Origin of the sequence: Methylomagnum ishizawai, from assembly GCF_019670005.1 — a bacterium.
In the GTDB taxonomy this organism is placed as follows: Bacteria; Pseudomonadota; Gammaproteobacteria; order Methylococcales; family Methylococcaceae; genus Methylomagnum; species Methylomagnum ishizawai.
In genome coordinates this window covers 115,343-230,685 of sequence record NZ_AP019784.1, presented here as the reverse complement: position 1 = coordinate 230,685, position 115,343 = coordinate 115,343, and the positions used below count along the sequence as shown (strand labels likewise).

Below are 115,343 nucleotides of genomic sequence, written 5' to 3'. Positions count from 1 at the left end.
GCGCGGTCCCTCGAAGGGGGCGCGGGCATGGGCGGCCAGCATGTTGTCCAGCATCAGCACATCGCCTTCCCGCCAAGGAAAGCTCAGGGTTTCCAGGTCCAAAACGCCCCGGATTTCGGCCAGCGCCGCAGCCTCCAAGGGCGTCCCGTCGCCGTAATAGGCGTTGCGCGGCAGGTCCGCCTCGTCCAGGACTTCCAACAGGGTTTCCCGGACCTCGGGTTCCAGGTTGGAGACATGGAACAAATGGGCCTGGTTGAACCACACCCGATCTCCCGTCACCGGATGCCGCGCCACGCCTTGGCAGACTTGGCGGGTGCGTAGCCCGCCGTCGTCCTTCCATTCGCAGGCGATGCCATGGGTCCGGCAATACGCCTCGACCTGGGCGCGGTCCTGGGTGTTGAACACCTGGGTCCAGGGCACATCCAGGCCATTGCCGTAATTGCGGACGTACATCACGCCCTTGGCCGCGAAGCGCTCGCGCAAGCCGGGATCGATCCGGGAATAGATGGCGCGGCTGTCGGCGATGGGGGTTGCGCCGCCGCGCCGGGCCGCGACCGCGCAGTGGAACCAGATTTTCATCGGCCATTCGCGGGTGTAGGCCTGTTCGTTGTGCAGGGGGATGGCTTGGTGGGGCGGGTATTCGGTGGAGGTGTAAATCCCTTCGCCCACTTGGGTACGCGGCGTGGAGCCGAAGTCGTAGCCCAGCAGCGGATGGCCGAAGCCTTCCGCGAAGGCGCGGAATTCCTCGACGCTATCGACCTGGAAACCGCGGAACAACAAACCGCCATGGCGGTATAACCGGCTTTCCGCCAGCGCCCATAACCGGGACAGATAGGCGGCGAGCCTGGGATCGCCGCTACCGGGACTCACCAGCAGCGGCAACGCGCGTTCCGCGAACAAGGGTCCGGTTTCCAGATCGGACCCGGCCCATCGGATCGGGTCGGTCATGGGCGTTCCCCCCCGGCCAGCCGTTCCGCATAGCGCTGGATCAGACCGAGCACCTGTGCCTCGCGCGGGTGGATGAAGAAGTGGTTGCCCTCCAGGATATCCAGGGAAAAATCGCCGCGGGTTTCTTCCCGCCAAGCGCCGAGGGTGTCCGGGGTGGTTTCGTCCTCCGTTCCGCCGAAGACGTGCAGGGCGCAGTCCAGTGGCGGCCTGGACCGATGGCGGTAATCCGCGCACAGCGCGAAATCGGCCCGCAACACCGGCAGGGCCAAGGCCAGGAGATCGGGGTTGTCCAGCACTTCCGGCGGGGTGCCGTTGAGCCTGCGCAGTTCGGTGATCAATTCCCGGTCGGTTCTTAGCCCGGCATAGCGGGCGGCATCGCGGCGGCTGGGGGCGTGGGTACCGGACACGAACAGTCCCGACGGTGCCCCGCCCGGCCCGGCCGCCAGCCGGTGCGCCACCTCGAAGGCCAGCAAAGCGCCGAGGCTATGGCCGAACAAGGCGTAGCGGCCGCCGGTCGCGGGCCGCAGTTCGTCGGCCAGTTGCCCGGCCAGGGCGTCCAGCCCGGATTGCAAGGGCTCGCCGAAACGCATCCCGCGCCCCGGCAGTTCCACCGGCTTCACTTCCAGCCAGCCCGGCAAGCAGCGCCGCCAGCGGGCATAGACCGTCGCGCTGGCCCCGGCATAGGGAAAGCAGAACAGCTTCATTGGCCTTGGACTTCCATATACCGGCGCAGGCTCAAGGGCCGCATATCGGTCCAGACCCGCTCGATGTATTCCAGGCATTCTTGCTTCAAGCCGGTCTTGCCGGCCTCCCGCCAACCCGGCGGGATTTCCTTGTAGTCCGGCCAGATGGAGTACTGCTCCTCTTCGTTCACCACCACCCGGAACACCGTATCTTCGCTATCGAAACTCATGGGCTTGTCCTCTTTGGTTGCATTGAATCGCAATCGGTACCGCTGTGGCCCTTCCACGGGCCATGGGAAGCCTGCCTATTCCGCCGGCGCCCTAAAAAAAAAGCGTTCACCCAGCCACCTACCACCACGGTGAACGCCCTAGCTCCATGCCGACAGAAGGAACGCGGGCCGGCCCGGTCAGGGGCAGAATGGGTCGAAGAACACTTCGCGCGGCAACACCATCAGGGCGGCGCGTTTGTGCGGGAAATCGAATTCCTTGGCCTTGTGGAAACCGGCCTGTTGCAGGTAGCCGATCATTTTGGCGTTGTCGGCGCGGGGTTCGGCCACCACGTTGTGGGTGCGGGGATCGTCCAGGAACAGGTAATGCGCCAGCGAGGGCAGCCAGGCCGCCACCCGGTGCGGTCCCCGGAAGCGTTCCTCGCCCACCAGCATGTGGAGGCCGCGGTCGTAGTCGTCCACGCCGTAATACGGCGCGATGCGGTCCTCCTTGGCCCAATACAGCTCGAAATAGCCGAAGGGTTCGCCATCGAAGCATCCCAGCACCGGATGCATATGGGCATCGGCCAAAACCTTGTCCAGATAGCGCCGATGGTCTTCCAAACCGCCTTCCAGCTCCCAGAAATGGGCGACGCGGGGGGTGTTCATCCAGCGGTGGAAAGTGTCGAGGTCGCGTTCCGGGTCGAGGGTCCGCAACGACAGCAGGCTCCCCAGCGCCGGGATGGGACGGCGGTAGACCTCGCCGGGCTGGATCGGTGGCCGCAGGGGATGGCGCTTGCCCCCGCTCATGGCATAGCGCAGCGGAAACACCGTCTCGCGGGGCTGGGCCAGCCACAGCTCGGCGCGTTGCCGCACCCAGCCACGCGGACAGGCGATGGCCGCGCCCGGTGTTTCCGGTTTGAGCGCGAAGCCATGGCGGCAGAGCGCTTCGACCAGGGCGTGCGGCCCGTCCGCCGCCCATTCCACCCGGTCCAGGCCCGGCATCGCCTCGAACAAGCCCGCCAGGGCCGCGCCCAACCAGAAGGGCTCCACCTGGACTTCGGGCCAATCCAAACAGGCCACGGCCGGTGCGCCGCCCTCCGGGGTTTGCAAACGCCCGCTCAAAACGGGTTCGCCATCAAACCGGACCCGCACAGCGCCCGCTTCCAACCGCAGGTCGATCCGTGGTCCGGCGGGAAACACATGGGAGAAGGAGATCGGGTTCATCGGCTTGGCTCCGGTCGGGATTCAGGGATTACAGTGTGATTTAATGATAATCATTATCATTTATCTGCGCAAGACCCGCCCGCCACCGGAACAACCGCGCCCCTCCGGTTGGTGGTGGCCGGGGCCGCCGGCCCGATGGGGATTCAGGACGAACACAGCCTCGCGGCGGGTTGGGATTCGCAGCGTCCGCCGGGCTGGGTACCCGCCCAGGTCAAGGGCGAAGGACACGGCTCGGTGGCGTACACCTCCCGGCCCACCACGCTGTTGACGATCACGGCGGAACGCCAGGCCGCCAGGCTGAGTTGGGCGTCGGCGACGCCATGGCTGTTGCGGCCCGCGTTCAGCATATAGATGCGGTGTTCCGGCGGGCCGTCCCATTGGGCGGAATAATCCTCCGCCAGCCGGGGGAAACCTTCCGGGTCCAGCGACAGGGCGGGGGTCAGCGCCGCCAGGCAATCCGGCAAGGCGTAGCGGTAGCCGGTGGCGAGGATGACCAGATCGGCGGACGCCGCTTCCTCGCCATGGTTGAAGCCGTTGTTCATGCGGAGGTGGAAGCCGCCCGGCTCCCGCCCCATCAGGTAGACCTCGCGCTGGGGCAGGATGCGGTAGGGCGTGGCGGCGTCCCCGGCCAGGAAATCGCGCTCGTAGAGGTATTGGGATAATTCCTGCAAGGTGACGGGCGAAACCCCGTCGCCGGTGAGCTTCTGCGAACACGCCAGGGCCGAGCGCCGCCCCTCCGGCAAGCGGTGGAAATGGCGCAGGTAATCCGGGGTGAAATACTCGTTGATGAAGGCGGTCTCGTCCAAGGGATCGAGGTTGGGCCTGCGGGTGATCCAAGTCACTTCCGCCGCCCGGCCCCGCGCCCCGGCCATCAGTTCCAGGAAAATCTCGGCCCCGCTCTGGCCTCCGCCGATGATCGCCACCCGGCGGTTCTCCACCGGGAATTCGGCGTTCATGTAGCCGTGGCTGTGCCAACACTGCTTGCCCAGATGCCGTTCCGCCCAGGGCGGGACGTGCGGGGCCATGCCGGTGGCGACCGCCAGATGCCGGGCCGCCACCGCCCGGCCATCGCCCAGGGACAGCCGGAAACCCCGCCCGTCGAATTCCACCCCGCGCACGCCCTGGCCGAAGCCCAGGTTGGGCACCCGCTCCGCCGCCCAGCGCAGGTAATCGGCGAACTCGACCCGCCTGACCCTGGGGAAATCGGCGTTGACGAAACGGTAGAACCGCCCCTTTTCCACCAGATAGGACAGGAATCCATAGGGGCTGGTCGGATCGACCGGGGTCGCCAAATCCTTGAGATAGGACGTCTGCATCCGGGTACCCGGCAGCATCATGCCGGGATGCCAGTCGAACGCCGGGCGCCGCTCGAAGAACCGGGCGCGGACGCCGGGCACGGGGGCCAGCAAGGCCGCGAGGCTGAGATTGAAAGGACCGATGCCGATGCCGGCCAGATCGAGGGTTTGCATGATGGGGATTCCTTGGGTGGGTTGTTGAAGCCGGAGGGGTGTGCTTTCCTCAAGCCGCATCACCCAGGTTCCAGCCGCAGGGTGGATTCGGCGTCCTTCACGATCCGGTCCCGGTCCATCACCAAGGGCAGGTAGCGGCCCCCGGCCCAGGGTTCCGCCATGTCGCGGTAATGGGGGGACAGGGGATCGCCGGATTGGCCCGCGCTCAGGACGAACAGCGAGCGGTCGGGGTCGGCCAGGTCGTAGAGGGCGCGGAAACTCGGCCCGGCCTCGCCCACGTAGCGCCCGGAGCTTTCGTCGTAGGCGTAGCCGCTGACGTTGATGGTGTCCATGCCGCCGGGGCTGGGCACTTCCACGTTGAACAACCAGGACAACAGCGGCAAGCCCCCATAGGGATGGTGGAGGGAGCGGGCGCTATGCGCCCGGCCCCAGGTCCAGCGGTCCGGGTCCGCGCCGTATCTTTGCTTGAGCCCGTCCAGCGCCAGGGCCAGGGCCCGTCCAAGGGCGGCGGCGCAGGGCGGATCGCCGTCCCGCGCCGGGTCGGGGCACCAATGCGATGCGCCCTCCCCGCCCAACAGGTTGGCGAGGAACAAGGGGTTGTAATCGCCGACCGCCTCGTACAAATCGCCCAGCGCATCCCGGTACAGCACTTCGGATAAACGCCTGATCCATTCGGCGAAGATCAGGGGTTCGGCCCGATCCTTGGCCATGTCGCCATCCCAGGCCCGCAGCCGCGCCAGGATTCGGCGTTGCTCCGGGTCTTGCGCCTTGACCCGCAGCAGATGGGGCAGGAGTTGCAAGGCCACGGGATTGACCGCGTCGGTCTGGATGGCGGCGAAGGAGGCCACGTCGTGGTGGGCGGTGGCGTCCAGCAGGGCGTCGATGCGCCGGGCGCGGTAGGGCGGCAACCAGCCGGAAGTGATCCAATAGGGATAATCCGGCGGGGTGATTTTCTGGTTGGCGGTGACGATCTTGCCCGAGGCTGGCTGCCGGGATTGCGGCAGTTCCCCGAAGGGGATGAAACCCGTCCAGTCGTAGCGGGCATCCCAACCCGGCGCTGGGGCGAGGCCCATCAGGTCGTTATCGGAACGCCGGATCGGTATCCGTCCCGCCGCCACGAAACCGATGCCGCCCCGGTCGTCGGCATAGACGATGTTCTGCTGCGGGGCTTGGAAATCCCGCGCCGCTGCGAGGATGCCGTCGCCGTCGCGGGCGCGGGCGGCTTGGTGCATGAAGCGCAGGGTGGTGTCTTCCGGGTCCAGGCCGGTCCAGCGCAAGGCCATGGCCGTCCCGGCGGGCAGCGCCGCCCGGACTTCGGGGCTGGCGTCCGAAATCACCGGGCCGTGGCGGGTGGTCCGCACCACCAGGGTTTCCGGGGCCGCGCCCCGGACCCCGATGGTTTCGGAGATCCGTCCGAACGCCGCCGTCCCATCCGGCGTCAGGTAACGCGAGGCATCCCCGGCCAGGGGCTTTTCGACATAGATATCCTGGGTGTCCGGGCCGGTATTGGTGAAGGCCCAGGCGGCGTGCCGGCTGCGGCCCAGCACCACGGCGGGCACACCGGGCAGGGTCGCGCCGACGACGCTCAGGCCGGGCGCTTCCAGATGGGCGAAATACCAGACCGGGGGCGCGCCCAGTTTCAAATGGGGATCGTTGGCCAGGAGGGGCTGGCCGCCGCGGGAACGGTGGCCGTCCACCGCCCAGTTGTTGGAACCCAGGCTGCGGCGGGGGCCTTGAATATCCAAGGCCATCAAGGCTTGGGCGGAAGCGTCCAGCCCCGCGTACAGGGAATCGAGCGCGGGCAGCCGGAACGCCGTGTCGCCCGGATAGGGCGGGAACAATTCGGCGATCCGCTCGGGCGGCAGGCGGCGGCTGAGGCGCAGGTTGAGCAATTCCTCCCACCAATTACCCGACAGGTTCCAGGCCAGGGTCTTCAACCACACCAGGGAATCCACCGGGGTCCAAGGCGTGGGCCGGTAGCCCTGCACCCAGAATTCCAAGGGCAAGCGCCCTCCCCGCCCCACATAGGCGTTCACGCCCCGCGCATAGGCGTCCAGGATGCGGCGCGTCCCGGCATCCAGCCCTTCGAGGTTGCGTTCGGCGGCGCGGCGTAGGCCCAAGGTTCGCATGAAGCGGTCTTGTTCGAGCGCTTTTTCCCCCAACACCTCGGCCAAGCGGCCCGATCCCAAACGGCGGTTCAGGTCCATTTGCCATAGCCGGTCCTGGGCATGGACATAGCCCAGGGCGAAATAAGCGTCCGCCTCCGTGTCCGCGTAGATATGGGGCACGCCTTGCCGGTCGCGGATGATTTCGACGGGCCGGTCCAGGCCGGGCAAGGGGGCCGCGTCCTCTGGCCGGGATCGATAGCCCTGGAACAACGCCCATCCCGCAACCAGCAGACCTAGATAAATCAATGGTTTGCCCAGTTTCATCGCCGCCCGCCGCCCGTCCCGGAGGACGCGGAAACGCCGGGGTTCGCTGTGGATTCATGCATGGCGTCTATTCCTCGGGTTCGGGTTGAAGGCTATTCGCGGTATCGCGGCCAGCGCCGACACTCGGAATCGGTACCTCGCCAGCAGCTCAGTAAATGATAATCATTGTTATTTGCATGTCAATCTTTTCCGCGCACCCTGGGCGCGAGGTGGGCTGGAAAAAATGGACACCAAGGTTTCAAATGACGGGACGGCGGTGTTGGATGGAAAAGTTGCCGAGAGGCAGGTACAACAGGCGGTCAAACTGGCCCTGGACGTGGCGCTGAGGCAGGCTGGGAAGAGGCGCGCTGTTTTGGGTGATGGCGGCGCGGGAAGGGCCGCTGGGAAGATGGGGCGAACCCAGTACCGCCCGCCGGGCGAAATGGAGGCGGAACTGGCGCGGGCGGGGAGCCGCGTACACGGAACCAGTACCCCAGGCTCATCGCTTGGGGTAGGTGGGTGGCAACCCGGAATATCTATGCCGCCCGGAGCCTCCCTGCGGCGAATTGGTTCGCGGGCCGGGCCAGTCCCAGGTTCTCCCGCAGGGTGCGGCCCTCGTACTCGGTGCGGAACAGCCCGCGCCGCTGCAACTCGGGGATCAACAGGTCCACGATCTCGTCCAGGCTGCCCGGCAAGTAGGGCGGCAACACATTGAAGCCATCCGCCGCGCCGTTCTCGAACCAAAGCTGCAACTGGTCGGCGACCTGCTCGACCGAACCCACCAAGGTCCAATGCCCCCGCGCCCCCGCCACCCACTGATAAAGCTGGCGGATGCTGAAGTTATGCTTGCGGGCGATATCGACCATCATGCCCTGGCGGCTCTTCATGCCCTCGGTGACCGGCAATTCCGGCAAGGGGCCGTCCAGCGGGTATTTCGACAAATCCAGCTCGTTGCCCGAGAGGCCATTCAGCAGGGCCAACCCGGCTTCCGGGTGGATCAAATCCTGCAATTCCTGATATTTGCGCCGGGCCTCGGCCTCGGCCTCGGTCGCCGCCACCACCGGGAACACCCCCGGCATGACCTTCAGGTCTTCCGGCCTGCGGCCATATCTGGCGAGGCGGCCCTTCACGTCCTGGTAGAACGCCTGGGCATCCTCCAGGGATTGCTGGGCGGTGAAGATCACCTCGGCGGTGCCCGCCGCCAAATCCCGCCCGGCCTCCGATTGCCCGGCCTGCACGATCACCGGATAGCCCTGTGGCGGACGGGCCACGTTCAACGGCCCCCGGACCTGGAAATGCTTGCCCTTGTGGTTCGGCGTGTGGACCTTGGCCGGATCGAAGAACACCCCCGAAGTCTTGTCGCGGACGAGGGCGTCGTCCTCCCAGCTATCCCATAGCTCCTTCACCGTCGCCACGAACTCCGCCGCCCGCTCGTAGCGCAGGGCGTGGTCGGGCTGCTTGTCCCGGTTGAAATTGCGGGCGGTGGCGTCGCCGGTGGTGGTGACCACGTTCCAGCCCGCCCGCCCGCCGCTCAGGTAATCGAGCGAGGCGAATTTGCGGGCCAGTTGGAACGGCTCCTCATAAGTGGTCGAGGCGGTGGCGATGAAGCCGATGTTCTGGGTCACCACCGACAGCGCCGAGAACAGCGTGACCGGCTCGAACACCGCGCCCTTGTCGCTGCGGCCATCGGCCATGTTGGCCCCGAAATTGGCGGCGAGGCCATCGGCCAGGAAGATGGCGTCGAACCGGCCACGCTCGGCGGTCCCGGCCATACGGCGGTAATGCTCGAAATTCAGGGCGCCGTCGGCCTGGGCATCGGGATGCCGCCAAGCGGCGAGGTGTTGTCCCGCGCCGGGGATGAAAGCGCCGAGTCTCAGTTTGCGTTCGCTCATGGGGTTGCTCCTCGTAGGGCTTGTGGACCGGGGATTCCGGGGTCGGCCCCACTTGAGCAAAAACCGGACCCGGCGCGTGGCATGCCCGCAAGGCCGGGCCCCACGCGGCTTCCAGGGATATAGGATGCCTTGGCGGCCGGAAGTTTGCTGTCGTGCGGGCAAGCCGTGATGCCGGGCTGATGTCACAACGGCAGGCCGGGCCAGACGGTCCGGGCCTGTCGGGACCGTGTACCCAAGCCGGCAGGCGCTCTTGACAAAGATCGAGCCGGCGGCGGTTTTTCCGAGGCGGCCCCCAGTCTGGCATACCGGCTGCGCCGCCTGGGGCTGCGGCGATGCGCGGGACGCCCATCGCTTTGCCTTAGAGTTCCAGGGTCATGGTGTCGCCCTATGGATGTGGGCTTGGAAAATCGGGCGCGGACGGAAGGCCGGGGCATGGCGGGACGCGGGGCCGGTATCGCCGATTGCGGACGGGACCGCCGCAGCGGCTGGCAAGGGCCAAGGTGGTCCCCAAACCGGATACCGGGGCCGCGTGGGAAGGCGGAAGGCCGGGACGGCGCAACTATTTCTGGGTGGCTATCGCCACGATGCGGCGGCCTTCCAGGCGGATGCCGTCCGCGGTCCTGAAGTTTTCCAATTCCTGCTTGATCTCGGCGATGGCCGATTCGCGCAAGGCGTCGGGCAAATGGCCCAGGAAATTGCCGAAGGAACTGGCCTGGGAAAAATCGATGGCGTCGTCGGCGTCCGGGTGGTTGAACACGTTCTCCTTCAATTCGACCTTCTCCACCGAGAAGCCATTGCGGTCCAGCAGCCAGACCAATTCCGGCACGCTGACCCAGTGCGGCGAACCGGCGCGGGATTCGGGGAAGGCGTTGTAGGGCGCTTTGGACAACACCTGGCGGCGCACTTGCAGCAACCGGTTGGGATGTTCCTTGGAGCCCGTGGCCAATCCCAAGCGGCCACCCGGCCTCAAGATGCGGTGGATCTGCCACAAGTGAACCGCCCCGGGTTTCTCGGAGGCTCCAACATTTGAGAGTATGGAGCCATGAAGAAAACAACAAACTTTTCATCCGAAGTCAGGGAGCGGGCGGTTCGCATGGTGCGCGAGCACCAGGGCGAGCATGAATCGCAATGGGCGGCGATCTGTTCGATCGCCACGAAGATCGGTTGCACGGCGGAGACGCTGCGGCGCTGGATAAGGCAGTCCGAGAAGGACGGCGGCGAGCGCGGGGGGGGCGACGACCGCCGAGCGGGAAAGGATCAAGGAGTTGGAGCGGGAGGTGGTAACTTCTCAAAAAGTCCTGGCGGGCCTCAAACGGACAAGGCCTCGGCGCGCTGGCGGATGAGCGTTGGCAAAGGGGGGATGGCCCGGCCGTCCAGGATGCGGTCCAGCAAATAATGCCAAAAGGAGACGCCGAGCTTGCGGCAGGTTTGCTTCAGGCTGAGGAAGGTGTCGCGGCATCGTCGCCCCAGGTCGCTGCGGGTGCCGCCGCTGATCTTCTTCCGGATGACCTGCTAGCGGATGTCCCGCTCGCTGCCGTTGGTGTGCAGGGGCACGTCCGGCCGGTCCAGGACCCGCAGCAGTTCGTCGCGGTTGCGGCGGATTCGCTGGAGGGTCAGGTCCAGGCGGGCATAGCCGGTCTTCTGGGTGAAGATCGCGTCGAAGCGGGCGGCCAGTCCGGCCTTCGCGGCCTCGTCCGGCTGGCGGCGGTAGCGCTTGAGGTCCGCGTACAGGTCCCAGACCTGCCCACGCACGGTATCAACGGCCTGCCGCTGGAGCGGACCGCCGGGGACAATAGACATTATTAAAAACCACTAACTTACTCCCTTCCCGTCTAAAGAACGACTAAGCTTATAGGCAATCGAACTGGACTGGGAAAGGCACGATGAACCGCTGTATCCGCATCCAACGGCTGGCCCCGCAGGACCGTGAACGGTGGCAGGCGCTGTTCTACCGCCACCAGCAGCAAAGCCGACGGCGTAGGCTGCTGGCCTTGAAGGCCCTGTGGGACGGCGAGAGCATGGCCGGGGTCTGCCGCAGCCAGGGAGTCCAGCGCAAGACGCTGGAGGAGTGGCTGGACAGCTACCTGGATGGTGGCTTCGACGCCCTGCTGGCCCCGCAAAGGCGGCCCCGCCCGCAAGCCCTGAACCCGCAGCGGCGCAAGGTCCTGCGCTACATCCTGCTCCACAAGACGCCGGCGGACTATGGCATCGACAGTTACCAATGGACGGCGGCCCACGTCCAGGGTTTGCTCGTTAAGAAGTGGGGCCTGCCGCTGAGCGCCAACCGGCTTTACGAAATCTTCGACGAACTGGGCCTCTCCCACCAGCGCGCCCACCGCGACTACGGCCCCGCCCAGCCCGCCGAGCGGGCCGGCTTCGTGGAGGCGCTCGAAAAAAAACCGCCGAGGCCGACCCCGGCACCGCCCTCGTAGCCCTCGACGAGTTCGCGCTGCTGTCCACGACCTGCACCCACTACGCCTGGGCGGAGAAGAACACCGCCCCGGCGCCGCCGAGCAACGAGAAGCGGCGGGAGAAGCTGAACGGTTTCCTGGCCCTGGACCTGGGCAGCGGCCAGACCACCGTGGACTTCCAACCCCAGGCCAAAACCCGGAACGCCGTCCACGTCATCGCCCTGATCGTCCTGCGCTACGCCAGCCTGGGCTTCCGCCAGATCCTGTGCATCCTCGACAACTGCTCCATCCACAACGACTCCATGAAGGCCGCTCTGGCCGAGTTGCTGGCGGAAATCCCCCTGGCCCAGGGCATCGCCGTGCACTTCCTCCACACCCCGGCCTACTCCCCCAAGTTCAACCCGGCCGAATACCTCATCCGCCTCGTCAGGAAGAACTCCCTCTACCACCTGCCCCATGCCATGACGGTCCAGCAGCGGGCCGAGCGCGTCCATCGGCACTTGGCCCAGGCCACTCCCCAAACACCCCAGCAGGTCAAGAACATTCTCAGCCATATCTACCGCCTGCCAAAAAGTGGGTGGTCTTAGGGCGGGAAGGGAGTAATTTGCTTGATTGTATAAAAGGCTCGAAGTAACACTTCCATGATTGCCATGGGAACACTGCTGACTACGAACTGCCGAAAGTCATAGCCATTCACATACATCCATTCAATTTGCTTTCCGAAATTGGAGTCTCCGACAGGGATGCCCTCGAACATTCGTAAAATACCCATGAATGGCGCTGGCAATCCCATGCCTCTATTTCCATTTGCAGATGGAGCATTTACATCGGATAGTAAGTGTCCAAGCATTCGACCAAGCAACTGGAAAACGTTGCCGTCTATAGGGCCTTTAGTGCTGGGGAAACTGAGAATTTCGCCGTTTGTTACTACTGTGCAGGTGCCATTCATCATATCCCATACCCCAAAGAGAAACCCAAGTATTGGGTCATGGGCTAGAGATCGTAGGCGGTGATTGACTGGATTTAGAACTTTAGCAGGTGCCCCTATAATATCCGTCATTACTGAAGAATCCGGTGCCCCAATTGGATTTCCTTTACTTAACACATTACTGATGTCTGGCGGTAAAACCTTGTTGAAGGCTTTTTGAACCCACTCGTTGAAAGTTCCATCAACCTCTTGATTCCACTTTATAGTCGGCTTCGGGGGTGCTTTTACACACAACAAGTCAAGCATGGCGGCAAAGAGTCCGCACGATCCAGCAATCGCGTAGTCCCACTTGTCTAGTCCATATCGCGTGTTGAAATCATATATTCGCCGGTCCAGCTTGTCGTCAACATCTTTCCAGTCGTTTACCGTCAATATCTCACTCAGAGCCATTGGCTCTTGATACCGTGACTTAGCTTCCTGATAAATATCCGTCAGATTGCCTTTGGCTAGTGAGCGTTCATAAGACATAGCCCCAGCCCTTTCAAAGTGACTACTTCTTCTTCCTAAGTAATTGATATGTCGAGACATGTGGCTGTTTCGGGTCGTAGGGCGGTTTGTCGATGGGCTTTTTCGGGCCGCGCGGATGCTTTGTGAGGGTACGCAACGGGATGTTCCGGGCGGTTTCGCGCAGCCACGCGGCGAATTCCGCCGGGGTTTGTTCGGAGACGAACAGCCAGTCGCCGACCCCGCTGAGTTGGATGAGCGCGAGGAAAGTGGCGGCGATCTCGTGGGAGAGATAATACCCGGAGATATCCTTGGACACGGGTTTTCCATGGGCGCAGTCCAGCGCCGAGATCATGACCGAGAAGAGGTTATAGGCGACCAGGGCCAGGGCGAATCCGAACAGGGCGGCCTTGGGATAGGCCAGGGTTTCGATCTCGGACTTGAAATGTTTTTCGACGTGTTGGAACGCGGTTTCCAGGGTCCAGCGCCTGCGGTAGAGGTCGGCGACGGTGGCGGCGGGTATGTCCGCCGGGAGGTCGGTCAGGATATCGACGAAGGCATCGCCGTCGCGGGTGGGTTGTTCGAGTTCGACGCGGACGAGGCGATAGGGCCGCCCGGCCACGCCGACCCGCTTTTCCAAAAGCCGCCCGCCGCCCTGTTCCCCGGCCTGGGAAAACAGGGTTTCCTCGGTCAGCGGCAGGTTCAGGTGCAAGCGCATCAAGGCGTGGGCGTTCCGGCCCTGGAGCCGGTCGAGGAATCCCACGGTGCAGAAGTTGCGGTCGGCGATCCACAGTTCGCCGGCCTTGGGGATACCGGCCACGGCGTCGAGCAGGCGGCGCTCCTGGGCATGTCCGTCCTCGCAAGGGAACACGTCCCGCATCAGGCGGCGCTCCGGGTCGAACACCACCAGCGACTTGCCCGGCAACGCGGCACCGCCGACCTCGCGGTGGACGGCGAGGCGTTTCTCGCTCGCCGCCAGACAGTTGCCGTCGAGGAGGCGGACCGGATAACCCGGCAACCAGGGTTCGGGGGTGAAACCCAGGGCATCGAGAATATCCGACAGGTCTTCCGAGGTATCGCGCAGCAGGGCTTGGGACACGGATAATTCAACGCCCTTGAGTTTCTCGTAGAGCGCGGATACCGTTACCCCCAGGGGTTCCGGGTGTTTCTGGTAGGCCGCGTTGATCGAGGGATGGACCTTGAGGACCACGCTCAGCATGAGGTCGCACACCGTCGAAAATAGGATTTCCCGCGTGTATTGCTCCTTCGCGTTCTCCAGGAAAATCCTGTCCAGCCTCTCCGCCGCAAAGCAGCGTTCCAGTAGGCCGTGCAGCAGGCAGGACAGGGGCATTTTCTGGCGGAATAGCTCTAGCATTGATCTCGACTATTGGTGTTGGTATGTTGAGCGCCGATAATACTATCGGTTATTTCAGTTTGAAAGGGCTGGACATAGCCCGTAGGTAATCATCCTTCTTTGCCGAAAATTCAGGGAACTGTGAAACTTCGATTGCTCCTAAAGCAGCAAGCTGCTCCTTTATCGAATCAAGATCACTGCCGATTGACGAATGTGAGCTAGCAATTTCAGTAGTTCGATCTTGGAGCAGTTTTATGGCTTTTATTTCATTTTGATATGCGTCTTTTTTCATGCAGGTTTCTTCTTTGTAAGAAGATCAATTGCCGCTTTGATGCCTGCTATTTCTTCCTTGAAATATTCAGCATTTTGCAATAAACGCTCTTGGATTTCGTAGAGTTTTCTTATTGCGGTACCCAAAGCGGCAGCTAATTTGGCGTTTTTCATTTTTTTAGCAACTGCATATGCACCTACGCCGAGAAGAGCTATTGGGGCAGCAAGGACACCTATACCAGCTACCATACCTCCACCAACAAGTGAGCCAGCAGCAGCTAATCCTGATGTAATACCGGCGGCAGATAGCCCGGTTACTCCCAATCCATATAAGGCAGCAAGTGACCCAGCGGCACCTGCACCTGAAGCAAGTACTGTTGCCATGCCTTCGGTGATACCAGGATAATCATTTTCAAGCTCATCAAGAACTGCTTTAACTTCGCGAGTTGCTTGATTCTTCATTTGCTCAATTTCGTCGTGGTCAATTTCTTGCATAAATATTCTCCATTGATCGTCAGTTTGTTTGCCAAGCTCACATGTGACGGCTTCCATGTAAGCCTAACGTTTGGGATGAGCGGCCCTGCCCGCTCGATTCCCCACGTTGGACGGTATTCGTATCCGTCCAACTAGGAATATACGGATCCGTCTAACATTCCATCGGCGTGTTATACTAATGGTGCGCCTCAGTTCCACGCTCATTGTGCGCCTCGATAAAGGAACAGTCCATATAGATTGACAATAAAAAACAGGTTGCTAGCCTCGCTATTCGTTTAACACCCTGAATGAGCGTGTTATCCGAATAGGAAGAGGGGACTGCCATGCTGTCGCGGGAAGAGGTGGATACGGTGATCGGCAACCTAGCCTATCCTTATGGTTTGATTGTGAAATTGCTCTATGGCTGCGGGCTGCGCTTGTCCGAGTGCCTGAAGCTCAGGGTGAAGGACTTGAACTTCGCGATGGGCGTGTTGACGGTGCATGATGGGAAGGGGCGGGAGGATCACGCGCTGCCCTTGCCGATGGCCGTGGCGTCCGACTTGAAGGCCCAGATCGAGAAAGTGAAACAGCGGCATCGGGCGGACCTGGAATCGGGCTACGCCGGTGTTTTCCTGCCCGATGGCTTGGGGGCCAAATACCCACGCGCGGCGCAGGAACTGGCCTGGCAATGGTTGTTTCCGGCAATCATGCCGACGCGCGCGAACCTGCCCCGGGGTGGGCACGAATGCCGCCGCCATCATCTGCACGAGCGGCATGTCCAAGACGCCATCACCCAGGCGGTGCGGAAAAGCCAGCTGACCAAGCGCGCCTCCGCCCACACTTTCCGCCACAGCTTCGCCAGCCACCTGCTCCAGGCCAACTATGATATCCGGACCATCCAGGAAATGCTTGGTCACGGCGACCTCAAAACCACCATGATCTACACCCACACGGTGCGGAGTTCCACGCTCAAGGAGGCACGGAGTCCCCTGGACTTTTGATCGCGCTGCCTACCAGAACCCCGGCCAACCGCCCGAGCGATCCTCGAACATGGAAGGTGCCATGTGGGTGAGGTTCTCCGTCAGGGCCTGGAAGATATGCGGTCATTGCGGTGGAAACAACCTTCACGCCGGTAAATTTTTTTTGATTGATGGGAGCACTAGACGTAATAGTTCAGGCCGCTCACCATTTCGCGAAAAGGATCGCCTCCCGCCCGGGAAAACCCCGTCCTGATCCATTGGATCAACGGCCACATTGCAGCATGGGCGGACTCGAGGTCCCTGATCAGAGCGAACCATCTCCAGGGTACAAGACCCTGGCCTCATTGGAGTAATCGGATTAGGCAGCTTCCCGGCCACGCCGGGGCTGCCTATCCGCCCTCTCATCGCACGAAAACTGAATACCGTCCCCGCTTTTCGAATGGGAAAGCGTTCCCTGGGCCGTCCGGGCCTGCCGGGGCGTTCCGTCGTTCGGGGATGGAAGCGCATGCCATTCGGGATTGGCGGCCGGATTTTCGGAGGGGGGCTATTCCATGCGGTTTTTTCTTTCCACCGAAACCACAGGAGAAATCCATCATGGCGCCCGCATTGACCTTGGACGATGTGCAACAGGCGGTGGCCGGCCACGCCGCCGCGTTCCGTTGCGTGACCGACTACCAACCCGCCGGAGGCGAAGGCGACAAGATATTCCCGCCGACCTACGAGGGTGGCAGATACGCCACCGAAACCCGCCACGTCGATGGCCGCCAAGTCGAGTGCGTACTCGTCGACTCGGTGCAGTCGCAGGCCAACCGCATGGAACTGGCCCTGCTGCAAGCACGCCGGGCCAACCGGATCCACTTGCCGCTGATTACGGTGTGCTTCGACCAGGACGGCCTATTGAGGAAATTCAGCGTGAGCAGCCTGGAGGCGCCGCACCGCATCGCCGATGCCATCCTCCGCGACAGCCTGCTGGACGGCGTGATTTTCCGGGAATCGGCACCGGGCAAAATCCTGGACCACGCCGACGTGGGCAACGCCGCGGGCCTGTTCGGCCTGTGCCCGACCGCCCTGGTGTTCGGGCACAGGCCGAACAGGCCCGCGCGGCGGCATGGGCGCGAAATTCCAGCGGGCGCTGGTCTCTGAAATGGTGGGCTACGACGCGGTGCCGGGAAAAAGGACCTCGAGCCGGGTTGATCCTGCACAAATCCATATCGGTCCCAAAACCCTTTTCGAGCGTGCCGCAAGGACGGATGACGCGCCTCATTGGACACCGGATGAGTCAGCGGCGCGCCGAGATGATAAGGATCGCGCCGTTTTGGTGGGAAAGGAAGGGAAACCTTCGGAGGCCAATCACGACAATATTGCTCCCACGATCGCCGAGGGCGGCTACACCGTCTCCAAGGTCCGCCAGACCACCGTGCTGTCCCTCGCGGCCCTGCGGCGGCTGCGCTTTCCGCTGGGCGGCCCGGCCGATTCCGACCCCGCGGTCGACCAGGCCGCCCGCGTGGCGCTCACCGCCTTGGGGCTGGCCGCCGCGACCCTGGGCCGGGAGGAGGGCGCCGACCTGCGCTCGCGCTGCCAGTTGTTCCCGACCGAAGCCTTCGTCTGGCACCTCCTGGACGCGCCCGGCCAGGCACCGAAGGCCTACGCGCTCGACGGCGCCGGCGCCGCGGCGCTGCTGGAGGACGCCGTGGCCGAGGCGCGGGCCCTGGGCCTGCCGTGGGAGGGCGACATCGCCCTGGCACCCCACCCGGACCTGGTGCGGCTGGTGCGGAAAAGCCAGGAACAGGCCGCCCACCGGGCCACCGGGGACGCCTGATGTTCGCCCTGGGCCTTCGTTATCTCAACGGCTGGGCCATGGCCGCCGCCGACGGCGCGGGGAAGCAGCGCGCCGAGTGGCCGCCGCATCCCGACCGGGTGTTCATGGCGCTGGCGGCGGCCTGGTTCGAGACCGGCCGGGCGGAGGAGGAGCGCGCCGTCCTGCTTTGGCTGGAACGCTTGCCGCCGCCCGCCATCAGGGCGGCCGAAGCCACCTTCCGGAGCGGGACGGGCGGTGGCGGGCCCGTGGTCGGTTATGTCCCGGTGAACGACACCGAGCTGGGCCGGAAAACCCCCGACACCCACGATCCCGGCAGGCTCAAGGAGGCCGGGCTGGGCCTCCTGCCCGAATACCGTTCCCGCCAGCCCCGCGCCTTTCCCGTCGCCATCCCCGCCGATCCCGACGTTTACCTGAGTTGGGACGGCGGGGTCCCCGAGCCGCACCGGGCCCCGCTGGTGTCGCTGTGCCGCAAGGTGATCTCGGTCGGGCATTCCGCCTCCCTTGTCCAGATGTGGCTGGAGGATTCCCCGCCCGCCGCCGACTGGGTGCCGGTGGAGGGCCTGGGCGCCCACCGGTTGCGGGTGTCCGGCACCGGCCGGCTGGACGACCTGGAACGGCGCTGCAACCGCGACCAGGTTATCGCTTGGGGCGGGCTGGTGGCCCGCCTCGCCGAGGCTTCCAAGTCCAAGGAGAAAAAGATGCTGAAAGAGCAATTGAGCGACCGGTTCCCGAACGGCCGTCCGGTCAGCCTCCGTCCCGTTCCCGGCATGTGGCAGGCCTATGGCCGGCCCGAGCAGCCGGCGGACGAGCGGGTGCCCGGGCAGAGCCTGTTCGACCCGCACCTGCTGGTGCTGGCCCTGGACGGGCAACGCCCGTCCCTGCACGCCACCCTCAAACTCACGGAAGCCCTGCGGGGCGCGACGCTGGCCGCCTGCCGTGCACCGGGGGCGGCCATCCCGGAATGGCTGTCGGGCCACGCCGCCGACGGCCGAGCCACCGCCCTGCCGCACGTCGCCCTGCTGCCGCCGCCCTTCGTGGACCACGACCATGCCGACGGCCGCGTCATGGGGCTGGCTCTGGCCTTGCCGCGCGGCCTCGACCCCGCCGAGGCCGCCGCCATCCTCGAGCCTTGGCTCCGGGACGGGCATGGCCTGCCCGCGTCCCTGTCCCTGTTCGACGGCCGCTGGCTGGAGTGCCGCGCGGAACTGGAGACCCGCGCCCGGCCCCCCCAAAAGAGCCTGTGGGCCGAGGCCTGGACCCGGCCCTCGCGGCGCTGGGCCAGCGTGACCCCGGTGGTACTGGACCGCCACTGCGGCGGCAAGGACCGGTGGGAAAAGGCCGCCGAAGTGGTCAAGGACGCCTGCGAGCGGATCGGACTGCCGCGCCCGCTCGACGTGCTGCTGCACCCGGACTCGCTCATACGGGGGGTACCGCGCGCCGGCGAGTTCCCGCCCCTCGCCCGCAAATCCGACGGCGGCCCATGCACCACGCCCATGCCGTGCTCCTGTTCGAGCGGGAGGTGCGCGGCCCGGTGCTGATCGGCGCCGGGCGGTTCCGGGGCTACGGGCTGTGCCGGCCGCTATCGCAGGGAGGGGGGCGCCATGACTGAACTGGACCCCGACCGCTTCGACGAATTCTTCGAGGCCCTGTGGGGCCGGCCGCCGTTCGCCTGGCAAAGGGCATTGGCGCGGCGGATTGGCCGGACGCCATCGCCCTGCCCACCGCCTCGGGGAAGACGGCCTGCCTCGATATCGCCGTGTTCGCCCTGGCCGCCGCCGCGCTGAACACGCCCGCAACCGAACCGCTGGCGGCGCCCCGGCGGATATTCTTCGTGGTGGACCGGCGCGTCATCGTGGACGAGGCGTTCAAGCGCGCCCGCCATATCGCCAGGGCATTGCGCGGGGCGCCGGACGGCGTGCTGGGGACGGTGGCCGGCGCCCTGCGTGGACTGGCCGGCGGCGAGGCCTGGGAGCCCCTGGCCTGCTTCCAGCTGCGCGGCGGCATGTACCGCTCCGACGCCTGGGCGCGGTCCCCGGCGCAGCCGGCCATCATCGCCTCGACCGTGGACCAACTCGGTTCGCGCCTGTTGTTCCGCGCCTACGGCCGTTCCCACAAGGCCTGGCCGATCCAGGCGGGGCTCGCGGGCAACGACGCCCTGATCCTGCTCGACGAGGCCCATTGCGCCCGGCCGTTCCTGGACACCCTGGAGGCGGTGCGGGCCTATCGCGGCTGGGCCGAAACCCCGCTCGTGGCGCCGTTCCGGGCGGTGGCGATGAGCGCCACGCCGCCGCCCGGCCTGGACGACGTCTTCCGCGACGATTCCGACGAGGGGCGCACGCCCGGCCATCCGCTGGGGGACCGCCGGTTGGCCGCCAAGCCCACCCTGCTGGAGGTCGCCGCCAAGGCCAAGGGCGCGCATGCCTTGGACGGATTGGCCGCCGCCCTGGCCGGGCAGGCCGGGAAGCTGCCGGCCGGCCGTTGGCCTGCGTGGTCTTCGCCAACCGGGTGGCGACGGCCCGCGCAGCGTTCCGGCGGCTGGCGGAAACCCATGGGGACGACGTGGTGCTGCTGACCGGGCGGATGCGGCCGTTGGACAAGGACGACATCCTGGCCGGCCGACTCCGCCGGGCGCCGGCTGGAAAAACCGCTGTTCGTGGTGGCGACCCAGACCCTGGAAGTGGGGGCCGATCTGGATTTCGACCTGCTGGTGACGGAATGCGCCAGCCTCGACGCCCTGCGCCAGCGCTTCGGCCGGCTGAACCGCATGGGCCGGGAGATCGCGGGCCGCGACGGCGAAGGCCGACCGGCGGGGGCACGCGCCGCCGTACTGGTGCGGGCCGACCAAGCGGACGACAGCGATGACGATCCGGTCTATGGCAGGGCGCTGGCGAACACCTGGCGCTGGCTGAAGGAGCGGGCCGGCGAGGCGGGGGAAATCGACCTCGGCATTACGGCCCTGGAGGCAATGCTATCGCAGACCGCCGCTGCGGCCGAAGCCGGGGTCGAGGCGGAGGCCGGAGCCGAACCCCATGCCCCTGCCGAGGCCGCGGCCGCTTCACTGGCGGCATTGGCCGCGCTCAACCCGCCGCCCAGGTCCGCGCCGGTGATGCTGCCCGCCCACGTGGACGGCTGGGCGCAGACCGCACCGGAACCGGTGCCCACGCCGGAACCCGCGGTATTCCTGCACGGTGCCGGCCCCGCGTCCGCCGACGTGCTGGCCTGCTGGCGCGCCGACCTCGGGTTGGGCACCGTCACCGGCGGCGGCCCGGAACCCACCGAGGCCGACAAGTCCCTGGAGGTCCTGACGCTCTGCCCACCGGCCACGGCGGAATGCCTGGCCGTGCCGATCCGGCGGATGCGGGCATGGCTCGCGGGCGTCGCGGCCGACGACGACAGCGGCGACGTGGAGGGCCTGGACGCGGATTCCGGCGGCTTCAAGCCCCGGGGGCGGCGGCGGGTGGTGCGCTGGCGCGGGCGCGAGGACATGGCGGTGGTCGAGTGCCGGGCGGTCCAAGGCGGCGCGGAGTGGGGCGAAGTCACCCCCGGCGAGGGCTGGGGCCCGCTGTCCGCTTGGGAGGCCCTGCGGCCCGGCGATGTCGTCGTCATCCCGGCCGACACGGAGGGCTGGCGGGAGCTCGGGGACTTGGCGCCGCGCGGGGGCGGCGCGCCGGTGATGGATTTCGGCGACCGCGCCCACGCCGCCAGCCGGGGCAAGGCCCTGCTGCGGCTGCATCCGAAAGTCATGGCCGAATGGCCCGCGACCGCCGCCACGGCGAGGATCGTGGGCGCTGGCGGGCGGGGCCGGGAAAGGGCTGGAGGAGGACCCCGGGGCGTTCCTGGGGGAACTGCGCGATGCGCTGGCCGCACTGGGCGGGGACGCGGCGCTGCCGGGCTGGCTGAGGCAGGTCGCCGGCAGCCTCGCCACCGAGCCCATGCCCGCGTTCAGGCGCGGCGTCGGGCTGCATCCGCGCGGGGGCTTGCTGGTGGTGGGCACCCGGTCCCTGCCACGGGCCCCGGATGGCGGGGAGGCCGACCGCTTTTCCGACGAGGACGACGCCTCGTCCTCGTCGGGCACCCGGCCGGTGTCCCTGGCCGAGCATTCGCGGGGCGTGGCCGACTTCGCCCGGGTTTTCGCCGGGGCCTGCCGCCTGCCGCCGGCCATCGCCGGGGCCGTGGCCCGCGCCGGCTTGCTGCACGACCTGGGCAAGGCCGACCCGCGTTTCCAGTCCTTGCTGCGGAGCGGCCGGCCGGCGCCGCGCGGCGAATGGCTCGCCAAGTCCGGCGAACTGCCCCAGGGCCGCGCCGAGCATGAGCGCGCCCGGGAAGCCGCCGGCTATCCGAAGGGCGCCCGCCACGAACTGCTGTCGGTGAGGTTGGCGGAGGGCGCGCCGGGATCGCTGCCGGAGGACGGGGGCCTGCGCGACCTGGTGTTGCACCTGGTCGCCAGCCACCACGGCCACTGCCGACCGTTCGCCCCGGTGGCGGAGGATGGCCGTCCGGTCGAGGTGTCCTTGCGGCTCGACGGGCCGGGCGAACTGGCGGGGCTGGAGTTGCGGGCGTCGAGCGGGCACGGGCTGGAGCGCCTGGATTCGGGCGTGGCGGAGCGTTTCTGGCGGCTCAACCGGCGGTTCGGCTGGTGGGGGCTGGCGTGGCTGGAAGCCATCATGCGGCTGGCGGATCACCGGCGGAGCGAGTCGGAGGCGGGGGACGGGACCCCCGGGGAGGGCCACCATGGACAACGGTAACGGCCTCGAATTGATCGGCATCGACGGCGGCAATCCACTGGGGTTCCTAGCGGCGGTCGGCACGCTCCTGCTGGCGCGGGGGTTCGAGCCCGGGGCGCGCCTGCTCTGGCGCCCCCTCGCCGGGGCGTGGCGGCCGGTGCTGGCCGGCTGCGCGGGCGCGCCGCAAGGCTTCCCGGAACAACTGGCGCAAGCCCTGGCCTCGGCCTCGACCGGGCACTTCGAAATCGACAAGCGCTTGCCGTTCGGCGCGGAGAAGCTCCGCTCGGCCTTGGCGGACGCGCGCGGGCGGGCGGCCCCCGGCCGGCGGCGCACCGTCGATTTCCTGGCCGCGCTGGGCAGCGAGACGGTGCATGACAAAGGCGTCTTCGGGGACACGCCCTTGCGCATGGTCCGCAGCGGGGACGCCGCCGGCCAGGGATTGCCGCATTACGCGCTGGAGATCCGCAAGGCCACGGGGCCGGCCGAGTTGCGGCGGGCCTTGTTCGAGCCCTGGGATTATCGGGACGACGGTTTCGGCCTGAGGTGGGATCCGCTGGAGGACCAGCGTTATGCCTTGCGCTGGAAGAATCCGGGCAAGTCTTCCCCGGCCGATGGACCCGGCACCATGTCGGGGGCCAATGCCCTGGCGCTGGAGGCCTTGCCGCTACTGCCCTGCGTGGGGCGGGCCGGGCGCTTGCAGGCCACCGGCTTCCACAGGGACCGCCAGCGGCGGCTGTTTTTCACCTGGCCCATCGGGAAAGGACCGTCGATCCCGACGTGCTGCGTTCCCTGTTGGCGCTGGCGGAGTTGCGGGAGGACCGGCCGCCGCGCGACATACTGGCGAGGCGGGGCATCGTCGAGGTTTACCGCAGCCAGAGGATTGCCCAGAATCAGTACTACAGCAATTTCGCGCCCGCATTTCCCGCGTGACCGGGATATGGGTTGGGCTTGTGGTGTCGGAGCGCGGGTTCCTCAAAAAATGGGGATGAAGTATTCTTCGAGGCCGGGCACCGCTGCGCTGGCCTCGCGAAGGAATGCGCGAACCCCCAGCGGCGGCGGAATCCCGGTAGGCTCGCGCATTTGCAAGCGATTGTATACATTAGGTATATGCATTTTCGGTATAGGCTCCACCGTTTCTGCTCGGCCGTTCGTCGAGGGTCCGCGCATTCCGGGGGATTTTCCCTTTCGAGCCATCGCGTTGCCATGGCGCGGTTTTCCGAGGCAGCAAGGCCTCGGCCTCATTGAAGCAATCCAGAGGCCGCTTGGAACAGGGCCTCGCCGACGTTTTCCGAGGCAGTAAGGCCTCGGCCTCATTGAAGCCGACGCTTCCGCAGACCGGAAGGCTGGTTCATCGGACCGAGCCGCCGACCGCGGCCCGGTCAGCTATGTCCGCAATCGGATGTCCGGCCCCACCGGACCCCGGACCCGCCGCGTGACGGTCGGGCGCAAGCTACGTTTGCTCCGGATCCGCCTCGGACCCACCTCCGCCACGGTGGCGGACCCGCTTCTTGGGCGGAACGGACGGGGATTCCTTCCGGCTGGCGCGCTCCTGAATGCCGCTTCTGTGCAACGCCGCCCGGAGCGGCTGCCACGCGGCCCAGATCGCCCGCCCCACCTCGCGCGATATCTTTTCGCTCTCATACGCCTTCGCCGCCAACAACATGATCCGGGCGACGTCGGTTTTCGCCCGGATCTGCTCTTCCAGCTGCGTCCTCGCCGCGCGCCGGTCCAGCCATTCGCGGACCTTGTCGCGCTCTTCGGGCTCCAGCTTTTCCTCGATCTCCGGCGGCACGGATTCAGATGCCGCGGGGAACTTGCCGTGCCATTTCCGGTTGGACCGCCCTGTGCCGACCTTATAAGCCCGGGTGCCGTCTTGCAATTCGACTACTTCCACCTGCTCGTACTTCGTGCGCACGAGTTCGATCCACTTGCCGCGTTCAGTGATCTGCATGGCCATGGTACGCCCTCCAGCGGTCGTCTAATGGTCGTCTTCCTGGAAATTCGAGGCGTTTTTCCGTTCGGGGGTTCCGCGCCGCGCGGCGGATTGGGAAACGTCGGGGGTGCCGTCGTCAGGATGTGTTCCCTTTTCTGAGGGGACGTACCCGCCACCGGCCATGGAATGGGAAAGGCGATACGGCGACGGCGGCGCACTGCCGGAGCCGTTTTCAGACAGTCGGGCGAAATGGCGGGGACGATAGCAGTACTTTTTTTGGATGGTCTCGCAAGACTACAAAAATATTGCGTGGGCGTCGTGGATTTATCGTTTGAAGTCCGTCGTGACCAATTGGATTGCGTATCGGGTATTTCTATTGCGGACGAGAATTAATCCGGTGCCGTATTCCGTGCTTATTTGCGGGCCGTATTGCGGGGATACAATCATTTTTTTGGCGCTGTCTGAATTGGACGCCGGATTATTTGTGGTTGGCCTTAATAAGGGTTATCCCTGGTATATTCTGGCCCCCGGATTTCCAGGATGGGCGGGCGCTGGCGGCCAGGACCGGACGCCACCTGGGGAATCTTCGTCGGCCATATGGGTCGAACCCAAAAACCTTATCGATTTTCGGATATCCGTCGCCGGTTCTCGGGTATGAAATGCGTATTATTCCAGGCGTCGTATTCGCCCTGGAATAATACGCGCACGGCCCGCCGGGCGCGCACCCATGGGAGCGGCTCTTTTTGGCGAATCCGAAACCGCCCTGGAAAATCGATCATGTTTAAGTTCGACATCCCATCCATAATGGGAGTGGCCCATGATTATTTAATGAACCACCCCATCAATCCGGTCTCCCAAAAAACCTATTTGGATTATCTGAAAACCTTTTTGTCGCTCACCCGGGACGGCGCCACCGTCCCCGTGGTCATGGACCGGCTCCGCGACACGACCAAGGCCTCCACGTTTTTCAAGCGTAAATACGCGCTCAGGTACGTCTTGGCCTCCCACATCGGGCGGCTGGTCCGGTCCGTCGCGGACGGTACCGACCCGGAGATGGGGGACTTGGGAAACTTGCCACAGCTGCTCGCCCTGGGGGCGGCGAGGAAAAAACACCACGCCAGCAAGCGGCAGGGGTTGTCGACACTGCCCCGAGCCTGGCGCGAGGACCTCCTGTCGGCGATGCGGGAGGCCGGGTCAAAATGGTTCATCCCGGCCCTCACCACCGCGCTGTGCGGTTGCCGTCCGGCGGAGCTCGCGCGCGGGGTCGAGATAACCTCCCCCGGCGTCAGAATAGTTGTCGCCTCTAATTTTCCGAATGAAAGAGGAAAGAAGAGGACAATTGCCCATGATTACGACGTATTCCGCAGAGTTCAAAGAGCAAGCGCTTCGGAAGGTGTTTGCGCGTGGCCGCCGGTCGATAAAAGAGGTGGCCGAGGAACTGAACATGAACCACTTGACCTTGAAGGGCTGGATGAAAAAGAAATTACCCGAGGCGGTACGCGGCGCGGTGAAGCGGGAGAGGCGTCCCGGGGACTGGCGCCCGGAGGAACGGTTGGCGGCGTTGCAGGAGAGCCATGGCTTGGAAGGGGAAGCCCTGAACGCCTGGTGCCGGGAGCGCGGCCTGTTCGCCCACCAGCTGGACGGTTGGAAGCGGGACTTTTGCCGGGATCCAGGGGGCACGGGAGAGGCATCGACGAACGCCCGGGAACTGCGGGTCCTCAAGGAGCGCAACCAGAGCCTCGAACGGGAATTGGCGCGTAAGGACAAGGCGCTGGCGGAGGCGGCGGCGTTGCTGGTCCTTCAAAAAAAGTACCGGGCGCTCTTGGGGGGAGGGGAAGAATGACCCCGCCGCAAGAGCGCGAAACCGTGACCGCCCTGATCGACGAGGCCACCGCCGCCGGCGCGCGCCTGGAGCGGGCCTGCGGGGTGCTGGGGTTGTCCGCCCGCACCGTCCAGCGCTGGCGATCCGGGGACGGCGTCCAGGCCGACCGGCGGCCCGCGCGGGTGTACGTTCCACCCCACAAGCTGAGCGAGGCCGAGCGGGCCAAGGTGCTGGCGGTGGCCAACTCCCCCGAGTTCGGCCATTTGCCGCCGTGCCAGATCGTGCCCCGGCTGGCGGACCGGGGGGAATACCTGGCCTCGGAATCGACCTTCCACCGCATCCTCAAGGCCGAAAACCAGTTGGCGCACCGCCGGGCCGAACGGCCGGGACAGCCGCGCGGCAAGCCCAGGGCCCTGTGCGCCACGGCTCCCAATCAAGTCTACTGCTGGGACATCACCTATTTGCCCGCCGCGATCCGGGGCCAGTTCTTCTACCTCTATCTGTTCCTCGACCTGTTCAGCCGCAAGGTCGTGGGCTGGCAGGTCTACGGCGAGGAAAGCAGCGCCCTGGCCGGCGAACTCCTGCGCGACGTATGTCGGCGCGAGGGCGTGGCCCCGGGCCAGGTCGTCCTACATTCGGACAACGGCGGGCCCATGAAAGGCTCGACCATGCTCGCGACCTTGCAATCCCTCGGCGTCGCGGCGTCCTTCAGCCGGCCCGCCGTCAGCAACGACAACCCCTATGCCGAGGCGGTGTTCAAGACCCTGAAATACCGGCCCGACCATCCGGTCCGGCCGTTCGACGACCTGGCGGCGGCGCGCCGTTGGGCCGAAGGCCTGGTCCGGTGGTACAACCACGAGCACCGCCACGGCGCGATCCGCTTCGTCACCCCCGCCGAGCGGCATGCCGGCCAGGACGCCGACCTCCTGAAGCGGCGCCGAGCCGTCTATGAGGCCGCCCGCGCACGGCATCCGCAACGATGGACCGGTGGCCTCCGCAATTGGCGGCCGATCCCGGCCGTACACCTGAACCCGGAACGATCAGCCGCGCCAGCCAAGACCCAATCCGAGGTTCACGCCACGCCTCCAAAAGCGGCCTGAACCCACAACGGCGAGGCGACAACTACATTGAAATCTTCCGCGCCCGGCGGCGTCATCCTGTTCGACCGGGGCTACCCCGGCCACGACCTCATCGACCACCTAACCCGGAACTATCGCGGCTACTGGCTGATGCGCTGCCCGGCTTCCGGCACCTTCGCCGCCGTGGAGGCCTTCGCCCAATCCGGCCGGACCGAGGAACTCCTCACCCTGACGCCGCCCCGGTCCGATCCCGTCGCCGTCCGCGCCATCCGCCTGGTCGGCCCGGACGGCGAACTTTCCGTGCTCATCACCAACCTCGTGGATGGAAACCGCTTCCCCGCCCACGCCGTCACCGGCCTCTACTTCCGCCGCTGGGAACTGGAGGTCCATTACCGTGACGAAAAATCTTCGCTGGACATCGAGACTTTCCATACCCGCACCGAGAACGGCGTCCGCCAGGAACTCTTCGCCATCCTGACCATGGCCGTCATCTCCCGGATATTGATGTCCCTCGCGCCGCACCCGGACCCCGCCATCGACGCCCAGCCACAGTTCAAGAACACCATGATCACACTGCCCGGGGAGGCCTTCGTCCTGTCGCCACGATACCCCGAACTGGCGCTGCTCGTCTTCGGCGAACTCCTCGACGAGATCGCGCGGGTACGCTATTACCGCCCTAGAACCGCCAAGCCCCCGCAGCCACGGGTCTGTAAAAAGCCCGTCAGCAAATGGCAGGTCGATAAGTCCAAACGCATCGCCAGCGGTTAATTCAACAGCATTGCCGTTCCGGGCCGGGCCTTGGCTTCACCGTTTGGATAGGGTGGTAATCGTTTTAACAAGGCTTTATCTTAACTTTTGCCCAAGATAATCCCCATTATCTTTCTAGCATAAACCGCCGCCCGGAATCCGTCGGGCGGTGGTGAAGATTCACCAGGGGTAGTCCAGGTCGTGTGGCAGGGGCTGGTCCGGTACCGGCTCGCCAAGGAAACCGCACAGCTTTTCCCAGCCATCCCCTTCGTCCCAGCAAAGGGTGAGCAGCTTTCCCGGCTGGTCGGCGAAGAAACGTTGTACCGCTTCCTGGTGTTCGCGGTACAACCCCAGTGTGGAGGCCGTCCGCAGCCTCGCCCGCTCCGCCAGTGTGTCGATACCCGCCCCCACTCCCGGCGTCTCGGGGTAGGTGGACCAAAGGGCGGAGTCGGCCGCGTTGCGTTCGTCCCACAATTCGGGTGTGGCCGCCCGCGTCAGGATGAAGCGGGCATCCGGGAAATGGGTGGCCAGGTCGCGGTATACCAGCGCCCAGGGCAGGCCCACCAGCGCCTCGTAGGGGGCGAGTTCGGCCAGGGTTTCCGCCACCCGGCCAACGGCCATATCCACAAGGTACTCCACATCGAAGCGCAGTTGGGAATAGCCGAGGACGGCGAGGCAGCGGCTCACCGTGTTGACGCCGGAGCCGGTCAAGCCGATGCAGAACACCTTGGGCCTTTGGCGTGGCGGAATCCTGGCGGTGTTCTCGTGCGGCACCGGGTTCCGCACCGTCCGGAAACCGAGGAAGCCACAGAGCTCCCGCCAGCCGTCGCCTTCCTCCCAGCAAACAGTCAATAGCCGACCCGGCTTGTCCCGGAAAAAGTCCTCCACCAACCGCCGGTGTTTGCGGTAGGCGTCGATCCGGTCCGTGGCGCCGAGCAGGCGCACCAGGTCCCCGCCGAGCCAGCGGGCGACATTCTCCTTCGTCGGCGGCTCGTAGCCGTAGTTGAGCGGACTCGCGTAGTGTCGGCGCAGGCTATTCAGCCAATCCCGTTCATTGCTCCGCAGGGTCTGGACGAAGCGGGCATCTGGGTAACGCGCCAAGTAGGCTTCCCACAACAGGCACCAAGGCATGTCGCGGACGAATTCGTAGCGCCCGGTCCGGGCCAAGGCGTCGGCCACCCGGCCTTCGGCCACCTCCAGCACCGCCGCCCCGTCGTATTCCAGCCGGTTGTAGTGCAGGCGCTGCATCATGAGGGCCAGCGTGGTGGTGCCGGTCTTCGGCAGGCCGAGGCCGAGCACGCGGAGGGGCTGCATCGGCCAGCCCGGGGGACGCGGCGACGTATAGGGGCGGACGATGGTGGGGTCCATCGGCGCGAGCGGTGCCGCGGAGCGACCGCCGAGGATCAGGTCCAGCAGCGGTCGCAGGCGAGGAATAGGAAGCTGCATAGGCGCAGGAACCGGAAAATCAAGGGGGGACAGGGAATCCACCGGACACCACCGCCAAGTAAGGCTGGAGCGGGGAATGGCGGGGTGTCGGCCAGGCGATGGGTTAGAGTGCCAGCCCTTTCAAACTGAAATAACCGATAGTATTATCGGCGCTCAACATACCAACACCAATAGTCGAGATCAATGCTAGAGCTATTCCGCCAGAAAATGCCCCTGTCCTGCCTGCTGCACGGCCTACTGGAACGCTGCTTTGCGGCGGAGAGGCTGGACAGGATTTTCCTGGAGAACGCGAAGGAGCAATACACGCGGGAAATCCTATTTTCGACGGTGTGCGACCTCATGCTGAGCGTGGTCCTCAAGGTCCATCCCTCGATCAACGCGGCCTACCAGAAACACCCGGAACCCCTGGGGGTAACGGTATCCGCGCTCTACGAGAAACTCAAGGGCGTTGAATTATCCGTGTCCCAAGCCCTGCTGCGCGATACCTCGGAAGACCTGTCGGATATTCTCGATGCCCTGGGTTTCACCCCCGAACCCTGGTTGCCGGGTTATCCGGTCCGCCTCCTCGACGGCAACTGTCTGGCGGCGAGCGAGAAACGCCTCGCCGTCCACCGCGAGGTCGGCGGTGCCGCGTTGCCGGGCAAGTCGCTGGTGGTGTTCGACCCGGAGCGCCGCCTGATGCGGGACGTGTTCCCTTGCGAGGACGGACATGCCCAGGAGCGCCGCCTGCTCGACGCCGTGGCCGGTATCCCCAAGGCCGGCGAACTGTGGATCGCCGACCGCAACTTCTGCACCGTGGGATTCCTCGACCGGCTCCAGGGCCGGAACGCCCACGCCTTGATGCGCTTGCACCTGAACCTGCCGCTGACCGAGGAAACCCTGTTTTCCCAGGCCGGGGAACAGGGCGGCGGGCGGCTTTTGGAAAAGCGGGTCGGCGTGGCCGGGCGGCCCTATCGCCTCGTCCGCGTCGAACTCGAACAACCCACCCGCGACGGCGATGCCTTCGTCGATATCCTGACCGACCTCCCGGCGGACATACCCGCCGCCACCGTCGCCGACCTCTACCGCAGGCGCTGGACCCTGGAAACCGCGTTCCAACACGTCGAAAAACATTTCAAGTCCGAGATCGAAACCCTGGCCTATCCCAAGGCCGCCCTGTTCGGATTCGCCCTGGCCCTGGTCGCCTATAACCTCTTCTCGGTCATGATCTCGGCGCTGGACTGCGCCCATGGAAAACCCGTGTCCAAGGATATCTCCGGGTATTATCTCTCCCACGAGATCGCCGCCACTTTCCTCGCGCTCATCCAACTCAGCGGGGTCGGCGACTGGCTGTTCGTCTCCGAACAAACCCCGGCGGAATTCGCCGCGTGGCTGCGCGAAACCGCCCGGAACATCCCGTTGCGTACCCTCAAAAAGCATCCGCGCGGCCCGAAAAAGCCCATCGACAAACCGCCCTACGACCCGAAACAGCCACATGTCTCGACATATCAATTACTTAGGAAGAAGAAGCAGTCACTTTGAAAGGGCTGGGTTAGAGTGCTTGATGAATCTTTATTGAATCCCACGCTACTTGCGGCTTGTGAAATCAGCTTCAACCCATTAGGCCCACCATCTAATCCCTTACAAGTGTAGGTTTTTGAAAAAACCGGAGGCGAGACAAAGGGTTAAGGTACATTGGTGAGTAACGACAAACACCCTGTACCGGAGGAACCGCCATGCCTCGCCCTCCAGAACTGTACCAATGGAACCGGGAGATCGCCATCCACTTTCCCGGCCTTTCGAAGCCGATGGCGATGGGCTTGGCCCTGTGGAGCCTGGGCATGGTCGTGGTCGGCGCTTGCAGCCTTTCGGCGCTGACCGACTGGTGGTCGTGTCGGCTGGGGCAGAAGGGCGACGCGGTGCGGGAGCGCCTGCGCGACGTCTACCGTGGGAAGGAGGCCAAGGCCGGGAAGGAGCGCCGCGAACTCGACGTGGAGGCGTGCCGGGCCCCCTGGCTGGGCTGGGTTTTGGAGGGCTGGGATGGAAACCAGTTGGCGGTCGCCTTGGACGCGACGAGCCTGGGGCAGCGGTTCGTGGTCCTGGCGGTCAGCGTACTTTACCGGGGCTGCGCGGTGCCGGTGGCCTGGAAGGTGCTGAGGGCGGAACGGAAGCATCCGTGGAAGCCCGAATGGCTGGCCTTGCTGAGGCATTTTAAGGACGTCGCGCCCGCGTCGTGGACCGTCCTGGTGCTGGCGGACCGGGGGCTGTACGCCAAGTGGCTGTTCGAGGGGATCCAAGCGCTGGGCTGGCACCCGATGCTGCGGGTGAACTCGGGCGGCACCTTCCGCCCCCGGGGATGGCGGCACTGGCGGCCGTTCACCCGCCTGGTGCCGAAGGTGGGCGACCGCTGGCAAGGCCGGGGGACGGCGTTCGGCGGCAAGCGGACCCGCCTGGACTGCACCCTGTTGGCCTATTGGGGGGAAGGCCACAAGGACCCCTGGCTCGTCCTGACGGACCTGCCGCCGGAAGCCGCCAACGCCTGCTGGTACGGATTGCGCGGTTGGATCGAGCAAAGCTTCAAGAAAATCAAGGGCGGCGGCTGGCAATGGCAGAACACCCGCATGGACGATCCCGAGCGGGCGGAGCGCCTCTGGTTGGCGATCGCCATCGCCACCTGGTGGCTGCTCTCGGTGGGCGGGGAGGCCGAGGCCGGAATGGCCGCCGCCACCTTCCCGGCCATTCCGGGCTCTCCCCGCCAACAGGCCCACCGCTGGCGGCTGGTGGGGATTTTCCGCCATGGCCGTTCCCTGATCCTGGCCGCCCTCTTCGAGCGCCGCGCCTTGCCGGTGGGGAAGGCCCGCCCAGAACCCTGGCCATCGGTGCCAATCCCAACCCCAGGGGCAACCGTGGCGATCCTCACGGGGGCGGTATGAATAAACCTACACCTGTAAGCCATCTAATCCTAGGTGGCGGCGATCTCAATGCCAAGTATATTTGACAATGATTCACGATAATCTATTGTTGGAATATCACGTACTTCAAGCACCTTATATGAGCGGGTGAAAATGGGGTTTTGCTCAATAAAGAAATCTTCATCCACCTCGCACATTTCCACCTTTCCCGAATCGGTATCATGGAACAACACAGGCTTAGCCTCCGCCGGGATTATTGTTATGCTGATGGCGAGCCGAACCTCATCCCTGGTATTGGCGGGAGAACCATGGAAAAGCGCGTTGTCAAAAATAACGGCTTCTCCGGGTTGAGTGGGCAGGGGCAGGGCTGCAGATTCGTAAACCTGTGCGTAAGGTAGGTAGGGTCTGCTGCTGCAAGGCGCGGTGCGCGGCGGACCCGGCAGATCGTGTGTGCCCGGTACGACCATGAGATTGCCGTTGGCGGCATCGGTGGGTACCAGCGGGCACCAAATATTGATAGAGGTATGTCCTGCGGTTTCATCCACCACGCTCCAATCCTGGTGGAAGTAGAGGTCGCTCTGGGGCGAATTTCGCTTGACAAAATAGCTGTAAACCAAGGGCTTGTAATTTATGAGTATGCGTTCAATCACCGGCAGGATATAAGGCAGTACGATTGCGCGTATATTCGCTTTTACTTCTGGACTGCAACCAGAGGTATAGAAGAAACCGTCGGGTGTTTCGATGCCGAGGCTATAATAAGCTTCCCGCAATTCCGAGACTTGCTCGGGGCTGAAAATCGGACATTTGATATATCCGTAGCGGGAGAAATGTGCCTGAAGTTCTGGGTTCTTGAAAAGGGTACGCATTGGGTTTTCTCCTGATATTTATGTGGTGTTAATTAATTGGATTTTTCAGATTATTTTTGCGATCATCTTTCCAGCCTAAGTCACCACCCGCAATCCGCCGGGCGCAGATAATAGCCCGTATCAGTGTCAGGTTGGCGTTCACCGTGCGAACGGTTCGCGCATCGCCAGAAATTCCATGGTTTTGATCACTCGAACCGGATCCATTTTGGGAAGCCAGAATTGATTGGATTTGCGCATGAAATTTTCCCAAATGGCCGGCGAGTATGTGTAGGTGGGATGCCGCATGCAGACGAGATCGAAACCCAACTCGCTGATCACATCGACGATGCTGGGCAGGTCCGGCATGACTAGGCAGTAAAGGCGGTTGAGTTCTTCCAGATCCGGTTGCTGTTGAGCCCGCATTTCCGGCCAGGCGCGGTAATCGACGCAGTAATAGTCTTTGATGTAGAGAAAACCGTAGGGTTTCAGGACAGTTCTCGCTTCGGTCAGCACGGGTCGATAGTCCTCGGCATGGCACAGCGTTTCCAGAAATAGCACGCGGTCAAACGTATCTGGCGGATAGTATTCGGAAAGGCGGTGAAAATCACCTTGCCGCACTGTGATTCGGTCTTGGAGCCCCTTTTCCTGGATGCGTTTTGTCGCTTCCGCGACCTGGACTTCTGAAATGGTGATGGCGTCGATACGGACATCGAAATGTTCAGCGAACCAAATAGCGGGACCGCAAACGCCACATCCGGCATCGAGAATACGTTGACCGTTTTCAATGCGTGCGGAGGACATGATGTAATTCAAAAGCTCTTCCGTGGAATCGGGGCGAGCTCCTTGGAATACCTCTCCGAAGCCTTGTAGGTAGCGTTCCGTCCATTCGTTATAGTAGTGAGCTACATCTGCGGCGGAGTGGTGTTTGATAGGGGTTCGCGCATTGCGAACTTGTTCACCTGACATTGGCGATGAGCCGGGGGGCTTTACGTCGGGAATGCCAAAGACTTTCTTGAGGCGTTCAGGCAGTTTCATAGTTTACAATTACCCCTTGTGTGATTTCAAATGTGTTGTTGACCGTCAAGCTAAAGGGCCAAAAAAGTCAAAACAAAGGCCGTTTGCTTTAATCCGTGCTATGTTAATTTGTTTTAAAATGCTATTTACCTAATTTATATGGCGCTTTTATTGGCGGTTTTATTTGGATAATTCAATCCATCGATGATTCAAGCGGACCAAGCCGATCTCTCTGCTATTGTTTTGGCTTACATTTAATTTGATCGCAAGTTTTTTATCATATACATGAATCGTGTTTTCATCTAATAAAAATACATCTACCATATACTCACCAGATAACAGTGATATATTATCTAATACAAAAGCTATTCCGTATTTATTATCTCCTATCGGCATGATTTTGACATCATCTGTCAAGGTGCTCACTCCATAGCACTTAACCTGGTCATTCCTGACAATCGTAATCGCGATATGGACCCCAGCCTCATAAGTCTCGGGTAAAATATGGGCTGTCACGCTAATGGTAAGGGATTTTCCGGTTAAGATAACACCCCCATGAATGTCACCTTCAGTATTGACATCCAACAAGTAGTTGCCGCTTGCGTGGCTTTGTTCCGAAGGAACGGTGGAAGCAATAAATCTAACCTGTTCAGGCTCGGCGTCTTCAGGTCCGGCTTCTTCGGACTTAGAATCGGAAGCATCCAAGTTTCTCATGTAATTTTGATAAGCTTCGGCAACTTCCGAAGCTTCCCCTATTGCTTCAATGCGTCCATTCTTCAACCACAAGGCCCGGTCGCAAACCTTTCTTATTTGATACATGTCATGCGAACAGAAAACCATAGTCGTCCCATTACGGTGCAAAGACAACATTCGATCCAAGGATTTTTTCTGGAAATGCTGATCGCCTACCGATAGTGCTTCGTCGACCACCAGAATATCTGGGGTAACGGAAATAGCTAAGGAAAATGCCAGCCGCGCATACATGCCGGTTGAATAGGTTTTTACCGGCCGGTCGATGAAATTCTGCAACTCCGAAAACTCTATGATTTCGGCGATCCGGGTCGGTATCTCCGCCGATGGAATACCCATTCTCGCGCACCCGAGCTTGATATTGTCCCGCCCGGACAGGTCAGGGTGAAAACCCGAGCCCAGTTCCAATATCGCCGAAACCCGACCGTTCCGTTGCACCGTGCCGCAGCTGGGGGCCAGGATGCCGACCAATATTTGCAATAACGTCGTTTTGCCCGATCCGTTACTGCCAATAATTCCCAACGCCGACCCTATAGGAATGCTAAGGCATATGTCTTGCAACGCCCAAAACTTTTCGTGGTAAATGCGCCGGAAAAAAACTTCCTTGAGGCTATCGATGGGCTTGGCGTAGATTTGATACGCTTTTCCGAGATTTTTGGTTTCCAAAGCAATCATATAAAGTTCTTGGCTCGGTCTATGGTTTTGCGGAAAAACCAGAACCCGATGAGCGACAGGCCAAAGGCGAAAAGGCCGGCCACGGGCAACTCCGGCCACGGGGCGTGGGCCTGCAAGATAATGGCGCGATAGGCCGCGACAAAATGGAACATCGGGTTCAATTTGAAGAACAATAATAAATCCGGCGGAATGGAATCGACCGGATAGAAAATAGGGGTCAGAAACAGCCAGCCGGTAATCATCAATCCTAAAGCCTCGCCGAGATCGGTCAGGAATACCGTCAGGACGCTTAGCAGCCATGCGAGACCCACGGTCATTATCACCTGGAGTAAAACCACCAAAGGCAACAGTAGTAACCATCCCGACAAAGGGGCGCCGGAAGCCACGGCAAATCCCAACAGAAGACCCATCCCGATAAATTCAGTGACGGTCGCACTGACCACGCCGACCACCGGCAATACTTCCGCTGGGAAAATGACTTTCTTCAATAAACCGCGATTGTCGATCAGGGAGCGGCTACCCCGCTGGATTCCTTCGGCCGAAGCCATGAACGGAAAATAACCGCTGAGTAGGAACAGGACGAAATCCCCGTGACCATCGTTGGGTCCCACTTTCACCTTCAGGATGATCGAGAACACCAAGGTATACAGTGATATGAATATCAGGGGCTTTATTATTACCCAGCCAATATCGAACACCGTAGAGGAATAGCGAACCTTGAAATCTCGCTGCACCAGGGAAAGTAGCGGATACCAATAGGCATTGAAATTGATTGCGATGCGTTGTTTCATATTAAAAAGCATTGCCGGGATACACTAATAATTTCCCATGAATGCGGAGCCCGAACCATGAGGGCCGGTCAAGGAACGGGCCCGGTTTGCCAGTGGCACCCTGCTTCATGTCCCGCCCGCCATGGAAGTGGGGCGGAGGAAACCGCCGGGCTCGATCCCGCGTAGTACCCGCTCGAACAACAGCTTGTACGCCATGGCCACTTCTTCACCGCTTGTCGGGCTGTTGGATACGGCATCGAACGCGCAAACCGCCATGGCGTGCCGTAGCGCCGGGTTGTCTTGCAGGGTTTCCAGCCTATCGATGAGCCCCTCCCGGTCGCCGGCCTCCAGCACATAACCATTCTCTCCGTCCAGCACCAACGCGCCGGATCCGGCTTGGTCCACAACAAGCACCGGGACACAGCCCCGGCCCATGGCTTCCCGCAACCTGGATTCCATGTGGGTTTGATGGGTCAAGACGAGGAAGGCATCGGCCTGCTCGAAAACGCTCGCTTCCGCCGAGTCATTGATCGGGACAGGTTCTATCGGTGCCCCCCGCGCCGATAGTTCCGCCGCCAGTTGTTCCAACCAAGGAGGCGGCGGGCCGGGATAGGCGAGCCGCAACGGCGAACCCCAGTCCAAGCGCCGCTCGGCCATCCGGGGTGGAACCTCCACGGGCGGCATGATCGTGAGCAGTCGCGGTGCCAGCCCGGGATCGATCCGCAACAGGCGTTCCGCCACCGCCGCGCTGCCCGCCACCACGGCGTTCCAGCGACGGGCCCGCCGGGCGATCCCGGCCAGGCGCCGCTCGTCGATGGCGTCGATACGGCCAATCACGCCGATCCGGTCGGAAAGGCCGTGTTCGAACTCGCCGAGGGGCGAGGCCGCGTCGGCCAGATAAAGGCAGGGCGCTTGGCTTTCCATCCGCTCGATCAGCGTGCGCCAGCCTGGATGCCCCAGGTCCGGGCCGGGGGCGGCGATGGTGGAAACGTCTTCGCCGAAAGGTTTCTCCACCAAGGATTCCAGGGCTTCCGGCGGCAGCAGGATGTGTGCGGGGTTATTGTCGCGCCGTAGCGCTTGCGCCAGGTCCGCCACGATCCGGTTGCCCGGATCGGAGCAATGGCCCGCGGCCGCCATGAACACGGGATAGAACTCGACCCGTTCCGGCAACCATCGCGGCAGGGTGGCGTTGAGCAAGGTTCCAAGCGCGAAGCGGTAGTCTTCGTAGTCGTCCCGGTAGGTCGGGAAAGTGCCCACGCCGCGGAATCCCCGTGTATAGGTTATTGGAAATATCTTGAATCCCCCCAACTGGAAAGGCGGTTTGCGCAGGAGCCCCGCGGGTCGGCGGAAATCGCCCCGGACCGCCTCGTCCAGGACGCCGCCGAGCAGGGCCGCGTAGGCATCGACCAAGCCTTCCACGACCAAACCCTGCTCGATCACGGTCTTGTGGGCCTCTCCGGCCAGGGCTTGGCGCTGGCCGGGGTTGCGCCACAGTTCGGCCAGCGCCTGGAAAAAGGACTCCAGGTCGCCCGCGGAGGGGCGGTAACCGTTGATGCCTGGCCGCACGAGCCCGGCGAATTCGGGCGCGTCCGGGACGACCGGCACGCATCCCCGCGCCATCGCTTCGATCACTATGGGCGGCGTCCAGCCCGGTGCCTCGGTCACCAGCACCACATCATGACGGTCAAGCCGCGCCGCCAGCCATTCCCGCCGCGAAACCCTCCCGAGACCGGCCCCGGCCAGTGGCGGCAATGCTTGGAGCGAGGCCGCCGCTTCCGGGCCTGCGTCGATCAGGGTCAACTCGACGGGGATGGCTTGTTCGGCGAGCCGCTCGACGAGGCGCGGCAGATCGGCGGTGGCACCGGCATGGACGATCCGCAAGGGTTTGGATTTCCCGTCCACGTGCGGTTCGGAAAGGTCTATCGACTTAGCTTCCATAGCGATGAGCCGGATTCGTCCGGCGTCCGCCAGGGTCGGCAGTGTTCGCTCCAAGTGCGCGGCGGCCGCCGCGTTGGTGGTGGCCACGGCATTCCAATAGCGGCCCAGCCTTTCCGATTCGTCCAAATGCATCGCTTTGCTACCTCGTACGATGCCGACGATGGCGACCCGGTCGGACAAATGCGGGCACACATTCGAGTTGCGCCAGTCCTGCACGGGCAGGTAGACGCAAGGCGCGCGCTCTTCGAGGTAGCGGACCAGGGTTCCCCAACGTTCACCCCAACTGGCCGGTCTTGGGGCTGGCAACCGGACACAGGGAATATCCCGGGCGGGCAGCGAAGGCCGGCCATTGTCCTGGACCCGGTCGCTGTCCATCTCGGTCAGCAACAATTCGGCGTCGAAACCCCGTAGCCGCAACCCCCTTACCAGGGTTTCGGCGAACAAGCTTTCGGCGTTTGAAAGTTGCCGGGGCCGCGCCACGACGATCCGGCCATTCCCGCCGGGAGGGCCGTCCAGTTCCGGCAAGGGCTTGAGGCCGGGCAGGAGGGTGGGCGGGACGAATTGCCGGGACAGGCGGTCGGCGATAGCCAGGGTGGGTCTCTCGGCGTTTTTGGCGGCTTCGGCTGCGGTGTGTGCCCGCAGCTTGTCTTCGACATCGCGTTCCAGGCTCCAACCGGGGCGGTCCAACGCCTCATGGTACAGGTGCAGGAAAACCGGACGTAGCGGGGGAAGCGACGGGTGCACGAAATAATCGCCCCCGTCATCCAACCTCAATTCCGGGGTGTTGCTGTCGATGATGAAGTTGTAGCGCAGGGGCAGGCATGCCTGCTTTTGCAAGCCCAGCGACCATACGGTGGCGATCAGCGTGCCTTGGTCGCGGGTCTTCCAATAAGGATCGGTGAATATCTCCATCGTCAGGCGGTGCCATAGATCCATGAAGGGGTCCGCCTGCAAGCCCATGACGAATACCCCGCCATTCCAATGCATCCAATCGTCCCGCACGCTGAGGCCCCATTGGCGTTCGATGGCCTGGGCCAGATGGGAACAGTTCTGGCCCTTATCGCCGATGCATTCGCAGCGGACGGCCCAGGGGCTGAACTGCGCGACCCGGTTCCTGAGGTTGTTGAGGTCGCGCGCGAAGCTCACCGGGCCGTGCCGATGCTCGAAGATCGAATCCACCCCGCCGTCGATGGCGATGATATCGGTGTCGAGGTAGGTGTACTCGCGGCCCCGCGGCAGGATGCGGTTCAGGCGGGTCTTGAGGAAGATGCTGGCTTGGTGATGGTCGAAATGTTCGGGCGTCGCCACGTCGATCACCGCGTCGTGTTCGATGGCGATTTCGTTGCGCCGGGTATCGGTGACCACCAGGATCGGGAGCCGGGTCCTGGGCCGCAGGTATTCGAGCGACCGGTGCAAGGTACGCATATGCACCGCGGCACCGCACGCCACATAGACGAAGGCGCGTTCAATGGCCATGGCGCTGCTTCATACGGGCGATGGTTGTGGTGAGTTTCCCGAGCCCGTGCCGGATCATGTAGACCAGGCCGGTCTTGAACAGCGCGAGGTGCAGGCCAAACAGGACCAGATAAGCGGGATCGCGGAAGACCAAGGCCAGCAGGATGAAAACCGGGAACCAGCCGGTGTAGAACTCCCCGAGGAATTCATAGCCGTACAGCCTGACCCGGTCTTCGGGGAGCAGCCGCCAAGGCGGTGCCAATGCCATATTCCGATGAGCGATGAGTTCGAACATGCGCCAAGCGATGAACAGCGCGATACCGAGCGGATAAAGGGGGATTGCGCCGGAAACCGCCACGGTCATCGCCGTGAAGCCGGCCACCTCCGTGGGCAGCACCCAGTGCGCGATGATTCCCAGCGTGACGGCGCGGCCACGCCGGGTGGCGAAGGTATCGAGCCCGGATTTAAGGTCGTTCCCGGCATCGAGGCACTGGTGGTAGAGGATGCCGCGCAACCCGACGCACAGCGACCAAGGCACTATCGCCGCCAGCAGCCAGGGCAGGGATTCCGCCGGCCCCGACACTTGCGACCAGGTCGCGCAGGTAATGAGGGCGGGAACGGTATAGGCGTAGAGCGCGTCGGTGATGGGGCCGCCGATGGGCCGGACCTTCAGGCGCACCGGGGGTACGGCGTAGAGCGTCAAGAGCAATATCTGCAATCCCAGCCAAGCCATATTCCAGCCATCGCGTGGCAACCATAGCCAGGGCAGGCCCGCGGCCAGCAACAAAGCGAGCATGATCAAGGCGATCTGGCGCTTGGAACGTCCGCGCAAGGGATTGTCCTTGCCAGCGATACCATCGGCTTCGATATCGCACAAGTCGTTGATGACGTGGCCGAATCCCGCCACGCCGATGAACGCCACCATGAAAGCCGCCAGCGCCAACAGGGTCCGCTCCAAGGGGACCGGCGTCTCGGACAGCGCGAGCATGAGGTAGGTGAAAGCCAGCACGGGCGTGGCTTTGTCATCCCACCAACGTTCCGACTTGATCAATTTTTTGGCGGCGCGCATCGGTGTGTCCTCATCCATAGGGCCAGGATCAGCAGGCTCCAGGTTTTCTGGTCGTCTTGCCCGGCATAGGCTTGAATTGGGTCGAAATCGAGCAGGCCGAAGATGGGCTCCCGACGGTCGCCCAAGAGTTCGTGCTTGAGGTCGCGCATGGCGGGCCGCTTGAGCCAGGCAGCCATGGGACTGCCGAAGCCCTGCTTGGGCCGGTCCTTCACCTCGGGTATCCATCGGTCGCCGTAGGCCCGGCGCAACAGCAGCTTTTCGCGCTGCCCGTCCACCTTCAAGGTATCGGGCAGGGACAGGCAAAAGCTCGCGAGGTCGACATCCAGGAAAGGCGCGCGCAATTCCAGGCCATGGGCCATCGAGGCCCGGTCGGTCTTCACCAGGATATCGCCGGGCAGGTAATGGTCGGTGTCGTAGCGCAGCAGGTCGTCGATCCGGTCGCGGGGGTAGCGCGAGAAATCGGTGGGGGAGCGGGGTTCGATGCCGAGACCCAAGGACCGTTGTTCTGCGGGGGTGAAGTAAATCCGGCATTCCCCGGCATAGCGGCGCACAAGCGGGCTGCCGACCGGCGCTTCGGGCGCGAAGAGGCTTGCCAAGCGCCGCAGCCAGGCCGCCGATGTCTGGACGCCATCGGCCCGCGCCGGGGTGGGAGCGGGGGATTCCAGGCAATGCCGAGCCCAGCACATATAGCCGCCCAGCAACTCGTCCGCGCCGTCGCCGCCGAGGGCCACGGTCACATGGCGGCGCGCCTCCTCGCAAATCAGGAAGGTCGGCACGTTCGAGGAATCGGCGAAAGGCTCGTCGTAAACCTCCTGCATGCGTACCAGCAGCCCAGGCAGGTCGAGCGACTCGTCCAGGCGTTCGTGGTGCGAGGTACCGTAAAGCGCCGCGCTGGCCCGCGCATAGGGCAGTTCGCTTTCGACACCCGCCTTGAAGCCGAACGAGAAGGTCCGCACACCGGGTTGCCGCTGGCTGGCGATGGCCGCGACGGTACTCGAATCCACCCCCCCGCTGAGCAACACGCCGACCGGCACATCGGCGACCAATTGCCGCTCGACGGAACGCTCCAGCAGTTCGCGGAACCGTCCAACGGCGTCTTCCATGCCGATGCCCTCGACCACGTCGGGGGGCCGCCAATAGCGCTCCACCCGGATGCGGCCCCGTTCCCAACGCAAGAGGTGGGCGGGCGGCAGCACATGGATGTTGGCATAGATCGTCTGGGTCGGATGCACATACAGGCGCATCAAATACTGGCTCAGCGCCTGTGGGCTCAGCGTCGGCTCGACCAGCCCGGAGGCCAGGATGGACTTGATCTCCGACGCGACGATCAATTCGCCCTTGGGGCCATGGGCGTAGTAGAGCGGCTTTTCGCCGAAACGGTCGCGGGCGCAGGTCAAGGTTTGGCTACGCTCGTCCCAGAGCGCGAAGGCGAACATGCCGGGCAGGTAGGTGAGGAAACGGTTGCCATACCTCTGGTGCAGCGCGAGGATGACTTCGGTGTCGGTATCGGTCTTGAAGGGATAGGGCGCGAGTTCCTTCTTCAGTTCCCGGAAGCCGTAAATGGCGCCGTTGAAACAAATACCCGCCGATCCGTCGGTCGAGAGGATCGGTTGCTTTCCCCCCTCGACATCCACCACGCTCAGGCGGGCGGAACCCAGGGTGCAGCGGTCGAAGCGGTGCGTCGCCTGGCTGTCCGGGCCGCGATGGCGCAACGCGGCCACCATCCGGGCGACGGTGTCCGCGGCGGGCCTGACTTCGGGCGTGACCAAGGCCGCTATGCCACACATGGTCGGAGCCCCGCCTTCCGGTTAGCCACGGGCACTGTCATCAATAGCACGCCGTATCTGGATTCAAGCATCTACCAGATACTCCACTATCGAATGCGGACTCGACGACAAGACATACTCCAGGCTGATCCCCCCCGTTTCCATATATCTTTCCAACGACGCCTTGGCCTTGACTTGCAGCTCTTGCATCCGGGAGGGCGGCCAATCGTTAATCCGGCCATAAACCGCGATACACGCTTCCACATAGGCCAGGATCGCCGCTTGATCGTCGCTTCGGACCTGGAAATGCTCGAAGAGGACTGCGCGGGCGGCCTCCTCATTCCCGCTCCCTAGCAGGTACAGGTACATATAGCGGGCCACCTTGCCTTCCAGGGAGGCATTGTCGAGGTCTTCCAAATGCTGTTCGAGCCGTTTCGCGAAGGGGGAATCTTCTGTTTTCACACGCAACCCGTGCCAATACCGCACCATGTTGAGCACGCCCTGGAAGCGTTCGAAGTTGTGCCGGTGGAGGGTGGTTGCGCCGTCCGGGCGGAAGCGCTCGTAGACATCGATGATCTCGGCCAGGGATTCGGCGGGTAAATTGCGCATCGACAATTCATGGGGGAATTCGACGGTATTGAAGCCGATCATGATTCCGCGTTCATTGCAAAACTCGACCAAGGCGGGCATTTCCAGGGCGTTCAAGGTCATGGGGCAGACCGCGAAAGTCAGCGTCCGACCGCGGCGCTTCGCATAATCGATGAAGTAATCGATGTGGCCCATCACGCTGTCGTAATCGGCGTTGATACGGATCGCCTCGTAGGTTTCCTTCACAATGCTGTCGATGGACAGGACCAGATCGAAATCCATCGCCTCCAGCAGGCGTTTGACCCTGTCGTTCAGGATGGTGGCATTGGTGGTCACGACCAGGCGGATGCCGGGATTGAGTTCGGCCATCAATTCCCAGATTTCATAGTAGGGTTGCACCATGAACGGCTCGCCACCGTAGAACTTGGCGGAGTGCAGGTGCGGGATGAAAGGGCGCAATTGCCGTACGAACCCGCTGTCGTAGCACATCGGGAAGGGCGGCAATCCCTCCCGGTTCTTGCGGATCGAGGAGGAAAACATGCCCGAACACATCACGCATTCCAGATTGCAATTGTTCGAAAGCTCGAATTCCATCTGTAGGGGATAGGCCGCCCCGTCGGCGCGGGTTGCGGCGGCGGGGACGACCCGCGGATCGTCGAGCCTGTCGAATTGCACGGCATTGACGTTGCTGAAATTGTCCGCCGCCAGCGGCGAAACACAGAGTTCGCAGCCATGCGGCAGGGCTTCGGATAGCATTTGTTCATCGAGCCCCCGGCGGGGCTGGCCGAACCAGATATCCTCGATGGTTTGCTGCGGATATTGGCCGTAGGGCTGGGATCGGTTGAAGCAGCAGGCCCCGACATAGCCATCGCGGTTGAAATACATCGAGGTCGATGGCGCGTGGCATAGCTTGCGCTTATCCGCGCATTGCCGTATCTCGTTATAACGGCGCACGGCCTCGCTAAACTCTGTCTTGGTAACACCGCTGCTAACGCTCATATAGGGGCATTCCTGCTATTAATTTGTTTCGATGCTTGGGGTATTTTATTGTTGTATCTAAGGGAATAACGGGCATCTTTTATAGCGAATATCACTCGCCGCCGTGGTCAGGGCAATAGTGGGGGCAAAGTCCATTCGGCGAGTTTGATCAAAGGCGTAACTTTTTCCTTGGGGAAACCGAAATCCGTTTCCAAACCCCTCGCCAATTCCCTGGCTTTAACGCCCGAAAGCTCTAGGCCGGCTCCGGGGCTGGAATCGCCACGATGGCCCTCGCCATCCAGCAGGTCGTCGCGCTCTTGGAAGGCAATGCCAATCTCCGTGCCGAAGTCGCTGAGTCGCCGATGGACGGCGGACGGGGCTTGTCCCAGGATCGGCCCCACTTCACAACAAAAACGGATCAGATCCGCCGTCTTGTGCGCCTTCCCGTTCGCGCCGACCAAGTCCAGGGATTGCCCTCCGCTGATTCCCGTGGGGCCGATGGCGCGGGCGCAGGCCGTCACCAACCGGGTTCTGATCTCGGCGTCCGGCCAAGTTCCAGGTTCGGCCAAGGTCTGGAACGCCAAGGAAATGAGCGCCGTCGCCGCAAGGATCGCTTGCGCATCGCCAAACACGAGATGGACGGGCGCGGTGCCCCGCCGGGTTTCCGCGTTATCCATGACCGGTAGGTCGTCGAGTACCAGCGAAGCGGCGTGGAGGAACTCGACGCACACCCCGACCTGCTGCGCCGCGTGCCTCGGGATATCGAACAGGGCGCAGCCACAATCGACCAGCAAGGGTCGGAAACGCTTGCCGCCGCCCAACACCGCCGTCCGCATGGCCACGCTCAAGGGAGGCACCGCCCCGCTCGATGCCAGCGCTTGCTCCAAGGCGCGGTCGAATTGATGGACAAACCGCCCGATATAATCCTGGAGCGGGAGCGCGGCTTTCTCGTTGAATGGGTTCATGATGGTCGGAAAACGGCTCGTTCCGGTGTTGAATTCGGGAGCGCTTTGGGTATACAGGGTTGCCTTGCGTCACTTTTCGATGGGCGCGGCGTGACTGCTCCTGGGCGGAATGGACCCGTCCACCGGAAACACCGCTACCGGATCGCAACCCCATCGGCCCCGTCCAGTTCGGCCCGGAAATCGGCGATGAGACGCCCCAGCCCTTCCCTGATGGAAATGCGCGGCGTCCAGTCCAACAGCAGGCGGGCGCGCTCCGGGTCGCCCTGGAAGGTGGAAACGTCGAAATTCCTGGGGGGGGCTTGAACCACCTCGCAAGGCGAACCGGCGAGTTCCTTCGCCAACTCGGCCAACTGGCCCAGGCTGGTGGCCTGGCCGGTCAGGAAATGGATGGGCGGGAAAGCCTCGCCGCCGGCTTCCAGGCGGGAGGCGAGCGCCAGGATGCCCCGGACGGTATCGTCCAGGTGCGTGAAATCGAAGGTATGGTCCGCGCCGTCCACCCGCAGCGGCGACCCCATGACGGCGCCCCGCGCGAAAGCGGGAACGACCCGGTCGGGGTGGTCATGGGTGCTGCCGTAGACGTTCGACAAGCGGATGACGGTGGCCCGGAGTCCCTGGAAACGGGCTGCGTGAACGAGATTCTCGCCCTCGACCTTGGAACGGCCATAGACATTGACCGGTTTCAGGGGGGAATCTTCCGAGACCGGCAGGGAATCCGGTTGTCCGTAGACTTCCCGGCTGCTCGCGAAAATGAGCCAAGGGCGTGGGTTTTGGGCCAACGCCAGGGAGAGCACGTTCCGCACGCCCTCCACATTGGTCGCCCAGCAGTTGGCGGGGTCCCGCTCCCCGAAGATGACCCGGGAGACGGCGGCCAATTGGATGATCCCCGTACAGCCCTGGAAGGCATGGGCGATGGTGTCCGCCTCGCGTATATCCCCGAATTCCTTGCCATCGGATCGCAGGTCCAGGCCGATCACTTCCGCGCCACTTTTCTCCAGCGCCGCGCGAACTGCGGTACCCACCAGCCCGGCCGAGCCGATTAACAAGATGCGAGTTTTCATAACGTGTATTCAATCGTGCTTTAAAAAGTTTAAGGTTTGGTTGCTTGCCCAAATCAAGGGATATTCCGCGTGGCGGCGTGCCGATCCCCGTAAATCCGGCCCGTCGTCACAGCGTTTCCCGGCACAGGCTCCGATATAAATCGAGGGTTTGCCGCGCGATATGGGTATGGCCGTGGTTTTCCTCGATGCTCTTCCGGGCCGCCATACCCAATTGGCGGGCCAGCGGGGCATTCTCGATCAGGGTGCCGATCCGCCGGGCGAAATCGGCGGGGTCGTTGAGCCGGGCGAGCAGGCCGTTCTCCCCGTCCCGGATGATCTCGGGCAGGCCGCCCTGATCGGAGCAGACCACCGCCCGGCCGGCGGCCATGGCTTCCAGGCAGGAATAGGGGCAGTTTTCCCAAACGCTCGGCAGCAGGAAAACCTGGCACTGGCGTACCAAGCGGCGGATTTCGCCGATGCTCCGGTGCCCGAGCCAGTGTACCGACCCCAGGAGCGGCTGGTTCGCCAGGGCGGGCAGGATTCCGTCGCGGTAATGGCCGAAGAGATCGCTGCCGACGAACACCAGGCTGGCCTTGTAGCGGCTGAGCACGCGGATGGCGATCTCGCCGCAAATATGGATGCCCTTGCGGCCCTCCAGCCGCCCGACGAATAGGATGACCGGTTGGTCCTTGGGCAGTCCGAATTCCTCCAACGCTCTCCCGTCGTCCGCCTGGACGCGGTCGAACCATTCCAGGTCTAGGCCGTTGCTGATGACCGTGGCAGGCTGCGGGAGCCCGATGGCCCGACCGGCCTCCTCGGCCACGAACCGCGAGCAGGCGGAGATCGCAGTGGCGCGGCGGATCGCCTGCCGCTCGATCAGGGAACACCCGCGGATATCGCCCGGCCGGACCTCGTAGAAGGGCATGATGAGCTGCGATGGCGAGTGCAGGCGTATCACGGTGGGCACCCGCGAAACCGCCGTCAGCCAGGCCGCTTCCCCGCCGCATTCGGGCGCTTCGACCACATCGAAAGGGTGGTGCCGGTGCAGCTTCGCGAAGGCCCGCGCCATGCCCCAGGCGTTCAGCAGGCGCTGCTTGGTCCACCAATAGCGCACGCGGTTGAGGCCGGCTTCGATGCCCCGGATCAAGGGACCGTCGGCGCGGAAACGATGGACCCGCACGCCGCCATCCATGTCGGTGGCGATGGGCTGGGGATTCAACGCCCCGGCGAACACATGGACCTCGTGTCCCAGTTGGGCCAGGGCGCGGGCATGGTGCCAGGTATAGGTGCCGATGCCGCCGAACCCGGTCTCCGGCGGATATTCGTAGGATAGGAGGGCGATTCTCAAGGCTGGGACTCCGCAACCCGGGCCTGCCGGACGACCTTCCGTATCCGGTCGTGGAAAGCCAGTTCGCAGACCCGGATATCGAATTCGGCCCGCGCCCGTTCGGCGGCGGCCCGCCCCAAGGCCCGCGCTTGTTCGGGGTTGCGCAGGCAGGTCGCGATGGCGGCCGCCAGCGCCCCGGCATCGCGTTGCGGGACCATCAAGCCGTCCCGCCCAGGTTCGATGATTTCGGTGATGGAGCCGGCATCGCTGGCCACGATGGGACATCCCGCCGCCATGGCTTCCAGCACGGCGGTGGGAATGCCATCCTTGTCCCCGTTGGGCAGTTCGACGAAGGGAGCGACGAAAACCCCCGCCGCTTGGAGTTGCTCCCGCACCTGATGGCTATCGCAGCGCCCCAGGAACCGGACCGCGCCCGCCAGCGAAGGGCTTGCGGCCTGTTCCCTCAGGGCGCGTTCGTATTCGAGGCTGTCCGGGGAATTGGCATCGGCCAAGCCGATGATATGCGCGACCACCGGGAAACCCTCGGCGCGGAGCAATCCCACCGCCTCGATGAAATATTCCAGTCCCTTCTTGCGGTCCAGTCGGCAAATGGAAACCAGGGGGATTTCCCGTTGCCCCGCCGCCGCACCGGGGGCGGGGCGGGGCGGGAAGCTCTGGGCGTCCACCGCGTTGGGCTTGACCAGCACGCTGTCCAGGGGGGCTTGGCGGAGGCCTTCCAGTTCGTCGCGGATGCGCCGGGAGGTGGCGACCAGGATCGCGCAGTCGTCCAGATGCAGGGGCATCGCCTTGAGGGCGTAATCTTGCAGAAGGTGGTCGGCGTAGCAGCTGACCCCACGCGGCAGGTCCAGCAAAGTCGCCGCCACCAAGGCGAACAGCGACTGTTCATAGAAGAAGTAGCTATGGATATAGTCGGCGCGCCAAGCTTCCACCATCCGGGTGAAGCAAAAGGCATGGAGATAATGTTCCTGCCGCTCCAGTTCGGATTCGCTCATCCCCACCGCGTGGGCCAGGCGGCAGGTCAAGGCTTCCACCTTTTCCGGCATGCGGCTGCGATAGTGGGCCAGATCGTCGGCCCCCGTGATGCGGTGCAGGAACACCCGGCGCTTGAGGCTCCAGAGTATGGCGCAGGGGTGGGCCAATTCCGAACGCGGCCCCAGTTCGCCATAGAAAAACCTGAGCGGAAAACCGGCGTGGGCCAGGGCGGTGACTTCCTGTTGGACGAAGGTCTGGGAATAGATCGGAAATCGCCAGCAGGCGGTGACGGCGATCCGGGGCTGGGACCGGAACAGGGAGGAGAACCACGACTCCAGGCGCAGACGCAGGCATTGGGCCCGGTGGAAAAGCCGCAGCAACGGGACGGCATACCGATTCGTCTGTTTTTGGAGGAAGGACGTCATAGGGGTTTCTCTGTTTCGGCGACCGCTCAGGGCGTATCGCGCCAGCGGCGGGCATGAATTTCGTCATAGGGGATGAGCGGCTCCAAGCCCGCCGCTTGGGTAAAACAGTCGGTTTCGGCGGGGGGCTCCTGCGCAAGGGAAACCGCCGGACGGCGGATCAGGAGGCGCAGCACATGGGGGGCGATGCCCAGGATCATGCCTGGGGCCAGGGACCGTAACGCCCAGGCGCAGGCTTCCAGGCGGCGTCCCGACCAGAAGGCCACCCCGGCCAGATGCAGGGCCAGTTGGCCCAGCCCGCGCCGGATGGTCCTGGGGGACAAGCCCGGTTGGCGCGCCGCCAATTCGGCGATGACCCGGCGACCGGACCTCCACATGCTCATGCAGCTGGACGACATGCTGCCGGCCTGACGCCGGTAGCCCACGAGGATTTCCGGGACGCAGGCCACCGCGTGATGCTCGGCCATCCGCAAGAGCAAATCCCAATCCTCGCAGCCCTGTGCGGCCAGATCCCGCAAGCGGCTGTCATAACCGCCCTGGATCGTCGGCAGGTTCCGGCGGAACAAGGGCACGCTGGCGTTGCCCGCGAAATTCACTTCCAGCAATTTCTCCAGCACCCGGCCCTCCACCCGCCAGCGGGGAGAACGATCCAGGACGCGGTTGCCTTCGTCGATCCAGGCCCACCAGCAATACACGAATCCAACCTCGGGACCGCCCGCTTCCAAACAGCGGATTTGCCGCTCCAATTTGGTGGGTGCCCAGAGGTCGTCCGCATCCAAGGGGGCGATGTATTCGCCGCGGGAATATCGCAGGGCACGGTTCCGGGCGGCGGCGACGCCCCGGTTGCGTTGCCGCAGGAGGCGGACCCTGGGGTCGGTTTGCGCGGCCCGCGCCACCAGGGCGGCGGTATCGTCGGTGGAACCATCGTCCACCACGATGATTTCCAATCGCCGCCACGTCTGCGATAGGGCGGAAGCCAAGGTCGCCTCGATATGGGGGGCGGCGTTATAGGCGGCGACGATGACGGAGACCAAGCCCAGTTCTCCCTGCCGCTGGGCGGGACCGCTCCGAACCGGGGGCGGGTTGTCGCCGGGCGGCGGGGGCGGGGCGGCGATCCTCCGGGCAATGCCGCCCAGGACGTTCCTCGCCAAAGTGGAATACATTTCCACCGGGCACAGCGCGAGCCAGCGCGGGAGCGGGAGATGGGGGCGCAGCACCGACAGCGCCATCGCGGAGCGCCCGGACGCCCTGGCCCAGTCCGGCGCTTCACCCTGAACCGCCCGGTAGGAGGCCAGCACCGCGGGGAAAACCATGGCCGAACCGCCCGCAGCCAGGGCTTCCCCGGCGATGGCCGCCAAAACGGCCTGGGAAGGACATTCGTTGGCCGGAAGCCCCGCCAGCAGGCTGGACCTTAGGACGATCAGCGGATAAGGCCGGCCATCGAACCAGATTTGGGGAGCGCCATGGCAATCCGGCATATAGATTCGCGAGCCATCCCGTACATCCGACAGCCAGGCCGTGGCGACGGCGAGCCCAGGGTCTTGGGCGAACAATCCGGCCATCTCGGCCGCGAAACGCGGCGACGGGACGATGCCCGCGGATGCGAAGGCGATGGCTTCGCCCGGCGGCGTTGCTCGATCCCAGCGCTGCCCGATGGACAGGATAGGGATCGGGCCTGCCCCCGCGTCGCTCCGCGCCGGTATTTCATCGATCCATCCGCGATCCTTGCCTTTATCGGTGGCGGCGACCAGCGAGCCCTTGAACTCGAGATGGCGGCGCACGATGTCGGCGTTGCCGCATAACCCGCGGATACTCTCCGCCGCCGCCTCCCCCATACGCTTGCGCTGCTCGGGCGGCGTCGCGAGGGCTCTCTCCAGGGCCGCGGCAAGCCCGGCGGGCGAGCCATCGGCCGCGATCCAGCCGGAAACCCCGTCTTCCAGCATCTCCGTCATACCACCATGCGGCGAGGCGATCACGGGTAGCCCGCTGCCCATGAGTTCCATGCAGCTATTGGGGAAGTTCTCCCAACGCGAGGGGACCACGGCGAGGCTGGCGCGGGCCAGTACCGCTTCCAAGCCAATCCGTCCCAAATTGCCATGGAACACCAAGTGGCCGCGCCGGGACGGCGGGATGCGTCCGAGCATCGAATGCCGGACGGTCGGCCCCCCGGTAACGGACATCGCGGTATCGCCGCCCGCGAATTCGGCGCGGAGGGAGGGATGCTTCTCGGCGACCCGCGCCACGGCCTCGGCCCATTCCAACACGCCCTTCCGGGGTTCCAGACGGCCCACATGACAGACCGTGTTCCGCATCCAGGTATCGGCGGAACGGGTGATCGGGGCTCCCTGGCCCAGCGGATACGGTATTACCGTGACGCGCGACGGCGGAAAACCATGGCGGGCCGCGGTCTCCGCGGCGATGAACCGGCTCGGGGCGAGCAAGGCGTCGGCCTGGACGATGGAATAGGCTTCCATGGCGGTGGCGGCGGCGTAATCCGCCACCGCCGTGCTCCAGGCGTTGGCGGCGGTGATGCGCTCCGTCGGGGAATGCAGATGTACCACGCACGGCGGCTTCCGGGCTGGACCCAGGCCGCCCGCCCGCCGCAGCTGAAGATAGTAAAGCGGCGCTTCCCACTCCTGGGCCTCGATGACGTCGATGTCCTCGAACTCGACCAGCCGCTCGGCCAACAGGGCGGCCTGCCAAGCGAACGCCTGCGAGGGGAACGCCGATGCGATCATCGCCCGCTGTATGCCGCCCGGATGCTCCGGTTCCAAGGCCCAAGGATCGCGGACCGGCTCGTCCAAGGCCACGCGATGGATAATCAAACGCCCATCGAGCCGGTCCTCCCTCAAACGGGGAGCCCCCGGCCAGCGATGGGCGATCACATGGACGACCTCCCCGGAACCGGCCAGGTATTCGGCGATATTCCGCACGTAGGTGCCGATACCTCCGGGCAGGTATGCGGCGGGCGGATATTCGCGACACACGAACAAATGTTTCACCCATCCCTCCCTGCACTTTGAAGGGCCGGGTTAACCATTCGATTGCGCATCGCCAACCGAACCCTCATTTCGCCAACCACTGCGGCGTCAGCCGGTGGGTGCCGGTTTCCCGTTCCTCGTGATAGCGGGCGTCGGCGTTGACCGACCACACGTCCAGGCGTTGTCCCTCGCCCAGCACATTGCGGGCCGCATAGAGCCCGGTCAGCATGGAGTGGTCCATGTTGTTGTAGCGGTGCAGGCCATTGCGGCCGATGGTCTGAAGGTTCTCGAACCGGTCCAGGTAGCCCTGGAGGATGTTGAGCCGGTTTTGGTACTCGTGGTCGTAGATGGGATAGGCCATCTCCGCCCGCACCACCGTGCCGTCGATGACCTCGCGGGGCCGGACCAAACCCAGCTGGGCGCATTCGCGGATGCCCAGCTCGATCAGGCGCTCGTCCGGCCAGCTCCATTCCGGGTCGCTGTCCCATAGGAAGTATTCCAACCCGAGGGCGGTGGTATTGGGGGACGGAACCATTTCCGGGCTCCAGTTCTTGTAATTCTGGATGCGCCCGAGCTTGACCTGCGGCGAATGGATGTAAATCCAGTTGTCCGGGAACACCTCCGGCTTGTCGACGATCAACACCACGCTGAGGAAGTCCCGGTAGCGGAGGGCATGGGCGGCCCTGAGGACCGCGTCCGGCGGTGGCGGGTCCAGCGCCAGGATCAGGTCGCGGAGGGCCATGGAGGAAATAAAGTCGCGGCCACCGAATTCGACCCGTTCGCCACCCGGCCCCCGGCCATGCACGCACTCCACCCGGCCATGGCCGTGGACGACGGTACCCACCCGCACCTCGGGCACCACGGCGTTGCCCTGGGCGAGGACACGGTCGCGGAGGCGTTCCCACATCATTCCCGGCCCGAGGCGCGGATAGTGGAAGCGGTCGATCAGGGTGGTCGCCACCGCCTTGCCGGCACCGCCGTTCCGGCCGGTGAAGGCGTTCGCAAGGGCTTTGGCGAGGGACAGGTCTTTGATGCGCTGGGACGCCCAATCGGCGGAAATCTGATCGCAGGGAATCCCCCAAACCTTTTCCGTGTAAGTCTTGAAGAAAATCTCGAACAGGCGCCGGCCGAAACGGCGGCTGACCCACTCCTCGAAGCTGCGCTCCGGTTGGGAGTGCGACGCAAAATGGGCTTGGGCATAACTGAAGACGACCCGCAGCGATTCGGTAAGGCCCAATCCCCGCAAAGCGTTGACCGGACGCAGGGGATAGTCGAAAAAATGGCCGCGGTAGTGGATGCGGGAAAGCCGGGGCCGCTCCAGGAAATCCGGGCCGAGCACTTCCTGCCACAACCCGTTGATCACAGGCAGTTTCGAGAAGAAGCGGTGGCCGCCGATATCGAACCGGAAATCGCGGTAGCTGGCCGTGCGCGAGAGGCCGCCCATGGTGGAGGAGGCTTCGAGGACCACCGCCTTGGCACCGTTCCGGCCCAGCTCATAGGCGGCGGTCAGGCCGGCGGGCCCGGCACCGATAATCAGGGTATGCCGGTCACTCACTGGGATCCCGCGGCCTCTACGGCCGACGTCGACACCTCGGCGAGGGGAAGCGGCCCGCTCCCGTCCCCGCGTTCCACCAGCCGCACATAAGCGAAACCGCCACTAGCGTAAAGGAAATAAAGCCAATGCCAGGGCACCGCCCGGAGGGCGAAACCCAACCCGCGGCGTTCCTGGAGGAAGCGATAGAACGGTGCGTTCAGACCCAGCAGGGCGAACGCGGCGAGCCCCGCGATAGCGGCGCTGGTCGGCCACAGGGGCACCGCGCCCAGGGTGCCGAGCAGTAGCCAGGCCAGCCCGGCGCTGAACCGGCTTTGCAGGCGCAGGTTCAGGTCGTTCGGAATGTGCCCTTCGCGCAGCAGCAAGCGCGCCCAGGGGAGCGCCCGCTGGAAGACATCGGTACGCAGCATGCCCCGCATGTCCCAACGCTTGAGGTGCTTGACCTGGATATCCTTGATCAGGCGGATGCGCCGGCCAGCGCGCGCCAGCCGTTGGCCCAGTTCCACGTCCTCCACGGAGGGGTTGGCGAAATGTTCGTCGAAGCTGCCCACCGCGAAGAATGCCTCGCGGCGGACCGCCCCGCAGGCGCCCCAGAAGGTGCGGGCCTGTTCCTCGGCGGTTTGGTGTACGTAGTGATGGAGCAGATTGCGGTATTGGGACAGGAACGCCGGATGCCCTGGCGCATCGTCGTAGGAACCGATCAGGGCCGCGAGACCGGGATCGGCCCGGAATGCCGCCCGCACCTGGGCCACGACGGTCGGCGCGGGAACGACATCGGCATCCAGGAAGAACAGCACGGCACCCCGCGCGGCCCGGGCTCCGGCGTTCCGGGCGGCGGCGGGTCCGGAACGGCGCGGCAGCCGGAGTACCCGTGCCCCGAAGGCTTCGGCGGCGTCGCCCGAACCGTCGTCCTCGCCATCCACCACCACGATGATTTCCTGGGGAGGTGGGGCCAAGGCCGCCAAGCCCCCGAGGCATTGCCGGAATTCGTCACCACCCCGGTATACGGGCACGACGACGGTAACGAAAGGCGAGTTTTCTGGAGCGGAAGGAATGGACACGGGAGGTCTCGGGTAGGGTGTAGTAAGTATTATCACGTATAGAATAAGAATAACCGTCCTGGCGATGCAAGCTTTTCAAAATGTGCTACCAGGGCAATCGCGCCCTGTCGAAGGGGTCCCGAAAACCAAGCGGGCCTGGCGATCGTCGCTAAAGAAGCCTGCGGTTTTCGGTGAAAGCGTCGGCGCGGGCGCGGTTGGCGTCCACTCGTCTGGACATTTAGCAGCCCGCTGCACAAGGCAAATCCGACCGGCCCGCCAACCAACGACCGGGGTGTCCGGCCACGAGGTGGCGGGTGGCATGGCCGGAGGATTGGCATGTGTTCCTCGAAAATTCACAAACAGTCAGAAAAGTCTCGAATCCCGGCGTTGGATTCGGCCAAGTCAATTCACACTAAGCGTTTCAAGCACCCATGATGCGACCGCCATTCCGCTTCGACCGCGTAACCACACAGCGGCTATTACTCCTGCTGGGGTATGGTTTTTTGTTCGCCTGGGTTATGTCGCTCCATACTGGGCGCGCCCTCCTATTGGGGGGAACCAGCCTGGTGGCCAGCGATCCGCCCGCGCATTTCACCTCCGGCGCCCTGGTGTACGACTATCTCCGCACAGGCTTGGGGACGAATCCCCTAGCCTTCGCCGAGTCGTACTACGTGCGTTACCCCAAGGTGGCCATCGGCCACTGGCCACCGGTCTATTACGCCGTGCAAGCCGCCTGGTATGGCCTGTTCGGCGCCAGCCCCTGGACCGCCCGGGCGCTGAGCGCGGCGACCGCCTTGGTCCTGGTCGGCATGTTGTTCAGACGGCTCCGGCCGGCTTATGGTGGAGGCATCGCCGTGAGCGCCGTGGCGGTTTTTCTGGCGATGCCCTGGGTCCAGCGGACGGCGTGGGATGTGATGTCGGACCTGTTGACCGGCCTGTTCGTCTTCCAGGCGGTGTTCGCGTTTTCGGACCTGCTCGATGGCCGTGGCCGGCGGGCGGGCCTCCGTTTCCTCATCGGGTCGGTTCTGGCGATCCTAACCAAGGGCACGGCCCTGGCGCTGGGACCTTTCGTCCTGCTGGCACCCGCGCTCGCGGGGCGCGCCTGTCGGTACAAAGCCCGTTGGTATTGGGGGGGTGGACTGGCGTTGGCGGCTTTGGGCTCGCTGTTCTACGTGGCGATGCACTTGGCCGGGATGGGCTACCCGGTTGCGTTTGGTCAGCTCTTGGGGCACCTAGCGCAAGGCCATGTCAACCAAGAAGCGCTACATGCCTGGTTGTCCCTGGCCCCGCCGTTGGTGTTCGGTTTAGCCTTCCTGGGCTTCCTGGATGCCGCCCAGGCACGCTGGCGGCGGCGCGATACCTCGATGGGTACGACGGATGCTTTGGTAGCCACGACGTTCATTCTGGTGCAGGGATCGTTACTGGTGGTTTTGAACCTGACCCATGAACCCCGGGCCTTTCTGCCCTCGCTCGCGCCGATGGTCTTGCTCCTGGCCCGTGCCACCGCCCGGGCCTCTTCCTCCGCCGCGATGCCTAGCGCCAGCGCTATCGCCCTGCTGCTGACGGGCCTTGTCGTCGCCAATGCTGGACAAGTCAAACCGAGCCGGGTGGACGGCTACGCGGCGGCCGCGGCGGCGATTCCCTATCCGGACGGCGGCGTGCTGATCCTGATCGGCTCGGACCCGGCCGGGGAAGGCGCTTTTATCGTGGAACGGCTGTTCCATGATCCCAAGCGGGCCGGCGTCATAATGCGGGCCGGACCGCTCCTGGCCGCATCCGACTGGATGGGCGACCACTCAAGGCCGCGTTTCGACAGCCCCGTCCAAGTCGCGGAAGCGCTGAAAGCGCTGCCGGTCCGGTATGTGGTATTGGACGGGTCTGCGGAACCTTCGCCGGAATTGCGGCTCTTGGCGGAGGCTATCGCTGGCGATGCGGCATTCCAGTTCGTCGGCTGTTTCCCGATCACCGATACCGATCAACTGCGACCGCGCCGCGGCGACCTCCGGATTTATGAAAACCTGGCGGCGGGGGACCTCCATCCCTCTGTGGTTCGGGTTCATTTAGGGCTAGAGCGGGGCGGCAGGACACTGGAGTATCACTGGCCTTGAGCAGTCCACCCGACGGCGTCCAGGGACTCGGCTCAGCGCGTATATGCGGCGGGCTCATTGGGCTGACTTGAAGGGGAACCCACCGGCCTGCGCCGCCATCCGCGCCCAGATTGCCCCGGATGATGGCTTCCGGGAAGACGTTCCCAATGCGCGGCGTTCACCGAAAGCGGATGCCAACGAAGTGGCTGTGCCAGGGTTCGGTCCCGGCACCTGCGGGCAGGGGCCAGACCCGCGCGGGGCGGGGCTTGGCAGACGCCCCACACGGCGGCCAGCCGTTTGGGAGGGTTGGCCTCGAATTGCACCAGGAGGTCGCTGCCGGTGGCGAGGACGACCTCAACCGTTTTTTTGAAGGTGGAGGGCGTCGAGGGGGTACAACCGCCCCGCCAACCCCAGCGCTTCGATGAGCCGCCGGACGGCCCGGATCTCGTGGTCCTTGTCGGCGTCCTCGATCAGCACCTGGCCCAGCACGATCCGCTCCCCGACGGGCGAAGGCGCTCAGCACCTGGACCGCCCGCGTGTCCTCGAACCGGTCCCAGGCTCCTCCGCAGCGCCTTGCCGTCCAGGGCGATCGCGGCGGCATCCCCGCCCAATCCCGCCGCGTGCTTTTGGAAATGCGTGGCCACCTGCGCGCAGTCCAGCCCCCTCAGGGCGTACCGGATCGAGCTATACGCCGGCGTGCGCCGCCAACGGCAGCCGAACGCCTCGTTTAAACCAAACCGCAATCCCGCAGTAACGCGGCTTACTTATTTTCCGCGTATCGTCTCAATATCAGAAATGCCACCTATTGATTCGAACCTCCGCTTCTTGAATAAATCAGGCTGGCTCGGGAGCGAATCCCGCCGGGCTTCCAAGCCCGGTGGTTGGTCTTGCCCGAATCAATACGGGTTTACCCACCTATTATCGAATTTCACGGCGTCCGGGAATGATATGAAGGCATTATTCGTTTGCGGTTCCTTGAATCAAACCAAAATGATGTACGAGATTTCGCGCCATCTCGCGCCGCGATTCGATATCTATTTCACGCCTTATTTCTGCGATGGTTTCGGTAAATGGGTGCAAAGGTCGGGTGTCCTGGATTTCACCGTCTTGGGCGGGCGCTTCATGCGCAAGACCATGGAATTCCTCGACGAACGCCAAGTCGCCTTCGACTACGAAGGCCGCGACCGCCGCTATGATTTGGTGGTGACCTGTAGCGATTTGATCGTGCCACGCCGCATCCGCGATACCAAGCTGGTCTTGGTCCAGGAAGGCATGACCGATCCCGAGAACCTCACCTACCATCTGGTTCGCGCCCTGCGCCTGCCGCGCTGGATGGCGCAGACCTCGACCACCGGATTGTCCGATTTGTACGACATTTTCTGCGTGGCTTCCGAGGGCTACCGCGATTTGTTCATTCATAAGGGCGTGCGACCCGAGAAACTCAGGGTCACGGGCATTCCCAATTTCGACCATTGCGAAGCCTATCGGGATAACGATTTTCCCCACCGCGATTTCGTGCTGTGCGCCACCTCGGATATGCGCGAGACCTTCAAGTATGAAAACCGCGCCAAATTCATCGAGAAAGCCCGCCGCATCGCCGATGGGCGGCCCTTGATCTTCAAATTCCACCCCAACGAGAACGCGCAGCGGGCCGGGGCCGAGATCGAGCGCTATGCCCCCGAAGCCCTGTATTTCAGCGAGGCCAACACCGACCACATGATCGCCAATTGCGCGGCGCTGGTGACGCGCTATTCCTCGGTGGTCTACGTGGCCTCGGCCTTGGGCAAGGAAATCCATTGCGACCTGCCGCCCGAAGCGTTGCGGCGCTTGCAGCCGGTCCAGAACGGCGGTACCTCGGGCCGCAATATCGCCCAGGAATGCCTACGCCTGTTCGAGGCCGACAGCCAGCCACGCCTCCGTCCGGCGGGCCGGTTCCGCTTGAAGACCCTGGGATTGCCGCTGCGCCGGGCGGCGGGAGGCCACAGATGAATCGGAAACTGGTATTGGCGGTGCAGGCGCGGCTGGGTTCCAGCCGCCTGCCCGGCAAGGTGTTGAAGGAGGTCTGCGGCAAACCGATCCTGGCCCGGATGCTGGAACGGTTGGGCCGGGTCGAAACACCCGCCAAGATCGTGGTGCTGACGACCACCGACAGCGCCGACGAACCCATCGTCCAGCTATGCCGGGAGTTGGACGTGGAGGTGTTCCGCGGCCATCCGACCGATCTGCTGGACCGCCATTATCTGGCCGGGCTGGTCCACGGCGCGGAAGCCATCGCCAAGATTCCCTCCGATTGTCCCTTGATCGATCCCGCCATCGTGGACCGGGTCTTGGCCCGCTACGCGGTCGGCGATTGCGATTACGCGGGCAACCTGCATCCGGCCAGCTACCCGGACGGCAACGATGTGGAAGTGATGGGCATGGCGGCCCTGGGCGAGGCTTGGCGCGAAGCCGGGTTGGCCTTGGAACGCGAACATACCACCCCGTTCATCTGGGAACGTCCCGAGCGCTTCCGTCTCGCCAACGTGGCGTGGGAAAGCGGCCTGGACTACTCCTTAAGCCACCGCTGGACCCTCGACTATGCCGAAGATTACGAATTCATCCGCCGGGTCTACGAGGAACTCTATCCCGAACGGCCCGGCTTCGGCCTGGACGATATCCTCGACCTCCTGGCCCGCAAACCCGCCATCGCCGCCCTCAACGCCCGCTATGCCGGGGTGAATTGGTACCGCCATCACCTGCATGAACTGAAGACGGTCGATGCCCGGCATACCCGGATGCTCGATTGAACGGACGCTGTTTCCTCCACCGACCACGAACCATGACCGAAACCGAACAACAGGAATTGCAAGAACTGGCCCATCGCGTGCGCCGCCATGTGCTGCGGATGGCGACCGATGGGGGTTGTTTCATCGGCGCCTCCTTGTCCTGCGTCGATGTGCTGGCCTATCTGTACCGGCATTGGCTGAGGGTTTCCAGCGCCAAGCTGGACGATCCCCAACGCGATTATCTGCTGCTGTCCAAGGGCCACGATGTGCCCGCGCTCTATGGCCTGTTCGTGGAACTGGGCTTTTTGGAGCCGCACCGCCTCGCCAGCCATCTCAAGACCGACGACCACATCTATTGGCATCCCAACCGCAATATCCCCGGCGTGGAGTTCCATTCCGGTTCGCTGGGCCATTTGCTGGGCGTGGGTGTGGGCATCGCCCTGGATATCAAGCTATGCCGGGGCAAGGGCCGGGTGGTGGTGATATTGGGCGATGGCGAGTTGAACGAGGGTTCGGTGTGGGAAGCCGCCCTGGTCGCCGCCGCCAAGCGCCTGGACAACCTGATCGTGGTGGTGGACCGCAATGGCTTCCAGGCCAATCTGGCGACCGAGGCACTCATTCCGCTGGAACCCCTCGCCGACAAATTCGCCGCCTTCGGTTGGGAAACCGTGCGGTTGGACGGCCATGATTTCGAGGATTTGGAAGCCGGTTTCGCCCTGATTCCCAGGCGCCTGGGCCAACCCACCGCGATCATCGCCGACACCGTCCGCGGCCGGGGCCTGCCCAGCATCGCGGCGCGGGCCGACCGCTGGTTCTGCAATTTCTCCGCCGCGGAAATCGAGCAGTTGCTCGAAGAGCTGGAAGGCCACCGCCTGGCGGTGATCGAAAGCGACATCATCGTGGCCCGCTGATCCCGCCACCGACCGACGAGCCGCCCATGAATACCGTTCCCCGCAGCTACGAAGACATCCTCCACTCTGTGGCCCTGAGCGACGAGCGTTTCGTCGTGCTGACCGCCGAGAACCGCTCGGCCATCCGCGACTTGCCCGCCAAGCTCGGCGAGCGTTTCATCGATTTCGGCATTTGCGAGCAGACCCTGGTCGGGGCCGCCGCCGGACTGGCCTTGCGGGGCCGGATTCCGGTGGTCCACGCGCTGGCGACCTTCCTGACGCTGAGGGCGTTCGAGTTCATCCGCACCGATGTCGGCATCGCCCATTTGCCGGTCAAGCTGGTGGGCACCTTCACCGGCTTCGCTTCCGAGGCCAACGGGCCGACCCATCAATCCCTGGAAGATGTGGCCTTGATGCGCGGCATTCCGGGCATGAAGGTCTGGTGTCCCGCCGACGCGCAGGATTTGGCGCTGGGATTGGAAGCCGTGCTGCGCGATCCCGCCCCCTGCTATATCCGCTACAACGCGGCCAAGCCCCTGGCCAATCACGATGCGCCTTTCGAATTGGGCCGGGCCGAAATCTGGTCCGAGGGCACGGATATCACCTTGCTGACCTACGGGACGCTGTTCGGCGAATGCCTCAAGGCCGTGGCCTTGCTGCGCGATACCGGGCTGTCGGTGGGTTTAATCAATATGCGGATGCTCAAGCCGGTGGATACCGCCGCCATCGCCGCGGCGGCGCGGCGTTCCAAGCTGCTGGTGACGGTGGAGGACCATTTCCAGACCGGCGGGCTGTATTCCATCGTGGCCGAAACCTTGATCGAGCAAGGGGTCGTGGTCCCGGTCATGCCCTTGGCCTTCGCCGAGCGCTGGTTCAAACCGGCCTTGCTGGCCGATGCGCTGGCCTACGAGGGTTTCGACGCCCACGGCATCGCCGCCCGCGTCCAAGACCGTTACGCCCGCATCGAGGCTTAGCCCGCCCGTAGAAACCCGGCTTTCATCCGTTCGTTCCCAAACTCCGCTTGGGGATCGGCGGCCTAGCGGTTAAACCCAACCAGAGACACAGCATGACCCACGAGCTACCCAAGATCGCCGCATCCAACGCCCTCTGGGACCGCGCCCAGGGCTTGATCCCGGCGGGCACCCAAACCCTGGCCAAAGCTCCGGGCCAATATTCCAACGGGGTCGCGCCCAAATACGCCCGGCGCGGCCAGGGGGCGCGGCTGTGGGATGTCGATGGCAACGAGTTCCTGGATTACAACCTGGGTATCGGTCCCATCGTGCTGGGCTACGGCCATCCTGTGGTGGACGCGGCGATCCGGCGGCAGTTGGAGGACGGCATCACTTTCTCGCTGATGCACCCCTTGGAAGTGGAACTGGCCGAGTTGATGCGGGATTGCATCCCCAACGTGGAATCGGTGCGCTTCTCCAAGACCGGCTGCGACGTGACCAGCGCCGCCGTGCGCCTGGCCCGCGCCTACACCGGACGCGAGCGGGTGCTGTGCTGCGGCTACCACGGCTGGCATGACTGGTATATCGCCGTCACCGACCGCGACGCCGGGATTCCTCCAAGCACCGCCGCGCTCACCCATACCTTCAATTACAACGACCTCGATTCGGTGATCGACGCCATCGACGAAGGCACGGCCTGCGTCATCCTCGAACCCTTCGTGTTCGAGCGCGAGAACGGCTCCTTCCTCAAAGGATTGCGGGAAATCTGCGACCGGTACGGCACCTTGTTGATCTTCGACGAGATGTGGACCGGCTTCCGCTGCGCCTTGGGCGGTGCCCAGGAATTCTTCGGGGTGCGGGCCGACCTGTGCCTGTTCTCCAAGGCCATGGCCAACGGGATGCCGATTTCCGCCATCGCCGGACGCCGCGAGGTGATGGCCTTGTTCGAGCGGGAGGTGTTCTTCTTCACCACCTTCGGCGGCGAAGCCTTGTCGCTGGCCGCCGCCAAAGCCTGCATCGAATTCATCCGCGATCACGATGTGACCGCCGACTTGGCCCGGCGCGGCCAGGACTTGCTGGACGGCGTGAACGGCCTGATCCGCGATCTCGGCCTCGATTACGTCACGACCGCCGGGTATCCCTTCCGCACCATCATGAATTTCTCGCCCAGCGCCGGGAATCCGCTGCTGATGAAAACCCTGGTGCAGCAGGAATTGATCCGGCGCGGCATCCTCTGGTCCGGCACCTTGAACCTGTGCCATGCCCATACGGCCCAGGACGTGGATGACACCGTCCGCGCCTTCGCCGACAGCCTCGCGATCCTGGCCGAAGCCGTGGCGGCGGGTGCCGTGGCCGCGTATCTCAAAGGCGAACCCTTGCAGCCGGTGTTCCGCAAGACCAGCCAGTTCCACATCAAGCCGCGGGTGACCGCATGAGCCTGTTCGACCTCGGCGGCAAGACCGCCATCGTCACCGGCGCGGCGGGCTTGCTCGGACGCCAGCACTGCCAAGCGCTGGCCGAGGCGGGCGCGTTCGTGGTCGCCACCGATAGCGACCGCGCCGCCTGCGCCGCCGTGGCCGGGGAACTCGGCCATTCCGCCATGGCCATCGCCGCCGATGTCACCGACCCGCTGTCCTTGCGGCGGCTGGCGGACGCGGTGCGCAGCCTGACCGGGCGGATCGATATCCTGGTCAACAACGCCGCCATCAACGACAAGTTCGAGGACCCGGCGGCGGCCTTGGAGCAATCCCGTTTCGAGAACTATCCACTGGAACTCTGGCAGCGCTCGCTGGACGTGAACGTGACCGGGGTGTTCCTGTGTTCCCAGGTGATCGGGGCGGAAATGGCCCGCGCCGGCCGGGGCAGCATCATCAACGTGGCGTCCACCTATGGCGTGGTGGCCCCGGACCAATCCCTCTACCGCGATCCCGAGGGCCAGCAGCGTTTCTATAAAACCCCGGTGTATCCGACCACCAAGGGCGCGGTATTGGCCTTCACCCGCTTCCTGGCCGCGTATTGGGGCGGGGCGGGCGTCCGGGTCAACGCGCTGTCGCCCGGCGGCGTGGAGAACGGGCAGGACGATTTCTTCGTGGCGGAATACTCGCGCCGTACCCCGCTGGGGCGCATGGCCGCGCCCACCGATTTCAGGGGGGCCGTGGTGTATCTGGCCTCCGACGCTTCGGGCTATATGACCGGCGCGAACCTGCTGGTGGACGGCGGTTTCACGGCGGTTTGAAACGGTCCCGCGGCCCAGCGCTTGGGCGGGCCGCGACCCGCCCCACCTCATCATCCACTCTTGAGCAAGGTATCTGTATGAGCAAACGGGAAGTGAACATCGGCGACCGCTTTATCGGCGACGGCCATCCGGTCTATGTCATCGCCGAAATCGGCATCAACCATAACGGCTCGCTGGATTTGGCCAAGGAATTGATCTTCGGGGCCGTGGGCGCGGGAGCCGATTGCGTGAAATTCCAAAAACGCACCCCGGAACTGTGCGTGCCGCAGGAGCAATGGCAGTTGGAGCGCGATACGCCCTGGGGCCGGATGACCTATATCGACTACCGCCGCAAGGTCGAATTCGGCGTGGACGACTACGCCGAGATCGACCGCTATTGCCGCCAACTGGGCATCGCCTGGACCGCGTCCTGCTGGGACGAGCCTTCGGTCGATTTCATGGAGCAGTTCGAGCCGCCGTTCTACAAGATGGCGAGCGCTTCCTTGACCGATCTCCCTTTGCTGCGCAAGGCCCGCGCCACCGGCAGGCCGTTGATGATCTCGACCGGCATGTCCACCATGGAGGAAATCGTCGCCGCCGTGCAGGCCATCGGCACCCACGACCACGCCGACCGCCCCAGCCTGATGATCGCCCACGCCACCTCGACCTATCCGTGCAAGGTGGACGAACTCAACCTGCTGATGATCCACACCTTGAAGGAGCGCTATCCCGGCGTGCCGGTCGGCTATTCCGGCCATGAAACCGGCCTGTCGCCGTCCCTGGCGGCGGTCGCGCTGGGTGCCAGCTTCCTGGAACGCCATATCACCCTGGACCGCGCCATGTGGGGCACGGACCAGGCGGCTTCGGTGGAACTGGTCGGCTTCGAGCGCTTGGTGCGCGATGTCCGCGATATCCAGAAATCGCTGGGCGATGGCGTGAAGCGCGTCTACGACAGCGAACTCGGGCCGCGGGCCAAGCTGCGCCGGGTGCGGGCCGCCGCCTGAAATCTACCGATAGCGGGTTCCCAAGCGGAGCTAGGGAACCCGCAACCACTATCCGCCCATAGACGACGAGGATATAACAATGACCCAAGATTGGACTCCCGAGGAATTCGCCCGCCGCGCCCGCCGCTTGAAACTGGTCCTGACCGATTGCGACGGTGTCCTGACCGACGGCGGCGTCTATTACTCCAAGCATGGCGAGGAGCTGAAACGCTTCAATATCCGCGACGGGATGGCGGTGGAACGGCTCCGGCTGCTGGCCGGGATCGAAACCGGCATCGTCAGCGGGGAACTGTCGCCCTCGGTGGCCCGCCGCGCCGAGAAGCTGCAAATCACCGAGCTACACCTGGGTTCCAAGGACAAGGCCGCGACGGTGAAAGCCATCCTGGAGCGCCTCAACCTGCACTCCCAGGAAGTCGCCTATGTCGGCGACGATGTCAACGACCTGCCCGCCTTCGCCGTGGTCGGGCTGACCGCCTGTCCCGGCGATGCCTTGTCCGAGGTCAAGGCGGCGGCGCATATCGTGCTGGGCCGTCCGGGCGGCCATGGGGTGTTCCGCGAATTCGCCGAAATGGTGCTGAAGGCCCGCGCCGACGCGGGGGCCTTGTGAGTTTGGGATTCTTCACCATCCTGGCGGCGCAGTTCTTTTCCTCCTTGGCCGACAACGCCCTGCTGTTCGGGGCCATCGCCCTGTTGCGGGAGCAACAAGCCCCCTCCTGGCAAACCCCGGTCCTGCAACAAAGCTTCGTGGTCGCCTTCATCGTCCTCGCGCCCTTCGTCGGACCGTTCGCCGACGCCCTGCCCAAGGGCCGGGTGATGTTCGTCAGCAACGCGGTGAAGATCGCCGGTTGCCTGGGGATGCTGATGGGCGTGCCGCCCTTGCTGGCCTATGCCGTGGTCGGCGTGGGCGGGGCCATGTATTCGCCCGCCAAGTACGGCATCCTCACCGAATATTTCCCGCCGGAAAAACTGGTCTGGGCCAATGGCTGGCTGGAAGGGCTGACGGTGGCGGCGATCATCCTGGGGGCCATCATCGGCGGCCTGTTGATCGGCGACCGGGTGGGGGCGGAAGCGGCGCGGCTCCTGGCCGGGCTGCCGTTCAATTTCGGCATCGACACCGTGGCCGAATTCGCCATCGCCGCCATGCTCGGCTTCTACGCGCTGGCGGCCTTGTTCAACCTCTATATCCCGCGATTGCCCATCGACCATAAACTGCCCAGCCGCAGCCTGGGCTTCATCCTCAAGGATTTCCTGCATTGCTTCGTGCAGTTGTGGAAAGACCCGCTGGGGCAGGTGTCGCTGGCGGTGACGGCCTTGTTCTGGGGCGCGGGGGCCACTTTGCGCCTGATCGTCCTGATGTGGGCGGCGGCGGCTTTGCACCTGGGTTTGGAGCAGGCCACCCAATTGACCGCCGTGGTGGCGGTGGGGATCGGTTTCGGCGCGGCCTGGGCCGGGAAGGCGGTGCCCTTGGAGCATTCGGTGCGGGTGTTGCCGGTGGGGATCGCCATGGGTTTGGTGGTGTCGGCGATGGCCTGGGTGAGCGATTGGCGGGTCGCCCTGCCGATGCTGGCCTTGATCGGGGCCATGGGCGGTTATTTCGTGGTGCCCATGAACGCCTTGTTGCAGCACCGCGGCCATACGCTGATGGGCGCGGGCCATTCCATCGCCTTGCAGAACTTCAACGAGAACCTCAGCATCCTGCTGATGCTCGGACTCTATGCCTTGATGATCAAGGTGGAGTTGTCGGCCAATGCCATCGTGGTGGTTTTCGGCCTGATCGTGGCGGGCAGCATGGCGGTCCTGACCAAGCTGCACGGCCACGACCAGGATTAACCGTCCTGGTGCTTTTTCGCTCTTGCTGGGGTGGGTCGAGTCCCGCCATTCATGGTGGACGGCGGGTCAGGCTATCGCTAGCCCGCCCTATGGCTTTTCGGTATCCAGCCTCGGAAGGCGGGAATAATATCCCGCCGATGCGCTGGTATATCGACGCGGAGGGATAGGATATTTTTGCCCCGCCGCCTATCCATATCAAACACCCTCCGGATTGCGGGTTTCCTTCATCAATCCGTCACGCCGCCTCAATATTGCCATCATAAGCCATGCGTATCGTTTCCCGATTCCACCCGGAGGAAATCCCCATGTCGGCCAACCGCCCGAATCGAGAATCCCGCCCCCGCCGTTTCGTCGCCGAAATCGCCCGCGACGAGGCCACCATCCGCGCCACCCAGGCTTTGCGCTACCAGGTTTTCGCCGGGGAAATGGGTGCCCGGCTGCATACCCCTATCGAGGGCTTGGACTGCGACGAAATCGATGCTTATTGCGACCATTTATTGGTGCGCGATACCCAGACCGGGGCCATCGCCGCCTGTACCCGGTTATTGACCGATACCCAGGCCCGGCGTTTGGGGCGTTTCTATTCGGAAGGGGAATTCGACCTCGGGGCCATCCGCGCCTTGCCGGGCCGGTTCTTGGAAATAGGCCGCACCTGCGTCGATCCGGCCCAGCGCGGCGGCGTGGTGTTGGGCACCCTGTGGAACGGCTTGGCGGATTATGTCGCCGAGGGTGGCTTCGATTACCTGATGGGTTGCGCCAGCATCCCGCCCGGTCCCAGCGGTTTCGCGGTGGACGCCGTTTACCGCCGGATCGAACCGGAGCAATTCGGCCCGGCCCGGCTCTGGGCCACGCCGCGGATCCCGGTGCCCGCCGACCGGCGCTGCGACCGCGACGAGAGCGGCATCCCGCCCTTGCTGCAAGCCTATCTGCGCCTGGGGTGTTGGGTTTGCGGCGAGCCTTACTGGGACGAGGATTTCAACGTGATGGACGTGTTCATCCTGCTCGACCTCTCGCGCTTGCAGGCCCGCTACGAACGGCGCTTCATCGGTCCCCGGCCCGGAGACGCCCATGCGGCGCTGCCTGCCCTGGCTTAAGGGCGCGGGCATCGCCGCCATGTTCCTGCTGGGCGTGGTCCTGGCGGGGGCGGTCATGCCGGGCTTGCGGTGGCTGTTGGGACGGCGGGCCTCCGGCCTGTGCGAGGATATCGTCGTCCATTGGAACCGCACGGTGTGCCGCATCCTGAATGTGCGGCTGGAAATCACCGGCGCTCCCGATCCGGCGGCCCGCTTGCTGGTCGCCAACCATATCTCCTGGCTGGATATCATCGCCCTGGGCGGCCAGTGCCGGGGCCAATTCGTCGCCAAGGCCGAAGTGGCGGATTGGCCGGTGATGGGCTATCTCGCCAAGCGGATCGGCACGTTGTTCGTCCAGCGTGGCGACGCCGCCCAAACCGCCGCCACGGCGGAATTGATGCTGTGGCGGCTGCGCCAGGGCAAGCGCTTGATGCTGTTCCCGGAAGGCACCACCACCCCCGGCGAGCGGGTGCTGCGCTTCCATGGCCGTTTGTTCCAGCCCGCCGGTCTGGCCGGGGTCGGGGTACAGGCGGTGGCCTTGGGGTATTCCGGCCCGGCCAAAACCGCGGCACCCTTCATCGGCGAGGACGAATTCGTGCCGCATTTACTGGGCATCCTGCGCCTGGAGCGAATCGATCTGAGCTTGTCCTACGGGCCGCTGCTCCCGGCGGGCTTGGACGCGGGCGGCATGGCGGCGCTGTCTCGGCGCTGGGTCGCCGAGACGCTGGCCGCGGTTCCCGCCGCCCGCCTGGGCGCGGGTTGAACCCTTTGCCCGAAACGAACTGATCCATCCGTTTGGCCGCTGGCCGCGGGTGGAAAACCCCACCCCACCCCACCCTACCCTATCCCCTGGTTTCCCGCCCGCCGCCACCTGGACCGTGGAAAATCCCCGTTTGGCTATACTCTCGGCAAGGCCCGGCGGTGCGGCAAGCGCGATCCGTCCCGGTCCGATAGGGGATATCCCAGGACGGTGCAGCCCATTTCATTCCCCTCTTATATCGATCCTGCCGGGTATCCGGTTCATGGAGGATAGGCGCGGTATAGCTCGCATCCATCCGAATGGATAACCATGCATCCCGGTGATTCGCAAGCCGGTTTTCCATCCCCCGCTCCGGGCCTGGGCGATGGGGAAACCTTAACCGTTCCGCCCGGCACCTCGCCGCGCTCCATCGCCGCCTTCGTGCCCGTGGCCTTGAGGCGGGCCGACGCCCAGGTTTTGAACCGGAGGCTGGCGGGAACGGGATTCAGGCTCATCCCGCCGCCCGCCGGCCTGGCCACGGGCAGGCCGGTCAGGCTATCGGGGAATTCCATCGCGGCCCAGGGCTTGCGGATCGTGGTCGGCCTGCTGGCGGACGAGGTCCAGGCCTTGCCGTCCGCGGTCGGCGCGGTGTTGCGGGCGCTCGGACCCGCGATCCTGGTTTCCGATGTCTCCAACTCCCAGGGCCGGGCCTGGATCAACCACCGTTTGCTGGCGTTCGGCGTGTCCCAGTACGCCAAGAGCTTGATCGGCAAGGCGTCCGTCGACGATCTGGTCGCGGAGGCGAAGGCCGGGACCGCCTATAACATCGGTTCCAACGACTACCGGCATTACACCCCGGCCACGCGGGTCGAGGTCATCCAGCGGGTGATGCAGAACACCATCCGCCACGAGATCGGCCATTTGCTGACCAGCGAAGCGGCCTTGGACCGGCTGGACGCTTTCATGCGTTCGCACGGCGTCGATGGGGCGTGGACCGACCGGCATCTTTCGCCCTACGCGGCCCATAATGGCCGGGAATTCCTCGCCGAATCCTTTAGCAAATACCACCACCGCGACTATCGGCGGGGGACGATGCCCGCAGACTGGGAAGCCTTGGTGGAGGCCATGCCCGGCGACAAACTCGCCCAGCTCGACCGGCCCGTGGACCGGAAATGAGCTTGCGGGGTCCGGTCCCGCAGCCACCGCCGCCCGTTCCAAGCCCTCGGTGCGGGGCGGGAAAAGACCCGGCCGCTTTGAATGCGGGATACCGGGTTTTCCGGGACCCGGCGCATAGGGATGGTTACGGATCGACAGTAAAATATCTGAACGGGGGCGCGCGGACCGGTTCCAACCCGTTAAGGAAGGTTTTCCCGTCCGGGCCATGGGGTTTTGGCCGGGTAAAGAACCGCTCCTATTGGGATAGGATGGTCCGGACCATCCTGCCGTGTTTATGCTAAGTCCGACGCTAATGCAGGGAGGTATATGATGACCCCGTTCCAGAAATTCGCCCGTATTTTCGGTTCGATCTATGCCGTGATCGGTGTTTTGGGATTTTTCCCCATTTTGGTCCAACCTATCGCCGATACCACCGGATTGGAGGTGGTGGCGGGATATGGTCGGTTATTGGGGATTTTCCCGGTCAATGTGACCCATAACCTGGTACACCTCGGCCTAGGGCTGTGGGGTATTTGGGCGGCGAAAAGCGATATGGCCTCGATAGCCTTCGCCAAGGCCAATGCGGTTTTATTCGCCGCGTTGGCGGTATTGGGATTCATCCCGGCCACCGGGATGTTGTTCGGTTTGGCCCCGATTTATGGGATCGATGCGGTTTTACATGCCGCGACCGCCATCGTGGCCGGTTATTTCGGTTATATCCTGCCGACCCACATCCATCACGATACTCCCGCCGCCATCCACCATTAAGGGGGTTTTGGCGACGTGCCGGCCTTGTCCCAGGATAAGGTCGGCCTTTCCGGAACGCGACCGCGCGGCCCTTTTCCATCCCCGGCGGGCCGGATCGATACCTCCGTAGAATGTCCCGCCGCCGCGAGCGACAAATCCTGTGTTCCTCCATCGCTCCGACCGGTGGAACCAAAGCGTTGTCACCCCCAAACCAAGCCTCCACCCGGCCCAGGCCCATCCTCCCTGATTGAGCCGGTCCATCCTTGTCCGTCCTGGAACTGGGTTTCCACCAACCGCGGAACGATATCCAAGACCGGGGACGGCCGGATTATAGGGAGCCATCCCCGATCAACCATTGGCGGCCCAGCACGGAATCTATGGTGTAAACCCCGACCGGGGTTTCGATGCGGCCTTGGATGCGTTCCCCGCCGAGGTCCAGGATGACCCAATGGTTCCCGCCGTCGCCGCCGAGGCGGCCATACCAAGTGAAACCGCCATCGGACCGGTCGGCGCGGGTTTCGTAAACCACTTCGAAATGTCCTGTCGGCAAAACCAGGGCGAGGGTTGCGCCCGCCGCCATATCGGCCAATGCCGCGGCCCGTAGGCTGATTTCGACGACGGAGCCTGGCGGGAAATCCCGGTATCGCTCCGGCAGCGGGGCATCGCCGGGTTCGTAATAAAGCAAACCGTCCCGGTCGCCCGGTAAAAGGGGGCGCGGAGCGGTTTCATCGGCATCGCGTTTGCGGCTGCTCACGATGATGTGCCGGGTCTTGCCGGCGGCATCCGCGACGGCGACATAGTTGTAATCCGCCAGGATCGACCAGAGTTCCGCCGGATTTCCCGGTGTCGGCGTTCCGGGCGGAAAATCCCGGTCGAGTCCGGGGGCCACGCTGAAGTGGACGCCATGCCGTGCGCCCAGCCATTCGAACAGGTGCGCGGGCCGGGAAGCGGAGGGAGGCGGTTTTGGCGCGGGTGCGGGATCGGCGGCGATGCTGATATCCAGGGCCAGGAGGATCGATAGCCCGATGAACCTTGGAACCGACGGTGAATGGATGGCCACGGGAAGCGCTCGGCAAGGGCGCGGACGGGGCGTTTCCCAAGCGGGCGCGGAATCCCGGTCGGCGCGGAGGGTCCGGCCAACGGTCCCGCCTCCGTGGGGCTTCCTTGGACCTGGGAGGATGCGCCGCCCGTGGTGGGTTGGCCCCCGTCCGCGGATGGAGATCGTTTAATCCGCAGCTTAGGTGGGCGGGGCGGGAATTCTGTGATGCGGGTCTCGTCCGGCGTTATCGCCTGGATTGCGGAGGCCGGACCGGCCCGGTGCCAGGGCATTTTTGGAACGGGGGTGCGGTCTTGGCAGATTAACCGGCCGTATACCGGAAACGCGCCTAGCGCACGACCCTCACGGTGTCGCCATCGGCCAGGAACGACGCCCCCGCCGCCACCAGCCGGTCGCCGGGGCCGATGGCGCCGGAGATTTCCACCCAAGCGCCGTCGCGCCGCCCCAGTGCCACCTTGACCTCGGCCACGCGGGCGATGCCGCCGTTTTCATCTTGTAGCCGGAACACGTAGCTGAAGCCTTCGCGCAGGGCCAGGGCGGTTTGCGGCACGGCCAGGGCGGTTTGGGTGCCGAGTTGGAATTCGCCGTGGGCGAACATCCCCGGCTTGAACCCGGCGGCGGCGGCGTCCGGCAGGTCCACGTAGACCAGGGCGTTGCGGCTTTGGTCGTCGAGGGTCGGTCCCACGGCGCGGAGCTTGCCGACCGTCTCGGCGGTGCCGGGCACCGCCACCCGCGCCGCGACGCCGGGTTGGAGCCGCCGCAATTCGGCGGCGGTCACTTCGGCCCGCCATTCCAGCCGGTTCTGGCGGATCAGGCGGAACAATTCCTGCCCTTCCGCCGCCACCGCGCCCAGGGTGGCGCTACGGCTGGAGACCACCCCGTCGTCGCTCGCCACCACCTGGGCATGGCGCAGGCGCAGCGATTGCTGGTCGAGCTGGGCCTGGGCCGAACGCACCCGCGCCTCGGCGGTTTTTTCCCCGGTGAGGTATTGGCCCACCTGCTGGTCGCTGAGCGCCCCGGAGTCCACCACCCGCCGCACCCGTCCGGCGTTGAGGCGGGCTTCCTCCAGGGTGGCCTCGGCCTCGGCCAGCGCGGCGCGGGCCTGGGCCACGTCGGCGGCGACCCGTTCCCGGTCCAGCACCGCCAGCACCTGGCCTTTGCGCACGCTGTCGCCGACCTGGGCGTGGACTTCGACCAGCCGGAGCCCGCCCACCTCCGCGCCGATGATGGCTTCCTGCCAGGCCGCCACCGAGCCGTTGGCGGCGAGGGTCAATGGCAGTTCGCGCAATTCGGGGCGCACGGCCTCGACGTTGAGGGCGGGTTTGGGCGCGGGGGCGGGGATGGCCGGGGCGGGCGGATCGCCATGCCCGAGGCCGAGGCCCAGTCCGGTGCCGAGTCCCAAGGCCAGGAGGAGGCGGAATAGCGTTGCCTTGCTCACGATGCGTCGTTTCCGGGGGAGGCGGTGGCGGGGACCGGGGGCCGGTCTTCCCAGGAGCCGCCCGCCGCCCGGTACAGGGCGATCCAGGCGGCGGCGTATTCCTGTTCCAATTCGGCCACCGCCCGCTCGGAGGCCAGGGCTTGGCGGCGCGAGGCCTCGGCGTCGATCAGGCTGCCGAAACCGACTTGGTAGAGCTGTTCGGTGGCGCGGAAATTGGCCCGGTAGCCCGCGGCGGCGGCGCGGGCTTCGGGCAGGCGTTGTCCGGCGTTGTGGAGGCGGACCAGGGCTTCTTCCACTTCCTTCGCCGCGGTCCGGGCCGTGGCCTTGAACCGCGACAGGGCGGCTTGGTAGCCGGCCTGGGCGGCTTCCACGTCGGCGGCGCGTTTGCCCCAATCGAACAGCGGCAGGTTCAGGGTCGGGCCGAACGACCAGGTCTGGGCCAGGGCCAGGGCCGCGCCGTTGATGCTCTGGAGGCTGGGGGTGATGTTCCCGGACAGGCTCAGCTTGGGGAAGCGCTTGGCCTGTTCCACCCCGATCCGGGCGCTGGCCTCGGCCACGGCGCGTTCGGCGGCGGCGACATCGGGCCGCTGCATCAAAACCCGCGCCGGCAGGCCATCCAGCCGGAACGGCGGCGGGCTGGGCATCCGCGCCACCCGTTCCGGGACGGCGGTCAGGCGGTGGCGGACCTCGGGCTCGGACAAGCCGGTCAGGGCCACCAAACCCTTGATGGCGCGTTCGCATTGCCCTCGTTGGCGCAGCAGGCCGTCCTGGCCATCGGCGGCGCTGGCGCGGGCCAGGGCGACATCGGCCGGTGCACGCAGGCCGGCGCTGCCGGCGATATCGGTCAGGCGGGCGGTTTCCCGGCGCGAGGCGGCGTCGGCCTCGGCCAAGCGGACCAGGGCTTCGCACAGCCGGTAATTCAGATAGGCGTTGGCGACCTCGACCGCGACCGCCACCCGCGCGGCGTGCCAGGAGGCGGCGCGGGCCTGGACTTGGCGGTCCGCCGCCTCGCGCTGGCGGGCGATGCCGCCGAACAAATCGATTTCCCAATTCGATTGCAGCCCGATCTGGTATTGGTCGCGCATGAAGGGCGGGCCGCCGAAGGAAAAGTTGGAATGGGAAATATCCGCGCTGCCATCGAGGCGGGGCAAGCCGGACGACTCGGCCCCGGCCAGCCCGGCGCGGGCTTCTTCGATGCGGGCGCGGGCCTCGGCCACGTCGGCGCTTTCCCGCTGGGCCGCGGCCAGGAAACGGTCGAGCGCGGGGTCTTGGAAGCCTTCCCACCAGCGTCCGAGCGCCGCCGGATCGCCGCCATGGGCCAGGGGCGCGACGGGCGGTTCCGCCTGCCAACGCGGCGCGGTGGGCGGGGCCGGGGCTTGGTAATCCGGCCCGACCGTGGCGATCAAGCCGCCGCCGCAGCCCGACCACAACGACGGGAGCAGGGCCAGGCCCAGGGGTTTAAGCCGCGCCATGGAGCGGCTCCCCGGCGCGGCGGCGGGCTTCGCCCTCGATCATCGACAACGCGTAGCCGGCCAGCCGTTCCGCCAACACATCGATGGCGGCGGAACTGTCCAGCAGTTCCGGCAAGAGGGCCACGGCCACGTCCTGCCCCACGTAGAAATGCACCGCCATCCCCAGGATGGCGAAAGCCAGCCGGTGGGTGTCGGCATCGGCCTGTTCCAGGCCCAAGCGCCGCTGCAACAGCCCCAACAGCGCTTCGTGCTGGGGTTTGATCTCGGCGTCGATTTCCTCTTGCCATGCCCCGGTGGGTTCGATCATTTCCCGGAAATGCAGCTTCATCACCCAGCGGATTTCCTCGCCCCGCTTCAAAGGCTCCAGGAAATCCTTGAGCAGCAGGCGCAAGGCCGCAGCCAAGGGCAGGCTGGCGTACAACGTCCGGTTGGCATGGCAGGGCAATTCGCCCAGGGGTTCGGTGAACGCGGCCCGGTACAGCCCGGCCTTGTCGCCGAAGTAATAGCGGATGGCGGAAATATTGGCCCCCGCCGCTTCCGAGATTTCGCGGGTGGTGGCGGCCTCGTAGCCCTTTTCGGCGAACAGGCGCAAAGCCGCCCGCACCAAACGGCTGCGGGCGGCGTCCGGGAGGCTGGTTGCAAGAGAGGTCAAGGACGGGTCTCGTGGCGGATGGGCTTAATCAAGCGATTGAAACCGATTGTGTAAATCGGGCGTTTGATTGTCAAGCCCGCTGGCAGCGTGTGCCATCCCCGGTCGCGGTTATGGCTGTGGAAAAATTCCACACTGTGCTGGTTGCCGCCGATTTCCAAGCCGTGCTGGGAGTACCCGCTTGGAAACGTCGTCAAGCAAGCCGAGCCGCGCAAGGGGCGAACCCCGCGCCGGGGATCGAGGAAAAGTGTGGAAAAATTCCACACCTTGGCAAAGCGGTGGGCGGGGAAGGTTGACACGGATGAATATGCTGTTATTTTGACCCGCATCATCCACAAACAGCGATCCCTATGACCCCGTCCAGCCTCGCGCCCGTTATCGCGATCACCAACCACAAGGGCGGGGTCGGGAAAACCACCACGGCGGTGAACCTCGCCGCCGAACTCGGCTTGACCGGGCATAACGTGCTGGTGATCGACCTCGACCCCCAGGCCAACGCCAGCCTGCATCTCGGTATCGCCCATCCGGCCAGCCTGGGCGTCAACGCCGCCATCCTGTTCAAGGGCGAAACCATCGAGGCCGTGGCCGACGCGATCCAGACCGAGGTCAATCCCGGTTTCAAGAACACCCATTTCATTCCCGGCAGCCTGTCGCTGGACCATGTCGAGGACCATCTGCGGGCCTATTCGCCCCAGCCCTATAAGGAACTCGCGGCCAGGGTCGAGCCGCTGCGCTCGGTCTACGATATCATCATCATCGATTGTCCGCCGCGGCTGGGGCTGTTGTCCGGCAACGCCATCGCCTCGGCCAGCCATTACCTGATCCCGATAGAGACCAATTCCCAATACCCCTTGCACGGCGTCACCGACCTGCACGCCTTCATCCACCGCATGAGCAGGGCCTTGAATCCCGGACTCGCCAACCTGGGCGTGCTGTTGACCCGCCACGACGAGCGCAGGCGCACCTGCAAAGCCATCGCCCAATCCGCCAAGGACATGGTGGGTTCGATCCTGCCCATCGTGATCCATTCCAGCACCAAGGTGGGCGAGGCCAGCGTCTCGCGTTGCCCGATCCGCAAGATCGAGCGCGACGGACGGGTGACCCAGGATTACGAGCGGCTCGCGGCCCATCTCTCGGAAACCCTGGCCTTGCAGAAGAACGGCGACGCCGCCTGATCCCGGAACCCAGCCCATGTCCGATAACGACACCGCCGCGCCGCCCGCCCCGAAGAAACTGTCCCCGCTCGAAAAGCTGGCGGCCAAATCCAAGGAGTCCATCGGTCTCCACCAAGCCCACCAGGAAGCGCTGGGGCCGGATGTCGGCCCGTCGCCGCAAGGGGCCGCCGCCCGCAAAATCCATGTCGATTTGATCGACCCCAATCCCTGGCAGCCCCGCACCCATTTCGACGAGGCCGGCCTGCGCGAACTCGCCCAATCGATCCAGGCCACCCAGGGCGTGATCGAGCCCATCGTGCTGCGGCGCAACGGGGAGCGCTATCAATTGGTGGTGGGGGAGCGCCGCTGGCGCGCGGCGAAACTGGCCGGGCATCAGCATATCGACGCCGTGGTGCGCGAACTGGCCGACCAGGAAGCCGCCCTGATGGCCCTGGTCGAGAATATCGACCGCGAGGACTTGAGCGATTACGAGGTCGCCCTGGCCTTGGGCAACCTGCGCGAGCGCTTCAAGACCACCAGCCAGCTGGCGCGCTATCTCAACAAGGACCGCAAGGATACCTACCGCTATCTGGCCTTCCTCGACCTGCCGGATTGGCTGCGGGCGCGGCTGGACCGGAATCCCCGCCTGATCCACCGCACTTCCGCCGATAACCTCAAGGGCTTGTTCGGTTCGGTGGAGGACGGAGCCGGGGCCTACCGGGACGCCACCCAAAAGGCCTTGGACCTGATCGAATCGGGTGCCTTGGCCCAGAATATGTTGATCCCGCAGATCAAGCGCTACGCCCTGGGGCCGGGACGCGCCGCCGCGCCCGCCGAGGTCGTGTTCAGCCGCCATGGGCAGAAGGTCGGCTCCCTGGTCCGCGGCGGCAAGCACATCAAGATCACCCTCAAGGCCGCCAGCCTGACCGAGGCGCAGACCGACGAACTCGAACGGCTCATCCATCACTGGGTGAAGGGCGACCCCCCTGCCGGTTAGGCGGGCCATGGACGGACCCGCGCCGGGACCGCCGCCGGCCCACGGTTTCGGACGGGGTATCGCCAAACCCGCCCTATCGGCGCGCCCATTCCATGCGGCGCTTTTTCCCGGCGGGAGGAATCCAATAAAACAGAGGATGTGGACATCTTATTTTCGGCTGATTAAACTGCGTTGGAAATCATACGGCCATATCCGCCGGGGTTCTCCATATAACCATGCGGCAATTCCAGCGCGTCTGGGCATAAAACACCGGGACAGCGCGGTACGGGCCAATTGTCAACCGGGATTGTAAGCCAGGCTCAAGCAAGGACATATGGAAATAATAAAATGACCTAATCCAATGACCGGTCGGTGGTTATAATCCAGCACAATCACCACTATTACGGATTAGTTAAGGAATGAAAAAGCCATCCAAGCCGAGCTGGCGGCCTGGGGAAAAAACCCGGCTTCATCTCTCCAATCCTCCGCGCGTTCCGGTCCGCTCCTCCGTATCGAAGAAACACGCGCCCATCCAGCTCAAAATGCATAAAAACCCAAGCGGAAAGCTCCAATCCAAGCTTCCTACGGACGCCCGCGACAGCGATGTATTGAACCGGGATATGAATCTCCTGTGGTTGCTGCGCGGCGATGTGCGGGAAAAACTGCTGGCCGAAAACGGCTCCGCCGAAGAGGCGAAAAAGGAATTCGTGGCGTGGTGGTTGGCGTTCGGGCGCCGGGAATATCCCGATACCCCTTGGTTCGACCCTGGATATGCCGCCATCGTCCAGGAGGTCGTCGGGGAATGGAACGGCCTCGGTATCACCCGGCTCATGCGTTTCCTGGCGCAATCCAGGCAGGATGTGCGGGAGGTCTGCGCCGGCGAAAACGGTATCGATTGGGAGCGCTTCTCCTATTGGTATTTCATCTACGGCGTGGTCGAATACGATTTGTTTTCCCTGCTGACCGAGGCCGAGCTGGATTATATCGAAGCCCCGTCACCCCATGTGCAGCAGGATGTTTCCATGCCCATCAGCCGCCTGATGTATGGGGTATGGGCTTGGCAGCGGGATTTGTCCGCCGCCTTCAACCTGGCGGAACGGGCGGAGCGGGAAAGCTATGTCGCTTGGTTTTATATCCATGGTCTCGGCAAGCACCATTATTTCAAATATATCCGCTTGCCGCACGCCATCCGCCTGTGCGAGCCGGTCCCTTATATGGAAGGGGATTTGAATCCACCCGTCACGCGCCTCATGTGGTATTTGTGGCTGGCGGAAAATGGGCTGCGGGAGAAGATCGATATCACCACCCGCGAGGGCCGCATCGAATTGCGCTCCCTGCTTTACGACAAGCTCTATGCCGGGACCGAGCTCAAACCCCTATGGGATATCCTGAATTCCAATCTGAAACCCCTGCCCGGCTTCCAACCCAAGGGTTTGTTCGATAACGGCCCGGATACTTCCGGCGCCTCCTACAAACCCCATTTGGCCGGTTTGGACCCGGCCCGTCTGGGGGTCAACCTGGTCGGCTATGCCATGGGCGAACTCGGCATAGGCGAGGATGTGCGGATGATTACCCGCGCCTTGGAATCGGCCGGTATTCCCTTTTGTATTTTGAACCGCCAGCCGGGCAAGGAAATCCGGCAAATGGATTTTTCGATGACGCGGCACCTTTCCGCCCATCCGCGTTATCCCATCACCTTGATCTGCATGACCGCGTTCGATACCGCCGCGTTTTGGCTGAACCGGCCCGATATTTTCCAGAACACCTATGTCATCGGTTGCTGGCCGTGGGAATTGCCGGAATGGCCCAGGGATTGGCACAAGGTCTATGGCCTGGTGGACGAGGTTTGGTCTTCCAGCCATTACACCTTGCGGGCCTTCGCCGCCGACTCGCCCGTGCCGGTCCTGCACATGCCCATGGTGGTGACCATCGACGAGCGGGAAGAGCGCTCGCGGGCCGATTTCGGCCTGCCCGAGGCGCGTTTCCTGTTCCTGTTCGTGTTCGATTTCATGTCCTATCCGGCCCGGAAAAACCCCGAGGCTTGCGTCGAGGCGTTTTTACGGGCTTTCCCACAGGGCGACGAACCGGTGAACCTGGTCCTCAAGGTGTCCAACGCGGTCCACGATTCCCCTTTGTGGGCCTTGATCGACCAGGCCCGCACCCAAGACCCGAGGATCGTCCTGCTCGATGCGACCCTCGACAAGGGGGCGGTGTTGGGGCTGATGCAGGTATGCGACGCCTATGTGTCCCTGCACCGGGCCGAGGGTTTCGGCCGCACCCTGGCCGAGGCCATGCTGATGGGGAAGCCGGTGATCGCCACCGATTATTCCGGCAGCGCCGACTACCTCAGCGAGGCCACGGGAATCCCCGTGCCGCACGCCATGGTGGCGGTCGGCGCAACGGAATATCCCTGCGGCGAGGGGCAATCCTGGGCCGAACCCGATATCGACGGCGCCGCCGCCAAGATGCGGGCGGTGTTCCTGGATTATCCCCGTTATAGCGCCCGCGGCACCGCGGCGCGTGAATATATCCTCCAATACTATTCGCCAGGCCCGGTGGGCGGACGGATATCCCACAGGTTGGCCGAATTGATCCAACGTCCCTGACCGGAGCCGTCTTCCCTCGGTTTTTTCCCGCCCATGGCGATGACCCGCCATGGGGAAATCCAACCATATCCTACGATAGGGGTTTCTAATGGCCAAGAAAATGACGTTCAACCAAGCCAGCAAGGTCGCTGGCCAGATTTATGGTTCGATATTGGCGCGCGACAGCGACCCGGAAGGTTTCGATTGGTGTGTCGATAACCTTACCAACGGTAATTTCTCGGTCCGGGAGATTATCAAAGAAATGTGCCGGTCGGACGAATATCGCGAGAAAATGCTCATGAACGATACCCCGAACGAGATCGCCCGCAAATGGCGCAAGAAATTCCTCGGGGAAACCGTACCCAACCGGGAGGCCATCAAGGATTTGGCCATCGGCCTTCTGGAAAATGATTGGCGGGATGTCATTGACGGGCTGTTGGATTCCGATGAATATATCGCGAAACATGGTGACGATGGCATACCACGTTGAGTGCATATAAATCTAAGCAAGGTATTTGAATGATGGAATCCACGATAGAAGGCGAGTTGCAATCGCTGGGTAGCGAAGGTTTCGAGGGATGGGCTTGGGATAGCGGCAAACCCTACGACCCGGTCGAGGTGGAGGTGATTTGCAATGGCGTGGTGATCGCCAGGACGCTGGCGGACGGATTTTCCCTGGACCTGGTGAAACAGCGCAAGGGCAACGGGATGCACACGTTTTCGGTGATCCCGGAAACCCTGCCCAGGGGCGACTATCCCTTGAATATCTGGGCCAGGGTCGTGGGCCAGGAAACCGCTTTGGCCGGCCAGCTCTCCATCCGCTCGCGGTCCGAGTTCATCGGGATATTGCCCAAGCCCTTGCTGAATGACTACAAGGGGTATATCGATGGTATCCGCGATGGCATGATGGTCGGCTGGGTGTTCAACCTGACCTTCCCCGAGGACGAGGTCGAGGTGGAGTTGCTGGATGGCGACCGGGTGATCGCGACGGCCCTGGCCAGCCGTTATCGCGGGGATGTGCAGGGACAACATCCCGAAGGCGGCAATAGCGGTTTCGAATTGCCCCTGACCTACGACCTGGTCGATGGCCGGGTGCATTCGCTACGGGTCCGGGTGGTGGATAGCGGCTACGAACTCGCCAATAGCCCGGTGTTGTTCGGGCCGAGCGCGGCCAATACCTTGATCACGGAAATCCTGCGCATCCGGGAAGTCACATCCACGCTCGACAAGCGGCTGGCCGAGTTCCCGGCCACCTTCGAAACCTTGGCGCGCGAATTGCTAGGCCGTTTCGAGGCGTTCTACAGCATCCAACGCGACGCTTTCGAGCGGGAGTTGCAGGAAGTCAAGAAGGCCGCGCTGGGGATGCCGACCCGGTATTATGCCGAACCCTTGCCCGGAGCCGCCGACGCGGACGCGGTGGAGGAAGAGGGAATTGAGCGCGATACGGGCGAGGCTCCGGTCGCGTTAGTGGATGCGGAAGTCCAGGCCGACGCGGTTCCATCTGTGGCGGAAGATGTAGAACTTGGGTCCGATGCGGGCGAGGCTCCGGTCGCGTTAGTGGACGCGGAAGTCCAGGCCGACGCGGTTCCGGCCTTGGTGGAAGATGTGGCACCTGGGTCCGATACGGACGAGGTTCCCGCCGTGGTGGCGGATGCGGACGCGGAAACCCAGGCCGGCGCGGTCCCGGCCACCGGCGCGGGCACCCGCCGCAAAAGGAGCGGCTAGCGTGGTGGCCATGGTCAAACCCAAACTGGCGGTGTTTTCGCCGCTGCCGCCACGCGAGAACGGCATCGCCGATTACACCCACGAAATCCTGCCCTGGCACGCCCAGGACTTCGAAGTCACCGTGGTCCTGGAGGACAACCACCCCGCGCCCAGCCGGGGTCCGGGCTGGGACGGCATCGCGACGGTGTTCCTGGCCGAGTATCTGGCCCGGTCCGAGGACTACGCCGACCATGTCCACCTCTACCATGTCGGCAACAACCCGGACCATGTCTACATGCTGCCGATCATGCTGGAACGGCCCGGCGTGGTGGTGTTGCACGATGTGTCCCTGCACCACCTGATGGATTGCGCGACCCTGCGCTATGGCGATTTCGCGGCCTATACGGCCTTGTTGGAACGCGAGTACGGGGCGGCGGGGCGCTTGCTCGGCGAGCAATTCGAGCGCTACCGCTGGCGCGAGCGGGCGATGTTCTACGAACTGCCGTTGACCCGCACCCTGTTGGCGCGGGCCCAGGGCGTGGTGGTCCATTCGGCCTTCGCCTACTTCAAGGCCAAGGCCCAAAGCCCCGATACCCCGGCCTACCTCATCCCCCACCACCTCACCCCGGTGGTCAAGCGGGTGGATGGACTGGACCGCCAGGAGGTCCGCGCCAAGCTCGGACTCGAAGACGCCGAACTGGTCCTGCTCTCGCTGGGTTTCATCACCAAGGCCAAACAGATCGACGCCGTCCTGCGCTGCCTCGCCGCCCTCCGCGACCAATTGCCGCCGTTCCGCTACGTGCTGGCCGGGGCGCGTCTGCCGGACCAATTCGATGTGGACGCGGCCATCGTCCATTACGATTTGGAGGATGTGGTCATCGTCACCGATTACCTGGACGAGGCCGCGTTCTTCGATTGCATCGCCGCCGCCGACCTGGTCGTCAACCTGCGCTATCCCACCGGCGGCGAAACCAGCGGCACCTTGATCCGCGCCCTGGGTTGCGGTGCCTGCGTGGTGGTGGTCGATCACGGCCCCTTCGCCGAATTGCCGGACGATGTCTGCGTCAAGGTGCCCTGGTCCGAACATTTCGACGCGAGTTTGACGGCGGCCTTGTTGGAGACCATCCATAACCCGGCCTTGCGCGAGGAGATCGGCCACCGCGCCAAGCGCTTCCTCAGGGACCGCCATGCCATCGCCCGCTCGGCGGCGGCGTACCGCGACGCCTTGTCGGAGGCCAGGGCGCGGCCCGACCAGGCCTGGGGCGTGCCAGCCCCGCACCGGCTGTTGGGGTTGCGCCCCTTGCAGGCGCTCTTGGGCCGGGCCGGTCCGCCGCCGCCGGGACAGGCCTGGGCGCGGGAAGCCCTGCTGCCGGAAGCCCAGGCCCATAGCCGCTTGGTGCTGGCGGGCGACGAATCCGAGGCCCGGACCGTTTGGCTGGACCATTATGGCTATCGCGCCGGGCAAACCGCCCGCTTGGCGGAGAACCCGCCGGAGCGCGGGGCCGACGCCGCGCTCTACGCCGCCCGCGAACCCGCGGCCCCGGCCTTCCAGGCCGCGCTGGCGGCGCTCAACCACGCCCTGGCGTTCGGCGGGGTGCTAGTGGTCGATCTGGTGCGCGGGGAGGCCGCGGTTTCCGGCATGCTGGACGATCCGCGCCGGATCGAGGCGGAGATCGCCCGTGCCGGTTTCAAACCGCTGAAGCGGGCTTTGGGCGGTCCTTCCGATGTCGCGCCCGGCATCGATTTCAGCACGGGGACCCCGGCGGCGGAACCGCCCTTCGAGGCGTGTTGGCAGGCGGTGAAGGTGTCCGAATTCATCGCGCCGCGTCCGCCGACGCCGGTCGCGCCCAACCAACCGGAGGCGGTGGCATGAACCCGAACCAACTGACTTGGCGGATGCTGGCCGAAACCGACCGCCTGCCCTATTTCGGCGGGGCCGGGCTGGGCTTGTTGCCCGCTTTGTTCCGCATCCATGGGCCTTGGCGGGCGGCGGTCTGCGCGACCGATCCGGCCTCGCCGATCCTGGACTGGCTGAGGCGCAACACCGACGCCGAACTCTATCTGTTCCCCGGTTTTGCGGGTTCCGCCGCTTGGCCGCAAGGTCCCTGGGATTCCGGGACGGTGCCGGCCTTGCTGGACGGGGCCGGGCGCGATTGGCTCGATGTCGGGGATATCGCCCATGGCCTGGGGTCGCGGCCCCGGTTGCGGCGGGGCCACGTCCTGGACGAAGCGCTCGATCCCGCCCTGGGCCTTGGCTTGATCCTCACCGATATCCACGGCGCGGCGGGCTTGGTAAGCGGGGCGGCGCGGCATTTGGCCAGCGCCCGTCCGGCCTTGCTCATCGCCCGCGAAAGGCCGGGATCGATCACCGCCGCCACCGCCGAACTGCTGGCCGTGGCCGGAACCCTGGCGGCGGCGGGCTATCTCCTGCACGATTCGGCGCTCACCCCGCTGGATAGCCGCGACGGGATCGAAACCGCCCTCCGCGATTGGCGGGAGACGGTGTTCCTGGGACTGCCGGCGGGCTTGGCCCTGGCCCTGCTCGACGCCGACGGGGAGGCCGCCACGGCGGCCAGCTTCGCGGCGGCGCGGGACCGGGCGGCCTGGGCCTACCTCGGCGAATACCGGCGTCCCCCCGCGGTCCCGGCCCGCATCCATCTGCAAGCCGATGAAATCCCCGATAGCGCGGGGTTCTATCCCGCCGAGAGCTGGGAGGATTTGCGCTGGCGTTGGACCGGTCCCAAGCCTTGCGCCACGGCGCGGATCCCCTTGATCCGCCCAGGGCGCTACCGGCTGGCCTGCCGCCTGCTCAAGGTCGCCGACCGGCGGGTGCTGGATACCCTGCGGGTGTTCGTCAACGGCCAACCGTTGGAACTCGCCATCGAGCAGGGCGAACACGATATCGGCCTGGCCGGGGAATTCGTGGCCGGTTTGGCCCGTTTCCGGCCCGTCGCCGAAATCCTGTTCACCCATTCCGAAACCTACTACATCAACCCCGACGATCCACGCCGCCTGGGCTTGGCCCTGATGGATATCGAGATCGAGCGCGGGGACCACTGAACCATGCATTGCCTGATCGTTTCCCCGATTCCCAGCCATCCCCAATTCCAAGGCAACAGCGCCCGCATCCACCGCATGGGGCGCTGCCTGCAAGCCCTGGGTTACCGTGTGCATTTCCTCTACTATCCGCTGGAGGGGCTGGACCCCCAGCAGCGCGAGGACATGTCCGCCGATTGGGATTATTTCTACAGCCTGCCCTGCGACCTGCCTTCGGGCGGCCAGATGTCGCGGGAAGACCATTACGCTATCGACGACTGGTACGATCCCCGCGTCGGCGACCTCGCCGCCGAATTGCACCGGCGCTGGAACTACCGCCTGGTGCTGGTGAACTACGTCTGGTTCTCCGGGGTGCTGGAAGCGCTGCCGGACGGGGTGTTCAAGGTCGTCGATACCCACGACGTGTTCGGCGACCGCCACCTGCGTTCCATCGAGGCCGGGATGCCGCCCGAATGGTTCTACACCACGGTCGAGGAAGACCTGCGCGGACTCCGCCGCGCCGATCTGGTCATCGCCATCCAGGACCAGGAGCGCGACCATTACCGGGCCTTGGGACTGCCCAGGGTCGAGACCGTCGGTTTCATCACTCCCAAGCGCCAAGCCGCGCCCAGGCCGCGTGGGCGGGTCGCCGTGGGCTATCTCGCCAGTTCCAACCCCTGGAACGTGAACGGCTTCGAGAAACTGGTGGACGCCCTCGCCGCCTATCCGGATTTGGCCGCCCAAGCCGATTTCCTGCTGGCCGGGCCGATTTGCGGCAAAATACCCAAGGACGGGCTCGGTCCGTTCCGGCCCCTGGGGATGGTGGAGCGGGTGGACGATTTCTACGCCCAGGTCGATATCGCCCTCAATCCGATGCTCGGCGGCACCGGGCTCAAGATCAAGACGGTGGAAGCCCTATCGTTCGGGACCGGGGTGTTGTCGACGGTCGATGGCTTCACCGGCATCGCCAGTCCCCACCCCGAACACCGCTGCGAAACCCTGGAAAGCCTCGCGGCGCGGCTCGCCGGATTGGTGGCGGAAGGCGGCGCGGCGGTCGAGGTTTTACAGCGGAATTCGAGGGAGGTATTCGCCGAATATCAGGCGCTCCAGATACGCGCCCTCAACGCCCTGTTCAAACCGGAAACCTGATTCCCATCCAGGGGGTGGAAATATCCCCCGTCACAATGCTTACCTATCAAGCCGGTATCCTGGCGGAACCGGCTTCCATTCAAAGGCTATACCATGAAAAGACTCGGCATCGTTGGATACTACGGCCACGGCAATTTCGGCGACGAATTATTCTTGCAAGCATTCCGGCGGATTTTCCCGGTGAACGAATACCGCATGGACCTGCTCGGCAGGAGCGGCGCCCTGATGCGTAAATACCGGGATAGCCGCCTCGACGCCATCGCCGAACGCTACGACGCCATCATTATCGGCGGCGGCGATTTGCTGATCCCCGGCTACGATGTGGCCAACCAATATTTCCTGGAGGAATTCCTACAAGTGCCGGTATTCATCCATGGGGTCGGAGTGCCCACTTGGACCGGCTACGACGAAACCGCCTGCAATAATATGAAGAAGTTCCTGCGCTCGGAAGCGATACGCAATGTCTGCGTCCGCGATATCGAGGGCGTGGAATGGGTGAACAAGAATATCAAACCCCATGTCGAGGCGGTTTTTGCCGACGATATCGTGTTCAGCCTGTTGGATACCGTGGATTTCCGCTACCAACCCAAAACCTCGGTGGAGCGCATAGGCATCGTATTGCGCGGCGGCCAGAACAAACCCGACTGCAAGATGAAGGAATTCGTGCATTTCCTGTTGCAACAAGGCTATGCCCTGCGTTTCATCATGCTCGGCACCGGCAAGGAGCTCGATTACGACCTGACCGCGGTGGAAAAGCTGGAATGCCTGGATTCCGACCGGGTCGATGTGGTGGTCCGGCAAAGCGATGTCGATTTGCTGCACGCCTTCGATGGGGTGGACGCGGTCTACAGCATGAAATTCCATGGCTGCATCGCCGCGCTCATGCATGGCATCCCCACCTTCGCGCTCATTACCACCGATAAGTTCGTGAACCTTTACCGTAAACTGGGTATAGAAAACTACATCATCCACCATACCAACGCCCGTTTGTTCGAGAGCGTTGATTCGATCTATGCCTTCCCAGAATTGGATCTTGATGGAATTTATGAATCCTCTACCAAAGGATTATATGATCTAAAAACCAAGGTGGATGTGGCGATACTGAACGCCAGACAGGTCCGGCTCAAATCGGATTGAATGGTTTGGACATAGAATGGGAACATGGCCTAAAAATAGCCATGCCGAGTTTCCTGGGCATAGATAATCCATAGGTTGGGATTGGAAGCCGGGATTATCAAAGTTTGGTAGGCTTTTGACAGAGATCGATCATGATTTTGGAAGGCATTATTGTTATTGGCGTTATCAGTGCCGCTGTGGTGATCTGGCGGGCTAAAAACCGCTCCATGGAACCGCGGCAGGAGAGCGCGGAAGTCGGTGCTGCTATCGAACAGCCTGCCGTGGATGAAACCGTGATATTGGAAATGACCCAATCCGGTGCCGAGATTTTGGCAGATGAAACCAGTTCCGCCCTGCAACCGGAAGCCGTAATACCTAGAATTATCATTCCCGCAAGCGTGAAAGCTTCGGAGCCGTTCGAGGTACGCACCGAAAACCTCGTGGCGGGTTCGTGCGTCCTCGCCGATAAAAAATACCCTGTCGGCCGGATTGACGCATCCGGTGTCTTGGTGATTTCCTTAGGGGTAACCGGCGAACGCACTATAGATGTGGCGGTAGGTGATGATTGGGTGTCCTCGAAAATTACTGTGATGTAATATGGGCCAGGCTTTGAGATGATGAATATCACCCGTTTTAAAGGCATATGCCGGAGTGGCTCGGCTTTGGCCGGAAGCCTGCCCGTTTGCCTGGCATAGATGCCCCTTTTTGAATGATTAACCTCTTTACCTAATTCATACCATGGATGTCGATAACCTCAGGCAACTCATAGATGTTGGCCAATACCAGGAAGCCATGCGGCTTTGCCAAGCTAATTCAGCCAGTTTATCCGTGAACGATTCGGAACTGCTGTTCCAAGTGGGTAGGCTATATTATAAGATGGGCGACTATCCCAGGGCATCTGAGTATTTTATCACCGCCGCTAAAACCCCAGACTGCCCGCAATGGAAGATCAAATTAATGGCCCAACTCCTATTGGAACAGAGGCTATCCGCAAACTCGCTCATCGTTTCGGTGCTTGGCCTGGAAAAATTTCCAAACGACCCGGCTTGCCTGGATGCATATGCGTTGGCCTTGTTTCGGATGAAGCAATATTCCCTGGCCGAACCCGCTTTCGCTAAAGCCTGCGAACTCGACGGAACGGCAGAAGATTATCGTAGACAATATGGATTATGTTTGGTTTTACTGGGTCGGTATATCGAAGCGAAATATTGGTTCGATAGTAGCGCCACATTGAATCCGGAAAAGACCTTGGTGCGGCCTTACTTGCCAATGCAGGTTTTATCCCAGGCCGTCGAGGCGGTTGGGGATTGGGCTTGGGCAGAATTTCATCTCGCGAATCTGGCGTTTGAAAAGGGTAGCTATGCCCACGCGGAGGGTTTATTCAAGAAGGCTTCCGAGCATGCGGACCCCGGTTCTCCGCTTGGCAAGGCCGCGAGATTGATGCATGCGGAATTGATCAGGCGTGTGTATGGTCTTCAAGAGGCCAAAGAGAAGCTTGGCTTGCTATTATCGAATGGCGACGCAACCGAGTCCTGGTATTGGTTAAACTTGGGGTTGATCGCTTTCAACGAGGATCGGTTGGAGGAGGCAGAAGCTTGTTTTTCCAAGGTGGATGAGAAAATAGGCGAACTGAACGTCCTAGCCTTGGGAAGTAGTAGTTTTAGCTTGTTGAAAGGCGAGGATAAAGCACCGTCTCCCGATGACGAGCATGCTTTCAAAGGAGCGATGGATATTCCGGTCAAGGATGAAGATGAATATATTATCTTGGCTGCTGCCGATGCCAGATATGTGGGGCTATTCGTAGAAAACTTTGTTAGTTCGGTATTGCATACCTGTGGTGATGTGCCTATCCACCTACATATCATTAATCCAAACCAGGATAGCGCCGCCGCCTTGGACAGGATTAGGGACGCGGTACCCTGGATCAGGTTGTCGACCACCGATGAGCGAGTATCCTTTCCTTTGCCCCGGCCCTACTATGCGACCGCAAGGTTTTTATTCGCCCGAGACCTATTGCGGGTTACCAAGAAGCCTACCGTAATCGCCGATATCGATGCTGTTTTTATCAAGGATCCACGCGCCGGGGTGCGGGAACTCAAATACGCTGATGTGGCCGTCAAGCTCAACCCTGGAGACCATCATTTGGAGTACCCTTGGTACAAGGTTTTTGCGACGTCTTCGATATTTATGCCCGGGGCCGGAAGCGAATGGTTTTTGAACGCCGTGGCCCGATACTTCTGGAAAATCTACGATCCTACCGGGGCCAGCAATAAGTGGTGGATAGATCAAAATGCCTTGTATTATGCATGGCGGTTATCCTTGCAGGAGAGTTTCAAAATGGTTGACCTGGGGCGTACTTTGGCGAATCGCTGTATAGAAGCCAACAAACCCATGGAGGCCAAGCAGGAGTTCACCCAAAGAATGGCTGAACGGTTTCCTTTATCGGCCCTTGGCCTTCGAAAAAGCGATATAGTTACCAATTGATTAGCTTGGATTCTACATTAATCAGGCTATTAATGCTCAAAACTCGAAGTGGTGAGGGCGAGGAAGTATATGCGGAACGAGCAGCAGTTAAAAGGCAAGCTTGAGGGCATTAGTGCCGATGGTGGAGTTTATGGATGGGCTTACGATCCGCTCCATCCCGACGCGGTATTGTCGATCCACCTGTACGCGGACAACCATACCATTGGTATCGCCGAGTCTGGGATTTTCCGTGAGGATTTGCAGCGGGCGGGTATCGGTCAAGGCAAGCATGGTTTCATCAGTGGCGAATTGCCGCTGGCCCTTCAGGCCGAACTGCGGGTGGGAACGCGCATCCACGCATTTTATGACCCCGAGCGTGCGCATGAACTCCCTAATAGCCCTTTGGTACTACAGAGGGAGGATTTGGGCCAAGGTGCTTTTAATACCTACCGCCTACATCCAGAGGTGATCGCTTTTTTCCTCCCGGATAGTCTCAGAAAAGCCCAAGTCAAAACTATGGCCGAAATCAAGCAAAAACTGCCACCGGCCATTGCCCACCAAATGGAATATAACCTACGCAATATCGAGCGCGGCGAGCATATCCTGCGGCAAGTCGAAACCCGAATTGGCCAAGCCAAGGGGCGTAGCATACTCGATGTGGGTTGTGGGATTGGTGGGATATTGGTCGCTTTCGGTTTGGCGGGCTACGAACTTTATGGTATCGAATTGGATAGCCAGCGGGTTCGACTGTGCCGGAAGAATCTAGAATTCAATCAACTCGACGCGGTGATTTCCGGGGTGGACCTGTGCAAACAGACTATGTCAGAAACCTTCGACGTTATCATTTGCAATTCGGTGATCGAACATGTTTCCGATCCCGAGAGGATGCTGGAGCGGATGGGGAAAATGCTGAGGCCAGGCGGGGTTTTGGTGTTGGGCGTTGCCAATAAGGATGCGCTGGGGAATATTATCGCCGACCCGCATTATGGTTTATTTGGCTTGACCGCGATGCCCCATCCGGCGGCGGGGGAAATGTACCGGTTGTTGGCGGATCGCAAACAATCCTATTCGGTGACGGAGTTCTATGGCATCCATTGGTATGCCAACCAACTGCGGCGTAGCGTGGGTAGTGTCGATGCCGTTTTTGCCGAGCCGCCAAGGGATTGGGACGCCCTGCCTGGGCTGTTCGCGAGGGTTACTCAAGGATTCGCCGAATGCCTGGGCAAGCAGGGATGGCAGAGCAATCCGATACTGCGTAGGGAATTCAATCTACGGTTTTCAAGGTATATCGGCGAGGCTTGGAAAGCCTATATGGACGCCTTGGAGAGTGGGGAGCGCGAAGGTTTCCGGCGGCGTTATCTGGAAAAATCCTACCACCTTTATACGGTCAAGGATGGCAAGCCTTCTTAAGCATGATCAGGTAAATAAAGTCATGAATGCACCATCGGTTATTTCCTATAATTGTAGCGCCCAGCATTTATGTAAGCTATATAGAACCCAGTATAATTCGCCGACCATAGGCTCCTTGTTCAGATCGCCGAAGCATTATATGGATTTCATATCCAGGATGGATTATTTTCTTTACGAAGCCGAACCCTACTTCGGAGAGCCGGTTCTTCCCCGATATAATCCAGCGTCGAAAACCTATCCCGTCATGTTTATCGACGAATTGGAAATTCACTGGATCCATGAGAAGACCTCCGAATCCGCGTTGAGGCGTTTGCGCGTCGGGTCCGAAAGACTGGACAAGGAAAACATTATTTTTGTTTTTAGCGAGTCCAATCTGGCGTCCCATGGCTTCACCGCCGCCGAGGAAGTCGATTTCATAGAAAAATTCTGCTCCTTAGGGGAAAGGGCGGTTTACTTCAGTAGCAAAGCCTACCCTGATTATCCATCGGTATGCCGGGTCACCAACTGGGATGGTAATGATTACAATCTGAACATATGCGATGGAATCACCGTTAGTTGCGGAGCGCCATGCGATAATAAAGGTTGCGGCAGGACGCAATATGGAAAATATGTGGAGGAAGCGATTCTCGTAAAAAAATTCGCGCACCATCTCTCAACGGGAAAACGCCCGAAGGAACTCAATTCTTTTGTATAGTTTGCATAGATATTTTTTGCGCCAGCCCGAATCGGATTAATCAGCGTTGACTGAAATTGGCTAAATTCATAGCTAAATTTTGTTTAACCGTGGTGTTCGCTCTAATGGGATATCCGGGGTCTGCCCCGGCGGCAAGCCTATCCACCTGTGTAAAAAAATCCACCGGCGCGATACGCCTCGCCGGCAAGAAATGCAAGAAGGGCGAAACGCCGCTGGTCCTGGACCAAACCGGTCCCATGGGTCCGCCCGGACCCGGGGGGAATATCAAAGCCTATGACAACGACGGCCAGTTCCTGGGGTTCCTCATGTCGGACATGGGCGAAATTTATATTCCGTCATTGCGATCGATGGCGGGCATCGGCCTGGATACCTCCGATACCGGCGGGAGCTACGGCGATATCCGCGACGCCGATCCCGAATCCGCCGCCCATTTCGCCGCCGTGGATTGCGGCGGTCCCCCCTATTTTTGGCCCAGGCATATGGAAACCAACCAGATCGTCAAGCGTTCGGGAAAATACTATATAGCCAGGGCCCATTCCCCGGTTAAGCTGCTCGCGCTCAGCCACCGTTATACCGGCGGCGATGGCTCTGCCCCGGTTTGTGATAACACCCCTTGGGACAGCGCGGTGTGGATGGTGCCGGGTTTCGATTACACCGAAACCATTCTTCCATTCACGACGCCGCTGGCTTTCCCCTTGAGGTTGGAATAACCCCCCGGCGGGGTCCGCCCATTGCCGGCCTCGATGAAGCGCGGTGGCCCCATCGCCGCTCCGGTGAATAGGCTGGGTGCCCAGCCATGTCCAAGCGTATTCGATCCCCAGGCGGGGCGGGCAAATGACCTATACCTTCCTTGGCAGCCATCCCCCCGAACATCCAGCGTGTCGCGGGCGTTTCCGGCACCGCTTATGCCTGTGTCTCGCCCTGGTCGATATGCTTGCTCCCGCCTGGGGGGCCAAATTCGACGTGGTCGTGGTCGGGGCCGGCAGCGGCGGGGTGTCCGCCGCCCTCCAGGCGGCGCGGCTGGGCGCGCGGGTGGCTTTGCTCGAGGAGACCGATTGGATCGGCGGACAGATGACGGCGGCGGGGGTGTCCACCATGGACGGCGGCGCTGGGTTCGGCGATTCCGGTATCTATGGCGAATTCATCGGCAAGGTCAAGGCCCATTACGCCCGGCTCGGGAAGTCGGTTGCCACCTGCTATTGGTCGGAGCAGACGCTTTGTTTCGAGCCCAGGGTCGGGCAGGCCGTCCTTCGCGCCATGCTGGCCCAATATCCGCAGATCGAGCTATTCCAACGCCAGACCGTGGTCGGGGTCGGGCGCGAGGGCATGAGGATCACGGGCGTATCGACCCGCCGTGGCGACGCCCAGCGCGTCGGCCTGGGCACCGACCACACCGCCTCCTGGGAATCCAAGGTCGTCGTCGACGCCACGGAATACGGGGACGTGCTGGCCCTCCTCCCCGCGCCATACCGCGCCGGCACCGCGACCAGCGACCCTCCCGACCCGGACGCCTGCATCCAGGACATCACCTATGTGGCCATCGTCCGCAAATACCCGGACGGGGTTCCCGAGTCCTTGCGCTTGAAGCATCCACCACCGGGTTACGGCCCCGCCATCCGCGACAAGTTCGCCGCCAAGGTCAGGCGGGACGGCGGGAAGTCCCCGTCCGGCGGCCCGGTCGATTGGCCCACCCACAACGCCTACCGGGGGCTGCCGGATTCGGCCCTACCGGGGAGCTACACCGGCATCCAACCGGACCGGATCACCCGCACCGGGATCAACATGGCCAACGACCTCCCGGCCACGGTGGCCCTGTTCGACCGCGCCCGGCGCAAGGGCATCCAATGCGAGGCCAAATTGCGGACGCTACAGTTCCTGTACTACATGCAGGGCGAACCGGGCCAGGCCCAATGGGGTGTCGCCGACGACGAAGGCTACGACACGCCCTATAACCGCGAAGAAAACAACTGCGCCTCCATCCCGGCGGAATTCAAGGCCGTGGAACGCAACCTGCCGCCCATCCCCTATGTGCGCGAAAGCCGCCGCCTGATCGGCCTGCATACCCTGACCGCCGGGGAAATCAAGCGGGTGGGGCAACCGCCGCGTGGACAGGCGCGCTTCCCGGACGCGGTGGCGGTGGGCGATTACGCGGTGGACCTGCATGGTTGTTGGAAGGCCGAGCCGGGTTTGGACCGGTCCGCCGACCTGCCCAAGGGCTGGGTCACCGGGCCGTTCGAAATCCCGTTCGGGAGTTTCATCCCGCTGGCCGTGGACGGCGTGGTCGCGGCGGAGAAGAACCTTTCGCAGTCGCGCTACGCCAACGGGGCCACCCGCCTGCAACCCATCACCATGCTGACCGGGCAGGCGGCGGGGGCCATCGCCGCCCTGGCCGTGCGCAAGCATGTCCAACCCCGCGCCGTCCCGCCGGGCGAGGTACAGGCCGCGCTGAGGGCGGCGGGCGTCAAAATCGGCCTGGACGATTTCCGGGACCGCCTGCAAGGCCGGCCTTGAACACAACCCGATGACCGGTTTTTTATAACCAAAAGGAATTGAAGAAGGATTTTTTATTATTTTTTTAGGCATGGTTGCGCTTGCTATAGTGCCAGCAACACTTCCCAAGGCGCGTCCCGCCGGGAAGCTCCCGGCCCAGGAGGCCGTCCATGGAACACCATAGGAGCCACCCCATGTTTCTCCCTAGCCTACTGATCCGCGACCTCGGCAACCTGTTCAAGCAAGAAAGCGCCCTGGACGAATCCCCCTTGCTGCTGCGGGATGGGCAGGTCGAGGGCCGCTTCGGCGATTTGTACCTCAGCACCGTGTTCAAACGCATCCGCTCCGCCGCCCAGCCGGGCGTGGTGAACGGCTACCAGGCCGGGCTCAGGCTGTACGCGGAACGGGAAAGCCCCCATTTCGCCCTGGACGATTTCGCCAACGCCCAGCACACCTCGGCCCTCATCAACCTGGACCGCCTGTGCCGGACCATCCATCTGCTCAATTTCCTGGGGCTGCCGGACAACGACGCCCGGCTGTTCCTGCCGGTCAACCCCAATTATGTGATCGCGGTCAAGAAGAACCACGGGGCTTATTTCGAGGACGTGCTGGCCCGTTGCGAGCGCTCGCCGGAACAGGTGGTGGTCTCGGTGTCGCTGGGCCTGTGGGATGGCCGCGCCGCCGCCGCCGTGGCGCGGGGTTTGGAAAACTACCGCGCCAGGGGCTACCGGATCGCCCTCCAGAGCGAGCGCAAGCCACATCCGGAAAACAGCGAACTCGCCTTGTTGCGGGAGATCAACCCGGATTATTTCATCACCCCGCATGGTTTCGGCGCGGCCCCGGACCGTTTCGACACCACCGAAGCGCTGTCGCGGTTGCGCTCGACCATCTCGGTGGCGCGTGGACTCGGGGCCGAGGTGGTGGTGGAGGGCGTGGCTTCCGCCCGCCAGGCCGATCTGAGCCTAGCGGCGGGCGCGAACTGGGTGCAGGGGGAATATTACGAGGCCGGGCAACAGCGGACCGGCTCCGCCCGCCCCGCCGAGCCCGCCAACGATAGCGGCGATATCGACCTGGGCGCGTTGCTGGCCGTGGGTTTCGCTTGATTCCAGGCCGCGCCCCCCGCGCCGGGGGCCGGCCTTATTCCTCGGGGAGCGCGTCTATCGCGGCGGCGACCCGGTCGAGTTCCACCGCCAGTCCGGCCAAGGCTTCCTCCACCGGCCCGGCTTGCCGGGCCAGGACTTCCAGTTCCGCCGCCCGGTCGCCCAGCCGTTCCGCGCCCAGGGTCCGCGCCGTGCCCTTGAGGGAATGGGCCGAGCGCCGGGCCGTTTCCCAATTCCCCGCCGCCGCCGCCGCCCGGAACGCCGCCTCGAATCCCGGCAGGTGTTCGTTCCGGAATTTCCGCAAGAGCCTGAGATAGAGTTCCCGGTTATGGTCCACCCGCGGCAGCCCGGCCTCCATGTCGATGGCGGGGACGGAATCGGCAGCGGTTGCGGGGGCGGCGGGCGGGGCCGCTTCCGGTCCCGTCCGCGCCGGTCCCACCCATTGGACCAGCGCCCGCAACAACGCCTCCAGATCCACCGGCTTGACCAGATAGGCGTTCATGCCCGCCGCGAGGCAGCGTTCGCGATCGCTGTCGAGGGCGTTGGCGGTCAGGGCGATGATGGGCAGGTCGCGGTAGGCCGGGTTGGCCCTGAGGGCGCGACAGGCTTCGTAGCCGTCCATCACCGGCATCTGGCAATCCATCAGCACCGCGTCCGGTTTCCGGGCCGCCACGGCCCGGAGCGCTTGCAGGCCGTTTTCCGCCGAGCGCACCCGCAGGCCCCGGCCATCCAGCAGTTCCACCAGGACTTCGCGGTTGATGATGTTGTCCTCGACCAGGAGGATATCGGCCCCGCGCAGTGGCGCGGCCAGCGCATCCGCGTCGATGGCGGCACCGGCCGGCGGCAGGACGCCGCCCCGGCCGGTCCGTAACCGCACGCCGAAGCGGAACACGCTGCCCCGCCCGTATTCGCTTTCCGCCGAGAGGGTCCCGCCCATCATTTCCACCAGGCGGCGGCTGATCGCCAAGCCCAGCCCGGTGCCGCCATAGCGCCGGGTGGTCGAGCAATCCGCCTGCGAGAACGGGCTGAACAAGCCGTCCAATTGCGCCGGGGTCAGGCCGATGCCTTGGTCGGAAACCGCCACATGCAGGATCGAAACGCCGCCGTCCCCCGCCTCCTCGCGGAAATCCACCGCCACCGTCCCCCGCGCGGAAAACTTCACGGCGTTGCCCACCAAATTGATCAACACCTGCCCCAGCCGCAGGGGATCGCCGACCAGGCGGGGCGACACCCGCTCCACGCCGTCGAACACCAGTTCCAGCCCGCGTTCCCGCGCCTTCTCCGCCACCACCGCCGCCAGCCGCTCCAGCACCTCGTCCAGGCCGAACTCGATTTCCTCCAGTTCCAGCTTGCCCGCCTCGATCTTGGAGAAATCCAGGATGTCGTTGATGATGCCGAGCAGGCCGGTCGAAGCGCCCTTGATCTTGAGCAAGTAGCCGCGCTGGCGCTCGGAAAGCCCGGTTTGCAGGCACAGGTCGGCCAGCCCCAGCACCGCGCTGATCGGGGTGCGGATTTCGTGGCTCATATTGGCGAGGAAGCTGCCCTTGGCGGCGTTGGCGGATTCGGCCTGGCGGCGGGCCTCTTCGAGCTGCGCCGTGCGCTCGGCCACCAAATCCTCCAGATGGTGGCGGTGGCGTTCCAATTCCTCGGAGAGCTGTTTGGCGCGGGTAATATCGCGGGCGATGCCGACGATCCTGAAACCCCGGCCATCGGCGATCAAACGGCTGCGGTCCTCGATCCAGCGCACCCCGCCATCGGGCCGGACGATGCGGTATTCGAGTTCGGATTGGCCCCTTTCCACCTGCTCGCGCCAGCGCCGCCATAGCCAGGGGCGGTCGCCGGGATGGACCGAAGCCCGCCAACGCCGCCGGGGATCGCGGTATAGCGCCTGCCGTGGCACGCCCCAGATGGACTCGAAGGCCGGGCTGATATAGAGCAGCTTGACCTCCGGCCATTCCGCGACCCAGAACACATCGGTGGTGTTGTCGGCCAATTGCCGGAAGCGTTGTTCGCTATCGCGGAGCGCGGTTTCCGCCGCCTTGTGGGCGGTGATCTCGTGGCCGTACAGCAGGTGCCCGAGCAAGCCGCCGCCCGGCTCCAGGATCGGCGAGAGCGCCAGCCGGTAGACCCGCCGCCGCTCCGGGTGCCGGTCCGGTTCGATCGCGGCCTCCTTGCGGCGGGGTTCCCGGCCGTCGTAGCCGTCCAGCAGGTCCGTCCAGGCGGCGGGCAGGCATTCCCCGGCGGGGCGGCCCAGGTCGGCGGCGCCGATGGTCCAATGGGCGCGGGCCGCCCGGTTGCCATCGGCCAGGCGCAGGCCGGGGTCCAAGATCAGCAGGGGATCGCCCAGGTTGTCCAGCACGATGCGCCGGGCCAGGGGCATGGCCTCGAAGGCCCGGCCCCGCAACAAGGCCCAACCGAAGCACAGGCCGGTGAACAGGGTGGCCGGGAACGCGAAATTGAAGCCCCGCACCGGCAGCAGGCGCAGCTGGAACAGGATATCCACCGCATCGGGCAGGGCGATGCCCAGCAAGAACAAGAGGGTGTCGCCGCGCTTGAGCCGGGGCGAGCGCAGGGCGGCGAGCAACAGGGCGCAGCTGGTCCAGACCAGGAGCGAGCCATAGAGGTAATGAACCATGAACCAGGGACCGTTCTCCCACAGCAGCACGGGCTGGACCCCGCGCCATTCCAGGTGGAACCCGTCGCGGAACAGCGCGTGGAAGGCGGGGACCAGCGGGGCGAGCGCGGTCAGCGTGGGCACGCATAGCAGCGCGGCCCAGCCCAGGGGCGAAAACCCGCGCCCGGACCCGGTATAGGACCGTGCGGTCGCCAGGACCATGGGGGGGAGGAAGGCGCAGGGCGCGAAACGCCATTCCGAGGCCAGCACCTTCAAGGGCAGCGCCGCCGCCGCCGCCTCCAGGGAGTACAGCAGGTTGGTCGCCGCCGCCAGCAGGGTCAGGAGGGCGAAGGGCAGGGCCGCCGTTTCCCGGTAGCGCCAGGCATACAAGCCCAAGGCGCCCAACAGGCCCGCCGCCACCCACAACGGCCAGAGATAGGGCGTATACACCAGGATCGGGCTGTTCATGGCCTCGGGTAGGGAGATCGATGGTCGTTGCGCGGGTGGCGGAATCGCCCGCGTCCCCGGAATCCTTGGGAGAAATCCCGCCGCGTCGGCGGCCCCGCCTTCAACCCAGGCGCTTGCGGATGAAGCCCAGCAATTGCAGCGGGCTGAACGGCTTGATGAAGTAGCCGTCGGCCCCGCGCAACATCCCCGCCTCGTAATCCTTGACCTGGCCGCGGGCGGTCAGCATCACCACGCAGGTGCCGTTCAACTCCGGGTCGCCCTTGACCGCCTCCAGCACCGCGAGGCCGTCCAGCTTGCCCGGCATCATGATATCCAACAGCACCAGGTCGGGCCGCTCGTGCCGGATGATGTCCAGGGCGCTGTCGCCGTTCTCGGCCTCGATCACCAGGTATTCCTTGTCGAGGGTGATCCGCATGAGCTTGCGGATATCCAGGTGGTCGTCCACCACCAATATCTTGTGCATGGTTGTTCAATCCGGTGTCGCGCCATGGCCCTGGGACCGGCGGCGCTTGATGAAGCGATGTCCTACCCGGCGGGCAATAGCCGCCGGGCCACAGCAAGTTTAATCGCGATTCGCTCCAGCGCATCGAAACGGATGGGTTTCGCCAGCACCGGAATCCCGCCCGGCAGGCCGCCGCGCTCGGCGATTTGCTCCGGGTCCAGACTGGTCACGGCGACGATGGCCATATCCGCGAACTCCGGCAGGCCGCGCAGCCGCTTGAGCACCCCGAAGCCGTCCATGTGCGGCATCAGGAGGTCGGTGATCATCAGGTGCGGCTTGGCCTGGCCGAGCTTGAGCAGGGCGTCGAAACCGTCCTGGGCCGTCGCCAGTTCGGTCGCCACCGGCCAGCGCCGCACCTGGGCGCGGTACAGCGTCAACAGGCCGGGTTCGTCCTCGACCACCAGCACCCGCAGGCTGGATTCGGGCGTGGCGGCCCCTTCCGGCGCGGGCGGGGGGTGGAACAGGAGCTTTTCCAAGGATTCCAGGGGGATGCGGCGGTGGCCGCCCCCGGTCTTCCAGGCGGTCAGCAAACCGCTTTCGGTCCAAAGCTGCACCGTCCGGATGGACACCCCCAGCTTCTCGGCGGCCTGGGCGGTGGTGCAGAAGTTCTTGGCGATCTTGGGACGGAAGGACTTGGGTGTTTTCTCCATGGCGTTTTCCTGTTGCCGGTGGAACGCGCCGGGGCGGTGCGTGGCGGCGGGTCCGTCCGCTCTCGCGGTCCCGCCGCGGCCGGCCCGGCCCGACCGTTCCCGCGCCGATTTTTCCCTATACTTTCGTCGCAGCCGCCGAAATTATTTTACTGATTTTTTTTATTATGTTCTAATTTTTACTAAAAAAAATCAGATCGAACGCGGCTCCCTAGAGGCATCGAAGCCAGTGGCAGGTTACTGTTCCCCTTCCTATTCCCAGCCCCGCCGGATCGATCCATAGCTCCCCCCCTCCAGCCTTCAGGAGCGAAGCCATGTCCAGCCCAATCCAGTCCCCCGGCGCGGAAGCCCTGCGCTATTTCGACGCCAGCCCGGTGCCGATGTACCTGCTGTGGCGCGGGGACGACGGCGGCACGGAGCTGATCCATGCCAATCCCAGGTTCCGCGCCGTCGGTGGCGCTCCGCTCCCGGTGGGTGGGGAGCCGGGCTTCTGGGCCGCGCATATCCACCCCGAGGATTGGCCCCAGGTCATCGGCCCGCTGGTCGGCCTGGAAGCGGGCGGGGAGGTCGAATTGGAATACCGCTGCCGCCCCGGCCACGGCCAGGAGGAATACATCCGGGTGCGCGACCGCTTCGCGGCCCACCGGGCGGGACCGGGCGGGATGGAAATCCTCGCGGTCCGGCTCGATATCCCGGACGCCGGGGAGCGGACCGGGCCGGGGGAGGCGGGGCAATGCCGCGAGGCGCTCTACCGCAGCGCCATCCAGGGCTCGCCCGATGCCTATTTCGTGCTGGACGGACAGGGCCGCATCCAGGAATGGAGTCCCCGCGCCGAAAGCATGTTCGGCTACACGCAGGAGGAAGTGCGGGGCCGGCCCTTGGAGCAGGCCATCCAGCCGCGGGGCAATCCGGGCGAACCGGAGGACGTGTTCGTCCGTTTCCTGCGGACCTGCCTGGAGCAGGGCAGCGGCCGCCGCCGCAGGTTCATCGCCCGCCAACGGGATGGGAGCGGGATGCCGGTGGAAATCCAGGCCTCCCAGCTCGAATTGGGCGGCCAGCGCTGCTATACCGGCTTCATCCGCGATATCTCCGACCGCTTGCTGGCCGAGGGCCGTTGGGTGCAGGCCCAGAAGCTGGAGGCCATCGGCCAATTGACCAGCGGGCTTTGCCACGATTTCAACAATATCCTGAGCATCGTCATCGGCAGCCTGGAGCTTTTGAACGAACCGCTGACGGCCATGGAACGCCGGCAGGTGGTGCAATCGGCCCTGACCGCGGCGGAGCGGGGCGTCGAAGTGACCCGTTCGCTGCTGGCGGTGGCCCGCCGCCAGCCGCTCGAAGCCCGCGATGTCAATATCAACGCCTTGCTGCGCGAATTGGAACCCCTGATCCGGCAGACCGCGGGCAAGGCCGTCCAGGTCGAGGTCGCCCCGCTGGCGGTGGACGCCATCGCCCATATCGACCAGGGCGGTTTCAGCAACGCCATCCTCAACCTCGTCATCAACGCCCGCGACGCCATGCCCCAGGGCGGCGCGCTCTGCGTCTACACCCATTGGCTGGGCCTGTTGGAACACCAGGAAACCGCCCCGGAACTGCCGCCCGGCGAATACATCGCCATCGGCGTGGACGACACCGGGGCCGGGATGAGTCCTGGGGTGGCGGCGCGGGCCTTCGATCCTTTCTTCACCACCAAGGAGCGCGGCAAGGGCACCGGGCTGGGCCTCGCCATGGTGTACGGCTTCGCCCGCCAATCCGGCGGCACCGCGCAAATCCAGAGCGTGCCGGGCAAGGGCACCTTGGTGACTTTGTTGCTGCCGGTGGTGGCCACGCCCAGGCAAAGCCTGCCCTTGGTGGATGTGCGGCATGAGGGGGAGGGGGGATGGCCGGCCCCGGAAACCTGATACAGGCCGTGGGTTCCCCGCGCCGCCCGGCGGCCCTCCGGGCGCTGTGCGTCCTGGCGCTGTGGCAGTGCGAGAGCCATGCCTCGGAATTCGGCGGCAGCAACTACGTGCCGGGATTCTACGGGGATTTCTATATGGCGGTGCTGGGCCAGGCCGGGGTGTACCTCAACAATTTCATGGGCTATTACCACGCCGCCGGCGGTGGCGATTCCAGCGACATGCTGCTGGACATGCCGGGTTTGATCGGGGTCACCGATTACCGGGTCCTGGGGGCGCGTTATGCCTTGGCGCTGTTCCCGGCGGCGATGTACTCCAACTACCGCACCGGGGCGACCGCGGCCAGGCCGGGCCGTTTCACCGAACAGGCCGGGGCGGGGGATATGTACGTGGTGCCGCTGGCCTTGTCCTGGCAGGGCCCGGGCTGGTCGGTGCTGGCGTTCCAGGCGGTCGTGCCGCCCAGCGGCAATTATTCCGCCCGGCGCGATTTGAACCTGGGCCGCAATACCTGGAGCTTCGATAGTAACGTATCAGTTACCTGGATGTTCGATCAGGACACCTACGAAATCTCGGCCAATCTCGGTGTGATGGCGAACACCCAGAACGCCGACACCGATTACCGCACCGGCACCGAATTCCATTTCGACTATCTGCTGGGCTACCACTTTTCCCCGGCCTGGGCCTTGGGCGTGGCCGGTTCCTATTATGCCCAGACCGCGTCCGACAGTGGCCAGGGGGTCCCTCCCTTCGTGGTCGACGGGGCGTTCGCCACGCTCGGCCCGGCCGGGATGTACACCTTCAAGACCGGGGGCGGGCGCGAGGTCACGGTGTCGGTCAAATGGTTGCACGAACTCGGCGTCAACAACCATCTGTCCGGCGATTATCTGTTGGTGCGCACCATTTTCCAGTTCTGAGCCAGGATACGCGCCCGTACCCATGCCGGATGACGCCACGCGGTACGCGCCCTACGGACTAACGGGAGGTCCGCCATGCCGTTCCGATTCCCATCCACCGCCAGGCAGGCCCTGGCCCGGCTCGCCGGGCGCGCCGGGGCTTGGCTGGCCCGCTTCGGACCGGCCCGCGTCCGCGCCGAGGCGGCGCTGTACCGGGCCTTGGCCGAGTACACCGCCGATCCGGTCTATATGCTCGATCCCCGCGACGGTTTCCGCATGGTCTACGCCAACGACGCCTGTTGCCGCCATTATGGCCTGCCGCGGGAGGCCTTGTACCGGCTGCGCCTGCCCGATTGGGACCCCAATTTCGGGCCGGACGCCCTGGACGCGCTGTGGCGCGGCCTCCGGGCCAAGCCCTTCCAAATCCTGGAGACCGAACACCACCTGCCCGATGGCCGCGTCGTGCCGGTGGAGGTGTCGGCCAATTATCTGCTGCACCGGGGGCGGGGCTTCGTGGCCGGCTATTTCCGCGATATCAGCGGGCGCAAACACATCGAGAACGCGCTGCGGGAATCGGAGGCCCGCTTCCGCACCATGGCCGACGCCGCCCCGGTGTTGATCTGGCTGGCCGATACCGGCCAGCGCCACGTCTGGTTCAACCAGGGCTGGCTGGATTTCACCGGGCGGACCCTGGCGCAGGAATACGGCGCGGGCTGGACCGGGGGGGTGCATCCCGAGGATTTGCCGCGTTGCCTCGAAACCCATGCTTCCCATTGCGCCGCCCGCTTGCCGTTCCGCATGGAATACCGGCTGCGCCGCCACGACGGGGTCTATCGCTGGCTGTTGGACTCGGGGTGCCCCCGGTTCAACGCGGACGGCGCGTTCCATGGCTATATCGGCAGTTGCATCGATATCACCGAGCGCATGGAGGTGGACCGCATGAAGAGCGATTTCCTCAGCACCGCCGCCCACGAACTGCGCACGCCGCTCGCCAGCATCTACGGTTTTTCCGAATTGCTGCTGAGCGCCGAGGATTTCGACCCCGAGTCGCGCCGCGAGATGCTGCAAATCATCTTCCGCCAATCCAAGCTCATCAGCGCCCTGGTCAACGAATTGCTGGACCTCGCCCGGATCGAGGCCCGCCGCGGCAAGGATTTCGTCTTCGCCAGCCTGGACCCCAGGGAATTGCTGCGGGAAACCGTCTCAGCCACCGATCCCGAATGCGCCCAGGGCCGTTGCCCGGTGAGGCTGGACTGGCCGGACGGGGATATCCGGGTCCGGGGCGACGCCAACAAGCTGCGGCAGGCGCTCACCAATGTGTTGTCGAACGCCTACAAATATTCGCCCGGCGGCGGCGGGATCGATATCGTCGTGCGGCGCGGGGCCGGGGAAATCGGCATCGAAATCGCCGACCATGGCATCGGCATGGCCCCGGAGCAGGTGGCGCGGGTCTGCGAGCGGTTCTACCGGGCCGATAGTTCGGGGGCCATCCCCGGCACCGGGCTGGGGATGAGCATCGTCAAGGAGATCGTCACCCTGCACCGGGGCCGCTTGGATATCCGGAGCCAGCCGGGGGCCGGCACCCAGGTCGCGATCTGGCTGCCCGACGCCACCCTGGACCCGGTGGAGGGCTAGGCCATGCCCATCGTCCGGCCCGCCAAATATCCCGGCCAGCGCATCCCGCTGGCTTCCTGGATTTGGCGCTCCTACGCCAAGACCGCGCTCGTGCCCTTGCTGCTGGTGGAAGTGGCCTTGATCGGCATCTACATCCAGACCAATTATTGGTCGCGGCAGGCCAATATCGACCTGTTGCGCCAGGAAGCCACCCAATCCATGCGGCGGATTTCGCAGCAGGAAGCCGATAACGTATCGCGCCAGTTGAATTCCATCACCCAGTTGACCGACCTCTACCGGCGGCAGACGGCCCTGGCCCTCGCCACCCCGGCCAGGAGCGGCCTCGAAAACCCGGAGCGCTACCAACTCGATCCGAACGGGGTCTACCACGCGCGCGGGGACGATGGCGGTAGCGCGGTGTATTACAGCGGCATCGTGCCGGTCGGTCCCAAGGAGATGGACAAGGTGCGGAGGAGCGCGGCGCTGGACCCCTTCATGCAGCAGATCAAGGCCGTGAATCCGCTGGTGGTGCAGATCTACCTGAACACCCATGATTCCCTGAACCGCATCTATCCCTACATGGATTTCAGCCAATATCCGCCGAAGATGAACATCCCCGCCTACAACTTCTATTACGAGGCGGACGCCATCCACGACCCGGAGCGCAAGCCGGTGTGGACCGATGTCTATCTCGACCCGGCGGGGAAGGGCTGGCTGGCGTCCTGCATCGCGCCGGTGTACCGGGGCGATTTCCTGGAAGGCGTGGTGGGTTTGGATATCACGGTGGGCACCATCATCCAGCGGGTGCTGGACCTGAAGCTGCCCTGGGATATGTACGGGGTGATGGTCGGCAAGGATGGCTCGCTGCTGGCCATGCCCAAGGCCGGGGAAGAGGATTTCGGCCTGAACGAGCTGGTCAACCACCAATACCAGCAAGCCGTGGGGCAGGACACGTTCAAACCCGAGGAATTCAACCTGTACAAGCGCCCGCAACTGCGGGAACTCGCCAACCGCATCGGCGGCGAACCGCAAGGGCTGGCCGAGGCCCGGATCGGCGGCGAGCGGCTGGCGGCCTGGAACCGGGTCGGGGAAACCGGCTGGACCTTCATGGTGGTGGCGACCCCGGCCAAGATTTTCGCCTCGGCGGTCAGCCTCAGCGAACAACTGGAAAAGATCGCCTTCGCCATGATCGAGACTTTGGTGTTGTTCTATCTGTTGTTCTTCGTCGCCCTGTTCATAAGGGCCAGGATCGCCAGCCGCACCATCGCCCGGCCCCTCAAGCAGATCGAGCTGATGATGCTGGGCATCGGCCAGGGCCGTTACGAGCAGGCGCCCCTGGAATTCAATGTGCAGGAATTGCACGAGACCGCCCGCGAACTCAGCGCCATGGGCCGCGAGCTGGGCGCGGCCCACCGCGACCTGATGGCGACCCAGCGCCAGTTACAAGAGCACGTCCGCTGGCTGGAGGCCGTGTTCCAACTCAGCCCGGACGGCTTGGTCACTTTCGACCGCGAGGGCCGCATCGGCCAGGGCAATCCGGCTTTTTTCGCCATGACCGGCTTCGGCCCGGACCAGACCGAGGGTTGGACGCTGGCCGATTTCCGCCGCGGCATCGGCCAACTCACGGTCAATGCCGGCCCGCCGCCGTTCGACGCCGACGGGGCGTTCCCGCTGGAATTGCTCAGGCCCTGCCCGCGCTCGCTGTATTGCCAGGTGCGGGTGTTCGGCGACGATGGCGACGGGGCCGCGCCCAAGGCCTTGATCGCCTATTTCCACGACCTGACCCGCGAAACCGAACTGGACCGCATGAAGAGCGAATTCCTCGCCACCGCCGCCCACGAATTGCGCACGCCCCTGACCGTGGTCGCGGGCTATGCCGAATTGCTATCGGTCTGCGAACTCGAACCCGCCATGCAAAAGGACATGGCCGCCGCCATCCTCGAACAATCGCAGCGCTTGATCGCCATCGTCGGCGACCTGCTGGACCTGTCGCGCCTGGAAAGCCGGGCCGGGCGCGATTTCAACATCGTGCCGCAGCCCTTGGCCCCCGTCGTGCGCGCGGCCCTGCACGAGGCCGTCGCCCTGCAAGGCCGGAGCGGCGGGTTCGGCGGGGCCGAAGCCCTGGATGGGTTGGATATCCCGGTCGATGCCGCCAAGTTCAAGCTGGCCCTGGTCAAGGTGCTGGACAACGCCCGCACTTATTCGCCGGAGGACACGCCCATCGCCATCGGCGTGCGCTTCCGCGAGGGGGCGGAAGGCCGGGAGGTGGGCGTGGAAGTGGCGGATCAAGGCATGGGCATGGACGCGGAGCAGATCGGCCATGTGTTCGAGCGCTTCTACCGGGCCGATACCTCGGGCAAGGTGCCGGGCTCCGGGCTGGGCATGTGCATCGTCAAGGAAATCATGGATGTGCATCTGGGCAGCGTGGAAATCAACAGCGAGCCGGGGCAGGGCACGCGGATATGCCTGTGGTTGCGGATGCTGGCGGAGGCGTGAGGGGCGGCGGTGGCGCTTGGGCAGAAGTGTGGAATTTTTCCACACTTTTTCCGATCCCCGCCCGGCCATCAAGCGCTCTTGAGAAGGCGGCGATACGCCTCGAAATCAGCGTCCCGGCAAATGGCGAGGCGCACTTCCAGGGGTAGGCTGGCCTGCTGGCGGGCGGCCTCCAGGTCGGATACCTTGCGCCTTTCGGTGGCGGCTTGGTTTTCAGCCTGTCCATGCCAGGCCAGGCCGAGCTTTTGCAGCAGGGCACCGAGGTTGCCGCGATATTCCTCTTCGCTTTGCAAGGGGGTGTAGAGCCGGTCATAGTCGGCGATGATGAGCGGATACCCCGCTTGCTGGATCGCCGCGATACCCCGCAACGACAGATTCCAATCCCGCACGCCTTGCAGCGCCGTCTTATCCCATTTATTTTTGCCGGTGGAATAAAACCTTGCCTGGTACGACAGGCACACATCCCAGATATTGCGCAGCGTGGCGATCACCAGGGTTTCCGCCTTGGGAAACCCGGCCAGCGCTTCCGGTTTGCGGTAGAGTCCGGGAATCTTATCGCCGATATAGCGGGCATGGTCGTAGCGTTGGCGCAGGGTGGCCGCGTCGGCGGTATAGGCCTTGAATGAAAAATCCTGATAGATGGCGTCGCCGGGCCGGATATCGAAAAAGCGGTCCTTATCGAACAGGGCGGGTTCCAGCCCGTGCTTGAAGAACAGTTTGGCGTAACGCTCTATCCCCAGGACGATGGCGGGATGGCTGCCCAAGATCCTGGCCGTGACCGTGGTTCCGCTGCGCGGGCAGCCGAGTATGAAGAGGTATTGCATAGGGGTGGGGGTGGGAAATACCATGGCTCCCTGTTCGCCGCGTCCAGCGCGGGCCGGGAGCCGGGTTGTGCTAGGTTTGGTGTTTGGGCGGGGCGCTTTGGTGGGCTGCGCCCTGGAATGAAGATACCGCGGGGACGGCGGGTCGGCTAGGGGGCGGTGGCCGCACCCGTCGCCAAATTCATGGGCGGTGGGTGACACCGCCCTGCCAGCCTACCGATTCAACTGGCCCAAGCAATCGGGCGGGGCCGGGCCTTGAGGTCGGATTCCTTCACCAGCAGCACGATCCGCCAATCGACCGCGATAAACACATCGAAATTCCCGCCATCATCCTCGGAATAATCGACCACCACCGCTTCCTTGCCGATGAAGCGCGGATGTTTCGCGGGATTGTCCGGCGCGAAAACCACCGGTGTTCCAATATCGAATTTTCCGTCCATAGCCATCGTCGCATTCCACATGGTTCTCCCCCCGGTCATCGCCATCTTAGTTTAAAGCGTCCGATTATCCCTGGCCCAGGAAACCCGCGGAATCCGTGATTTTCCTAGGGAAATAGCCGATGCTCCGGCCCGGCCAAGGCGCGGACGGAACCGCCGCCGTCCACCCGGCCGCCTCCGCGGACCGAAAATGCACTAGAATCCCGCGCCCCCCAGCCAGCCTCCATTCCAAGATGAACATTTCCGCCGCCTGCATCCGCAATCCGTTGCCCGCCCTCATGCTGTTCGTGCTGCTGACCTTCGGCGGCCTGCTCGGCTTCAAGGCGATGTCGGTGCAGAACTTCCCCGACCTCGACCTCCCCACCGTGATCGTCAACGCCAGCCTGCCCGGCGCGGCCCCGCCGCAATTGGAAACCGAGGTGGCCCGCAAGTTGGAGAACGCCGTCGCCACCCTGCAAGGACTCAAGCACATCAGCACCAAAATCCAGGATGGCAGCGTCAGCCTGACCCTGGAATTCCGCATGGAAAAGCCGGTGGAGGAGGCGCTGGACGACACCCGTTCGGCGGTGTCCAAGGTCCGCGCCGATCTGCCCGGCGAACTGCGCGACCCGGTGGTGACCAAATTGGATTTGGCGCAATCCCCCATCCTGGCCTACACCGTGGCCTCGCGCCGCCGCGACGACGAAGCCCTGTCCTGGTTCGTGGACGATACCGTGGCCAAGCGCCTGCTGGCCATTCCCGGCGTGGGCGCGGTCAACCGGGTGGGCGGGGCCAGCCGGGAAATCTCGGTGGCCCTCGATCCGGTCAAGCTGCAAGCCCTGGGCGCGACCGCCGCCGACGTATCGCGGCAATTGCGCGAGGTGCAGCGCGAAAGCGCGGGCGGCCGCACCGACCTCGGCGGCGGCGAACAGCCGGTGCGCACCCTGGGCAATGTCGCCACGGCGGACGAACTGCGTTCCCTGCCCCTGGCCCTGCCCGATGGGCGGCGCATCCGCCTGGACCAGATCGCCACGGTGCTGGATACCGTGGCCGAACCCCGCGCCCTGGCCTTGCTCGACGGCAAGCCGGTGGTGGGTTTCGAGGTCACCCGCAGCCGGGGGGCGGGCGAGGTCGAGGTGGGCGCGGGCGTGCGCGAGGCGCTGGACGAACTGGCCCTGGCCCATCCCGACCTGGAATTCACCGAAGCCTTCAACTTCGTGACCCCGGTGGAGGAGGAATTCCACGGTTCCATGGCCTTGCTGTACGAGGGGGCGGCGCTGGCGGTGCTGGTGGTCTGGCTGTTCTTGAAGGACTGGCGGGCGACCTTCGTGTCCGCCGTGGCCTTGCCCTTGTCGGCGATCCCGACCTTCATCGGCATGTACGCCTTCGGTTTCAGCCTCAACGGGGTGTCCCTGCTGGCCTTGTCCCTGGTGGTGGGCATCCTGGTGGACGACGCCATCGTCGAGGTGGAGAACATCGTGCGCCATCTGCGGCAGGGCAAGACGCCCTACCAAGCGGCGATGGAGGCGGCGGACGAAATCGGCATGGCGGTCATCGCCACCACCTTCGCCCTGATCGCGGTGTTCCTGCCCACGGCCTTCATGAGCGGGGTGGTGGGCAAGTTCTTCAAGCAATTCGGTTGGACCGCCGCCCTGGCGGTGTTCGCTTCCCTGGTGGTGGCGCGGATGCTGACGCCGATGATGGCGGCCTATCTGCTCAGGGACGCGGGCGGCGGCGGGAGCGGGGATGGCCGCTTGATGGCGCTGTACATGAAGCTCGCCGCCTTTTGCCTGCGCCATCGTTTCCTCACCCTGGCCGGGGCGATGGCGTTTTTCGTCGGTTCCTTGCTGCTGATCCCGCTCCTGCCCACCGGCTTCATCCCGGCGGACGACTATCCCCAAACCCAGGTGTTCGTGGAATTGGCCCCCGGCGCGACCCTGGAGCAAACCCGCGCCTCGGCGGAAACGGCCCGCCAGTTGGTCGCCGCCGTGCCCTATGTGCTCAGCGTCTACACCACCATCGGCGGCGGTTCCGCCGGCAGCGACCCGATGGCGATCCAGGCCGACGGCGAGGTCCGCAAAGCCACCTTGACCCTCACCCTGGCCAAGCGCGGCGAGCGCCCGGTGCGGAAACAAATCATCGAGGCCCGAATCCGCACGGCCCTGGAACGCCTGCCGGGGGTCCGCACCAAGGTCGGCCTGGGCGGTTCCGGCGAGAAATACGTCCTGGTCCTGAGCGGCGACGATCCGGCGGCGCTGGCCCGCGCCGCCCAAGCCGTGGAGCGCGACCTCAGGACCCTCCCCGGCCTGGGCAATATCGCTTCCAGCGCCGCCCTGGTCAGGCCGGAAATCGCCGTGCGGCCCGATTTCGCCAAGGCCGCCGACCTCGGCGTCACGTCCAGCGCCATCGCCGAGACCCTGCGCATCGCCACCGTGGGCGATTACGACTGGTCCCTGCCCAAGCTCAACCTGGCCCAGCGCCAAATCCCGGTGGTGGTGCGGCTGAGCGCCGATGGCCGCAAGGATTTGGCCCTGCTGGAACAACTGGCCGTGCCCTCGTCCAAGCCGGGCGTGGGGTCGGCCAGGGTGGGGCAGGTGGCGCGGTTGGAGCTCTCGGGCGGTCCCGCCTTGATCCAGCGCTACGACCGTTCGCGCAATATCAGCCTCCAGGTCGAGTTGTCCGGCCTGCCCCTGGGCGAGGTGGCGGCGGCGGTGGCGGAATTGCCCAGCCTCAGGAACCTGCCCCATGGCGTGCGCCAGATCAATATCGGCGACGCCGAGATGATGGCCGAATTGTTCGGCAGCTTCGGCCTCGCCATGCTGACCGGGGTGTTGTGCATCTTCGTGGTGCTGGTCCTGTTGTTCCGGGATTTCCTGCAACCCGTGACCATCCTCGCGGCCTTGCCGTTGGCCTTCGGCGGCGGCTTCGTGGCCTTGCTGCTGGCGGACAAGGCTTTTTCCATGCCTTCCTTGATCGGGCTGGTGATGCTGATGGGCATCGCCACCAAGAATTCCATCCTGTTGGTGGAATACGCCATCGTCGCCCGCCGGGAACTGGGCCTCGGGCGGTTCGAGGCGCTGATGGACGCCTGCCATAAACGCGCCCGCCCGGTGGTCATGACCACCATCGCCATGGGGGCCGGGATGTTGCCGGCGGCCTTGGGGGCCGGGGCGGCGGACCCCTCGTTCCGCAGTCCCATGGCCATCGCCGTGATCGGCGGCCTGGCGACCTCGACCGTGTTGAGCCTGTTGGTGATCCCGGCGGTTTACAGCTACCTCGACGACATGGCGAATACCATAAGAAACTCATTCAAATCAAAATCTTGCCAGCTTGCCGAGGGCCTTGAAATCGCCCAGAACAAGCCATTTTGAAGGGTTTTTTTCACGAATCGCGGAAACCGCCGCACACCGCACCGGGTCCGGGTTTTCCAGGGGATTGGGCGCCCGCGCGCGCCGCCCCAGGAAGCTCCGCCCGGCCACGGTGCCCCAATCCCACGCCACCACACGCTATCCCCGCCGACTCCGGCCACCCGCCGAACCTCAAGTGGTTCCATGCCCCCTCGCTCAGCCCGGATAACGCTTTTTCGGTTTTTTTGAGGATGCCACGGACCGTTGACCGCGGAAAATCCAGACCTTAGCGCCAGCGCCCAGGATTTCCAAACAGCTTCCAAAGTCCCCACCCTCGCCGCTTCCCAAGCGGGGTCGGGGAACCGGCGTCTATACACTCGCCGCTGAAAATGCTCGGGCGGCGGCCTGCCATCGTCCATCACCGTCAAGCAACGCGGACAAGGGCCCGCCATGCCTCCCACGCCCCGCCATTGCAAAATCCCACAATTCAACTATGCCTATCGGAAGGCGCTAATCCGATACTTTCGATATAAGCGCGTGCCATGTAATTTTTAAAATACTGTCTTTGTGGAATCCGTTCTCCATGCAGGACGGATTCCACTTTGGGTTGGCGCTACAGTTAAGCAATGCCCCCGTTCGATGCTCTTTCTCTCTCAAATACGAAAAACTATTAAGGAAGCTATCATGTGCAGAACCTCCCACCTCATCGCAGCCCTCTTGCTGGCGCTGGCCGCTTGCACCCAGCCGCCCCCCTCGCGCCATCCTTCCGGCTTGTTCGATACCGGCCAGCCGGCTTTGCACGCCGTCAGCGATACCCGTCTGCGCGAGTTGATGAACCGGATGAATGGCCTGATCTTCGAGCGCTTCGTCACCGAACCCGAGCGCGACCGCGAAACCCTGAAGGAAACGGACGAAATCGCCCGCACCGCCGCCGACCTGGGCCGGAGCATCGACGGACTCTATGCCCGGTTGCCCGCGCTGGATTTGAACGAGAGCGAACAGGCCACCTTCCGCGCCCTGGCCGACAAGCTGCGCAACCAAGCCGGCCAATTGCGCCAGCTCGCGGCCGACCGCCGCTTGGAGGACCTGTCCGGCCAGTTGGCCCAGATCAGCGCCACCTGCACGGCTTGCCATGGCTTGTTCCGCCAGTTGGGCCGGGGGGGTCGCCATGGCTAAAGCGTTTGCCCTGGTCCTGGCCTGGGCACTGGGCGGATGGTGGGTCCCGGCATGGGCGGAGGAGGACTTGCGGGCCTTGGTCGAGGGCCTAAGGACCCAGATGTCCGAACTGAAGCGGCAGGCCGAGCAATCCAACGCCCGCATCGCCGATCTGGAGAAGCAGCTGGCCCAGGCCAAACACCAAGCGCCGGCCAATCCCGCCACGGTTCCCGCCCTGGTCGCGCCGGTCGCCGCGACGGCCCAAACCCCGCCGCCCGCCAAGCCGGACAGTCCCAAACCCCCGGTCACGGTGGGCGACGCCAAGGGGACCTTCAAAGTGCCCGGCACCGACACCTCCATCGGCATCGGCGGCTTCATCAAGCTGGACGCGATCTACAACAGCGTGAGCGACGGCACCAACAAACTGGGCAACCAACTCCTGGTGCCCTCGCAAATCCCCAGCGGTTCGGCCCGCGCCAACAAGAACAGCCAATTCCTGTTCAACCCCAAGGAAACCCGTTTATGGGTGAAATCCTTCACCCCCAGCGCCTGGGGCGATATCAACACCTTCCTGGAAGTCGATTTCTACGGCTCCGCCGACACCTACACCTATACGCCGCGGCTGCGCCATGCCTATGGCACGCTGGGCCATTTCCTGGCCGGACAGACCTGGACCACCTTCCTGAATGTCCAGGTGATTCCCGACACCCTCGATTTGGGCGGGCCGGTGGGCAGCATTTTCTATCTGCGCCAGCCCATGTTGCGTTGGACCCAGCCCTTCACCCTGGCCGGGACGCCCTTGAATCTCCAGATCGCCGCCGAATCGCCGCGCAGCCGCCTGTGGGAAGCCCCGCAGAACCAGGCCGCGGCGGATGGCTACGGCTTCGTCCAGCCCGACGACGACCGCTATCCCGATATGATCGCCCGCCTCAATTTCGTGCCGGCCTGGGGCAATTTCTCGCTGTCGGCCATGGCCCGCCAAATCCGCAGCGCCAGCCTGCCGGGCGGGCATGTCCAGCAGGCCTGGGGCGGGGCGGTCAGCCTGGCCGGGAAGGTCCAGACCTACGATCTCGACAACCTCCGCTTCATGTTGAACTACGGCGACGCGCTGGGCCGCTACGCCTCGATCAACACCTTCGAGGACGCCGCCGTCGACGCCACCGGACAACTGCGCCTCGTCGCCGTCTATAGCGGTATGGCGGCCTACCAGCATTGGTGGAACCCGGCTTGGCGCACCAATGTGGCCTATGGTTTCGAGCAAGCGGAACAGCCGGTGTTCGTGGCCGGGTCCATGACCCGCCAAGCCCAGTCGGTCCACGTCAACCTGCTATGGAGTCCCACCCTGCAAACCACGCTAGGACTGGAATACATCTACGCCACGCGGAACTTGATCGACGGCCAGAACGGAGATTTAAGCCGTGTGCAATTTTCGACCCGCTTCGATTTTTGAAACCCGGAACCATAGGTAATCACGCCATGAAAGTCAGCCAGCAATTCATCGGGGGGTTTTCCATCATCGCCTTGCTCATGGCGGGCAGCCTGGGGTTCGGCCTGGCCAGGATGAATCAGATACAGGGCCGCCTGGACCATATCACCATGAACAAGATGCCCAAGATCGAGGCCATCAACCGGATGTTGACCGCCTCCCAGGAAGAGGCCATCGCCCTGCGCAACCTGGTGATTTCGCCCGACCCGGCCTTCGACCAGGAGATGAAGCAGCGGATCGAGGGCTTCCGCGCCCAGTACGACCAGGACGAGCAATACCTACAGCGGGAAGTGGTGACCGAACGCGGCAAGGAGCTATTGACCCAGGCGATGGGCCTGCGCAAAACCTCGCGCGACCTCAACGACGACTTGTTGGCGACCGGCCTGCGCAGTTCGCCGGAACAACTCTGGCCCCAGCTCAAATCGGCGCGGGTCTCGCACCGGCAATGGCTGGACACCCTGGCCGCCTTCGACAAGTACGAGGTCGCGGAAGCCGCCAAGGCCCGCGAACAAGCCGAGGCGGCCTATGATTCGGCGATTTTCGGGGTGTCCTGGATGGGAATATTGACCATGGCCCTGGCGGTCCTGGTGGGCGCGGGCCTGACCCGCAACCTCCTGCGGGTCCTGGGCGGGGAACCGGTGCTGGCGACCGGCGTCGCCAGCCGCATCGCCGAGGGCGACCTGTCCACCGATATCGTCCTGCGCCCCGGCGACACCACCAGCCTGCTGGCCGCCATGCGCCGCATGTCCGAGACCATCCAGCGGATCATCCAGGACATGAACCGGATGTCCGCCGAGCATAACGCGGGCGAGATCGACGCCCGGTTGGAGGAGGCCCGCTTCCAGGGCGCGTACCGGACCATGGCCGAGGGGGTCAACGCCATGGTGTTCGGCCATATCGCAGTGAAGAAGAAAGCCATCGCCTGCTTCAAATCCTTCGGCGAGGGCGATATGGACGCCCGGATCGAAATCCTGCCCGGCAAGCAGCGGTTCATCAACGAAGCCATCGAGCAGGTGCGGACCAATATCAAAGCCTTGATCGAGGACGCCAACCTGCTGTCCACGGCGGCCATCGAGGGCCGGCTCGACACCAAAGTCGATCCCGCCCGCCACCAGGGCGACTACCGGCGCATCGTCGAGGGCATGAACCGCACCCTCAGGGCCGTGGCCGGGCCGGTGGAGAATATCTGCCGGAGCATGGCCAGCGTGGCCGAGGGCGACCTGACCGCCGCGGTCGAAGGCGATTACCAAGGCACGTTCAAGGAATTGCAGGACGCCATCAACGACACCCTCCACAAGCTTTCGGCGACCCTGGCCGATGTGGACAAGGTGGCGACCGCCATGGCCACGGCGTCGGAACAGGTCAGCGCCACCTCGCAATCCCTGGCGACGGCTTCTTCCGAGCAAGCCGCCAGCGTGGAGGAAACCTCGTCCTCGATGGAGCAAATGGCCTCGTCCATCAACCAGAACAAGGACAATGCCAAGATCACCGACGCCATCGCCGAAAAGACCGCCAGCGAAGCCACCCAGGGCGGCCAGGCGGTGGGCCGCACCGTCCAGGCCATGAAGGAAATCGCCGGGAAGATCGGCATCATCGACGATATCGCCTACCAGACCAACCTGCTGGCGCTCAACGCGGCCATCGAGGCGGCGCGGGCGGGCGAGCATGGCAAGGGCTTCGCGGTGGTGGCGGCGGAGGTGAGGAAGCTGGCCGAGCGTTCCCAGATCGCGGCCCAGGAAATCGGCAGGCTGGCCGAGTCCAGCGTCGAACTGGCGGAACGGGCCGGCCAATTGCTCGACCAGATCGTGCCCTCGATCCAGAAGACCGCCACCCTGGTCCAGGATATCACCGCCAGTTCCGAGGAACAGGCGCTCGGCGCCCAGCAGATCGCCCAGGCCATGAACCAGTTCAGCAAGATCACCCAGCAGAACGCCTCGGCCTCGGAGGAACTTTCCGCCACTTCCGAGGAGATGCACAGCCAGGCCATGGCGCTGCAAGCGGCCCTGCGCTTCTTCACGGTGGGGGATGGCGAAGATGGGGTGCCGCCGCCCCGCAAGGAGCCGGTCCGGCGGGCCAAGGCCCGGCCGGTCGCCCGCAGGCTGGAAGTGGACGACGCCGTGTTCCAGGGGGAATTCACCCGGTTCTAGGTGGGGCGGGCCGCGCAAGCGAAGGCGAGCAAGGCGGTCATCCACAAACTCCCCGGCCCTCCGCCGCGCCGGGCGCGGAATGCTCCGCGCCATGCCGCTCCCGCAACGCGCGCCGGAGTCCGGTCGGACGGATGCGCCCGCACGGTCGTTGACGGCGTGAATATGCCGGAAAACCCTAGGTCTTATAGGCTTTCACGGGTAGCGGATAGCGGCGCTAGCGGAAGGATGTCCCCATGGACGGAGCGGGCCGGTGGGCGGCATAATCCGGCCCGGAGCTTAAGGCTAACGTGCCGGACCCGCCGGTGGATCCATCCCGGCGACCCCATCCACATGCCATACGGCAGTCACATCGAAATGAATGGCAACCATGAGCAATAAGGTATTCCTCATTATCCTCGGCCTATTATTGAACCTGCCCGGCCCCGCCAGGGCGGAATCCGACATGCAAATCCAAGAAAAAGCGCTCAAAGCCCGCGAAATGAACCGGGCCGGCACCATGGACCATTCGGCC

The 115,343-nt window shown here is 64.1% G+C and carries 91 protein-coding genes and 3 pseudogenes (2 of these 94 running past the window's edge); 54 read left to right on the top strand and 40 right to left on the bottom strand.

Features of this window, described 5'->3' with window-relative positions:
• The 8 genes from K5658_RS21685 to K5658_RS21650 form a co-directional block, all read right to left on the bottom strand.
• Window positions 1-948, bottom strand: the 5' portion of a protein-coding gene (locus K5658_RS21685) for a TauD/TfdA family dioxygenase (protein WP_221067138.1). 51 nt of this gene lie to the left of the window's left edge; only the first 948 of its 999 coding nucleotides appear in the window; it begins with the start codon at window positions 946-948; the stop codon falls past the left edge of the window.
• A complete protein-coding gene (locus K5658_RS21680; protein WP_221067137.1) occupies window positions 945-1,652 on the bottom strand; it encodes a thioesterase II family protein in 708 nt (235 codons plus the stop codon). Before K5658_RS21680 ends, K5658_RS21685 begins: the two co-directional genes overlap by 4 nt.
• Window positions 1,649-1,861 (bottom strand): MbtH family protein, encoded by a 213-nt coding sequence (locus K5658_RS21675; protein WP_221067136.1) that lies wholly within the window; start codon window positions 1,859-1,861, stop codon window positions 1,649-1,651. Before K5658_RS21675 ends, K5658_RS21680 begins: the two co-directional genes overlap by 4 nt.
• A 177-nt stretch (window positions 1,862-2,038) precedes the next feature.
• Window positions 2,039-3,064, bottom strand: a complete 1,026-nt coding sequence (locus K5658_RS21670; RefSeq protein ID WP_221067135.1) for a GNAT family N-acetyltransferase — start codon at window positions 3,062-3,064, stop codon at window positions 2,039-2,041.
• A gap of 143 nt (window positions 3,065-3,207) precedes the next feature.
• The gene (locus tag K5658_RS21665; RefSeq protein WP_246628683.1) at window positions 3,208-4,533 is read right to left on the bottom strand and encodes a lysine N(6)-hydroxylase/L-ornithine N(5)-oxygenase family protein; all 1,326 of its coding nucleotides are present in this window, start codon (window positions 4,531-4,533) and stop codon (window positions 3,208-3,210) included.
• Window positions 4,534-4,592: 59 nt separating this feature from the next.
• Complete coding sequence (locus K5658_RS21660) at window positions 4,593-6,965, bottom strand: penicillin acylase family protein (RefSeq protein ID WP_221067134.1); 2,373 nt, start codon at window positions 6,963-6,965, stop codon at window positions 4,593-4,595.
• A gap of 515 nt (window positions 6,966-7,480) precedes the next feature.
• Complete coding sequence (locus tag K5658_RS21655; protein WP_221067133.1) at window positions 7,481-8,836, bottom strand: LLM class flavin-dependent oxidoreductase; 1,356 nt, start codon at window positions 8,834-8,836, stop codon at window positions 7,481-7,483.
• Between the two features lie 559 nt (window positions 8,837-9,395).
• A complete protein-coding gene (locus K5658_RS21650; RefSeq protein ID WP_221067132.1) occupies window positions 9,396-9,827 on the bottom strand; it encodes a hypothetical protein in 432 nt (143 codons plus the stop codon).
• A gap of 51 nt (window positions 9,828-9,878) precedes the next feature.
• On the opposite strand from K5658_RS21650, the pseudogene K5658_RS21645 reads away from it, so the two are divergent.
• A pseudogene (locus K5658_RS21645) lies at window positions 9,879-10,113 on the top strand (transposase); the annotation flags it as partial.
• A gap of 235 nt (window positions 10,114-10,348) precedes the next feature.
• Here the strand turns inward: K5658_RS21645 and K5658_RS23740 are convergent.
• Window positions 10,349-10,636: an IS66 family transposase gene (locus tag K5658_RS23740; RefSeq protein ID WP_246628682.1), complete on the bottom strand. Its 288-nt coding sequence runs from the start codon at window positions 10,634-10,636 to the stop codon at window positions 10,349-10,351.
• Window positions 10,637-10,719: 83 nt separating this feature from the next.
• Between K5658_RS23740 and K5658_RS21635 the strand changes: the two genes are divergently transcribed.
• A complete protein-coding gene (locus K5658_RS21635; protein ID WP_221063667.1) occupies window positions 10,720-11,268 on the top strand; it encodes a helix-turn-helix domain-containing protein in 549 nt (182 codons plus the stop codon).
• Window positions 11,269-11,285: 17 nt separating this feature from the next.
• A complete protein-coding gene (locus K5658_RS21630; protein WP_246628690.1) occupies window positions 11,286-11,834 on the top strand; it encodes a transposase in 549 nt (182 codons plus the stop codon).
• Here the strand turns inward: K5658_RS21630 and K5658_RS21625 are convergent.
• Genes K5658_RS21625 through K5658_RS21610 form a run of 4 tightly spaced genes read right to left on the bottom strand, consistent with a single transcriptional unit; the run spans window position 11,831 to window position 14,798 of the window.
• Entirely contained in the window at window positions 11,831-12,703 is an 873-nt protein-coding gene (locus tag K5658_RS21625) for a hypothetical protein (RefSeq protein WP_221067131.1), read from the bottom strand. The two genes, K5658_RS21630 and K5658_RS21625, sit on opposite strands and share 4 nt — an antisense overlap.
• 22 nt (window positions 12,704-12,725) lie before the next feature.
• Window positions 12,726-14,054, bottom strand: a complete 1,329-nt coding sequence (locus K5658_RS21620) for a transposase (RefSeq protein WP_221065052.1) — start codon at window positions 14,052-14,054, stop codon at window positions 12,726-12,728.
• A 49-nt stretch (window positions 14,055-14,103) separates the two neighbouring features.
• The gene (locus K5658_RS21615; protein WP_221067130.1) at window positions 14,104-14,325 is read right to left on the bottom strand and encodes a hypothetical protein; all 222 of its coding nucleotides are present in this window, start codon (window positions 14,323-14,325) and stop codon (window positions 14,104-14,106) included.
• Window positions 14,322-14,798, bottom strand: coding sequence for a hypothetical protein (locus K5658_RS21610; protein WP_221067129.1), 477 nt, complete (start codon window positions 14,796-14,798; stop codon window positions 14,322-14,324). The genes K5658_RS21615 and K5658_RS21610 overlap by 4 nt, the downstream gene beginning before the upstream one ends.
• Before the next feature lie 323 nt (window positions 14,799-15,121).
• Here K5658_RS21610 and K5658_RS21605 point away from each other — a divergent pair, with 323 nt between their 5' ends.
• The 8 genes and pseudogenes from K5658_RS21605 to K5658_RS21580 all read left to right on the top strand — a co-directional run bounded on the left by K5658_RS21605 (window position 15,122) and on the right by K5658_RS21580 (window position 23,600).
• Complete coding sequence (locus K5658_RS21605; RefSeq protein ID WP_221067128.1) at window positions 15,122-15,778, top strand: tyrosine-type recombinase/integrase; 657 nt, start codon at window positions 15,122-15,124, stop codon at window positions 15,776-15,778.
• A 573-nt stretch (window positions 15,779-16,351) separates the two neighbouring features.
• The gene (cas7g, locus tag K5658_RS23735; RefSeq protein WP_246628681.1) at window positions 16,352-16,900 is read left to right on the top strand and encodes a type I-G CRISPR-associated RAMP protein Csb1/Cas7g; all 549 of its coding nucleotides are present in this window, start codon (window positions 16,352-16,354) and stop codon (window positions 16,898-16,900) included.
• Window positions 16,866-17,576, top strand: coding sequence for a hypothetical protein (locus K5658_RS23730; RefSeq protein WP_246628680.1), 711 nt, complete (start codon window positions 16,866-16,868; stop codon window positions 17,574-17,576). Before cas7g ends, K5658_RS23730 begins: the two co-directional genes overlap by 35 nt.
• Window positions 17,576-19,114: a type I-G CRISPR-associated protein Csb2 gene (gene csb2 / locus K5658_RS21595; protein WP_221067127.1), complete on the top strand. Its 1,539-nt coding sequence runs from the start codon at window positions 17,576-17,578 to the stop codon at window positions 19,112-19,114. The genes K5658_RS23730 and csb2 overlap by 1 nt, the downstream gene beginning before the upstream one ends.
• Before the next feature lie 110 nt (window positions 19,115-19,224).
• Window positions 19,225-20,148: a hypothetical protein gene (locus K5658_RS21590; RefSeq protein WP_221067126.1), complete on the top strand. Its 924-nt coding sequence runs from the start codon at window positions 19,225-19,227 to the stop codon at window positions 20,146-20,148.
• Between the two features lie 63 nt (window positions 20,149-20,211).
• A pseudogene (locus K5658_RS24245) lies at window positions 20,212-20,331 on the top strand (hypothetical protein); the annotation flags it as partial.
• 1,177 nt (window positions 20,332-21,508) lie between these two features.
• Window positions 21,509-22,321 carry a CRISPR-associated endonuclease Cas3'' gene (locus K5658_RS24035; protein WP_221067125.1) on the top strand — a complete coding sequence of 271 codons (813 nt, stop codon included), beginning with the start codon at window positions 21,509-21,511 and terminating at the stop codon, window positions 22,319-22,321.
• The gene (locus K5658_RS21580; protein ID WP_221067124.1) at window positions 22,308-23,600 is read left to right on the top strand and encodes a type I-G CRISPR-associated protein, Cas3-extension family; all 1,293 of its coding nucleotides are present in this window, start codon (window positions 22,308-22,310) and stop codon (window positions 23,598-23,600) included. The genes K5658_RS24035 and K5658_RS21580 overlap by 14 nt, the downstream gene beginning before the upstream one ends.
• Window positions 23,601-23,750: 150 nt before the next feature.
• Here the strand turns inward: K5658_RS21580 and K5658_RS21575 are convergent, their stop codons facing one another.
• Window positions 23,751-24,257 (bottom strand): hypothetical protein, encoded by a 507-nt coding sequence (locus tag K5658_RS21575; protein WP_221067123.1) that lies wholly within the window; start codon window positions 24,255-24,257, stop codon window positions 23,751-23,753.
• A 1,321-nt stretch (window positions 24,258-25,578) separates the two neighbouring features.
• On the opposite strand from K5658_RS21575, the pseudogene K5658_RS21570 reads away from it, so the two are divergent.
• Window positions 25,579-27,155: pseudogene (locus K5658_RS21570) on the top strand (IS3 family transposase).
• 27 nt (window positions 27,156-27,182) lie between these two features.
• Window positions 27,183-27,902, top strand: coding sequence for a transposase (locus tag K5658_RS21565; RefSeq protein ID WP_221067122.1), 720 nt, complete (start codon window positions 27,183-27,185; stop codon window positions 27,900-27,902).
• 159 nt (window positions 27,903-28,061) lie between these two features.
• Here K5658_RS21565 and K5658_RS21560 read toward each other — a convergent pair whose 3' ends face one another.
• The gene (locus K5658_RS21560; RefSeq protein ID WP_221067121.1) at window positions 28,062-29,195 is read right to left on the bottom strand and encodes a sulfotransferase; all 1,134 of its coding nucleotides are present in this window, start codon (window positions 29,193-29,195) and stop codon (window positions 28,062-28,064) included.
• A gap of 315 nt (window positions 29,196-29,510) precedes the next feature.
• Here K5658_RS21560 and K5658_RS21555 point away from each other — a divergent pair, with 315 nt between their 5' ends.
• Complete coding sequence (locus K5658_RS21555; protein ID WP_221063430.1) at window positions 29,511-30,848, top strand: transposase; 1,338 nt, start codon at window positions 29,511-29,513, stop codon at window positions 30,846-30,848.
• A gap of 194 nt (window positions 30,849-31,042) precedes the next feature.
• Window positions 31,043-32,239 carry a transposase gene (locus tag K5658_RS23715; protein ID WP_221063161.1) on the top strand — a complete coding sequence of 399 codons (1,197 nt, stop codon included), beginning with the start codon at window positions 31,043-31,045 and terminating at the stop codon, window positions 32,237-32,239.
• Window positions 32,240-32,268: 29 nt separating this feature from the next.
• On the opposite strand, the gene K5658_RS21545 is transcribed toward K5658_RS23715, so the two are convergent.
• From K5658_RS21545 to K5658_RS21475, 15 genes are all read right to left on the bottom strand, one after another.
• Complete coding sequence (locus tag K5658_RS21545; protein ID WP_221067120.1) at window positions 32,269-33,084, bottom strand: phytanoyl-CoA dioxygenase family protein; 816 nt, start codon at window positions 33,082-33,084, stop codon at window positions 32,269-32,271.
• Between the two features lie 138 nt (window positions 33,085-33,222).
• Complete coding sequence (locus tag K5658_RS21540; RefSeq protein WP_221067119.1) at window positions 33,223-34,098, bottom strand: SAM-dependent methyltransferase; 876 nt, start codon at window positions 34,096-34,098, stop codon at window positions 33,223-33,225.
• A 159-nt stretch (window positions 34,099-34,257) separates the two neighbouring features.
• Window positions 34,258-35,502 carry an ABC transporter ATP-binding protein gene (locus K5658_RS21535; RefSeq protein ID WP_221067118.1) on the bottom strand — a complete coding sequence of 415 codons (1,245 nt, stop codon included), beginning with the start codon at window positions 35,500-35,502 and terminating at the stop codon, window positions 34,258-34,260.
• A complete protein-coding gene (locus K5658_RS21530; protein WP_221067117.1) occupies window positions 35,499-36,293 on the bottom strand; it encodes an ABC transporter permease in 795 nt (264 codons plus the stop codon). The genes K5658_RS21535 and K5658_RS21530 overlap by 4 nt, the downstream gene beginning before the upstream one ends.
• Window positions 36,294-36,398: 105 nt before the next feature.
• The gene (locus K5658_RS21525; RefSeq protein ID WP_221067116.1) at window positions 36,399-39,686 is read right to left on the bottom strand and encodes a glycosyltransferase family protein; all 3,288 of its coding nucleotides are present in this window, start codon (window positions 39,684-39,686) and stop codon (window positions 36,399-36,401) included.
• Window positions 39,676-40,734, bottom strand: coding sequence for a UbiA family prenyltransferase (locus K5658_RS21520; RefSeq protein WP_221067115.1), 1,059 nt, complete (start codon window positions 40,732-40,734; stop codon window positions 39,676-39,678). Before K5658_RS21520 ends, K5658_RS21525 begins: the two co-directional genes overlap by 11 nt.
• Entirely contained in the window at window positions 40,713-42,521 is a 1,809-nt protein-coding gene (gene asnB, locus K5658_RS21515) for an asparagine synthase (glutamine-hydrolyzing) (protein WP_221067114.1), read from the bottom strand. The genes K5658_RS21520 and asnB overlap by 22 nt, the downstream gene beginning before the upstream one ends.
• Before the next feature lie 63 nt (window positions 42,522-42,584).
• The gene (locus K5658_RS21510) at window positions 42,585-44,087 is read right to left on the bottom strand and encodes a twitch domain-containing radical SAM protein (RefSeq protein ID WP_221067113.1); all 1,503 of its coding nucleotides are present in this window, start codon (window positions 44,085-44,087) and stop codon (window positions 42,585-42,587) included.
• Window positions 44,088-44,194: 107 nt separating this feature from the next.
• Complete coding sequence (locus K5658_RS21505) at window positions 44,195-45,031, bottom strand: polyprenyl synthetase family protein (RefSeq protein WP_221067112.1); 837 nt, start codon at window positions 45,029-45,031, stop codon at window positions 44,195-44,197.
• A 134-nt stretch (window positions 45,032-45,165) separates the two neighbouring features.
• Window positions 45,166-46,089: an NAD-dependent epimerase/dehydratase family protein gene (locus tag K5658_RS21500; RefSeq protein ID WP_221067111.1), complete on the bottom strand. Its 924-nt coding sequence runs from the start codon at window positions 46,087-46,089 to the stop codon at window positions 45,166-45,168.
• Between the two features lie 106 nt (window positions 46,090-46,195).
• Window positions 46,196-47,416: a glycosyltransferase family 4 protein gene (locus K5658_RS21495; RefSeq protein ID WP_221067110.1), complete on the bottom strand. Its 1,221-nt coding sequence runs from the start codon at window positions 47,414-47,416 to the stop codon at window positions 46,196-46,198.
• On the bottom strand, window positions 47,413-48,813 hold the full coding sequence (locus K5658_RS21490) for a glycosyltransferase family 4 protein (RefSeq protein ID WP_221067109.1): 1,401 nt from the start codon (window positions 48,811-48,813) through the stop codon (window positions 47,413-47,415). Before K5658_RS21490 ends, K5658_RS21495 begins: the two co-directional genes overlap by 4 nt.
• A 26-nt stretch (window positions 48,814-48,839) precedes the next feature.
• A complete protein-coding gene (locus K5658_RS21485) occupies window positions 48,840-51,812 on the bottom strand; it encodes a glycosyltransferase (protein WP_221067108.1) in 2,973 nt (990 codons plus the stop codon).
• Between the two features lie 64 nt (window positions 51,813-51,876).
• Window positions 51,877-53,346, bottom strand: coding sequence for an NAD(P)/FAD-dependent oxidoreductase (locus K5658_RS21480; RefSeq protein WP_221067107.1), 1,470 nt, complete (start codon window positions 53,344-53,346; stop codon window positions 51,877-51,879).
• The gene (locus tag K5658_RS21475) at window positions 53,343-54,404 is read right to left on the bottom strand and encodes a glycosyltransferase family 2 protein (protein ID WP_246628677.1); all 1,062 of its coding nucleotides are present in this window, start codon (window positions 54,402-54,404) and stop codon (window positions 53,343-53,345) included. The genes K5658_RS21480 and K5658_RS21475 overlap by 4 nt, the downstream gene beginning before the upstream one ends.
• A 545-nt stretch (window positions 54,405-54,949) precedes the next feature.
• Here K5658_RS21475 and K5658_RS21470 point away from each other — a divergent pair.
• A complete protein-coding gene (locus K5658_RS21470; RefSeq protein ID WP_221067106.1) occupies window positions 54,950-56,491 on the top strand; it encodes an ArnT family glycosyltransferase in 1,542 nt (513 codons plus the stop codon).
• Between the two features lie 333 nt (window positions 56,492-56,824).
• On the opposite strand, the gene K5658_RS24030 is transcribed toward K5658_RS21470, so the two are convergent.
• Window positions 56,825-56,959, bottom strand: a complete 135-nt coding sequence (locus tag K5658_RS24030; RefSeq protein WP_281425990.1) for a hypothetical protein — start codon at window positions 56,957-56,959, stop codon at window positions 56,825-56,827.
• 459 nt (window positions 56,960-57,418) lie between these two features.
• Here K5658_RS24030 and K5658_RS21465 point away from each other — a divergent pair, with 459 nt between their 5' ends.
• From K5658_RS21465 to K5658_RS21405, 13 genes are all read left to right on the top strand, one after another.
• Window positions 57,419-58,459, top strand: coding sequence for a hypothetical protein (locus K5658_RS21465; RefSeq protein WP_246628676.1), 1,041 nt, complete (start codon window positions 57,419-57,421; stop codon window positions 58,457-58,459).
• Window positions 58,456-59,256 carry a cytidylyltransferase domain-containing protein gene (locus K5658_RS21460; RefSeq protein WP_221067105.1) on the top strand — a complete coding sequence of 267 codons (801 nt, stop codon included), beginning with the start codon at window positions 58,456-58,458 and terminating at the stop codon, window positions 59,254-59,256. The genes K5658_RS21465 and K5658_RS21460 overlap by 4 nt, the downstream gene beginning before the upstream one ends.
• Window positions 59,257-59,288: 32 nt before the next feature.
• The gene (locus tag K5658_RS21455) at window positions 59,289-60,146 is read left to right on the top strand and encodes a transketolase (protein WP_221067104.1); all 858 of its coding nucleotides are present in this window, start codon (window positions 59,289-59,291) and stop codon (window positions 60,144-60,146) included.
• A 26-nt stretch (window positions 60,147-60,172) separates the two neighbouring features.
• Window positions 60,173-61,099, top strand: coding sequence for a transketolase family protein (locus K5658_RS21450; protein ID WP_221067103.1), 927 nt, complete (start codon window positions 60,173-60,175; stop codon window positions 61,097-61,099).
• Window positions 61,100-61,191: 92 nt separating this feature from the next.
• Entirely contained in the window at window positions 61,192-62,511 is a 1,320-nt protein-coding gene (locus K5658_RS21445) for an aminotransferase class III-fold pyridoxal phosphate-dependent enzyme (protein ID WP_221067102.1), read from the top strand.
• Window positions 62,508-63,311, top strand: a complete 804-nt coding sequence (locus tag K5658_RS21440) for an SDR family oxidoreductase (RefSeq protein WP_221067101.1) — start codon at window positions 62,508-62,510, stop codon at window positions 63,309-63,311. The genes K5658_RS21445 and K5658_RS21440 overlap by 4 nt, the downstream gene beginning before the upstream one ends.
• A 77-nt stretch (window positions 63,312-63,388) precedes the next feature.
• Window positions 63,389-64,294 carry an N-acetylneuraminate synthase family protein gene (locus K5658_RS21435; RefSeq protein ID WP_221067100.1) on the top strand — a complete coding sequence of 302 codons (906 nt, stop codon included), beginning with the start codon at window positions 63,389-63,391 and terminating at the stop codon, window positions 64,292-64,294.
• A 79-nt stretch (window positions 64,295-64,373) separates the two neighbouring features.
• Window positions 64,374-64,901 (top strand): KdsC family phosphatase, encoded by a 528-nt coding sequence (locus K5658_RS21430; protein ID WP_221067099.1) that lies wholly within the window; start codon window positions 64,374-64,376, stop codon window positions 64,899-64,901.
• Window positions 64,898-66,124, top strand: a complete 1,227-nt coding sequence (gene lplT / locus K5658_RS21425) for a lysophospholipid transporter LplT (protein WP_221067098.1) — start codon at window positions 64,898-64,900, stop codon at window positions 66,122-66,124. Before K5658_RS21430 ends, lplT begins: the two co-directional genes overlap by 4 nt.
• A gap of 305 nt (window positions 66,125-66,429) precedes the next feature.
• A complete protein-coding gene (locus K5658_RS21420; protein ID WP_221067097.1) occupies window positions 66,430-67,218 on the top strand; it encodes a GNAT family N-acetyltransferase in 789 nt (262 codons plus the stop codon).
• Window positions 67,193-67,960 (top strand): lysophospholipid acyltransferase family protein, encoded by a 768-nt coding sequence (locus K5658_RS21415; protein WP_221067096.1) that lies wholly within the window; start codon window positions 67,193-67,195, stop codon window positions 67,958-67,960. Before K5658_RS21420 ends, K5658_RS21415 begins: the two co-directional genes overlap by 26 nt.
• A 306-nt stretch (window positions 67,961-68,266) precedes the next feature.
• The gene (locus tag K5658_RS21410) at window positions 68,267-69,112 is read left to right on the top strand and encodes a hypothetical protein (protein ID WP_221067095.1); all 846 of its coding nucleotides are present in this window, start codon (window positions 68,267-68,269) and stop codon (window positions 69,110-69,112) included.
• Between the two features lie 306 nt (window positions 69,113-69,418).
• Window positions 69,419-69,859: a DUF4383 domain-containing protein gene (locus K5658_RS21405; RefSeq protein ID WP_246628675.1), complete on the top strand. Its 441-nt coding sequence runs from the start codon at window positions 69,419-69,421 to the stop codon at window positions 69,857-69,859.
• Window positions 69,860-70,166: 307 nt separating this feature from the next.
• Here the strand turns inward: K5658_RS21405 and K5658_RS21400 are convergent, their stop codons facing one another.
• The 4 genes from K5658_RS21400 to K5658_RS21385 all read right to left on the bottom strand — a co-directional run bounded on the left by K5658_RS21400 (window position 70,167) and on the right by K5658_RS21385 (window position 74,457).
• Window positions 70,167-70,898, bottom strand: coding sequence for a hypothetical protein (locus K5658_RS21400; protein ID WP_221067094.1), 732 nt, complete (start codon window positions 70,896-70,898; stop codon window positions 70,167-70,169).
• Between the two features lie 325 nt (window positions 70,899-71,223).
• Complete coding sequence (locus tag K5658_RS21395; RefSeq protein ID WP_221067093.1) at window positions 71,224-72,333, bottom strand: efflux RND transporter periplasmic adaptor subunit; 1,110 nt, start codon at window positions 72,331-72,333, stop codon at window positions 71,224-71,226.
• A complete protein-coding gene (locus K5658_RS21390; RefSeq protein WP_221067092.1) occupies window positions 72,330-73,805 on the bottom strand; it encodes an efflux transporter outer membrane subunit in 1,476 nt (491 codons plus the stop codon). The genes K5658_RS21395 and K5658_RS21390 overlap by 4 nt, the downstream gene beginning before the upstream one ends.
• A complete protein-coding gene (locus K5658_RS21385; protein WP_221067091.1) occupies window positions 73,792-74,457 on the bottom strand; it encodes a CerR family C-terminal domain-containing protein in 666 nt (221 codons plus the stop codon). The genes K5658_RS21390 and K5658_RS21385 overlap by 14 nt, the downstream gene beginning before the upstream one ends.
• A 347-nt stretch (window positions 74,458-74,804) precedes the next feature.
• On the opposite strand from K5658_RS21385, the gene K5658_RS21380 reads away from it, so the two are divergent.
• The 16 genes from K5658_RS21380 (at window position 74,805) to K5658_RS21305 (ending at window position 94,334) form a co-directional block, all read left to right on the top strand.
• Window positions 74,805-75,629 carry a ParA family protein gene (locus tag K5658_RS21380; RefSeq protein WP_221067090.1) on the top strand — a complete coding sequence of 275 codons (825 nt, stop codon included), beginning with the start codon at window positions 74,805-74,807 and terminating at the stop codon, window positions 75,627-75,629.
• A gap of 16 nt (window positions 75,630-75,645) precedes the next feature.
• On the top strand, window positions 75,646-76,605 hold the full coding sequence (locus K5658_RS21375; RefSeq protein WP_221067089.1) for a ParB/RepB/Spo0J family partition protein: 960 nt from the start codon (window positions 75,646-75,648) through the stop codon (window positions 76,603-76,605).
• Between the two features lie 599 nt (window positions 76,606-77,204).
• Window positions 77,205-79,190, top strand: a complete 1,986-nt coding sequence (locus tag K5658_RS21370; protein WP_221067088.1) for a glycosyltransferase family 4 protein — start codon at window positions 77,205-77,207, stop codon at window positions 79,188-79,190.
• Window positions 79,191-79,278: 88 nt separating this feature from the next.
• On the top strand, window positions 79,279-79,659 hold the full coding sequence (locus K5658_RS21365) for a phycobilisome rod-core linker polypeptide (protein ID WP_221067087.1): 381 nt from the start codon (window positions 79,279-79,281) through the stop codon (window positions 79,657-79,659).
• A 29-nt stretch (window positions 79,660-79,688) separates the two neighbouring features.
• The gene (locus K5658_RS21360; protein ID WP_221067086.1) at window positions 79,689-80,894 is read left to right on the top strand and encodes a hypothetical protein; all 1,206 of its coding nucleotides are present in this window, start codon (window positions 79,689-79,691) and stop codon (window positions 80,892-80,894) included.
• Between the two features lie 10 nt (window positions 80,895-80,904).
• The gene (locus K5658_RS21355; RefSeq protein WP_221067085.1) at window positions 80,905-82,746 is read left to right on the top strand and encodes a glycosyltransferase; all 1,842 of its coding nucleotides are present in this window, start codon (window positions 80,905-80,907) and stop codon (window positions 82,744-82,746) included.
• Entirely contained in the window at window positions 82,743-83,933 is a 1,191-nt protein-coding gene (locus tag K5658_RS21350) for a hypothetical protein (RefSeq protein ID WP_221067084.1), read from the top strand. Before K5658_RS21355 ends, K5658_RS21350 begins: the two co-directional genes overlap by 4 nt.
• Window positions 83,934-83,936: 3 nt before the next feature.
• Window positions 83,937-85,058, top strand: a complete 1,122-nt coding sequence (locus K5658_RS21345; protein WP_221067083.1) for a glycosyltransferase — start codon at window positions 83,937-83,939, stop codon at window positions 85,056-85,058.
• A 93-nt stretch (window positions 85,059-85,151) separates the two neighbouring features.
• Window positions 85,152-86,195, top strand: coding sequence for a polysaccharide pyruvyl transferase family protein (locus tag K5658_RS21340; RefSeq protein WP_221067082.1), 1,044 nt, complete (start codon window positions 85,152-85,154; stop codon window positions 86,193-86,195).
• 131 nt (window positions 86,196-86,326) lie between these two features.
• Window positions 86,327-86,770: a hypothetical protein gene (locus K5658_RS21335; protein WP_221067081.1), complete on the top strand. Its 444-nt coding sequence runs from the start codon at window positions 86,327-86,329 to the stop codon at window positions 86,768-86,770.
• A 142-nt stretch (window positions 86,771-86,912) separates the two neighbouring features.
• Complete coding sequence (locus K5658_RS21330; RefSeq protein WP_221067080.1) at window positions 86,913-88,658, top strand: tetratricopeptide repeat protein; 1,746 nt, start codon at window positions 86,913-86,915, stop codon at window positions 88,656-88,658.
• A 69-nt stretch (window positions 88,659-88,727) separates the two neighbouring features.
• A complete protein-coding gene (locus tag K5658_RS21325) occupies window positions 88,728-90,047 on the top strand; it encodes a class I SAM-dependent methyltransferase (protein WP_221067079.1) in 1,320 nt (439 codons plus the stop codon).
• Window positions 90,031-90,741, top strand: coding sequence for a DUF1919 domain-containing protein (locus K5658_RS21320; protein ID WP_343223325.1), 711 nt, complete (start codon window positions 90,031-90,033; stop codon window positions 90,739-90,741). Before K5658_RS21325 ends, K5658_RS21320 begins: the two co-directional genes overlap by 17 nt.
• 236 nt (window positions 90,742-90,977) lie before the next feature.
• On the top strand, window positions 90,978-91,451 hold the full coding sequence (locus K5658_RS21315; protein ID WP_221067077.1) for a hypothetical protein: 474 nt from the start codon (window positions 90,978-90,980) through the stop codon (window positions 91,449-91,451).
• Between the two features lie 124 nt (window positions 91,452-91,575).
• The gene (locus K5658_RS21310; RefSeq protein WP_221067076.1) at window positions 91,576-93,252 is read left to right on the top strand and encodes an FAD-dependent oxidoreductase; all 1,677 of its coding nucleotides are present in this window, start codon (window positions 91,576-91,578) and stop codon (window positions 93,250-93,252) included.
• A gap of 173 nt (window positions 93,253-93,425) precedes the next feature.
• Complete coding sequence (locus tag K5658_RS21305; RefSeq protein WP_221067237.1) at window positions 93,426-94,334, top strand: EAL domain-containing protein; 909 nt, start codon at window positions 93,426-93,428, stop codon at window positions 94,332-94,334.
• Between the two features lie 34 nt (window positions 94,335-94,368).
• Here the strand turns inward: K5658_RS21305 and K5658_RS21300 are convergent, their stop codons facing one another.
• The 3 genes from K5658_RS21300 to K5658_RS21290 all read right to left on the bottom strand — a co-directional run bounded on the left by K5658_RS21300 (window position 94,369) and on the right by K5658_RS21290 (window position 98,565).
• Window positions 94,369-97,413: a histidine kinase N-terminal 7TM domain-containing protein gene (locus K5658_RS21300; RefSeq protein WP_221067236.1), complete on the bottom strand. Its 3,045-nt coding sequence runs from the start codon at window positions 97,411-97,413 to the stop codon at window positions 94,369-94,371.
• Between the two features lie 100 nt (window positions 97,414-97,513).
• Window positions 97,514-97,876 (bottom strand): response regulator transcription factor, encoded by a 363-nt coding sequence (locus K5658_RS21295; protein ID WP_221067235.1) that lies wholly within the window; start codon window positions 97,874-97,876, stop codon window positions 97,514-97,516.
• A 62-nt stretch (window positions 97,877-97,938) separates the two neighbouring features.
• Complete coding sequence (locus K5658_RS21290) at window positions 97,939-98,565, bottom strand: response regulator (protein WP_221067234.1); 627 nt, start codon at window positions 98,563-98,565, stop codon at window positions 97,939-97,941.
• Between the two features lie 311 nt (window positions 98,566-98,876).
• Between K5658_RS21290 and K5658_RS21285 the strand changes: the two genes are divergently transcribed.
• From K5658_RS21285 to K5658_RS21270, 4 genes are all read left to right on the top strand, one after another.
• Complete coding sequence (locus K5658_RS21285; RefSeq protein WP_221067233.1) at window positions 98,877-100,463, top strand: PAS domain-containing sensor histidine kinase; 1,587 nt, start codon at window positions 98,877-98,879, stop codon at window positions 100,461-100,463.
• Entirely contained in the window at window positions 100,442-101,374 is a 933-nt protein-coding gene (locus K5658_RS21280) for a SphA family protein (RefSeq protein ID WP_221067232.1), read from the top strand. The genes K5658_RS21285 and K5658_RS21280 overlap by 22 nt, the downstream gene beginning before the upstream one ends.
• A gap of 75 nt (window positions 101,375-101,449) precedes the next feature.
• Window positions 101,450-102,988, top strand: a complete 1,539-nt coding sequence (locus K5658_RS21275; RefSeq protein WP_221067231.1) for an ATP-binding protein — start codon at window positions 101,450-101,452, stop codon at window positions 102,986-102,988.
• Between the two features lie 3 nt (window positions 102,989-102,991).
• Window positions 102,992-105,463, top strand: coding sequence for an ATP-binding protein (locus K5658_RS21270; RefSeq protein ID WP_221067230.1), 2,472 nt, complete (start codon window positions 102,992-102,994; stop codon window positions 105,461-105,463).
• A 68-nt stretch (window positions 105,464-105,531) separates the two neighbouring features.
• Here the strand turns inward: K5658_RS21270 and K5658_RS21265 are convergent, their stop codons facing one another.
• On the bottom strand, window positions 105,532-106,284 hold the full coding sequence (locus K5658_RS21265) for a sulfotransferase family protein (protein WP_221067229.1): 753 nt from the start codon (window positions 106,282-106,284) through the stop codon (window positions 105,532-105,534).
• 218 nt (window positions 106,285-106,502) lie between these two features.
• The gene (locus K5658_RS21260; protein ID WP_221067228.1) at window positions 106,503-106,727 is read right to left on the bottom strand and encodes a hypothetical protein; all 225 of its coding nucleotides are present in this window, start codon (window positions 106,725-106,727) and stop codon (window positions 106,503-106,505) included.
• A 224-nt stretch (window positions 106,728-106,951) separates the two neighbouring features.
• Here K5658_RS21260 and K5658_RS21255 point away from each other — a divergent pair, with 224 nt between their 5' ends.
• The 5 genes from K5658_RS21255 to K5658_RS21235 all read left to right on the top strand — a co-directional run.
• Window positions 106,952-110,068, top strand: a complete 3,117-nt coding sequence (locus K5658_RS21255) for an efflux RND transporter permease subunit (RefSeq protein WP_221067227.1) — start codon at window positions 106,952-106,954, stop codon at window positions 110,066-110,068.
• A 660-nt stretch (window positions 110,069-110,728) separates the two neighbouring features.
• A complete protein-coding gene (locus K5658_RS21250) occupies window positions 110,729-111,220 on the top strand; it encodes a cytochrome c (protein WP_221067226.1) in 492 nt (163 codons plus the stop codon).
• Window positions 111,213-112,649 carry a DcaP family trimeric outer membrane transporter gene (locus tag K5658_RS21245; RefSeq protein ID WP_221067225.1) on the top strand — a complete coding sequence of 479 codons (1,437 nt, stop codon included), beginning with the start codon at window positions 111,213-111,215 and terminating at the stop codon, window positions 112,647-112,649. Before K5658_RS21250 ends, K5658_RS21245 begins: the two co-directional genes overlap by 8 nt.
• A 26-nt stretch (window positions 112,650-112,675) precedes the next feature.
• Window positions 112,676-114,832 (top strand): methyl-accepting chemotaxis protein, encoded by a 2,157-nt coding sequence (locus K5658_RS21240; protein ID WP_246628689.1) that lies wholly within the window; start codon window positions 112,676-112,678, stop codon window positions 114,830-114,832.
• A gap of 367 nt (window positions 114,833-115,199) precedes the next feature.
• A protein-coding gene (locus K5658_RS21235; protein WP_246628688.1) for a copper resistance protein NlpE crosses the window boundary here: on the top strand, window positions 115,200-115,343 show its start. Its footprint extends 375 nt past the window's final position; 144 of the gene's 519 nt are visible here — the first part of the coding sequence; it begins with the start codon at window positions 115,200-115,202; its stop codon lies beyond the right edge, outside the window.

What these genes read in the sequence shown, in the direction of transcription:
- K5658_RS21615 (WP_221067130.1), bottom strand. Translation starts at nt 14,325, where the DNA reads ATGAAAAAAGACGCATATCAAAATGAAATAAAAGCCATAAAACTGCTC.
- K5658_RS21450 (WP_221067103.1), top strand. Translation starts at nt 60,173, where the DNA reads ATGAATACCGTTCCCCGCAGCTACGAAGACATCCTCCACTCTGTGGCC.
- K5658_RS21245 (WP_221067225.1), top strand. Translation starts at nt 111,213, where the DNA reads ATGGCTAAAGCGTTTGCCCTGGTCCTGGCCTGGGCACTGGGCGGATGG.
- K5658_RS21360 (WP_221067086.1), top strand. Translation starts at nt 79,689, where the DNA reads ATGATGGAATCCACGATAGAAGGCGAGTTGCAATCGCTGGGTAGCGAA.
- K5658_RS21405 (WP_246628675.1), top strand. Translation starts at nt 69,419, where the DNA reads ATGATGACCCCGTTCCAGAAATTCGCCCGTATTTTCGGTTCGATCTAT.
- K5658_RS21670 (WP_221067135.1), bottom strand. Translation starts at nt 3,064, where the DNA reads ATGAACCCGATCTCCTTCTCCCATGTGTTTCCCGCCGGACCACGGATC.
- K5658_RS21260 (WP_221067228.1), bottom strand. Translation starts at nt 106,727, where the DNA reads ATGGCTATGGACGGAAAATTCGATATTGGAACACCGGTGGTTTTCGCG.
- K5658_RS21510 (WP_221067113.1), bottom strand. Translation starts at nt 44,087, where the DNA reads ATGAGCGTTAGCAGCGGTGTTACCAAGACAGAGTTTAGCGAGGCCGTG.
- K5658_RS21350 (WP_221067084.1), top strand. Translation starts at nt 82,743, where the DNA reads ATGAACCCGAACCAACTGACTTGGCGGATGCTGGCCGAAACCGACCGC.
- K5658_RS21555 (WP_221063430.1), top strand. Translation starts at nt 29,511, where the DNA reads ATGCTAGAGCTATTCCGCCAGAAAATGCCCCTGTCCTGCCTGCTGCAC.
- K5658_RS24035 (WP_221067125.1), top strand. Translation starts at nt 21,509, where the DNA reads ATGCCCGCGTTCAGGCGCGGCGTCGGGCTGCATCCGCGCGGGGGCTTG.
- K5658_RS21435 (WP_221067100.1), top strand. Translation starts at nt 63,389, where the DNA reads ATGAGCAAACGGGAAGTGAACATCGGCGACCGCTTTATCGGCGACGGC.
- K5658_RS21440 (WP_221067101.1), top strand. Translation starts at nt 62,508, where the DNA reads ATGAGCCTGTTCGACCTCGGCGGCAAGACCGCCATCGTCACCGGCGCG.
- K5658_RS21545 (WP_221067120.1), bottom strand. Translation starts at nt 33,084, where the DNA reads ATGCGTACCCTTTTCAAGAACCCAGAACTTCAGGCACATTTCTCCCGC.
- K5658_RS21290 (WP_221067234.1), bottom strand. Translation starts at nt 98,565, where the DNA reads ATGGAGAAAACACCCAAGTCCTTCCGTCCCAAGATCGCCAAGAACTTC.
- K5658_RS21315 (WP_221067077.1), top strand. Translation starts at nt 90,978, where the DNA reads ATGGGTCCGCCCGGACCCGGGGGGAATATCAAAGCCTATGACAACGAC.
- K5658_RS21580 (WP_221067124.1), top strand. Translation starts at nt 22,308, where the DNA reads ATGGACAACGGTAACGGCCTCGAATTGATCGGCATCGACGGCGGCAAT.
- K5658_RS21240 (WP_246628689.1), top strand. Translation starts at nt 112,676, where the DNA reads ATGAAAGTCAGCCAGCAATTCATCGGGGGGTTTTCCATCATCGCCTTG.
- K5658_RS21340 (WP_221067082.1), top strand. Translation starts at nt 85,152, where the DNA reads ATGAAAAGACTCGGCATCGTTGGATACTACGGCCACGGCAATTTCGGC.
- K5658_RS21270 (WP_221067230.1), top strand. Translation starts at nt 102,992, where the DNA reads ATGCCCATCGTCCGGCCCGCCAAATATCCCGGCCAGCGCATCCCGCTG.
- K5658_RS21300 (WP_221067236.1), bottom strand. Translation starts at nt 97,413, where the DNA reads ATGAACAGCCCGATCCTGGTGTATACGCCCTATCTCTGGCCGTTGTGG.
- K5658_RS21465 (WP_246628676.1), top strand. Translation starts at nt 57,419, where the DNA reads ATGAAGGCATTATTCGTTTGCGGTTCCTTGAATCAAACCAAAATGATG.
- K5658_RS21295 (WP_221067235.1), bottom strand. Translation starts at nt 97,876, where the DNA reads ATGCACAAGATATTGGTGGTGGACGACCACCTGGATATCCGCAAGCTC.
- K5658_RS21680 (WP_221067137.1), bottom strand. Translation starts at nt 1,652, where the DNA reads ATGAAGCTGTTCTGCTTTCCCTATGCCGGGGCCAGCGCGACGGTCTAT.
- K5658_RS21560 (WP_221067121.1), bottom strand. Translation starts at nt 29,195, where the DNA reads ATGCAGCCCCTCCGCGTGCTCGGCCTCGGCCTGCCGAAGACCGGCACC.
- K5658_RS21310 (WP_221067076.1), top strand. Translation starts at nt 91,576, where the DNA reads ATGACCTATACCTTCCTTGGCAGCCATCCCCCCGAACATCCAGCGTGT.
- K5658_RS21575 (WP_221067123.1), bottom strand. Translation starts at nt 24,257, where the DNA reads ATGGCCATGCAGATCACTGAACGCGGCAAGTGGATCGAACTCGTGCGC.
- K5658_RS21410 (WP_221067095.1), top strand. Translation starts at nt 68,267, where the DNA reads ATGCATCCCGGTGATTCGCAAGCCGGTTTTCCATCCCCCGCTCCGGGC.
- K5658_RS21370 (WP_221067088.1), top strand. Translation starts at nt 77,205, where the DNA reads ATGAATCTCCTGTGGTTGCTGCGCGGCGATGTGCGGGAAAAACTGCTG.
- cas7g (WP_246628681.1), top strand. Translation starts at nt 16,352, where the DNA reads ATGGCGCCCGCATTGACCTTGGACGATGTGCAACAGGCGGTGGCCGGC.
- asnB (WP_221067114.1), bottom strand. Translation starts at nt 42,521, where the DNA reads ATGTGTGGCATAGCGGCCTTGGTCACGCCCGAAGTCAGGCCCGCCGCG.
- K5658_RS21525 (WP_221067116.1), bottom strand. Translation starts at nt 39,686, where the DNA reads ATGGCCATTGAACGCGCCTTCGTCTATGTGGCGTGCGGTGCCGCGGTG.
- K5658_RS21500 (WP_221067111.1), bottom strand. Translation starts at nt 46,089, where the DNA reads ATGAAAACTCGCATCTTGTTAATCGGCTCGGCCGGGCTGGTGGGTACC.
- K5658_RS21635 (WP_221063667.1), top strand. Translation starts at nt 10,720, where the DNA reads ATGAACCGCTGTATCCGCATCCAACGGCTGGCCCCGCAGGACCGTGAA.
- K5658_RS21275 (WP_221067231.1), top strand. Translation starts at nt 101,450, where the DNA reads ATGCCGTTCCGATTCCCATCCACCGCCAGGCAGGCCCTGGCCCGGCTC.
- K5658_RS21380 (WP_221067090.1), top strand. Translation starts at nt 74,805, where the DNA reads ATGACCCCGTCCAGCCTCGCGCCCGTTATCGCGATCACCAACCACAAG.
- K5658_RS21325 (WP_221067079.1), top strand. Translation starts at nt 88,728, where the DNA reads ATGCGGAACGAGCAGCAGTTAAAAGGCAAGCTTGAGGGCATTAGTGCC.
- K5658_RS21430 (WP_221067099.1), top strand. Translation starts at nt 64,374, where the DNA reads ATGACCCAAGATTGGACTCCCGAGGAATTCGCCCGCCGCGCCCGCCGC.
- csb2 (WP_221067127.1), top strand. Translation starts at nt 17,576, where the DNA reads ATGTTCGCCCTGGGCCTTCGTTATCTCAACGGCTGGGCCATGGCCGCC.
- K5658_RS21445 (WP_221067102.1), top strand. Translation starts at nt 61,192, where the DNA reads ATGACCCACGAGCTACCCAAGATCGCCGCATCCAACGCCCTCTGGGAC.
- K5658_RS21330 (WP_221067080.1), top strand. Translation starts at nt 86,913, where the DNA reads ATGGATGTCGATAACCTCAGGCAACTCATAGATGTTGGCCAATACCAG.
- K5658_RS21660 (WP_221067134.1), bottom strand. Translation starts at nt 6,965, where the DNA reads ATGAAACTGGGCAAACCATTGATTTATCTAGGTCTGCTGGTTGCGGGA.
- K5658_RS21250 (WP_221067226.1), top strand. Translation starts at nt 110,729, where the DNA reads ATGTGCAGAACCTCCCACCTCATCGCAGCCCTCTTGCTGGCGCTGGCC.
- K5658_RS23740 (WP_246628682.1), bottom strand. Translation starts at nt 10,636, where the DNA reads ATGTCTATTGTCCCCGGCGGTCCGCTCCAGCGGCAGGCCGTTGATACC.
- K5658_RS21390 (WP_221067092.1), bottom strand. Translation starts at nt 73,805, where the DNA reads ATGGCGCGGCTTAAACCCCTGGGCCTGGCCCTGCTCCCGTCGTTGTGG.
- K5658_RS21335 (WP_221067081.1), top strand. Translation starts at nt 86,327, where the DNA reads ATGATTTTGGAAGGCATTATTGTTATTGGCGTTATCAGTGCCGCTGTG.
- K5658_RS21625 (WP_221067131.1), bottom strand. Translation starts at nt 12,703, where the DNA reads ATGTCTTATGAACGCTCACTAGCCAAAGGCAATCTGACGGATATTTAT.
- K5658_RS23715 (WP_221063161.1), top strand. Translation starts at nt 31,043, where the DNA reads ATGCCTCGCCCTCCAGAACTGTACCAATGGAACCGGGAGATCGCCATC.
- K5658_RS21375 (WP_221067089.1), top strand. Translation starts at nt 75,646, where the DNA reads ATGTCCGATAACGACACCGCCGCGCCGCCCGCCCCGAAGAAACTGTCC.
- K5658_RS23730 (WP_246628680.1), top strand. Translation starts at nt 16,866, where the DNA reads ATGGGCGCGAAATTCCAGCGGGCGCTGGTCTCTGAAATGGTGGGCTAC.
- K5658_RS21320 (WP_343223325.1), top strand. Translation starts at nt 90,031, where the DNA reads ATGGCAAGCCTTCTTAAGCATGATCAGGTAAATAAAGTCATGAATGCA.
- K5658_RS21305 (WP_221067237.1), top strand. Translation starts at nt 93,426, where the DNA reads ATGTTTCTCCCTAGCCTACTGATCCGCGACCTCGGCAACCTGTTCAAG.
- K5658_RS21415 (WP_221067096.1), top strand. Translation starts at nt 67,193, where the DNA reads ATGCGGCGCTGCCTGCCCTGGCTTAAGGGCGCGGGCATCGCCGCCATG.
- K5658_RS21675 (WP_221067136.1), bottom strand. Translation starts at nt 1,861, where the DNA reads ATGAGTTTCGATAGCGAAGATACGGTGTTCCGGGTGGTGGTGAACGAA.
- K5658_RS21490 (WP_221067109.1), bottom strand. Translation starts at nt 48,813, where the DNA reads ATGACGTCCTTCCTCCAAAAACAGACGAATCGGTATGCCGTCCCGTTG.
- K5658_RS21345 (WP_221067083.1), top strand. Translation starts at nt 83,937, where the DNA reads ATGCATTGCCTGATCGTTTCCCCGATTCCCAGCCATCCCCAATTCCAA.
- K5658_RS21280 (WP_221067232.1), top strand. Translation starts at nt 100,442, where the DNA reads ATGGCCGGCCCCGGAAACCTGATACAGGCCGTGGGTTCCCCGCGCCGC.
- K5658_RS21535 (WP_221067118.1), bottom strand. Translation starts at nt 35,502, where the DNA reads ATGATTGCTTTGGAAACCAAAAATCTCGGAAAAGCGTATCAAATCTAC.
- K5658_RS21505 (WP_221067112.1), bottom strand. Translation starts at nt 45,031, where the DNA reads ATGAACCCATTCAACGAGAAAGCCGCGCTCCCGCTCCAGGATTATATC.
- K5658_RS21460 (WP_221067105.1), top strand. Translation starts at nt 58,456, where the DNA reads ATGAATCGGAAACTGGTATTGGCGGTGCAGGCGCGGCTGGGTTCCAGC.
- K5658_RS21265 (WP_221067229.1), bottom strand. Translation starts at nt 106,284, where the DNA reads ATGCAATACCTCTTCATACTCGGCTGCCCGCGCAGCGGAACCACGGTC.
- K5658_RS21420 (WP_221067097.1), top strand. Translation starts at nt 66,430, where the DNA reads ATGTCGGCCAACCGCCCGAATCGAGAATCCCGCCCCCGCCGTTTCGTC.
- K5658_RS21285 (WP_221067233.1), top strand. Translation starts at nt 98,877, where the DNA reads ATGTCCAGCCCAATCCAGTCCCCCGGCGCGGAAGCCCTGCGCTATTTC.
- K5658_RS21540 (WP_221067119.1), bottom strand. Translation starts at nt 34,098, where the DNA reads ATGAAACTGCCTGAACGCCTCAAGAAAGTCTTTGGCATTCCCGACGTA.
- K5658_RS21355 (WP_221067085.1), top strand. Translation starts at nt 80,905, where the DNA reads ATGGTCAAACCCAAACTGGCGGTGTTTTCGCCGCTGCCGCCACGCGAG.
- K5658_RS21530 (WP_221067117.1), bottom strand. Translation starts at nt 36,293, where the DNA reads ATGAAACAACGCATCGCAATCAATTTCAATGCCTATTGGTATCCGCTA.
- K5658_RS21610 (WP_221067129.1), bottom strand. Translation starts at nt 14,798, where the DNA reads ATGCAAGAAATTGACCACGACGAAATTGAGCAAATGAAGAATCAAGCA.
- K5658_RS21605 (WP_221067128.1), top strand. Translation starts at nt 15,122, where the DNA reads ATGCTGTCGCGGGAAGAGGTGGATACGGTGATCGGCAACCTAGCCTAT.
- K5658_RS21455 (WP_221067104.1), top strand. Translation starts at nt 59,289, where the DNA reads ATGACCGAAACCGAACAACAGGAATTGCAAGAACTGGCCCATCGCGTG.
- K5658_RS21620 (WP_221065052.1), bottom strand. Translation starts at nt 14,054, where the DNA reads ATGCTAGAGCTATTCCGCCAGAAAATGCCCCTGTCCTGCCTGCTGCAC.
- K5658_RS21520 (WP_221067115.1), bottom strand. Translation starts at nt 40,734, where the DNA reads ATGCGCGCCGCCAAAAAATTGATCAAGTCGGAACGTTGGTGGGATGAC.
- K5658_RS21665 (WP_246628683.1), bottom strand. Translation starts at nt 4,533, where the DNA reads ATGCAAACCCTCGATCTGGCCGGCATCGGCATCGGTCCTTTCAATCTC.
- K5658_RS21365 (WP_221067087.1), top strand. Translation starts at nt 79,279, where the DNA reads ATGGCCAAGAAAATGACGTTCAACCAAGCCAGCAAGGTCGCTGGCCAG.
- K5658_RS21655 (WP_221067133.1), bottom strand. Translation starts at nt 8,836, where the DNA reads ATGAGCGAACGCAAACTGAGACTCGGCGCTTTCATCCCCGGCGCGGGA.
- K5658_RS21255 (WP_221067227.1), top strand. Translation starts at nt 106,952, where the DNA reads ATGAACATTTCCGCCGCCTGCATCCGCAATCCGTTGCCCGCCCTCATG.